The 84,321-nt window shown below is 69.2% G+C and carries 87 protein-coding genes and 2 pseudogenes; 50 read left to right on the top strand and 39 right to left on the bottom strand.

The genetic code is table 11. From position 1 onward, the window contains the following. A pseudogene (locus AWB92_RS08590) lies at nt 1–368 on the top strand (hypothetical protein); the annotation flags it as partial. Nucleotides 369–372: 4 nt separating this feature from the next. Here the strand turns inward: AWB92_RS08590 and AWB92_RS08585 are convergent. From AWB92_RS08585 to AWB92_RS08575, 3 genes are read right to left on the bottom strand one after another with little or no spacing between them, the layout of a single operon-like run. Next, on the bottom strand, nt 373–1,416 hold the full coding sequence (locus AWB92_RS08585) for an LLM class F420-dependent oxidoreductase (protein WP_085184945.1): 1,044 nt from the start codon (nt 1,414–1,416) through the stop codon (nt 373–375). A gap of 45 nt (nt 1,417–1,461) precedes the next feature. Next, nucleotides 1,462–1,812 carry a nuclear transport factor 2 family protein gene (locus AWB92_RS08580; RefSeq protein WP_085184944.1) on the bottom strand — a complete coding sequence of 117 codons (351 nt, stop codon included), beginning with the start codon at nt 1,810–1,812 and terminating at the stop codon, nt 1,462–1,464. A gap of 53 nt (nt 1,813–1,865) precedes the next feature. Beyond that, a complete protein-coding gene (locus AWB92_RS08575; protein WP_158090370.1) occupies nt 1,866–2,294 on the bottom strand; it encodes a MarR family winged helix-turn-helix transcriptional regulator in 429 nt (142 codons plus the stop codon). 95 nt (nt 2,295–2,389) lie between these two features. Between AWB92_RS08575 and AWB92_RS08570 the strand changes: the two genes are divergently transcribed. After that, nucleotides 2,390–3,055 (top strand): class I SAM-dependent methyltransferase, encoded by a 666-nt coding sequence (locus AWB92_RS08570; RefSeq protein WP_206601292.1) that lies wholly within the window; start codon nt 2,390–2,392, stop codon nt 3,053–3,055. A 12-nt stretch (nt 3,056–3,067) separates the two neighbouring features. Here the strand turns inward: AWB92_RS08570 and AWB92_RS08565 are convergent, their stop codons facing one another. Next, nucleotides 3,068–3,907, bottom strand: a complete 840-nt coding sequence (locus AWB92_RS08565) for a hypothetical protein (RefSeq protein ID WP_085184941.1) — start codon at nt 3,905–3,907, stop codon at nt 3,068–3,070. A gap of 24 nt (nt 3,908–3,931) precedes the next feature. Continuing rightward, nucleotides 3,932–4,138: an Rv1535 family protein gene (locus tag AWB92_RS08560; protein ID WP_085184940.1), complete on the bottom strand. Its 207-nt coding sequence runs from the start codon at nt 4,136–4,138 to the stop codon at nt 3,932–3,934. 496 nt (nt 4,139–4,634) lie between these two features. Between AWB92_RS08560 and glmS the strand changes: the two genes are divergently transcribed. The 14 genes from glmS to groL all read left to right on the top strand — a co-directional run bounded on the left by glmS (nt 4,635) and on the right by groL (nt 20,198). After that, nucleotides 4,635–6,512, top strand: coding sequence for a glutamine--fructose-6-phosphate transaminase (isomerizing) (glmS, locus tag AWB92_RS08555; protein WP_085184939.1), 1,878 nt, complete (start codon nt 4,635–4,637; stop codon nt 6,510–6,512). 42 nt (nt 6,513–6,554) lie between these two features. Continuing rightward, on the top strand, nt 6,555–7,433 hold the full coding sequence (locus AWB92_RS08550) for a DUF4436 domain-containing protein (protein WP_346962945.1): 879 nt from the start codon (nt 6,555–6,557) through the stop codon (nt 7,431–7,433). 71 nt (nt 7,434–7,504) lie between these two features. Next, nucleotides 7,505–8,185 carry a rhomboid-like protein gene (locus tag AWB92_RS08545; RefSeq protein ID WP_068180966.1) on the top strand — a complete coding sequence of 227 codons (681 nt, stop codon included), beginning with the start codon at nt 7,505–7,507 and terminating at the stop codon, nt 8,183–8,185. A 3-nt stretch (nt 8,186–8,188) separates the two neighbouring features. Then, nucleotides 8,189–10,039: an alpha/beta fold hydrolase gene (locus tag AWB92_RS08540; RefSeq protein ID WP_085184937.1), complete on the top strand. Its 1,851-nt coding sequence runs from the start codon at nt 8,189–8,191 to the stop codon at nt 10,037–10,039. A gap of 20 nt (nt 10,040–10,059) precedes the next feature. After that, nucleotides 10,060–11,475 (top strand): NAD(P)H-hydrate dehydratase, encoded by a 1,416-nt coding sequence (locus tag AWB92_RS08535; protein ID WP_085184955.1) that lies wholly within the window; start codon nt 10,060–10,062, stop codon nt 11,473–11,475. A gap of 22 nt (nt 11,476–11,497) precedes the next feature. Continuing rightward, nucleotides 11,498–12,883 carry a glutamate decarboxylase gene (locus tag AWB92_RS08530; RefSeq protein WP_085184936.1) on the top strand — a complete coding sequence of 462 codons (1,386 nt, stop codon included), beginning with the start codon at nt 11,498–11,500 and terminating at the stop codon, nt 12,881–12,883. 172 nt (nt 12,884–13,055) lie between these two features. Further along, entirely contained in the window at nt 13,056–14,234 is a 1,179-nt protein-coding gene (alr, locus tag AWB92_RS08525; RefSeq protein WP_085184935.1) for an alanine racemase, read from the top strand. Nucleotides 14,235–14,286: 52 nt separating this feature from the next. Beyond that, a complete protein-coding gene (locus tag AWB92_RS08520; protein WP_173817379.1) occupies nt 14,287–15,339 on the top strand; it encodes an alpha/beta hydrolase in 1,053 nt (350 codons plus the stop codon). Continuing rightward, nucleotides 15,332–15,847: a tRNA (adenosine(37)-N6)-threonylcarbamoyltransferase complex ATPase subunit type 1 TsaE gene (gene tsaE, locus AWB92_RS08515; RefSeq protein ID WP_085184933.1), complete on the top strand. Its 516-nt coding sequence runs from the start codon at nt 15,332–15,334 to the stop codon at nt 15,845–15,847. The genes AWB92_RS08520 and tsaE overlap by 8 nt, the downstream gene beginning before the upstream one ends. Beyond that, a complete protein-coding gene (tsaB, locus tag AWB92_RS08510; protein ID WP_085184954.1) occupies nt 15,844–16,464 on the top strand; it encodes a tRNA (adenosine(37)-N6)-threonylcarbamoyltransferase complex dimerization subunit type 1 TsaB in 621 nt (206 codons plus the stop codon). Before tsaE ends, tsaB begins: the two co-directional genes overlap by 4 nt. Beyond that, nucleotides 16,461–16,928, top strand: coding sequence for a ribosomal protein S18-alanine N-acetyltransferase (gene rimI, locus AWB92_RS08505; RefSeq protein ID WP_085184932.1), 468 nt, complete (start codon nt 16,461–16,463; stop codon nt 16,926–16,928). Before tsaB ends, rimI begins: the two co-directional genes overlap by 4 nt. Further along, a complete protein-coding gene (gene tsaD, locus AWB92_RS08500; RefSeq protein ID WP_085184931.1) occupies nt 16,925–17,947 on the top strand; it encodes a tRNA (adenosine(37)-N6)-threonylcarbamoyltransferase complex transferase subunit TsaD in 1,023 nt (340 codons plus the stop codon). The genes rimI and tsaD overlap by 4 nt, the downstream gene beginning before the upstream one ends. 251 nt (nt 17,948–18,198) lie before the next feature. Further along, nucleotides 18,199–18,501, top strand: coding sequence for a co-chaperone GroES (groES, locus tag AWB92_RS08495; protein ID WP_007167930.1), 303 nt, complete (start codon nt 18,199–18,201; stop codon nt 18,499–18,501). 77 nt (nt 18,502–18,578) lie between these two features. Next, nucleotides 18,579–20,198, top strand: coding sequence for a chaperonin GroEL (gene groL, locus AWB92_RS08490; RefSeq protein ID WP_085184930.1), 1,620 nt, complete (start codon nt 18,579–18,581; stop codon nt 20,196–20,198). Nucleotides 20,199–20,264: 66 nt separating this feature from the next. Here groL and AWB92_RS08485 read toward each other — a convergent pair whose 3' ends face one another. Beyond that, complete coding sequence (locus tag AWB92_RS08485) at nt 20,265–20,669, bottom strand: hypothetical protein (protein WP_085184929.1); 405 nt, start codon at nt 20,667–20,669, stop codon at nt 20,265–20,267. Nucleotides 20,670–20,793: 124 nt separating this feature from the next. Between AWB92_RS08485 and AWB92_RS08480 the strand changes: the two genes are divergently transcribed. From AWB92_RS08480 to AWB92_RS08470, 3 genes are all read left to right on the top strand, one after another. Further along, on the top strand, nt 20,794–21,345 hold the full coding sequence (locus AWB92_RS08480) for a TetR/AcrR family transcriptional regulator C-terminal ligand-binding domain-containing protein (protein ID WP_085184928.1): 552 nt from the start codon (nt 20,794–20,796) through the stop codon (nt 21,343–21,345). A 122-nt stretch (nt 21,346–21,467) separates the two neighbouring features. Beyond that, nucleotides 21,468–22,568, top strand: coding sequence for a ferritin-like domain-containing protein (locus AWB92_RS08475; RefSeq protein WP_085184927.1), 1,101 nt, complete (start codon nt 21,468–21,470; stop codon nt 22,566–22,568). Nucleotides 22,569–22,616: 48 nt separating this feature from the next. Further along, on the top strand, nt 22,617–23,282 hold the full coding sequence (locus AWB92_RS08470; RefSeq protein ID WP_085184926.1) for a nitroreductase: 666 nt from the start codon (nt 22,617–22,619) through the stop codon (nt 23,280–23,282). 7 nt (nt 23,283–23,289) lie between these two features. On the opposite strand, the gene AWB92_RS08465 is transcribed toward AWB92_RS08470, so the two are convergent. Then, the gene (locus AWB92_RS08465) at nt 23,290–24,018 is read right to left on the bottom strand and encodes a superoxide dismutase family protein (protein WP_085184925.1); all 729 of its coding nucleotides are present in this window, start codon (nt 24,016–24,018) and stop codon (nt 23,290–23,292) included. Nucleotides 24,019–24,151: 133 nt separating this feature from the next. Between AWB92_RS08465 and AWB92_RS08460 the strand changes: the two genes are divergently transcribed. Continuing rightward, the gene (locus tag AWB92_RS08460; RefSeq protein ID WP_142282002.1) at nt 24,152–24,403 is read left to right on the top strand and encodes a hypothetical protein; all 252 of its coding nucleotides are present in this window, start codon (nt 24,152–24,154) and stop codon (nt 24,401–24,403) included. A gap of 4 nt (nt 24,404–24,407) precedes the next feature. Here AWB92_RS08460 and AWB92_RS08455 read toward each other — a convergent pair whose 3' ends face one another. Together AWB92_RS08455 and AWB92_RS08450 are read right to left on the bottom strand one after the other, a co-directional pair. Next, entirely contained in the window at nt 24,408–24,893 is a 486-nt protein-coding gene (locus AWB92_RS08455; RefSeq protein WP_085184923.1) for a hemerythrin domain-containing protein, read from the bottom strand. Beyond that, nucleotides 24,890–25,675 carry a Rieske 2Fe-2S domain-containing protein gene (locus AWB92_RS08450; protein ID WP_085184953.1) on the bottom strand — a complete coding sequence of 262 codons (786 nt, stop codon included), beginning with the start codon at nt 25,673–25,675 and terminating at the stop codon, nt 24,890–24,892. Before AWB92_RS08450 ends, AWB92_RS08455 begins: the two co-directional genes overlap by 4 nt. A gap of 325 nt (nt 25,676–26,000) precedes the next feature. Between AWB92_RS08450 and AWB92_RS08445 the strand changes: the two genes are divergently transcribed. Beyond that, the gene (locus AWB92_RS08445) at nt 26,001–26,282 is read left to right on the top strand and encodes a hypothetical protein (protein ID WP_085184922.1); all 282 of its coding nucleotides are present in this window, start codon (nt 26,001–26,003) and stop codon (nt 26,280–26,282) included. Here the strand turns inward: AWB92_RS08445 and AWB92_RS08440 are convergent. Continuing rightward, the gene (locus AWB92_RS08440) at nt 26,279–26,587 is read right to left on the bottom strand and encodes a WhiB family transcriptional regulator (protein ID WP_067009583.1); all 309 of its coding nucleotides are present in this window, start codon (nt 26,585–26,587) and stop codon (nt 26,279–26,281) included. The two genes, AWB92_RS08445 and AWB92_RS08440, sit on opposite strands and share 4 nt — an antisense overlap. Before the next feature lie 365 nt (nt 26,588–26,952). Here AWB92_RS08440 and AWB92_RS08435 point away from each other — a divergent pair, with 365 nt between their 5' ends. The 3 genes from AWB92_RS08435 to AWB92_RS08425 all read left to right on the top strand — a co-directional run bounded on the left by AWB92_RS08435 (nt 26,953) and on the right by AWB92_RS08425 (nt 29,161). After that, the gene (locus AWB92_RS08435) at nt 26,953–27,753 is read left to right on the top strand and encodes a hypothetical protein (RefSeq protein ID WP_085184921.1); all 801 of its coding nucleotides are present in this window, start codon (nt 26,953–26,955) and stop codon (nt 27,751–27,753) included. An 81-nt stretch (nt 27,754–27,834) separates the two neighbouring features. Further along, entirely contained in the window at nt 27,835–28,410 is a 576-nt protein-coding gene (locus tag AWB92_RS08430) for a sigma-70 family RNA polymerase sigma factor (protein WP_085184920.1), read from the top strand. Continuing rightward, nucleotides 28,403–29,161, top strand: coding sequence for an anti-sigma-D factor RsdA (locus AWB92_RS08425; protein ID WP_085184919.1), 759 nt, complete (start codon nt 28,403–28,405; stop codon nt 29,159–29,161). The genes AWB92_RS08430 and AWB92_RS08425 overlap by 8 nt, the downstream gene beginning before the upstream one ends. Before the next feature lies 1 nt (nt 29,162). Here AWB92_RS08425 and AWB92_RS08420 read toward each other — a convergent pair whose 3' ends face one another. Continuing rightward, nucleotides 29,163–29,573, bottom strand: coding sequence for a DUF5319 domain-containing protein (locus AWB92_RS08420; protein ID WP_066933952.1), 411 nt, complete (start codon nt 29,571–29,573; stop codon nt 29,163–29,165). Nucleotides 29,574–29,713: 140 nt separating this feature from the next. Here AWB92_RS08420 and guaB point away from each other — a divergent pair, with 140 nt between their 5' ends. The 3 genes from guaB to AWB92_RS08405 all read left to right on the top strand — a co-directional run bounded on the left by guaB (nt 29,714) and on the right by AWB92_RS08405 (nt 34,269). Continuing rightward, nucleotides 29,714–31,327, top strand: coding sequence for an IMP dehydrogenase (gene guaB / locus AWB92_RS08415; protein WP_085184918.1), 1,614 nt, complete (start codon nt 29,714–29,716; stop codon nt 31,325–31,327). Between the two features lie 14 nt (nt 31,328–31,341). Beyond that, a complete protein-coding gene (locus AWB92_RS08410) occupies nt 31,342–32,469 on the top strand; it encodes a GuaB3 family IMP dehydrogenase-related protein (protein ID WP_085184952.1) in 1,128 nt (375 codons plus the stop codon). A gap of 63 nt (nt 32,470–32,532) precedes the next feature. Then, nucleotides 32,533–34,269 (top strand): GMC family oxidoreductase, encoded by a 1,737-nt coding sequence (locus tag AWB92_RS08405; protein WP_085184917.1) that lies wholly within the window; start codon nt 32,533–32,535, stop codon nt 34,267–34,269. Between the two features lie 9 nt (nt 34,270–34,278). Here AWB92_RS08405 and AWB92_RS08400 read toward each other — a convergent pair whose 3' ends face one another. Continuing rightward, nucleotides 34,279–35,196: a TauD/TfdA family dioxygenase gene (locus tag AWB92_RS08400; RefSeq protein WP_085184916.1), complete on the bottom strand. Its 918-nt coding sequence runs from the start codon at nt 35,194–35,196 to the stop codon at nt 34,279–34,281. 62 nt (nt 35,197–35,258) lie between these two features. Between AWB92_RS08400 and AWB92_RS08395 the strand changes: the two genes are divergently transcribed. Then, nucleotides 35,259–35,828 (top strand): TetR/AcrR family transcriptional regulator, encoded by a 570-nt coding sequence (locus AWB92_RS08395; RefSeq protein ID WP_085184915.1) that lies wholly within the window; start codon nt 35,259–35,261, stop codon nt 35,826–35,828. Here AWB92_RS08395 and AWB92_RS08390 read toward each other — a convergent pair. From AWB92_RS08390 to AWB92_RS08380, 3 genes are all read right to left on the bottom strand, one after another. Beyond that, nucleotides 35,822–38,188 carry a glycoside hydrolase family 65 protein gene (locus tag AWB92_RS08390; protein ID WP_085184914.1) on the bottom strand — a complete coding sequence of 789 codons (2,367 nt, stop codon included), beginning with the start codon at nt 38,186–38,188 and terminating at the stop codon, nt 35,822–35,824. The two genes, AWB92_RS08395 and AWB92_RS08390, sit on opposite strands and share 7 nt — an antisense overlap. A gap of 13 nt (nt 38,189–38,201) precedes the next feature. After that, the gene (locus AWB92_RS08385; RefSeq protein ID WP_173817383.1) at nt 38,202–38,975 is read right to left on the bottom strand and encodes a beta-phosphoglucomutase family hydrolase; all 774 of its coding nucleotides are present in this window, start codon (nt 38,973–38,975) and stop codon (nt 38,202–38,204) included. Between the two features lie 68 nt (nt 38,976–39,043). Then, a complete protein-coding gene (locus tag AWB92_RS08380) occupies nt 39,044–39,655 on the bottom strand; it encodes a TetR/AcrR family transcriptional regulator (protein ID WP_085184912.1) in 612 nt (203 codons plus the stop codon). Between the two features lie 109 nt (nt 39,656–39,764). Here AWB92_RS08380 and AWB92_RS08375 point away from each other — a divergent pair, with 109 nt between their 5' ends. Next, nucleotides 39,765–40,886 carry an NmrA family NAD(P)-binding protein gene (locus AWB92_RS08375; RefSeq protein ID WP_158090369.1) on the top strand — a complete coding sequence of 374 codons (1,122 nt, stop codon included), beginning with the start codon at nt 39,765–39,767 and terminating at the stop codon, nt 40,884–40,886. Here the strand turns inward: AWB92_RS08375 and AWB92_RS08370 are convergent. The 6 genes from AWB92_RS08370 to AWB92_RS08345 form a co-directional block, all read right to left on the bottom strand. Then, the gene (locus AWB92_RS08370; protein WP_085184951.1) at nt 40,857–41,360 is read right to left on the bottom strand and encodes a DinB family protein; all 504 of its coding nucleotides are present in this window, start codon (nt 41,358–41,360) and stop codon (nt 40,857–40,859) included. The genes AWB92_RS08375 and AWB92_RS08370 overlap by 30 nt on opposite strands. An 81-nt stretch (nt 41,361–41,441) precedes the next feature. Next, nucleotides 41,442–41,861 carry a hypothetical protein gene (locus AWB92_RS08365; protein WP_085184910.1) on the bottom strand — a complete coding sequence of 140 codons (420 nt, stop codon included), beginning with the start codon at nt 41,859–41,861 and terminating at the stop codon, nt 41,442–41,444. A 466-nt stretch (nt 41,862–42,327) separates the two neighbouring features. Then, nucleotides 42,328–43,209, bottom strand: coding sequence for an alpha/beta hydrolase (locus AWB92_RS08360; protein WP_085184950.1), 882 nt, complete (start codon nt 43,207–43,209; stop codon nt 42,328–42,330). A 5-nt stretch (nt 43,210–43,214) separates the two neighbouring features. Beyond that, nucleotides 43,215–44,018 (bottom strand): class I SAM-dependent methyltransferase, encoded by an 804-nt coding sequence (locus tag AWB92_RS08355; RefSeq protein WP_085184909.1) that lies wholly within the window; start codon nt 44,016–44,018, stop codon nt 43,215–43,217. Further along, nucleotides 44,015–44,839: a class I SAM-dependent methyltransferase gene (locus tag AWB92_RS08350; protein ID WP_085184908.1), complete on the bottom strand. Its 825-nt coding sequence runs from the start codon at nt 44,837–44,839 to the stop codon at nt 44,015–44,017. Before AWB92_RS08350 ends, AWB92_RS08355 begins: the two co-directional genes overlap by 4 nt. 31 nt (nt 44,840–44,870) lie before the next feature. After that, nucleotides 44,871–46,415, bottom strand: a complete 1,545-nt coding sequence (locus AWB92_RS08345) for an MFS transporter (RefSeq protein ID WP_085184907.1) — start codon at nt 46,413–46,415, stop codon at nt 44,871–44,873. 94 nt (nt 46,416–46,509) lie between these two features. Here AWB92_RS08345 and AWB92_RS08340 point away from each other — a divergent pair, with 94 nt between their 5' ends. Together AWB92_RS08340 and AWB92_RS30435 are read left to right on the top strand one after the other, a co-directional pair. Further along, on the top strand, nt 46,510–47,139 hold the full coding sequence (locus tag AWB92_RS08340) for a helix-turn-helix domain-containing protein (protein WP_085184906.1): 630 nt from the start codon (nt 46,510–46,512) through the stop codon (nt 47,137–47,139). Between the two features lie 107 nt (nt 47,140–47,246). After that, nucleotides 47,247–47,780: pseudogene (locus AWB92_RS30435) on the top strand (PPE family protein); the annotation flags it as partial. 351 nt (nt 47,781–48,131) lie between these two features. Here the strand turns inward: AWB92_RS30435 and AWB92_RS08330 are convergent. Beyond that, nucleotides 48,132–49,235 carry a cytochrome P450 gene (locus tag AWB92_RS08330; RefSeq protein WP_085184904.1) on the bottom strand — a complete coding sequence of 368 codons (1,104 nt, stop codon included), beginning with the start codon at nt 49,233–49,235 and terminating at the stop codon, nt 48,132–48,134. A gap of 71 nt (nt 49,236–49,306) precedes the next feature. Between AWB92_RS08330 and AWB92_RS08325 the strand changes: the two genes are divergently transcribed. Beyond that, nucleotides 49,307–49,915 (top strand): TetR/AcrR family transcriptional regulator, encoded by a 609-nt coding sequence (locus tag AWB92_RS08325; RefSeq protein ID WP_068180912.1) that lies wholly within the window; start codon nt 49,307–49,309, stop codon nt 49,913–49,915. On the opposite strand, the gene AWB92_RS08320 is transcribed toward AWB92_RS08325, so the two are convergent. Beyond that, complete coding sequence (locus tag AWB92_RS08320) at nt 49,878–50,522, bottom strand: TetR/AcrR family transcriptional regulator (protein WP_085184903.1); 645 nt, start codon at nt 50,520–50,522, stop codon at nt 49,878–49,880. The two genes, AWB92_RS08325 and AWB92_RS08320, sit on opposite strands and share 38 nt — an antisense overlap. 60 nt (nt 50,523–50,582) lie before the next feature. On the opposite strand from AWB92_RS08320, the gene AWB92_RS08315 reads away from it, so the two are divergent. After that, nucleotides 50,583–51,779 (top strand): acyl-CoA dehydrogenase family protein, encoded by a 1,197-nt coding sequence (locus tag AWB92_RS08315; protein ID WP_085184902.1) that lies wholly within the window; start codon nt 50,583–50,585, stop codon nt 51,777–51,779. Nucleotides 51,780–51,786: 7 nt separating this feature from the next. Here the strand turns inward: AWB92_RS08315 and AWB92_RS08310 are convergent, their stop codons facing one another. From AWB92_RS08310 to AWB92_RS08300, 3 genes are read right to left on the bottom strand one after another with little or no spacing between them, the layout of a single operon-like run. Then, nucleotides 51,787–52,380 (bottom strand): TetR/AcrR family transcriptional regulator, encoded by a 594-nt coding sequence (locus AWB92_RS08310; RefSeq protein WP_068180918.1) that lies wholly within the window; start codon nt 52,378–52,380, stop codon nt 51,787–51,789. Nucleotides 52,381–52,392: 12 nt separating this feature from the next. Further along, nucleotides 52,393–53,229 carry an SDR family oxidoreductase gene (locus tag AWB92_RS08305; protein WP_085184901.1) on the bottom strand — a complete coding sequence of 279 codons (837 nt, stop codon included), beginning with the start codon at nt 53,227–53,229 and terminating at the stop codon, nt 52,393–52,395. A 13-nt stretch (nt 53,230–53,242) separates the two neighbouring features. Next, complete coding sequence (locus tag AWB92_RS08300) at nt 53,243–54,040, bottom strand: SDR family NAD(P)-dependent oxidoreductase (RefSeq protein ID WP_085184900.1); 798 nt, start codon at nt 54,038–54,040, stop codon at nt 53,243–53,245. Between the two features lie 194 nt (nt 54,041–54,234). Here AWB92_RS08300 and AWB92_RS08295 point away from each other — a divergent pair, with 194 nt between their 5' ends. From AWB92_RS08295 to guaA, 4 genes are read left to right on the top strand one after another with little or no spacing between them, the layout of a single operon-like run. Then, on the top strand, nt 54,235–54,663 hold the full coding sequence (locus AWB92_RS08295; RefSeq protein ID WP_085184899.1) for an MmpS family transport accessory protein: 429 nt from the start codon (nt 54,235–54,237) through the stop codon (nt 54,661–54,663). After that, entirely contained in the window at nt 54,660–57,494 is a 2,835-nt protein-coding gene (locus tag AWB92_RS08290; RefSeq protein ID WP_277622284.1) for an MMPL family transporter, read from the top strand. The genes AWB92_RS08295 and AWB92_RS08290 overlap by 4 nt, the downstream gene beginning before the upstream one ends. Then, complete coding sequence (locus tag AWB92_RS08285; RefSeq protein ID WP_085184898.1) at nt 57,491–57,868, top strand: SRPBCC family protein; 378 nt, start codon at nt 57,491–57,493, stop codon at nt 57,866–57,868. The genes AWB92_RS08290 and AWB92_RS08285 overlap by 4 nt, the downstream gene beginning before the upstream one ends. Nucleotides 57,869–57,902: 34 nt before the next feature. Next, nucleotides 57,903–59,474, top strand: a complete 1,572-nt coding sequence (gene guaA, locus AWB92_RS08280) for a glutamine-hydrolyzing GMP synthase (protein ID WP_085184897.1) — start codon at nt 57,903–57,905, stop codon at nt 59,472–59,474. A gap of 9 nt (nt 59,475–59,483) precedes the next feature. Here guaA and AWB92_RS08275 read toward each other — a convergent pair whose 3' ends face one another. Then, nucleotides 59,484–60,101, bottom strand: a complete 618-nt coding sequence (locus AWB92_RS08275) for a TetR/AcrR family transcriptional regulator (protein WP_085184948.1) — start codon at nt 60,099–60,101, stop codon at nt 59,484–59,486. Between the two features lie 107 nt (nt 60,102–60,208). Between AWB92_RS08275 and AWB92_RS08270 the strand changes: the two genes are divergently transcribed. From AWB92_RS08270 to AWB92_RS08260, 3 genes are all read left to right on the top strand, one after another. Then, nucleotides 60,209–60,961, top strand: a complete 753-nt coding sequence (locus tag AWB92_RS08270) for an SDR family oxidoreductase (RefSeq protein ID WP_085184896.1) — start codon at nt 60,209–60,211, stop codon at nt 60,959–60,961. A gap of 64 nt (nt 60,962–61,025) precedes the next feature. Beyond that, nucleotides 61,026–61,907 carry an NAD(P)H-binding protein gene (locus tag AWB92_RS08265; RefSeq protein ID WP_085184895.1) on the top strand — a complete coding sequence of 294 codons (882 nt, stop codon included), beginning with the start codon at nt 61,026–61,028 and terminating at the stop codon, nt 61,905–61,907. Continuing rightward, the gene (locus AWB92_RS08260) at nt 61,904–62,350 is read left to right on the top strand and encodes a nitroreductase family deazaflavin-dependent oxidoreductase (protein ID WP_142281999.1); all 447 of its coding nucleotides are present in this window, start codon (nt 61,904–61,906) and stop codon (nt 62,348–62,350) included. The genes AWB92_RS08265 and AWB92_RS08260 overlap by 4 nt, the downstream gene beginning before the upstream one ends. Here AWB92_RS08260 and AWB92_RS08255 read toward each other — a convergent pair whose 3' ends face one another. Next, a complete protein-coding gene (locus AWB92_RS08255; protein WP_241523401.1) occupies nt 62,351–62,938 on the bottom strand; it encodes a hypothetical protein in 588 nt (195 codons plus the stop codon). It abuts the gene before it with no gap. An 89-nt stretch (nt 62,939–63,027) separates the two neighbouring features. Here AWB92_RS08255 and AWB92_RS08250 point away from each other — a divergent pair, with 89 nt between their 5' ends. Beyond that, a complete protein-coding gene (locus AWB92_RS08250) occupies nt 63,028–63,684 on the top strand; it encodes a hypothetical protein (RefSeq protein ID WP_085184893.1) in 657 nt (218 codons plus the stop codon). Nucleotides 63,685–63,719: 35 nt separating this feature from the next. After that, complete coding sequence (locus tag AWB92_RS08245) at nt 63,720–65,249, top strand: DNA polymerase Y family protein (RefSeq protein ID WP_085184947.1); 1,530 nt, start codon at nt 63,720–63,722, stop codon at nt 65,247–65,249. Between the two features lie 3 nt (nt 65,250–65,252). Here AWB92_RS08245 and AWB92_RS08240 read toward each other — a convergent pair whose 3' ends face one another. Together AWB92_RS08240 and AWB92_RS08235 are read right to left on the bottom strand one after the other, a co-directional pair. Continuing rightward, entirely contained in the window at nt 65,253–66,230 is a 978-nt protein-coding gene (locus AWB92_RS08240; RefSeq protein WP_085184892.1) for a cyclase family protein, read from the bottom strand. Next, nucleotides 66,230–67,048 (bottom strand): IclR family transcriptional regulator, encoded by an 819-nt coding sequence (locus AWB92_RS08235; protein WP_085184891.1) that lies wholly within the window; start codon nt 67,046–67,048, stop codon nt 66,230–66,232. Before AWB92_RS08235 ends, AWB92_RS08240 begins: the two co-directional genes overlap by 1 nt. Nucleotides 67,049–67,152: 104 nt before the next feature. Here AWB92_RS08235 and AWB92_RS08230 point away from each other — a divergent pair, with 104 nt between their 5' ends. The 4 genes from AWB92_RS08230 (at nt 67,153) to AWB92_RS29320 (ending at nt 70,187) form a co-directional block, all read left to right on the top strand. Further along, nucleotides 67,153–68,319, top strand: coding sequence for an alpha/beta fold hydrolase (locus AWB92_RS08230; RefSeq protein WP_085184890.1), 1,167 nt, complete (start codon nt 67,153–67,155; stop codon nt 68,317–68,319). A 47-nt stretch (nt 68,320–68,366) separates the two neighbouring features. Beyond that, on the top strand, nt 68,367–69,350 hold the full coding sequence (locus tag AWB92_RS08225; RefSeq protein ID WP_158090368.1) for a nuclear transport factor 2 family protein: 984 nt from the start codon (nt 68,367–68,369) through the stop codon (nt 69,348–69,350). Between the two features lie 3 nt (nt 69,351–69,353). Further along, nucleotides 69,354–69,776, top strand: coding sequence for a PPOX class F420-dependent oxidoreductase (locus AWB92_RS08220; protein WP_085184888.1), 423 nt, complete (start codon nt 69,354–69,356; stop codon nt 69,774–69,776). 87 nt (nt 69,777–69,863) lie between these two features. Next, nucleotides 69,864–70,187, top strand: coding sequence for a hypothetical protein (locus AWB92_RS29320; RefSeq protein ID WP_142281996.1), 324 nt, complete (start codon nt 69,864–69,866; stop codon nt 70,185–70,187). Here AWB92_RS29320 and AWB92_RS08215 read toward each other — a convergent pair. The 4 genes from AWB92_RS08215 to AWB92_RS08200 are packed head-to-tail and all read right to left on the bottom strand — an operon-like array spanning nt 70,147 to nt 74,561. Further along, nucleotides 70,147–71,097 carry a nucleoside hydrolase gene (locus AWB92_RS08215; protein ID WP_085184887.1) on the bottom strand — a complete coding sequence of 317 codons (951 nt, stop codon included), beginning with the start codon at nt 71,095–71,097 and terminating at the stop codon, nt 70,147–70,149. The two genes, AWB92_RS29320 and AWB92_RS08215, sit on opposite strands and share 41 nt — an antisense overlap. 10 nt (nt 71,098–71,107) lie before the next feature. Then, nucleotides 71,108–71,845 (bottom strand): 2OG-Fe dioxygenase family protein, encoded by a 738-nt coding sequence (locus tag AWB92_RS08210; RefSeq protein WP_085184886.1) that lies wholly within the window; start codon nt 71,843–71,845, stop codon nt 71,108–71,110. 42 nt (nt 71,846–71,887) lie between these two features. After that, a complete protein-coding gene (locus AWB92_RS08205) occupies nt 71,888–73,840 on the bottom strand; it encodes an SDR family oxidoreductase (protein WP_085184885.1) in 1,953 nt (650 codons plus the stop codon). A 16-nt stretch (nt 73,841–73,856) separates the two neighbouring features. Then, complete coding sequence (locus AWB92_RS08200; RefSeq protein WP_085184884.1) at nt 73,857–74,561, bottom strand: histidine phosphatase family protein; 705 nt, start codon at nt 74,559–74,561, stop codon at nt 73,857–73,859. Between the two features lie 82 nt (nt 74,562–74,643). Here AWB92_RS08200 and AWB92_RS08195 point away from each other — a divergent pair, with 82 nt between their 5' ends. Beyond that, nucleotides 74,644–75,513 carry a MaoC family dehydratase gene (locus AWB92_RS08195; RefSeq protein ID WP_085184883.1) on the top strand — a complete coding sequence of 290 codons (870 nt, stop codon included), beginning with the start codon at nt 74,644–74,646 and terminating at the stop codon, nt 75,511–75,513. A 30-nt stretch (nt 75,514–75,543) separates the two neighbouring features. On the opposite strand, the gene otsB is transcribed toward AWB92_RS08195, so the two are convergent. Together otsB and AWB92_RS08185 are read right to left on the bottom strand one after the other, a co-directional pair. Then, nucleotides 75,544–76,656 (bottom strand): trehalose-phosphatase, encoded by a 1,113-nt coding sequence (gene otsB, locus AWB92_RS08190; protein ID WP_085184882.1) that lies wholly within the window; start codon nt 76,654–76,656, stop codon nt 75,544–75,546. A gap of 41 nt (nt 76,657–76,697) precedes the next feature. Beyond that, nucleotides 76,698–78,014: a wax ester/triacylglycerol synthase domain-containing protein gene (locus AWB92_RS08185; RefSeq protein WP_085184881.1), complete on the bottom strand. Its 1,317-nt coding sequence runs from the start codon at nt 78,012–78,014 to the stop codon at nt 76,698–76,700. Nucleotides 78,015–78,182: 168 nt separating this feature from the next. Here AWB92_RS08185 and AWB92_RS08180 point away from each other — a divergent pair, with 168 nt between their 5' ends. Continuing rightward, the gene (locus AWB92_RS08180) at nt 78,183–81,476 is read left to right on the top strand and encodes an error-prone DNA polymerase (RefSeq protein WP_085184880.1); all 3,294 of its coding nucleotides are present in this window, start codon (nt 78,183–78,185) and stop codon (nt 81,474–81,476) included. Between the two features lie 196 nt (nt 81,477–81,672). Continuing rightward, complete coding sequence (locus tag AWB92_RS08175; protein WP_085184879.1) at nt 81,673–82,014, top strand: hypothetical protein; 342 nt, start codon at nt 81,673–81,675, stop codon at nt 82,012–82,014. A 99-nt stretch (nt 82,015–82,113) separates the two neighbouring features. On the opposite strand, the gene AWB92_RS08170 is transcribed toward AWB92_RS08175, so the two are convergent. Continuing rightward, nucleotides 82,114–82,524: a TIGR03667 family PPOX class F420-dependent oxidoreductase gene (locus tag AWB92_RS08170; RefSeq protein ID WP_085184946.1), complete on the bottom strand. Its 411-nt coding sequence runs from the start codon at nt 82,522–82,524 to the stop codon at nt 82,114–82,116. A gap of 23 nt (nt 82,525–82,547) precedes the next feature. Here AWB92_RS08170 and AWB92_RS08165 point away from each other — a divergent pair, with 23 nt between their 5' ends. Further along, complete coding sequence (locus tag AWB92_RS08165) at nt 82,548–83,192, top strand: nitroreductase family protein (RefSeq protein ID WP_085184878.1); 645 nt, start codon at nt 82,548–82,550, stop codon at nt 83,190–83,192. Nucleotide 83,193: 1 nt separating this feature from the next. On the opposite strand, the gene AWB92_RS08160 is transcribed toward AWB92_RS08165, so the two are convergent. Continuing rightward, a complete protein-coding gene (locus AWB92_RS08160; protein WP_085184877.1) occupies nt 83,194–83,520 on the bottom strand; it encodes a YciI family protein in 327 nt (108 codons plus the stop codon). A gap of 84 nt (nt 83,521–83,604) precedes the next feature. Continuing rightward, nucleotides 83,605–84,321, bottom strand: a 717-nt coding sequence (locus AWB92_RS29790) for a hypothetical protein (protein WP_193791393.1), incomplete at its 5' end; no start/stop codon positions are given.

The raw sequence follows: 84,321 nt of genomic DNA, 5'->3' as shown, positions 1-84,321 counted from the left end.
GAGCGCTGGCCAATCGGATCGTCGATGCGATGGGTTCGCTGCTAGGCCCGCCAGACGACCAGGCGGCGATCGACGACGCGTTCGACGACGAAGGGGATCCGTTCCACGACCCGAAAGACGTTGCCGAGGAACGCGATTCGGAGGAGACGCAGCCGGTCGACGAGGCTCAGCCGGTCGATGAGCCGGCGACGCCGGCCGTCGACGCGCCGGCACCGGTCGACGCGCCGGCACCCGTCGACGCGCCGGCACCCGTCGACGCGCCGGCGCCGGTCGACGCGCCGCTGGAGCCCGCACCGGCGCCGCCGGCGGTCGAGGCGTCGACGCCGTGCGAGATTGCCGCCGACCAGCTTCCGCAGGCCGGACAGTGACGGCTCAGGCGGGGCGCATCCGCAGCACGTCCTGGACGAAGCGCATCGCTTCGTCGGAGTCGGCCCCCAGCGGGTTGACGAGCAGCGTCGTCACGCCGGACTCGGCGAAGGCGGCCAGGCGTTCGGCGACGTATCCGCGGGGGCCGACGAGCGACATCTCGCGCACCAACTCGTCGGGCACCAACGCGGTGGCCTCGCGCTTGTGCCCCGACAGGTACAGCTCCTGGATCCGGTCCGCGACCTCGCCGAAGCCGTAGCGCGTGGCGAGGTTGTGGTAGAAGTTGCGGCCCTTGGCGCCCATCCCGCCGAGGTAAAGGGCGAGCTGCGGCTTGCTCCAGGCCAGCCGGTCTTCGACGTCGTCGCCGATGGCCAGCGATGCGTGCACCATCACGTCGAGCGGCCCCAGCGCCGGGTCGCGCTTGGCGGCGCCGGCGGCCAGCGCATCGCCCCACACCAGATGGGCCTTGTCCGGGAGGTAGAAGACGGGCTGCCAGCCCTCGGCGATCTCGGCGGTGAGCTCGACGTTCTTCGGGCCCAGCGCCGCGATCGAGATTGGAATTCGTTCGCGCACAGGATGATTGATGAGCTGAAGGGCCTTGCCCAGCCCGGTTCCGCGGTCCGCGGGCAACGGGATCTGGTAGTGCTTGCCGGCGTATTGCACCCGCTCGCGGCGCCACACCTGGCGGCAGATCTCCACGATCTCGCGGGTGCGGCCCAGCGGCGCGTCGAACTCGACGCCGTGGAACCCCTCCATCACCTGCGGCCCCGAGGTGCCGATGCCGAGGCGAAACCGCCCGTCGGACACGAAGTCCAGGCCCGCGGCGGTCATCGCCAGCAGCGACGGCGTGCGGATGTAGATGGGCAACACCCCCGACGCCAGCTCGACGGTGTTGGTCTTGGCGGCCAGATACCCGAGCTGGCTGACGGCGTCGAAGGCATACGCCTCGGCCACCACCGCCACCTCGATGCCGGCCTTTTCGAGTTCGACGACTCGGTCGACGGCCTCGTGAAAGCCGCCCGAGTAATCCAGAGCGATCCCGATTCGCATCAACGACTCTTACCACGGGCGTCGCGGCGCGCCGTCGCCGGCATCTCAGCTCGCCGAGGTCCCCGTCCAGTACTCCGCGAAACGTTGACCGTCGGCGCTGAGGCGGAGGATGTCGTTGCCCGTGAACGAGACCGGGCCCTCCGCAGCGCGGCCCTGGCCGATCCAGCGGGCCGCGACCAGGTCGCCGTCGCAGAGCGGGCCGAGTTGTACCGCAAAGTTCAAGTCCGCCACCATGCTTCGGGTCTGCGCAACCGTCCGCTGAAGTTCGTCGGGTCCATGGACGTCGCGGTCGGGCCAATGACCCACGAAGTCCTCGGTGACGATCTCGGCCGCGATCGGCCGGCCGGCCCAGAGTTCGGTGATCCAGCGGTCGTAAAGCTCAGCCACGGACTGCATGGTCAGCGACTACCCACTCGCCGGGCCGCAATCACGTCAGCGGCGCGACGACTTCAGGACCGGGGTTGTTGCGTCCGCCAAGCGTTCATTTTCGAGAACAGGTCGATGACCGAGCGGAGTTCGGATTCCGGCGTGTCATCGAGCAGGCCGGCCATGCGCTCGTTGATCTCCCCGTAGAAGGCGTTCACCTTCTTCAGTTTCGCGGGATTCAAGCGCACCAGCACGCTGCGGCGGTCGCGGGGGTTTGGCTCCCGCTTCACATAGCCGGCATTCTCCAGTCGGTCGAGCATCACCGTGACGCCGCCGGTGGTCAACCCGGTGCAGCGGGCCAATTCGCCCGGTGTCGACGGCCCCATCAGGTCGAGCACATTGATGCATTGCATGTCGGTGAGGCGCAGGCCCACCCGGTCGGCGACTTGCTGGTTGTAGAGAATGCTCCCCGCGATGAACTGCCTGATGGTACGGACCAGCGTCTCGCGCAACTGGGCGTTCTTAGGGTTTGACATCGACCTCAACTCGCTTTAAAAAATAAGTATCTCACTGACTAAGATACTTTCCTAGCGAGGAGACTCTGGACATGACGGCACCGACGACGAAAGCGTATCGGGGAATCGGCATGGAGGGCGTGATCGCCCGCTGGTATGCCAAGAGCACCCGCAAGGACATCGAGCGCTTCCGCGCGCTGGCAGCGCGCCTGCGCGAGGTGGTGCCGCAGGGCGGCGATGTGCTAGAGGTGGCGCCGGGACCGGGCTACCTCGCGATCGAATTGGCAAAGGATGGAACTCGTCGGGTGACCGGGCTCGACATCAGCCGGACGATGGTGGACCTGGCACGCAACAACGCCGCCGCGGCGGGTGTCGAGGCCGACTTCCGCCGGGGCGACGCCTCGGCGATGCCCTTCGCGGACAACAACTTCGATCTCGTGGCGTGCACTGCGGCGTTCAAGAATTTCACCCAACCGCACGAGGCGCTCACGGAAATGCATCGCGTGCTGCGGCCCGGCGGCACGGCGCTGGTGGTCGACTTGCACAAGGACGTGCCGATGTCGGAGATCAGAAACTACTTCCGCACCATGGGACTTGGGCTGGTCGACCGCTGGGTGACCATTGCGACGTTCCGGTTCATGCTGCTTAAGCGGGCCTACACGCGAGCGCAGGTCGACCAGCTGCTGGCGGATATTCCCTTCCGCGAAAAGGAAATTCGGGCGGAAGGGGTCGGCCTCGAACTGTGGCTCCGAAAGTGATCTGACCACTCGCTACTTCAGCAGCGCGACGACCTTCTCTTCGAGCGCGACCGGCTCGGCCTCGGGGTCCACCGGAACCGTCCGCGGCAGCTTCACGTCCGGATCGGCGAAGTCGCGATACTTCTTGTCGCGGCCCAGCGCGTAGAGCAGGTATCCGGTCAGCAGCGCCCGGACCGATCGCTGGGTGCCTCGGTGCGGGCCCGGCAGCCCGACCACCTTCGTCAGTCGCCGACCCTCGACGAGCCCTCCGGGCTGGGCCTTGGCGACGATGCGCAGCGTGGCCTCCTCCCACGCGGCATCCAGCGCCAGGGCGTTGGAGTTCAACGACTTCGGGTCGCCCGGCGCGGTCAGGATGAGGCCCGGGACCTTCAGCGCCGCGGCGGGCTGCTCGGCCGGGGGACTGGTGACCGCCGGGAAGAGCGCCGCGACGGCCGCGGGCTTGTCGGGCATCCCGGCCGCGGCGAACACGGCGGCCGAGCCGCCGAAGCCGTGGCCCACCACGCCGAGCTTGGCGGGATGCACGCTGATGTTGCCCGGTCCCAGGCGCACCCCCGCCACGATGTCGAGGGCGGTACCGAGGTCGAAGGCGAAGTTCAGCACGGAGGGCGCCAGCCCGCGCTGGGTGTCGGGGGCGCCGGCCACGATGCCCCAGGAGGCGAGGTGCTCCAGCAGGCCCGAATAGCGGGCCGCGCCGGCGAGCCAATCATGGCCGAACGCGATGCCGGGCAGGTTGAGGCCCGCTTCGGGCGTGTAGACCACCCCTGGCAAACCGGCGAAGGCCAGGTCGCCGCGCAAAACACGGTGCGGGCCACGGCGGCTGAGGGCTGCGACGAGCTTGCGGGTGCGGGCCACGCGTCGACGTTAGCGCATGGCGTCCTAGGCGATGACCTCGATCAGGCCCACCCGCCACAGCACCGCGTAGAGCTGGCGCAGCGGGATGCTCAGCAAATGCGCGGCGGCGTCCGCCAAGGGGTCGCCCCCGGCGCCGATCGGCGACCGGCGGGGCTGCTTCGGCGCCGGCTTGACGGCCGCTCGGGTCGCGGGCGGGCTGGTCGCCACCTCGTCGTACAGAACAGCGGTCATGATTCCCTCCTGGAAGCTGTTACGCGGGCGAAAGATTCAAGAGTTGTCTTTATCCGAATGCGGCACACGCCCGATATTGGATTTGTTTTTGTGTTCACGGATTGCGGAAAATGACGCGCCTACGGGTTAGCTGAACAGTCGTCATTCCTGATCTGGCGAGCGTCAGTGCCGTCCCTTTCCGCTGGCCCGGTGCCATAGATTTCGCGGTTTCGCCTTACTCCCCGGTGGTTGCCAGTACTAGCCGATGCTGCGAAGCTTAAATGCACAGTTCGCTGCGGCAATGACGCCTCCGAAAACGTCGGTAATACATCAGGTGAAATGAGCTTCGGATTTATGAATAAGGCATGAATTCAAATGAACCCGCGGTGACGTCGGGTGGTCGGGCCGGGCGTGGATTCCGGTCCGCGGCGCCGCCCTGACGGCGGACTGTCCGGGTTAGCCGCAGGTCAGCCGCGCAAAGGCGGGTTGCCGGGATGCCTGCCGTACCCTAGTCAGAATGTGCGGGATCGTCGGCTACGTCGGGCAGCGCCCGGCCTGCGAGGTCGTCATGGACGCGCTGCGCCGGATGGAGTACCGCGGCTACGACTCGTCGGGAGTCGCCCTGGTCGACGGCCACGGCAAACTCACCGTGCGGCGACGTGCCGGCCGGCTGGCCAACCTGGAGGCGGCCATCGAGGAAACGGCCGCGACGGCGCCGGAATCGCTGGCCGGCACCACCGGCCTGGGCCACACCCGCTGGGCCACCCACGGCCGGCCCACCGACCGCAACGCGCACCCGCATCGCGACGCGGCGGGCAAGATCGCCGTCGTCCACAACGGCATCATCGAGAACTTCCCGGCCCTGCGCCACGAGCTGGAGGCGGCCGGGGTCGAGTTCGCCAGCGACACCGACACCGAGGTCGCGGTGCACCTGGTGGCGCAGGCCTACCGAAACGGGGCGACTGCTGGTGATTTCACGGCCTCGGTGCTGGCGGTGCTGCGCCGCCTCGAGGGCCACTTCACCCTGGTGTTCGCCAACGCCGACGAGCCGGGCACCATCGTCGCCGCGCGCCGCTCCACCCCGCTGGTCCTCGGGATCGGCGACGGCGAGATGTTCGTCGGCTCCGACGTGGCGGCGTTCATCGAACACACCCGCAACGCCGTCGAACTCGGACAGGACCAGGCCGTCGTGATCACCGCGGACGGCTACCGCATCACCGACTTCCACGGCAACGACGACGCTGCGAGTGCCCGTGTCTTTCATATCGACTGGGACCTGGCGGCGGCCGAAAAGGGCGGCTACCCCTACTTCATGCTCAAGGAGATCGCCGAGCAGCCCACCGCGGTCGCCGACACGCTGCTCGGGCACTTCGTCGACGGCCGAATCGTCCTCGACGAGCAGCGGCTCTCCGATCAGGAGCTGCGCGAGATCGACAAGGTCTTCGTGGTCGCCTGCGGCACCGCGTACCACTCGGGGCTGCTGGCCAAGTACGCGATCGAGCACTGGACCCGGCTGCCGGTCGAGGTCGAGCTGGCCAGCGAATTCCGCTACCGCGACCCGGTGCTGGACCGCAGCACCCTGGTCGTCGCCATCTCGCAGTCCGGGGAAACCGCCGACACCCTGGAGGCGGTCCGGCACGCCAAGGACCAGAAGGCGAAGGTGCTGGCGATCTGCAACACCAACGGCTCGCAGATCCCCCGCGAGTGCGACGCCGTGCTCTACACCCGCGCCGGACCGGAGATCGGCGTGGCCTCGACGAAGACCTTCCTGGCGCAGATCGCCGCCAACTACCTGGTCGGCCTGGCGCTGGCGCAGGCCCGCGGCACCAAGTACCCCGACGAGGTCGAGCGCGAGTACCGCGAGCTGGAGGCGATGCCCGACCTGGTGGCCCGGGTGCTCGCGACCATCGAGCCGGTCGCCGCGCTGGCGCATCAGTTCGCGCAATCGTCGACCGTGCTGTTCTTGGGCCGGCACGTCGGCTACCCGGTCGCGCTGGAGGGCGCGCTAAAGCTCAAGGAACTGGCCTACATGCACGCCGAGGGGTTCGCCGCCGGCGAGCTCAAGCACGGCCCGATCGCGCTGATCGAGGACGGGCTGCCGGTGATCGTCGTGATGCCCTCGCCCAAGGGGCAGGCCACGCTGCATTCCAAGCTGCTGTCCAACATCCGCGAGATCCAGACCCGCGGGGCGGTGACCATCGTCATCTCCGAGGAGGGCGACGACACCGTGCGCCCCTACGCCGATCACCTGATCGAGATCCCCTCGGTGTCAACCCTTCTGCAGCCGCTGTTGTCGACCATCCCGCTGCAGGTGTTCGCCGCGTCGGTCGCGCAGGCCCGCGGCTACGACGTCGACAAGCCGCGAAACTTGGCCAAGTCCGTCACCGTCGAATAGTCTCTCCGCGCGGACAATTCATCCGAGTGAAGGGGAGGCACGTTGTCGGCTGATGGTCCGTCGCCGCGGGGGAGACGCTTCGGAAGGGTCTTGATCATCGGCCTGGTGGTCCTCTTCGTTGCGACCTATGCCATCACGGTGGGGCTCTACTCCAAGTCCGGGTGCGGCTGCCCCCGCCAGGTCACCGACGGCCAGCCCACGCCCGACGGCACCACCGTGACAATTGATCTGCAAGAGCTTCAGTCGGTGAAGGGCGGCCTGACCGGCAACGTCACCGTGTCGCCCGGGCCCGAGCTGCTGGATCCGCTGACGGGCGGCCTCAAGGAGGACCTCACCGTCGCCGTCCACTCGGCGGTGTCGCCAACCCGGCGCACCTGGTCGAAGGGCATGGTGCCGGGCGTGATTCCCGTCCCGCTGACCATCACCGGGGACCCGTCGGATTACCCGTTCGACCACTACCACTCCGGGCCGATCACGGTTGACCTGCTGCACGGCGCCTCCCAAGTGCCGCAACGGGCGTCGGTGACGTTCGTCGACCGCCTTCCGGGTTGGCGCGTCGACATACCCGTCAGCGGCAAAGCGGATATCCCCGCGCCCTACCGGGTGGAGCTGCACCGGTCGCCGAGCACGGTGGCCTTCGCCGCTGTCATCGTCGCCATGCTGATCGCCCTCGCCGGGATAGGCCTGTTCGTCGCCCTGCAGACGGCGCTCGACCGGCGCAAGTTTCAGCCGCCGATGACGACCTGGTATGCCGCGATGCTCTTTGCGGTGATGCCGCTGCGCAACGCCCTGCCCGACTCGCCGCCCATCGGGTCATGGATCGACGTGACCGTCACGCTGTGGGTGATCGTCGCGTTGGTGAACGCGATGCTGCTCTACATCTACTGCTGGTGGCGCCACCTGCGACCCGAGGCGTCTTAGCCGAAGTTTCACCGTGTCACGCCAGGCGTGCCAAAGTGGACCACGTGGCGAACGCATCGGTCGGGACACGGCTGCGGCGAATCTGGTTCGCGGTGTGGCGTTTCGTCGTCACCGCGCCGCTGACCTACACCTGGCTGCTGGTGCTGGCGATCACGACGATCATCCAGAACGAGTTGCCCGGCCGGCAACTGCACTCCGTGCTGTTGCACCGCTCCACCAACATTCACGCGCTCGGCACCGACCCGCTCGACGTGCTGTTCTCCAGCCTGCTGTGGATCGACGGCAAGAACCTTGAACCATACCTGCTGCTGTTCTCCCTGTTCCTCGCGCCGGCCGAGCACTGGCTGGGCCAGTTACGTTGGCTCACAATCGGATTGACCTCCCACATCCTGGCCACCTATATCAGCGAGGGCATCCTGTACTTCGCGATCGAGGAGCACGAGGCGCCGGAACGGCTGGTGCACGCCCGCGACATCGGGGTCAGCTATTTTCTGGTCGGCGTGATGGCGGTGCTGACCTATCACATCGCACGGCCCTGGCGCTGGGGCTATCTCGGGGTGCTGTTGGTCATCTTCGGCTTCCCGTTGCTGACGATGACCCGCCACGGGGTGAACTTCACCGCGATCGGTCATTTCGCCGCGATCCTGATCGGGCTCTGCTTCTATCCGATGGCGCGCGAGCGCAAGCGCCCGGCGCTGAATCCCGCGAAAATTCGGGCGGCTTTCCGGCGAATCGGAACGCGCGAGGGCTAGGCGATGGGGCGGCAGGTACGCGCGCTCTACGGCGCGTCGCTGTCCCCCGACGCCACTGCGTTCGCCCACCTCGTCGACGACGGCGGCTATCCCCATGCGGTGCAGCGCTTCCTGCGCGGCCGCCGGGCCAGCTCGTCGCGCAACGTCGAGCTCCCGGTCCAGGGCCCGGTCTCGCGGGTGATCCATTCCGCGGACGGGCACTGGCTGGCCTGCGAGGTGGCCCCGGAAGGCTTCACCCGCCGGCAGATCTGGGTCGTCACCACCGATCCCGACGACCGGATGGCCTGGCGCATCGACCGCGAGGAGGCCGGCACCGCCGAGCTGATCGGGTGGGACGGCACCCGGGTGGCCGCGATCCTGACCGGCGAGGACGGGGTCGGGCAGTCGTGCCTGATCGATCCGGCCGACGGCGATTGCGTTGTGCTAGACCGCCGTTCCGGCGCCCGGCTCGTCGACGCGTGGGCCGGGGCGGCGCTGATCCGGGTCGGGCCGCGCGGCTACCAGGAGATGGTCATGCTGCACGGGGACACCGAAATCGCGCTGCTGCCTTCGGATCCCGGCTCGGTGACGGCCAAGGGCGTCATCCTCGACGACCACCATCCGCGTCGCCTGCGCTACGGCCCGACCGGCGAGCTGACCAGGCTGTATCGTCCGGGCGCGGGCGGCGACGGGTACTTCCGGGCCTTGCTCATCAGCGACAACGGCTGCGAGCACGCCCGGCTGGTGGAGGTCATCGCCACGCTGGACGGGGTGAGCTACTTCGTGGTCGCCGAGCGGCCCGACTGCGATCTGGACGAGTTCGTCGTCAGCGACGACATGTCCACCGTCGCGTTGCTGTGGAACCTGCACGGCCGCAGCGAGTTACAGATCCTGCACTACACCGACTACTCGCTGGCCGAACCGATCCCGCTGCCCGGCGACGTCGCCGGCGAGCTGACCATCAGCGCCGGCGGCTCGATGGTGGCGATGACCGTGCAGGGCCCGGCGATGCCGCGAACCGTCGAGCTGTTCGACACCCGCACCCGGGCATGGCAACTCATCGACTCAGAACCCAGTCGCGGCCCGATCGCCTCGGGCTTGGCCGCCCGGCCGTCGCTCGAGACGATCACCGCCCGCGACGGCCTGCAGCTGCCGTCCTGGCTGTACCGGGCGAGCGAAAACTGTTCGAGCGCTTTGGTTTACCTGCACGGCGGCCCGGAGGGCCAGGCCCGGCCCGACTACAGCGAGATCTTCCCCGAGCTGCTGGACGCCGGGATCAGCGTGCTGACGCCGAACGTGCGCGGTTCCGGCGGGCTGGGCCGCAGCTTCGTGCACGCCGACAACAAGGGGAAGCGGTTCGCGGCCATCGACGACGTCGCCGACTGCGTGGGCTTCCTGGTGGACAACGGACTGGCCGACCCGGGGCGGATCGCGTGTGCGGGCTGGTCCTACGGCGGCTACCTGACGATGGCGGCCCTGACGTTTCACCCGGACCTGTTCGCGGCCGGCGTCACCATCTGTGGCATGAGCGATCTGACCACGTTCTACCGCAACACCGAGCCGTGGATCGCCGAGGCCGCCTACCCGGAGTACGGCCACCCGGTCAACGACCGCGAGCTGCTGGAGCGGCTCTCGCCGCTGCGCCGGGTCGCCGCCCTGACCGCGCCGCTGCTGGTGGTGCACGGCGCGCACGACACCAACGTCCCGGTCAGCGAATCGGAACAGATCGTCGACGCGTTGCGGCGCGCGGGCCGCGAGGTGCGCTACCTGTCGTTCGCCGACGACGGCCACGAGATCACCAAGCGCGAGAATCGCGTCGCGCTGGCCGAGGCGATGACCGCATGGCTGACCGAGGCGTTCGCCCGGCGCGCCTAGGGCATGGAATGCTTGCGTTGATGCGGCACTACTACTCCGTAGACGCCATCCGCGACGCCGAAGCGCCGCTGTTGGCCAGCCTCCCCGACGGCGCGCTGATGCGCCGCGCGGCCTTCGGGCTGGCCACCGCGATCATCGCCGAGCTGACCGCCCGCGCGGGCGGGGTCGCCGGCCGGCGGGTGTGCGCGGTCGTCGGCTCGGGCGACAACGGCGGCGACGCGCTGTGGGCGGCGACCTTCGTGCGCCGCCGCGGGGCGGCCGCCGACGCGGTGCTGCTCAACCCGGAGCGCACCCACCGCAAGGGGCTCACGGCGTTCCGCAAGGCCGGCGGTCGCGTCGTCGAAAGGGTGTCGCCCGCAACCGATCTCGTCATCGACGGCGTTGTGGGGATCTCCGGCTCCGGCCCGCTGCGACCGGCGGCGGCCGAAGTGTTCGCGGCCGCCGAGGGGATCCCGGTGGTCGCCGTCGACATCCCTAGCGGCATCGACGTGGCCACCGGCGCGATCACCGGCCCCGCGGTACACGCGGCGCTGACCGTCACCTTCGGCGGGCTCAAACCCGTGCACGCGCTGGCCGACTGCGGTCGCGTCGAGCTGATCGATATCGGCCTGGACCTGCCCGAGACCGACGTGCTGGGTTTCGAGGCCGCCGACGTCGCGGCGCGCTGGCCGGTGCCCGGACCGCACGACGACAAGTACACCCAGGGGGTGACGGGCGTGATGGCCGGCTCGTCGACCTACCCCGGCGCCGCCGTCCTGTGCACCGGCGCCGCCGTGGCCGCCACCTCCGGCATGGTCCGCTACGCGGGCAGCGCGCACACGCAGGTACTGGCGCAGTGGCCCGAGGTGATCGCGTCGCCCACGCCGGCCGCGGCCGGGCGGGTGCAGGCGTGGGTGGTCGGGCCGGGCTTGGGCACCGACGAAACCGGGGCCGCGGCGCTGTGGTTCGCGCTGGAGAGCGACCTTCCGGTGATCGTCGACGCCGACGCGCTTACCATCCTCGCCGCCCACCCCGAGCTCGTCATGAGCCGCGCCGCGCCCACGGTGCTGACCCCGCACGCGGGTGAATTCGCCCGGCTGGCGGGGAATCCGCCCGGCGACGACCGGGTGGCCGCGTGCCGGAAGCTGGCCGACACGTTCGGCGCCACCGTGCTGCTCAAGGGCAACGTCACGATCATCGCCGACCCCGGCGGACCGGTCTATCTCAATCCGGCCGGGCAGTCCTGGGCGGCCACGGCCGGTTCCGGAGACGTGCTCTCGGGGATGATCGGCGCGCTGCTGGCGTCCGGTTTGCCGGCGGCCGAGGCGGCGGCGGCCGCGGCGTTCGCGCACGCGCGCGCGGCCGCGCTCTCGGCCGCCGACCCGGGCCCGGGCGAGGCGCCGACGTCGGCGTCGCGAATCGTCCCGCACATCCGGGCCGCACTGGCCGACCTGTAGCACCAACCAGAAAGGACCCGCCGTGTCCCGCAGCCATCCGTCCGTGCCGGCGCACTCGATCGCCCCCGCCTACACCACCCGAATGTTCACCGCGCCGGTGCCCGCGCTGCGGCTGCCCGAGGAGTCGATGGATCCCGACGCCGCCTACCGATTCATCCACGACGAGCTGATGCTCGACGGCAGTTCCCGGCTGAACCTGGCGACGTTCGTGACCACCTGGATGGATCCGGAGGCCGGCAAGCTGATGGCCGAGACCTTCGACAAGAACATGATCGACAAGGACGAATACCCGGCCACCGCGGCCATCGAACAGCGCTGCGTGTGCATGGTGGCCGATCTGTTCCACGCCGAGGACCTCAAGGACGACGACCCGTCCAGCGCAATCGGGGTGTCGACGATCGGCTCCAGCGAGGCGGTGATGCTGGGCGGGCTGGCGCTAAAGTGGCGCTGGCGACAGAAGGTCGGAAAGGGCTGGGAGAAGCGCACGCCAAACCTGGTGATGGGCTCCAACGTCCAGGTGGTGTGGGAGAAGTTCTGCCGCTACTTCGACGTCGAGCCGCGCTACCTGCCGATGGAGGAGGGGCGCTACGTCATCACCCGCGAGCAGGTCGTCGACGCCGTCGACGAGGACACCATCGGCGTGGTGGCCATCCTGGGCACCACCTACACCGGCGAGCTCGAACCCATCGCCCAGATCTGCGCGGCGCTGGACAAGCTGGCGGCCGGCGGGGGCGTGGACGTCCCGGTGCACGTCGACGCTGCCAGCGGGGGCTTCGTGGTGCCGTTCCTGCACCCGGGCCTGGAATGGGATTTCCGACTGCCCCGGGTGGTGTCGATCAACGTCAGCGGCCACAAGTACGGGCTGACGTATCCCGGCATCGGGTTCGTCGTGTGGCGCAGCGCCGAGCACCTCCCCGACGAGCTGGTGTTCCGGGTCAACTACCTGGGCGGCGACATGCCGACCTTCACGCTGAACTTCTCGCGCCCCGGTAACCAGGTGGTCGGCCAGTACTACAACTTCCTGCGGCTGGGCCGCGAGGGATACACCAAGGTCATGCAGAGCCTGTCGTCGACCGCGCGCTGGCTGGGCGACCAACTGCGCGACACGGACCATTGCGAGCTGATCTCCGACGGCTCGGCGATCCCGGTGGTCAGCTTCCGGCTCGCCAGGGACCGCGGCTACACCGAGTTCGACGTCTCCCACGAGCTGCGCGGCTACGGCTGGCAGGTGCCCGCCTACACCATGCCGGACAACGCCACCCACATCTCGGTGCTGCGCATCGTGGTGCGTGAGGGGCTCTCCGCCGACCTGGCCCGCGCGCTGCACGACGACGCCCGCAACGCGCTGGCGTCGCTGGACAAGGTCAAGCCCGCCGGGCACTACGACGCCCAGCACTTCGCGCACTGAGCCTCGCTGCTTGTCACATCCGTCACATTGGCCCCGGCTCGGGAGAGATGTCTCTTGTGCCCGCCTCAGAGCGACAACCGGGCACATCGCGGGCCGCCCCGAGCGGATGACTGCCGTAACGGCTGGGGGCGAGGCGCGCTTCCCCGCGAAGGGTTCTGGGACAATGGGGGCCATGAAAGGGCCCGCCGCCGTTACGCCGATCTCCCTGACGCCCGGGGTCCTCGCCGAGGCCGTGGTGGACCTGGGCGCCATCGCGCACAACGTGCGGGTGCTGCGCGAGCACGCCGGTGGCGCAGGGGTGATGGCCGTGGTCAAGGCCGACGGCTACGGCCACGGCGCGACTCGGGTCGCCCGCGCGGCGCTCGCGGCCGGGGCGGCCGAGCTAGGGGTCGCCACCGTCGACGAGGCCCTGGCGCTGCGCGCCGACGGGATCACCGCGCCGGTGCTGGCGTGGCTGCACCCGCCCGGCATCGACTTCGGACCCGCGCTGCTGGCCGACGTGGAGATCGCCGTGTCCTCGGTGCGTCAGCTCGACGAGGTGACCGACGCGGTGCGCCGCACGGGACGCACGGCGACGGTGACCGTCAAGGTCGACACCGGGCTCAACCGCAACGGCGTCGCCCCGGCGAACTACCCGGCGATGCTGACCGCGCTGCGCCAGGCCGTCGCCGAGGACGCCATCCGGCTGCGCGGGCTGATGTCGCACATGGTGTTCGCCGACCAGCCCGAGAACCCCATCAACGACGTTCAGGCCCAACGGTTTTCCGACATGCTCGCGCAGGCGCGCGCCGAGGGCCTGCGGTTCGAGGTCGCGCACCTGGCCAATTCGTCGGCCACGATGTCGCGCCCCGACCTGGCCTTCGACCTGGTGCGTCCCGGCATCGCGGTGTACGGCCTGAGCCCGGTGCCCCAGCTCGGTGACATGGGGTTGGTCCCGGCGATGACGGTGAAATGTGCTGTCGCGCTGGTCAAATCGATTCGCGCCGGCGACAGCGTGTCCTACGGGCACACCTGGACCGCGCAATGCGACACCAACCTGGCGCTGATGCCGATCGGGTACGCCGACGGCGTGTTCCGCTCCCTGGGTGGGCGCCTGGAGGTGCTGATCAACGGCAGGCGACGCCCCGGTGCCGGACGCATCTGCATGGACCAGTTCGTCGTCGACCTCGGTCCCGGGCCGCTCGACGTCGCCGAGGGCGACGAGGCGATCCTGTTCGGGCCGGGCACCCGGGGCGAGCCCACCGCACAAGAGTGGGCAGACCTGCTCGGCACCATCCACTACGAAGTGGTCACCAGCCCGCGCGGGCGGATCACCAGGACCTATCGCGAGGCCGAAACCATTGAGCCCTGACAAAACCCGCAGGCGGCAGAAGGGCAGAGCCTGGCTTGCGGGAGGGGCCGGGGTGACCGCCGTCGCCACCATCGTCGGAGCCTCCGCCCGCCGCTCGATGACCCAGCGCGCGACCCTGCTCGAAGACCCTTACGCCGACGAGGATTTCGACACGATCGACAACGACCGCGCCTACGTGGTGACCACGCCCGACGGGGTCCCGCTGGCGGTCCGCGAGGCCGGACCGCCCGACGCGCCGGTGACCATGGTCTTCGTCCACGGATTCTGCCTGCGCATGGGCGCCTTCCATTTCCAGCGCACCCGGCTGCCGAATCGATTGGCCCCGCCCGTCCGGATGGTGTTCTACGACCAGCGCGGCCACGGGCGATCCGGCGCCGGCGCGCCCGAAACCTACAACCTCACCCGACTGGGCGAGGACCTCGACACCGTGCTGAGGGCCGTGGCCCCCAACGGGGTGGTGGTGCTGGTCGGCCACTCGATGGGTGGCATGACGGTGTTGTCGCACGCGCGCCAGTTCCCCGGCCAGTACGGCAAGCGGATCGTCGGCGCCGCGATCATCTCTTCCGCGGCCGAGGGAGTGACGCGGTCGCCTTTGGGCGAGATCCTGAAAAACCCTGCGCTGGACGCATTTCGGTTCACGGCCCGGTCCGCGCCCAAGCTGATGCACCGCGGCCGCAACGTGTCGCGGTCGCTGATCGGCCCGATCCTGCGGGCCGCGTCGTACAGCGACCTGCAGGTCAGCCGCAGCCTGGACGCGTTCTCCCAGCGGATGATGAACGGCACCCCGATCGACACCATGGTCGGCTTTCTGGATGCCCTGGAAAAACACGACGAGACCGCCGGGCTGTGGACGTTGCTCAAGGTGCCGACCCTGATCGCGTGCGGCGACCATGACCTGCTCACCCCGGACGAATACTCGCGGAAGATGGCGGCCTCGCTGCCGCGCTCCGAGCTGGTCATCGTCTCCGGGGCCAGCCATTTGGCGCTGCTGGACAAGCCCGAGGCCATCAACGACGGGCTGGTCCGGCTCGTCCACCGGGCCGTGCCGGGCGAGATGGCGCTGCGATACCGGCGACTGCGGGAAAGGTTGCGGCGCAATGGCTGATCGCGTCGACCCGCCGCGCCCGGCTTCGCCGCGCTTGCGATCGCCGCGGGTTGACGGGGGCACGGCCACGTGTGAGCGCGTCGAGGACACCGTCGCGCTGGGCTCGCGGCTGGGCAGGCAGCTGCGCGCGGGTGACGTGGTGGTGCTCTCCGGTCCGCTCGGCGCGGGAAAGACGGTGCTGGCCAAGGGGATTGCCGCGGCGATGGACGTCGACGGCCCGGTGACGTCGCCGTCGTATGTGCTGGCGCGGGTGCACCCGCCGCGGCGGCCGGGCGCGCCCGCGATGATTCACGTCGACATGTACCGGCTGCTGGATCACAGCGGCGCCGACCTGCTGGGCGAGCTGGACTCGCTGGACCTCGACACCGATCTCGATGACGCGGTCGTCGTAGTCGAGTGGGGCGAGGGCCTGGCCGAACGGCTGTCGGAGCGCCACCTCGACGTCCGGCTCGAGCGGGTCAGCCACTCCGACGTGCGGATCGCGACCTGGGAGTGGGGGCGTTCGTGAACGTGCTTGCGCTCGACACCGCCACCCCCGCCGTGACGGCGGGCGTCGTACGACTCGAGGACCTGACGGTCCTGGCCGAGCGGGTCACCCACGACGCCCGCGCGCACGCCGAACGGCTGACCCCCAACGCGCTGGCCGCCCTCGCCGACGCCGGGCTGACCATGGGCGACCTTGACGCCGTCGTCGTGGGCTGCGGACCCGGCCCGTTCACCGGCCTGCGGGCCGGGATGGCCACCGCCGCCGCGTACGGGCACGCGCTGGGCATCCCGGTGCGCGGGGTGTGCAGCCTGGACGCCATCGGGGTGCGCACCACCGGCGACGTGCTGGTGGTCACCGACGCCCGCCGCCGCGAGGTCTACTGGGCCCGGTATCGCGACGGGTTCCGCATGGCGGGTCCCGGCGTCAATGCCCCCGCCGACGTCGACCCCGGCAACGCCGCTGCGGTCGCCGGCTCGCCCGAGCACGCCGCCCTGTTCGGCCTGCCGGTCTGCGGGCCGGCGCACCCGACGCCGGCGGGCCTGGTTGCGGCGGTACCCGACTGGTCCGAGCGCCCACTGCCGCTCGTGGCGCTGTACCTGCGCCGCCCCGACGCCAAGCCCCTGGCGGCACCCCGATGACCGCGTGCAGCGAGCCCGTGACCATCGGCGCATTGACACCCGCCGACGCCGAGCGCTGCGCCGAGCTGGAGGCGGTGCTGTTCCCCGGCGACGACCCGTGGCCCGCGGTGGCGTTCAACCGCGAGCTCGCCGCCAAGCACAACCACTACACGGCCGCCCGGGTCGGCGACATCCTGGTCGGCTACGCCGGCATCTCGCGATTGGGGCGCGTCCCGCCCTTCGAGTACGAGGTGCACACCATCGGGGTGGATCCGGCCTATCAGGGCCGGGGCATCGGCCGGCGGCTGCTCGATGACCTGCTCGATTTCGCCGGCGGCGGCGTCGTCTACCTGGAGGTCCGCACCGACAACGAGGCGGCCATCGGGCTCTACCGCAGCGCGGGATTCGCGCAGATCGGCCTGCGCAAGCGCTACTACCGGGTCAGCGGCGCCGACGCGTACACCATGCGGCGGGAGGGCCGATGATCGTCCTGGCCATCGAAACCTCCTGCGACGAAACGGGAGTCGGGATCGCGCGCCTCGACGAGGACGGCACCGTGACCCTGCTCGCCGACGAGGTGGCGTCCAGCGTCGACGAACACGTCCGCTTCGGCGGCGTCGTCCCCGAGATCGCCTCGCGCGCACACTTGGAGGCGCTCGGCCCGGCCATGCGCCGCGCGCTGGCGACGGCGGGGCTCGACAAGCCCGACGTCGTTGCGGCCACCATCGGGCCCGGGCTGGCCGGCGCCCTGCTGGTGGGAGTGGCCGCGGCCAAGGCGTATTCGGCCGCCTGGGACGTGCCGTTCTACGCCGTGAACCACCTGGGCGGGCACCTGGCCGCCGACGTCTACGAACACGGACCGCTGCCCGAGTGCGTGGCTCTGCTGGTGTCGGGCGGGCACACCCACCTGCTGCACGTGCGCTCCCTCGGCGAGCCGATCGTCGAACTGGGCAGCACCGTCGACGACGCCGCCGGCGAGGCCTACGACAAGGTGGCGCGGCTGCTGGGGCTGGGCTACCCGGGCGGCAAGGTGCTCGACGACCTGGCCCGCACCGGCGATCCCGATGCCATCCCGTTCCCGCGCGGCATGACCGGTCCCCGCGACGACCCGTACGCGTTCAGCTTCTCCGGGCTCAAGACCGCCGTCGCGCGCTACGTCGAAAGCCGCCCCGACGCGGCCACCGCCGACGTCGCCGCCGGCTTCCAAGAAGCCGTCGCCGACGTGCTCACCGGAAAGGCGGTGCGCGCGGCGAGCCAGCTCGGCGTCTCGACGCTGTTGATCGCCGGGGGAGTGGCCGCGAATTCGCGATTGCGGGAGCTGGCCACCGAGCGCTGCGCGGCGGCCGGCCTCGAGCTGCGCATCCCCCGGCCCCGGCTGTGCACCGACAACGGGGCGATGATCGCCGCCTTCGCCGCGCACCTGGTGGCGGCGGGCGCGGCGCCGTCGCCGCTGGACGTCCCCAGCGACCCCGGCCTGCCGGTGGTAAAAGCCCAGGTGGGCTGACGTTCGCTCAGCGCGGACACGCCGGCGGGCGAGAAGCACCATGGCGCCCTTGAGTGCTAGCACTCGCATGTATAGAGTGCTAGGTGGCAATCGGCCAAGCCCCTGTGTCGGCACCCGCGACGACGGCGCGAGGGCACGGATGGATGCTGGGTCAACTGATAATCCGGCCGGGGCGAATGCCCCGGACCCGGATCTAACACATGTCCGGGGCGAAGGCTCCGGCCCGATCTAACTAGTGGAGGGCTCCAATCGTGGCGAAGGTGAACATCAAGCCACTCGAGGACAAGATTCTCGTGCAGGCCAACGAGGCCGAGACCACGACCGCGTCCGGTCTGGTCATTCCTGACACCGCCAAGGAGAAGCCGCAGGAAGGCACCGTCGTCGCAGTCGGCCCGGGCCGGTGGGACGAGGACGGCGAGAAGCGGATCCCGCTGGACGTCTCGGAGGGTGACACCGTCATCTACAGCAAGTACGGCGGCACCGAGATCAAGTACAACGGCGAGGAGTACCTGATCCTGTCCGCGCGCGACGTGCTGGCTGTCGTATCCAAGTAAGGACCGTGTTCCGCCCCGGCGATCCCCGCGCACCCCGCGGGTGATTTCCGGGGCGGCATGCGTTGTGAAGGAGCCTGATGAGCAAAGTTATTGAGTACGACGAAACCGCGCGCCGCGCCATGGAGGCCGGCGTGAACAAGCTCGCCGACGCCGTCCGGGTGACGCTGGGCCCGCGCGGCCGGCACGTGGTGCTGGCCAAGGCCTTCGGCGGGCCCGCAGTCACCAACGACGGCGTCACCGTCGCGCGCGAGATCGACCTCGAGGACCCGTTCGAGAACCTGGGCGCCCAGCTGGTGAAGTCGGTGGCCACCAAGACCAACGACGTCGCGGGCGACGGCACCACCACCGCGACCGTGCTGGCGCAGGCGCTGGTCAAGGACGGGCTGCGCATGGTCGCCGCCGGCGCCAACCCGATCGCGCTGGGCGTCGGGATCGGCAAGGCCGGCGACGCGGTGTCCGAGGCGCTGCTGGCCGAGGCCACCCCGGTCTCCGGCAAGGAGGGGATCGCGCAGGTGGCGACCGTGTCGTCGCGCGACCCGCACATCGGTGAGCTGGTCGGCGAGGCGATGACCAAAGTCGGCGCCGACGGCGTCGTCAGCGTCGAGGAATCCTCCACCCTGAACACCGAGCTGGAGTTCACCGAGGGCGTCGGCTTCGACAAGGGCTTCCTGTCGGCGTATTTCGTCACCGACTTCGACTCACAGGAGGCCGTGCTCGACGACCCGCTGATCCTGCTGCACCAGGAGAAGATCAGCTCGCTGCCCGACCTGCTGCCGATGCTGGAGAAGGTCGCCGAATCGGGCAAGCCGCTGCTGATCGTCGCCGAGGACGTCGAGGGCGAGGCCCTGGCGACGCTGGTGGTCAACTCGATCCGCAAGACGCTGAAGGCCGTTGCGGTCAAGGCGCCATTCTTCGGTGACCGCCGCAAGGCGTTCCTCGAGGACCTGGCGGTGGTCACGGGCGGGCAGGTGATCAACCCCGACGCCGGCCTGCTGCTGCGCGAGGTCGGCGCCGAGGTGCTGGGCTCGGCCCGCCGCGTGGTCGTCAGCAAGGACGACACGATCATCGTCGAGGGCGGCGGCTCCAAGGAGGCGGTCGCCAACCGCGTCAAGCAGCTGCGCGCTGAGATCGAGAAGAGCGACTCCGACTGGGATCGCGAGAAGCTGCAGGAGCGGCTGGCCAAGCTGGCCGGCGGCGTGGCCGTCATCAAGGTCGGTGCCGCCACCGAGACGGCGCTCAAGGAGCGCAAGGAAAGCGTCGAGGACGCCGTCGCGGCCGCCAAGGCCGCCGTCGAGGAGGGCATCGTCGCGGGCGGCGGAACGGCGCTTATCCACGCCCGAAAGGCGTTGCAGGAGCTGCGCGCAACGCTCAGCGGCGACGAGGCGCTCGGCGTCGACGTGTTCTCCACGGCGCTGGCGGCGCCCCTGTACTGGATCGCCACCAACGCCGGGCTGGACGGCTCGGTCGCCGTGAACAAGGTCAGCGAGTTGCCCGTCGGGCAGGGCCTGAACGCCGAGACGCTGGAATACGGCGACCTGCTCGGCGCCGGCGTGATCGACCCGGTCAAGGTGACCCGGTCGGCCGTCGTCAACGCGGCGTCGGTGGCCCGGATGGTGCTCACCACCGAGACCGCGGTGGTCGAGAAGCCCGCCGAGGAGGAAGACCACGGCCACGGCCACGGCCATCACCACCACTAGAAACACCCGGTAACGAACCACCCCCGGTCAATCGGCCGGGGGTGTTTTCGTCCGGTGCGATCCCGTTCATGCCGATAGCAGCGCCGGTTCGCGGCGCTCGGGGCTGGTCTGGCGGGCCGAGTCGGCTATGGCGATGACGGCCGTTCGGGGCGGGGCAAGGTGTTCGCGCTGGCCTCGGTAGTTCTCGAGGTACCGATCGATCTGATCCTGGCGCAGCGGGGTCGAAAAGATGCTGACAGGGCTTGTGGCCTCGGCCAACACGCCCGACCGGGCTAATTTGTGAGATGCCGCCCGGAAAGCGGTGACGGAACCGGCTAGGCAGACGATCAAACCACTGCCGAAGATCGCGGCAAGTCCGCTGCCGGTCGCCAGGGCCGCAACGAACAACCCGAGCGAGGCGAACGCCATGAGAAGCAGCAGATAACCCACGGCCGACGCGGTTCCTGAGGTAATGCGAGACGAGACGTTCATAGCTTCTCCTTTCAAAGGCATCCGACACATTTCGATACGATACGCGTAGCGTAGCGATCGCTACGTATAGCGTAGCGTACGAGTGGACACGTTTATTCCCGAGGGGCTGACCGGAGGACATGCAATGGGGCCGCAGCGCCGCGTCGATGAAGCCATCGCGGAGTCGACGCTGCATCTGTTGCGAACCGGCGGCCCGCGCGCCGTCACTGTCGAGGCGGTTGCCGGCCACTCCAGAATTGCGAAGACAACGATCTACCGGCGACACCCCAATCGGCGGGACATGTTGTCGAGCGCTCTGTCGAAGCTGGCGGCTCCGGCGCCGCTGGACCCTCGGAAAGACGCGGCCGATCAGCTACGGTGGCTGATCGATCACGCGGTCGAGGCCGTCGAGAGCGGCATTGGACTCGGCGGTCTTGCAGCACTGCTGACCGAGGATGACCCCGAATTCACGACGGCGTTCCGACAGCTTCTCGTCGAACAACGGGCCAAACTGACGGCCGTTGTCGACAACGCCAAAGCCAAGGGGGCCATGCGCGCCGACATTGAAACCGCGACGCTCATTGACGCGATCGTTGGCGCATACATTGCCGAGCAGGCGCGTACGGGGCAGGTTGCCGACGGGTGGCGGGAGCGGCTCTTCCGATTATTCTGGCCAGCCGTGCGCCCAATACGGTAGGTGTCTGAGCGGTGGGCCGCCGGCGACGCTCAGCGCGTCAGGGTTGACGAGCTGCCATCCGCGGTGCAGTGTGATACTCGTCATATGACCACTGGTCATACCTGGCGGAGAGGCGAGAAGTCATGACCACGAGGGACAAGTACACGGCCGTCCCCGAGCCCTACTCGTGGGCGGTCCCCAGTGCCGGCGATGCGCGCTTCACCTGGGAGTACGACGAGGGCCGCGCCCGGCTCCTCTCCCTGTATCAAAAGGGAAAGGACAAGCAGTGGGATGCCCAGTCGCGCATCGACTGGGCGCAAGACGTCGACCCGATGAACCCGGTCGGGTTGCCCGACGAGTTCCATCCGCTGTTCGGCAGTCCGGTGTGGGAGGCGGCGGACGAATCGCGTCGCGCCGAGATGCGCCGGCACTCCCAGGCCTGGCAGTTCTCCCAGTTCCTGCACGGCGAGCAGGGGGCAATGGTGTGCGCGGCCAAGATCGTCGAGGTGGTCCCGGACTTGGACGCGAAGTTCTACGCGGCCACCCAGACCATGGACGAGGCCCGGCACGTGGAGGCGTTCTCGCGGTTCCTGCAGGAGAAGGTCGGTCTGGTCTATCCGATCAACAAGAACCTGACCCAATTGCTGGACGACACCCTGCGCGACTCGCGTTGGGACATGCCGTATCTCGGCATGCAGGTCCTCATCGAAGGGCTCGCACTCGCCGCCTTCGGGACGCTGCGCGACTTGGCGCCGCCGGACTCGTTGGCCAAGCAGTTGCTGGCCTACGTCATGCAGGACGAGGCCCGACACGTGGCCTTCGGCCGAATCTCGTTGAAGGACTATTACTCCGCGCTCACCGAGGCCGAGCGCGACGAGCGTGAAGAGTTCGTCGTGGACGCCTGCTACCTGATGCGCGACCGGTTCCGCGGCGAGGAGGTTTTCGAAACCCTCGGCCTCGACGCCAAAGCTTGTGCCGAGTGGGTCGACACGTCGCCGCTGATGGTGCAGTTCCGCTCCCACCTGTTCAGCCGGATCGTGCCGATCGTCAAGGACATCGGGTTGTGGGGCGACAAGGTGCAGAAGGCCTTCACGGAGATGGGCGTCCTCGACCTAGCATGCTCCAACATCGAGGCGCTGATGAAGGCCGATGAGGATCAGGCCGAGGCGCTGGACAAGGCGCACGCCGAGATGGCCGACCGGGCGCTCGAAGTGGACGAGGTGATCGCGGCGGGCGCGAGCTGACCCAAGGGCCCCTATGGTTGGCAACGGAGCCGACCAGGGGGAGCGACCGTGGACGTATACGAGGCAGTCACCACCCGACGAGCCGTGCGCGGATTCACCGACGAGCCGGTGTCGAGGGAGGTGCTGGAGCGGGTGCTGTCCGCGGCGGCGTGGTCGCCGTCTGGATCGAACCTCCAGTCGTGGAACTCCTACGTGGTGACCGGTGCGCTGCTGGCCGAGCTCAAGAAACGCGCCGGTGAACGCGTGGCCGCTCGCGACCCCTGGGACGAGCGGGAGTACGAGATGTACCCCGACGACCTGAAGTCCCCCTACCGCGAACGCCGATCCGCCTTCGGCCACGAGCGCTACAGCGCGCTCGGCATTGAGCGCGAGGACTGGGAGGCCCGTCAGCGGGCCGCCTCGGCGAACTGGGAGTGCTTCGGCGCGCCCGCCGCCCTGTTCTGCTACATCGACCGCGACCTCGGCCGGCCCCAATGGGCCGACGTCGGCATGTACCTGCAGACCGTCATGCTGCTGCTGCGCGCCGAAGGACTGCACAGCTGCCCGCAGATGGCGTGGTCGGTGTATCGCAAGACCGTCGCGGAGATCGTTTCGCCCCCGGATGGGCTAATCCTGTTCTGCGGCATGTCAATCGGGTACGAGGACCCGGCGGTCGGCTACGTGCGCACCGGTCGCGCGCCGCTCGACGACACGGTGACGTTCGTCCACGGCTAGCCTCGCGTCAGCGCGGAGGAAGGCTGGGCGGGGTCGTCCAGGTGTAGCTCGGCGTGGTGGTCGGGGTGCTGGTGACCGTGACGGTGCTCGTGCTGGTGCTCGTGCTGGCGGACGGCGGGGGCACGGCAGTCGTGACCGTGGTGACGGTCGTGGTCTCCGTGGTCGACGACGTCGTCGTCGCGGCCGCCGCGGTGATCACGCCGCAGGCCAGGCGCTTACCGGAATCACCGCTGGACGTGCCGCTGAGGTTGTCGGCGGCCTGGTGGATGACCAGCGCGGTGCCCGAGCTGTTTCTCAGGTCCGCGGCGGTGAAGGAGTTGGTGGTGGTGACGAGTTTCGCCGAGCCGTCGGAGCGCACCTGCAGCGCGGTCAGGTCGCCGCTGGCCGGGTAGCCGCTGTGCCCCGGCGCCTGATAGACGCTGCCGGCGGAGCTGAAGTCCCCGCCCTCGCACTTGCCAACGGCGTGGATTTGCAGCCCGTGGAAGCCCTGGGTAAGGACCTGATTCGGGCCCGCCTCGACCGTCACCGTGGCGTAGCCGCTCGTGAAGTCGATGGTGGCGGTGGCGACCTGCGTGCCGTCGGCGCTCTTCAACTGCGTGGTCATCCGCTCGGCGCCCGCCGCCGCGCTCGAGGACGGTGACGTGGTGGACTGGTTACCGCCCTGGTTTGCGCATGCGCCCAATGGCGCGATGGTCGCGGTGAGTGCCGCGACCGCAAAGGCCATTTCCCGTTTCATGGGCTGGGCCTACCCCGATGAGCCAATATCAAACCGCCGAACAAAGATATGAGAGGTATATGAGCCGGGCCGTGGCCGGTGCTTCGCACCCGCGTCATGTGCGAGCGTGGGTCGGGTGGTCTCCGAACCGCAGTTGACAGAAGCGCTCCGGCAGGCGTCGAGCTACCTGTGGATAGCCGACGTGGCGGGCAAGAGGAATCTGCCCATGATCCAGTCGCTTTACAGCTTCGCGGCCCGGCAGATGGTCGCCTACACCGAAGACGGCGAAGAGTGGCACCTGCGGGCCGCCACCGCCGCCGCACACGACGCCACCCGGATGCACGACCTGCTTACCGGCCGCGTTCCGCGCACGCCGGGCGCGCTGGGCGCGCCGACGAACCTCTGAGCGGTTATCCTCCCAGCGCGCTGAGTAGGGCCTTGCGCCCGCGGACGCGGAGCCGGTGGATGCTCGATCGACGCAATTCGGCGATGCGCTCGATCATCCGGTTTCCCAGCGCCTCGAGCATATCCTCGCTCAAATCGATTGAGGCCGGGCACAAGTCGCGCTCTTCCTCGCTGGCGTGGGCGTCCAGCACGGTGACGAACGAGCGCCACTCGTCCTCATATTCCGGCGCGCTCGGCGCCGTGCGCAGCAGCACCGTGAGCTGATCCCAGACCTGGCGGTGTTCGGCATGGGCGATCGCGACGAGCTCGGTTGCCGCCGACACCGCCGGATAGAACAGGTCGTCCTCGATGCGCATGTGGATGTCGAGCTCGACCAGCAACTCGTCGAGGGCACGTTGCCGTTCTTCGGTGTCCGGCGTTATCGCGGTGATCTTCTCGCAAAGCCCGCGCAGGACCTTGTGGTGCTCGAAAAGCACGTCGTAGGCATTCATTTCGCCGTCCCCCGGACCTCGACGAGCCCGTCACGGATGCGCGCTGGGTAGCTCGGCAGCGCCGCCGTCGCGGGCCCGCGCAGCACCTCCCCGGATTCGCACGCGAACCTCGAACCGTGCCACGGGCAGACGATGCGGTCGCGGTCGATCCAGCCGTCGCCCATCGGGGCGCCCAGGTGCGGGCAGCGCTCGCCGACGGCCAGCACCCGGCCGTCGCTGCGGTAGAGCACCACGCCGACGCCGTTGACGTCGACGCGCTGCGGCTGGCCGTCCAGGGCGGCCGCCGGCAGCACCGGCGTCCAGTGGTCCCCGGCCAGGCGGTCACCGGAGCGATCGACGCCGGTCGCCTCCCCGTACACCAGCGTCCCACCCAGATAGCCGCTACCGAGGGTGAGGCCGTAACCCAAAGCGCTGCTTGCCATTCCGCGCAGTTGACGGCCCCGGCGCCGGTCCCACCACGACGCCGCGTACAGCCCCGTCGCGACCGCGTTGAGCACGCCGTGCACCAGGCCGATGCGGCGCGACTGCTCGTGGGTGTGCTGCCAGTCCGTCACGCCGGTGGCGGCCGCGCCGAGCCTGCCGACGATTCCGACGCCCAGCGCGAACCGCGACGCGTCGCGGTAGGTGCGACCGGGAAGCAGGCCGGCCGCATCCATCGCGACCGTCGTCGTCACCGCCCCGGTCGGCACCGACGTCAGCGCCGGATGCAGCGGATGGCCGAGCCAGGTGCCGTGCAGCGCGTTGCCGACCCGATCCCGATGCCGGCCCATGGCCGCGAACAGGAAGGTCAGCGCGTGCTCGAGGCGGTAGCTCGGCCGATCCAACCACCGCTGTCGTCCAAGTGTGGTTCGGATCTGATCAAAAGAATTGTGTGACCGTTCAGCCACGGCACTCCTCCTGTGGAGTGGGTGAACCGACGCGGCGCAGCGGGTCTCGACGACGTGCCGATCGGACCACGGCCGGCCTGCGGCGCGCGGCCCACCTCTAGGACACGTACGGCGGCCGCGAATTGTTCACCCGGCAAATTCGGCGGGCCAAGGAACTGTCCAGAATTCGCCAAGCCCCGCACGGCACGCTCGGGACCAAGAGCGAGGCAGGAGGAAAGAAATGACGACTACGGAGCTACCGTCCGCGCAGGCCAAGTCGGAGGCGCGCTACTCGGTGATGATGGGCATCGCCGGCCTTCTCCTGCACGCCCACTGCGGCCTCGGCATCGTTCTTTCGCTCGTCGGCGCGGCGATGGGCTTCGTCGCGCTGGACCGCGCCAACCGCGACAGCCAGCCTCGGGGATCGGCCATCGCCGGCGCCGTGCTGGGATGCGCGGGGATAGCCTCGTGGCTCGCGGTGATGATCGTGTCCGGCGGCCTGTTGGGCGCCGGGGTGCACTAGGCGGAGCGGCGGATCCCGCGGTTGCGGCCGATGTCGCCCTTCAGCAGCATGTCGCGCTCGGATTCCGACAGGCCGCCCCAAACTCCGTACGGCTCACCAACTTCCAGCGCGTGGGACCGGCACTCCTGGATCACCGGGCACCGCCGGCACATCTCCTTGGCGCGCTGCTCGCGCTGCATGCGGGCGCGGCCGCGCTCGCCGTCGGGGTGGAAGAACATCGACGAGTCAACGCCGCGGCACAGGCCTTGCAGTTGCCAGTTCCAGATGTCGGCGTTGGGGCCAGGTAGCTGCTCCGGCTGTGGCATTGGATCGTTCCCTCTCTGCACGGCACGCCCAGAAGTTCAGGTTCGCGAAGCGTCGGACAAGCGATTGTGCAACCGATTTTCGAGTGGGGTCACCGCTGACTACCCGTCGAAGTAGAACTTAGGGTGGGCGGCGAATTTCCGTCAATAGCCACTTAGGTCGCCAAAATATGTAAGCGTTGTAAGAGAATTAACTCGCCGTTCATGTGCCACGCTTTTGTTGACCAAAGACCGTGCTACCAGGCGCTTGACCGGACCGTGATTTCCCAGCTCAGCGCGCAAGACAGTGGGGGGAGCAATTAGTACGCAGCTCATGGCGATTAACAGCTCGGTAACAAGAACAGCACGAAGTGTTTACTACTATCACTGTGATTGAAACTGGTCACACTTCGGTGATTAAGAGCACACTGGCCGCCGCCGCCTTCGGGGACCAACCCGGAACCTGGCCGCTGCCGGCGGCGGGCACGCCGCAGCAACTGTGGTGGCGGGCCGTCGCGGCGGGCGGGCAGGGCCGCTATGGCAGCGCCTACCACGACCTGGCGGAGCTGCGACGCACCGGCGGCCGGTGGACGTCGCTGGCGCACAGCACGCACGGCTCGTTCCTGCGCCAGCTCGGCTGGCATGAACTGGCGCGGGGCTGGGACGGCCGCGCGCTCGCGTTGGCCGGGGCGGACGCGGAGGCGCGCGCCGATGCGCTGATCGGGCTGGCGGCCGACGCGCTGGGCATCGGCCGGTTCGCCGCCGCGGCAACGTTGTTGGGCCGCGTGTACCTGGGTGCGGTCCCGGACCGGCTCCCGGTGCGCCGGGGATGGGTGGCCGCTGAGTTGGCGATGGCCTCCGGGGAAGGTGCGTCGGCCGTGCGTCACGCCGAGGAGGCCGTGCGGCTGGCGGAGGCGATGGTCGTTTCGTCGGTGCGGCACCGGGTGAAGAGCGACGTGGTGCTCGCCGCCGCGCTGTGCAGCGCCGGCCGCGTCGAGCGCGCCCGCGCGGTCGCCGAGGCGGCGCTGGACGCCACCGGCCGGTCCAACCTGATCCCGCTTCGATGGGCGCTGGCTTGCTTGCTGATCGACATCGAAAGTGTCACGTTTTCAACACAAAAGCTGCGTGAAATTCGCGATATCTGCGCAGGCCAGGTGCGGCGCGCCGGGGGCGCGTGGCGTTCCGCTTGAAACGGCCTTCGGCCCGTTATTGTCATTGCGTTAGTTAGCCCGCGATGTGTCCCGTTCGTAACGTTGGAGCAACCGCCGTCGATGACAATTCAAGGGGAACGTCTCGACGCTGTGGTCGCGGAGGCCGTGGCGGGGGACCGAAACGCCCTACGGGAGGTGCTGGAGACCATCCGTCCGATCGTCGTCCGATATTGCCGCGCGCGAGTCGGCACGGTCGCGCGGGGTGGTCTGAGCGCCGACGACGTGGCTCAGGAGGTGTGCTTGGCCACCATCACGGCGCTGCCGCGCTATCGCGAGCGGGGACGCCCGTTCCTGGCCTTCCTGTACGGCATCGCGGCCCACAAGGTCGCCGACGCGCACCGGGCCGCCGGTCGTGACCTCGCCTACCCCGCCGAGACCATTCCCGAACGCTGGTCGACCGACGCGGGCCCGGAGCAGCGGGCCATCGAGGCCGACTCGGTCAGCCGAATGAACGAGCTGCTCGAGATCCTGCCGTCCAAGCAGCGCGAGATCCTGATCCTGCGGGTGGTCGTCGGCCTGTCCGCCGAGGAGACCGCCGCCGCCGTCGGCAGCACGACGGGAGCGGTCCGCGTGGCCCAGCACCGGGCGCTGTCCCGGCTCAAGTCCGAAATCGTCGCGGCGGGTGACTATGCCTGAATCCCTGGATGAATTCGCCAGCACCGACTTGCTTCTCGACGCGTTGGCCGAGCGCCGGCCGGTCGATCTCGACGATCCCAACGATGACGCGCTGGCCGTCCTGCTGGCCGACTGGCGAGACGACCTGCGCTGGCCGCCGGCCAGCGCGCTGGTTTCGCCGGAAGAGGCCGTCGGGGCGCTGCACGCCGGGCTGGCCGAGCGGCGGCGTGCCCGCCGCGGTCTCGCCGCGATCGGATCGGTGGCCGCCACGCTGCTGGTGCTGAGCGGGTTCGGGGCCATGGTGGTCGAGGCCCGCCCCGGCGACACGCTGTACGGCCTGCACGCGATGTTCTTCGACCAGCCGCGCGTCAAGGACAGCCAGATCGAGCTGTCGGCCAAGGCCGAACTGGCCAAGGTTCAGCAAATGATCGACCAGGGCCAGTGGACCCAAGCGCAGAATCAGCTGGCCGAGGTCAGCAGCACGGTGCAATCCATGAACGACGGGGCCAGCCGCAACGACCTGTTGGACGAGGTGAACCTGCTCAACACCCGGGTCGAATCGCGCAACCCGAACGCGACGCTGCCGCCGGCCGCGCCGAAGCCCAAGGCGCCGGCCGCTTCGTCCACTTCGCCGGCCGCGCCGACTACGACCCCACCGAGCCCATCAGCAAGTTCGACGACGAGCCCCACAACGAGCCCGTCGTCCGGGCGGCATCGGCATCACGGGCACTCGTCCACGCCGCCATCAGCGGCGCCGGACGACACGCCCTAGCTCAGCGGCGGTGAAACCCGTCCGCGTCTGACGTCGCTTCATTCAGCGAGGCGTCGGCGTATCCCCGGCAGTAATCCCACGTGACATAGGAGTCGGGTTCGGGGTCGTAGGCGGGCTCATGCGGGCGGACGGTGCCGTCGATGAGCAGCTGCAACAGGTTGGCCCGCAACATGTCCCAGTCGTGGTAGTGGTCCTGCTGACATTCGTCGCAGCACACCACGAGTCCGCGAATTCCCTTGTGCGCCAGCAGAGCCTCGTACACGGCCAGATCGGCCAGGTCCGCCTCGACCGCCATCCGCTCTTGCTGATCCAGGGGTTGCCCCGGCTCGACGGCTTCGAGCGCAGCCGACGGATCGCAGGGGTCGTCGGCGAACGGGTCGGGTGGCAAACCCGGTGGGAGGTGGTCACGCACGCCTCTAGACTACGCAGGCGGGCCGTCATCGCGCCAGCAGGGAGACGCGCGCCGCGTGGCGCCCGGGCAAGCGGGTCCGCTGTCCGTGCGAGCCGATAGGATGGGCTTCTCACTCCGCGCGCGTATGGAGGGCCCCACCGATGTCCCGTGGCATGTCCCATTTGGAAGACAGCTCCGACCTGGTTGCCAGCCCGTACCTGCGCGACCCCCACCTCCCCGGACTGGCCGACGACCCGCTGCCGACCGGGGGCGACAACCCGTACAAAATCGCGATGCTCGGATTGACGTTCGACGACGTGTTGCTGCTGCCCGCGGCCTCCGATGTTGTCCCGGCCACCGCCGACACCTCCAGCCAGCTCACCAGGAAGATCAGGCTGAAGGTGCCGCTGGTCAGCTCGGCGATGGACACCGTCACCGAGTCGCGGATGGCGATCGCTATGGCCCGGGCTGGCGGCATGGGCGTGCTGCACCGCAACCTGCCGGTCGCCGAGCAGGCCGGCCAGGTCGAGATGGTGAAGCGCTCCGAGGCCGGCATGGTCACCGATCCGGTCACCTGCCGCCCCGACAACACGCTGGCTCAGGTCGACGCGCTGTGCGCCCGGTTCCGGATCTCGGGTTTGCCCGTCGTCGACGACGACGGCGCGCTGGTCGGCATCATCACCAACCGCGACATGCGCTTCGAGGTGGACCAGACCAAGAAGGTCGCCGAGGTGATGACCAAGGCCCCGCTGATCACCGCGCAGGAGGGCGTCAGCGCCGACGCGGCGCTGGGGTTGTTGCGCCGCAACAAGATCGAGAAGCTTCCGGTCGTCGACGGGCACGGCCGGCTGACCGGGCTGATCACCGTCAAGGACTTCGTCAAGACCGAACAGCACCCGCTGGCCACCAAGGACAGCGACGGGCGGCTGCTGGTCGGCGCCGCCGTCGGCGTCGGCGGTGACGCCTGGGTCCGCGCGATGATGCTGGTCGACGCCGGCGTCGACGTGCTGATCGTGGACACCGCGCACGCACACAACCGGCTGGTGCTCGACATGGTCGGCAAACTCAAGGCCGAGGTCGGCGAGCGCGTCGAGATCATCGGCGGCAACGTGGCCACCCGGGCCGCGGCCGCCGCGCTCGTCGACGCCGGGGCCGACGCGGTCAAGGTCGGGGTGGGCCCCGGTTCGATCTGCACGACGCGGGTGGTGGCCGGCGTCGGCGCACCGCAGATCACCGCAATCTTGGAAGCCGTCGCGGCGTGCCGCCCGGCCGGTGTGCCGGTCATTGCCGACGGGGGACTGCAGTACTCCGGCGACATCGCCAAGGCGCTGGCCGCCGGCGCGTCGACGGCCATGCTCGGCTCGCTGCTGGCCGGCACGGCCGAGGCGCCCGGCGAACTGATCTTCGTCAACGGCAAGCAGTTCAAGAGCTACCGGGGCATGGGATCGCTCGGTGCCATGGCGGGCCGGGGCTCCGGCGGGTCGGGCGGCGGCAAGTCCTACTCCAAGGACCGCTACTTCGCCGACGACGCGCTCTCCGAGGACAAGCTGGTGCCCGAGGGCATCGAGGGCCGGGTACCGTTCCGCGGACCGCTGTCGTCGGTGATCCACCAGCTCACCGGCGGCCTGCGCGCCGCGATGGGCTACACCGGCTCGCCCACCATCGAGGTGCTGCAGCAGGCGCAGTTCGTCCGGATCACGGCGGCCGGGCTGCGCGAGAGCCACCCCCACGATGTCGCCATGACGGTCGAAGCGCCCAACTATTTCGCCCGGTGAACAGCGAACTGGCAATGGTCGAGATCGGCATGGGCCGCGTCGCCCGTCGCACGTATGAACTGAGCGAGATCAGCATCGTGCCGTCGCGGCGCACCCGCTCGTCGAAGGACGTGTCGACGGCGTGGCAGCTGGACGCCTACCGCTTCGAGATCCCGGTAATCGCCCATCCCACCGACGCTTTGGTGTCGCCGGAGTTCGCGATCGAGCTGGGCCGGCTCGGCGGGCTGGGCGTGCTCAACGGCGAGGGGCTGATCGGCCGGCACGCCGACGTCGAGGCCAAGATCGCGCAACTGCTTGAGGCCGCCGAAAAGGAGCCCGAACCCTCGGCGGCAATCCGGCTGCTGCAGGAACTGCACGCGGCGCCGCTGGACCCGGACCTGCTGGGTTCGGCCGTGGCGCGCATCCGCGAGGCGGGGGTGATCACCGCGGTGCGGGTCAGCCCGCAAAATGCCCAGGCGCTGACGCCGGTGCTGCTGCAGGCGGGGATCGACCTGCTGGTCATCCAGGGCACGATCGTGTCCGCCGAGCGGGTGGCTAGCGATGGCGAGCCGCTGAACCTGAAGACCTTCATCTCCGAGCTCGACGTGCCGGTGGTCGCCGGCGGGGTGCTCGACCATCGCACCGCGCTGCACCTGATGCGCACCGGCGCCGCCGGCGTCATCGTCGGCTACGGCTCTACCCGGGGCGTGACGACCAGCGACGAGGTGCTGGGCATCAGCGTGCCGATGGCCACCGCGATCGCCGACGCGGCCGCCGCGCGCCGCGAATACCTCGACGAGACCGGCGGCCGGTACGTGCACGTGCTGGCCGACGGCGACATCCACACCTCTGGCGAGCTGGCCAAGGCCATCGCGTGTGGCGCCGATGCGGTGGTGCTGGGCACGCCGCTGGCCGAGGCGGCCGAGGCGCTCGGGGGTGGTTGGTTCTGGCCGGCCGCCGCGGCGCACCCGTCGCTGCCGCGCGGGGCGTTGCTGCAGATCGCGGTGGGCGAGCGGCCGCCGCTGGAGCGGGTGCTGAGCGGGCCGTCGGACGACCCGTTCGGCAGCCTGAACCTGGTCGGCGGCCTGCGCCGGTCGATGGCCAAGGCCGGTTACTGCGACCTCAAGGAGTTCCAGAAGGTCGGCCTGACCGTCGGCGGCTGAGGCCAGCGCCGGGTGCTCGAAGCCCCCTGGTTTGTTACCGGCCGGTACGGCCATACTGGTGCAATGAAGCCGGATTACGACGTCCTGATCATCGGGTCGGGGTTTGGGGGCAGCGTCAGCGCGTTGCGGCTGACGGAAAAGGGCTACCGGGTGGGCGTGCTGGAGGCCGGCCGCCGGTTCTCGGACCAGGAGTTTGCCGAGACCTCCTGGGACCTGCGCAAGTTCTTGTGGGCGCCCAGGCTGGGTTGCTACGGCATCCAGCGGATCCACCCGCTGCGCAACGTGATGATCCTGGCCGGCGCCGGGGTGGGCGGCGGTTCGCTCAACTACGCCAACACCCTGTACGTGCCGCCGGAGCCCTTCTTCAAAGACCGGCAGTGGGCGCACATCACCGACTGGCGCGACGAGTTGATGCCGCACTACGAGCAGGCCCAACGGATGCTGGGCGTGGTGGAGAACCCGACGTTCACCGACGCCGACCGCCTGATGAAGGAGGTCGCCGACGAGATGGGGTGTGGTGACACGTTCGTGCCGACCCCGGTCGGGGTGTTCTTCGGCCCGAACGGCACCAAGGCGCCCGGTAAGACCGTGCCGGACCCGTACTTCGGGGGCGCCGGGCCGGACCGGACCGGCTGCCTGGAATGCGGCTGCTGCATGACCGGCTGCCGCTACGGCGCCAAGAACACGCTGGTGAAGAACTACCTCGGCCTCGCGGAAGCCAATGGCGCGCAAGTCATCCCGATGACCACGGTGAAGGGCTTCGAGCAGCGTCCCGACGGCCTGTGGGAGGTCCGAACGGTACGCACCGGAAGTTGGCTGCGCCGCGACCGGCGCACCTACACCGCCTCGCACCTGATCCTGGCAGCGGGCACCTGGGGGACGCAGCACCTGCTGTTCAAGATGCGCGATCGGGGGAAGCTGCCTCGTCTGTCGGGACGCCTCGGCGTGCTGACCCGCACCAACTCCGAGTCCATCGTCGGCGCCGCGACGCTGGAGGTGAAGCCCGATCTGGACCTCACGCACGGGGTGGCGATCACGTCGTCGATCCACCCGACGTCGGACACGCACGTCGAGCCCGTCCGCTACGGCAAGGGCTCCAACGCGATGGGGCTGCTGCAGACACTGATGACCGACGGGCACGGACCGGGCGGCACCGATACGCCGCGCTGGAAGCAGCTGCTGGACCAGGGCCGCGAGGACCCGCGCGGAATCCTGCGGATGATCAACGTGCGGCAGTGGAGCGAACGCACGGTGATCGCGCTGGTGATGCAGCACTTGGACAACTCGATCACCACGTTCACCAAGCGCGGCAAGCTCGGAATCCGTTGGTATTCCAGCAAACAGGGGCACGGCGAGCCCAACCCCTCGTGGATCCCGGTCGGCAACGAGGTCACCCGCCGCATCGCCGCCAAGATCGACGGCGTGGCCGGCGGCACGTGGGGCGAGCTGTTCAACATCCCGCTGACGGCGCACTTCCTCGGCGGCGCGGTGATCGGCGATGGTCCCGAAAGCGGCGTCATCGACCCGTATCACCGGGTCTACGGGTATCCCACCCTGTTCGTGGTGGACGGCGCGGCGATCTCGGCGAACCTGGGTGTCAACCCGTCGCTGTCGATCACCGCCCAAGCCGAGCGGGCCGCGTCGCTGTGGCCGAACAAGGGCGAGAACGACCTGCGGCCGCCGCAGGGCGACGCCTACCGCAGGCTGTCCCCGATTCCGCCCGTGCACCCGGTGGTGCCAGCGCACGCGCCGGGCGCGTTGCGCTGGCTACCGAGCAACCCCGTGAGCACCGCAGGCTGACCCCTCAAATCAGCTCGCAATCTCGGCGGGCGTGGTGGCATCGAGCAGGGCCCCGCTGACGACCCGGCTGCGTTCGCCGTGCACGTTGACGGGCACATCGCCCATCAGCGTGACCCGGTGCATCAGCCGATGCTGGTTGTCGTAGTCGTCGATGGCACGGTGTTGCGTGGCCCGGTTGTCCCAGATGGCGACGTCGCCGTAGCTCCAAGTCCAGCGAATGGTGTTCTCGGGCGCGGTGATTCGCCGTTGCAGCAGCTCGTGCAGCACCGTCGATTCGTAGCTGTCCAGCCCGACGAACCCGCGAACGAAGTCGCCCAGCACCAGCGTGCGCTCACCGGTCTCGGGGTGCACGCGCACAACCGGGTGCTCGGTCCGGAAATCGGGCTTGTCGAACGCCTGCCGAAACGCGCGCTGCGCCTCGGTCATCGCCTCGTTCGATTCCGGGGTCACGTAGTCGTAGCGGTTGGTGTGCAGCGCCCACAAGTTCTCGACCAGTGATTTGAGCGGCTCGGGCAGTTCGTCGTAGGCAGCCGCGGTGGAGGCCCACAGCGTCGAGCCGCCGTAGCTGGGCAGCGTGACCGCGCGCAGGATCGAGGCCGCGGGGTAGTTCGCGGCGAACGTCACGTCGGTGTGCCAGCGCGTCGCCTTGCCGTACTCGGAGTTGATGGGCGTGATGGTCGGCGCGTCCTTGCCCGCGAGGAAGGCGGCCGCGGGGTGGCCGATCGGGGTGCCCAGCAGCCGCGCGAACTCGAGCTGTTGCTCGTCGTCGAGGTGATCCTGCCCGCGGAAGAAGATCACCTTGTGGGTCAGGAGGGCCCCGCGAATCTGGTCGACGGTGGCCTGGTCGAGGTCGCCGCCCAGCTTCACCCCGTCGACTCGGGCGCCGATCCGGCTGCCCAGCTTGGTGACGGTCACTGGCTGTGTCATTTCAATCGTCCTTTTTGCCGTAACTCGGTAGTAGTCACTTGACTAACGTGTAGTGTAGTCACGTGACTAACAGTTCCGCAAGGGTTGAGCGCCGCGAGAGTCCTACCGGTAGGGAAGAAGTGGTGGCGGCGATCCTGGAGGCGGCCACCGACCTGTTCGCCGAGCGCGGTCCCGCGGCCACGTCGATCCGCGACATCGCCGCACGTTCGAAGGTCAACCACGGCCTGGTGTTTCGGTACTTCGGCGCCAAGGAACAGTTGGTGGGCGCCGTGCTCGATCACCTAGGCGCGACGACGACCGCGTTGCTGGAGGCCGACCCCTCCTCCCCTGAGGCCGAGCGGGCGCTGGACCGCCACATGCGGGTGATGGCCCGCACGTTGCTCGACGGCTACCCCGCGGGCAAGTTGCAGTCGCGGTTTCCGGGCGCCGCCCTGTTGTTCGACCGGTTCCGCCCGACCCACCAGGACGACCGCAGCGCCCGCCTGGCCGTCGCCAATGGCTTTGCGCTGCAATTGGGTTGGCGGCTGTTCGCGCCCTTCCTGCGCTCGGCCACCGGTCTGGACGAGCTGACCGACGACGAAATACGCGAGGCGGTGCAGGCCGAGGTGGCCCGCATCGTCGAGCCTCACTGAGTCCGGGCCAGCGCGCGCCGGTGCATCGGCTCGCGGCCCGGCGGCTGCTGGGGCGTCGGAAGGAGCGGCTTGCGGATGTGCACCGCCACGGTCGTCGGCGCATCGGTGTGCAGGGTGAGCTGCTCGCCGGCGTGTCGGATGTCCAGGTCGTGGTCGGGCCCGTCGTGCACGGTGTAGGTCACATCGGAGTGGTTGACGTCGACGGTCAGCCGGAAGTCGCGCCAGCGCAGCCGGAACCGTAGCCGCGAAATGCCGTCGGGCAGTAGGGGATCCAGCGATAGGACGCCCTCGTCGTCGCGCAGGCCGCCGAACCCGACGACCAGGGTCATCCAGGCCCCGGCCAACGACGCCATGTGCAACCCGTCGCGGGTGTTGTGGTGCAGATCGCGCAGGTCGATCAGGGCGGCCTCGTAGGCATAGTCGTGGGCCAGCTCCAGATGGCCCACCTCGGCACACATCACGGCCTGGGAGCAGGCCGACAGCGACGAGTCGCGCACCATGCGCCGCTCGTAGTAGTCGACGTTGCGCGCCTTCTGTTCGGGCGTGAACGCGTGGCTCTGCCACTGCATCGCCAGCACGAGGTCGGCCTGCTTGATCACCTGCGCGGGGTAGAGCCGCACGTACGCCTCGTGCAACAGCAGGGGATAGGTGGTGTTCTTTTCGAAGTCCCATTCGGCGAAGGTGGTGAAGCCCTCGCACTGCTGATGGACGCCGAGCTCCGCGTCATAGGGAATGTTGACGGCACCGGCGGCGTCGCGCCACGCGGCCGCTTCCTCGTTGGTGACCTCCAGCGCCTCCGCCTCCTCGGGGTGGCGGTTGCACGCGTCGGCGGCCGTGATCAGGTTGTGCGCCGCCATCAGGTTGGTGAAGACGTTGTCGCGCACGACCGCCGTGTACTCGTCCGGACCGGTGACGCCGTCGAGGTGCCACACGCCGTGCCGGTCGTGGTGCCCGAGCGACATCCACAGCCGGGCCGTCTCGACCAGCACCCGCAGCCCGCACTCCCGCTCCAGCTCCTGGTCGCCGGTGACGATGCGGTACCGCTCGAAGGCCATGGCGATGTCGGCGTTGATGTGCCAGGCCGCCGTCCCGGCCGGCCAGTAGGCCGAGCACTCCTGCCCGCGGATGGTTCGCCAGGGGAAGCTGGCGCCGTCGAGGCCGAGCTCGGCCGCGCGCTCCTTGGCGAGGTCGAGCGTCGACGCCCGCCACCGCAGCGCGTCGGCGACGGTGTGCGGCGCGGTGTAGCTCAGCACGGGCAGCACGTAACCCTCTGTGTCCCAAAAGGCGTGGCCGTCGTAGCCGGTTCCGGTGAGCCCCTTGGCGGCGATGGCGCGGCGCTCGGCGCGCGCGCTCGCCTGCAGCAGGTGAAACATCCCAAACCGGACGGCCTGTTGGGATTCGGGGTCGCCCTCCACCTCGACGTCGGCGTTCTGCCAGAAGTCGTCGAGGTAGGACCGCTGCGCGTCCAGCAGTCCCTGCCAGCCGCTGTAGCGGGCGCTGTGGATCGCGGCGGCGGCCTGGTCGCGCAGCGCCGGGCGGGAGCGCATGCTCGACCAGCCATACGCCAGGTATTTCACGATGCGCAGCTTCTGGCCCGGGCGCAGCCCGCAGATCACCGTGGTGCGCGCCAGGTCGGGACGGGCGTCGGTGCTGAATTCGACGCGGCCTGGAACATCGATCTCGTGGTCCATCGCGGCGGCCATCATCAGCGCACTGGCCCGGGTCCGGTGCATGAGAAGCGCTCCGGTTTCGGTGTTTTCATGGTCGACGGCTTCGAGCGGGTTCTCCAGGATCGCCGACACCCGCGGGTCGTCGGAGGTCTCGGGCTGGTCCTCGTTGGTGACCAGCTCGGACTGCACCGTGACCCGCACGAATTCCTCGACCGCTTCGACGACGTACTCGATGGCCGCGACCCCGCGCTGGGCCAGCGAGACCAGCCGGGTGGACACGACCCGGACCTGCTTGCCGTTGGGCGAGCGCCAGTGCGCGCGGCGGGTCAGCGTCCCGGCGCGCAGGTCGAGCACCCGCTCGTGGGAGAGCAGCTCGCCGTAGCGCACGTCGAACGGCTCGTCCTCGACCAACAGCCGGATGATCTTGCCGTTCGTGACGTCGACGAGCGTCTGGCCCGCCTCCGGGTAGCCGAAGCCGGCCTCGGCGTACGGCAGGGGCCGGATCTCGTAGAAGGAGTTGAGGTAGGTGCCTGGCAGGCCGTGTGGCTCGCCCTCGTCGAGGTTGCCGCGCAGCCCGATGTGCCCATTGGACAGGGCGAACAGCGATTCGGACTGCGCCAGCAGGTTCAGGTCGAGCCGGGTCTCGCGGATCTGCCACGGTTCGACGGGGTAGCACTCCTCAGTGATCATCGGGGATCATGCCTCACAGCAGGTCCGCGAGATCGGTGACCACCACGTCGGCGCCGTTGCGGCGCAGGTCCTCGGCCTGGCCCACCCGGTCGACACCCACCACGTAGCCGAAGTGACCGGCCCGGCCGGCCTGCACGCCGGACAGCGCGTCCTCGAAGACGGCCGCGGCGTCCGCGGGGACATCGAGCAGCTCCGCGCCGCGCAGGTAGGAGTCGGGGGCCGGCTTGCCGGCGATGTGCTCGTCGCGCAGCGTGACGCCGTCCACCCGCTTCTGGACGAACCGGTCGAGGCCGGTGATCTCGAGGACGTCGCGGGTGTTGGCACTCGAGGACACCACGGCGATGCCGAGGCCGGCGGCCGAGACCGCCTCCAGGTAGCGGCGCGATCCCTCGAACACCTCCACGCCGTCGTCGCGCAGGACCTTCTGGAACATGTCGTTCTTGCGGTTGCCCAGGCCGTATATCGTCTCGGCGTCGCCCGGGTCGTCCGGATCGCCGTCCGGCAGCTCGATTCCCCTGCTCTCGAGGAACGACCGGACGCCGTCCTCGCGCTTCTTGCCGTCCACGTACTTTCGGTAGTCGGCGGCCGCGTCGAAGGGGACGAAATCTTCCCCCGTTCGCTTGGCCCGCTCGGCCAGGTAGGCGTCGAACATGGCCTTCCAGGCCTTGGTGTGAACGCTCGCGGTATCGGTGAGCACCCCGTCGAGGTCGAACAGGCAGGCGCGCACCTTCTCCGGCAGACCCAGCACGGGTGACCTCACTCTCGGGTATCGAGTCGGGCGACTAATTGGTGCGATACCCACTCCACCATGCCGAGATGCCTGCCGCCAGGGATCGCGGCCTTTGCCCCGCCGGTTTACGCGTCGTTCAGCAGGCCGCGCTCGATGAGGTCGAACACCTGGGTCCGTGCGAAACGGACGGCCGCGGGGGTTTGAGGGAGCGGTCCGTCGAGCAGCAGGCAGGCCAGCCCGTGCACCGCCGACCAGGCGGCGATTTCGGCCCCCGGCCGGCGGCGCGCGTCTAGCAGGCCGGCGGCCTGGGCCTCGTCGAGCACCTGGCCGAGGACCCCGAATGGGTCGGCGGTCGTGTCGGTTGCCCCGGGGGACGTCGCGGGGTGCGAGGTGAACGCGGTGCGAAACAATCCCGGTTCGGACATGGCGAAGTCGACGTAGGCGGTGCCGACCGCGCGCAGCCTCTTGCGCGGGTCGTTGGTGCGACTGACGCGCCGGCGCATCTGCGCGGCCAGCTCGTCGCGCGCGTAGCTCGACACCTCGGCCAGCAGCGCCTCACGGTCGGCGAAGTGGCGGTAGGCGGCCGAGTGCGACACCCCGGCGGCGCGGGCCGCCTCGCGCAGGATCACCCGGTCGGGCCCGCCCTCGCGGGCCAGCGCGATGCTCGCCTCGACCAGGGCCGAGTGCAACGCACCGTGGTGGTAGCCCCTTTTGGCAGGGGGGCCGACGGAATTCATGCCATCACGATCTCACGCCGGCTGGAATGTTGACAACGGTCACATCACCGGCGCATACTGCGAATGTAACCACCGGTCACATTTCGGTTCGAAAGGGAAGGAAAGTTCAATGACGAACACACGTGTGCTGGTCACCGGCGCGACGGGAAGGATAGGCGGCGCCGTGGTCGCCCAATTGCTGGAAAGGGGCGTGCCGACGCGGGCACTGGTGCGCCGCGACGACGCGCGCAGTGCCCGGTTGCGGACGTTGGGCGCCGAGGTCGTTGTGGCGGATATGCTTGACATTCAACAGGTTCGGGCCGCGGTCGAGGGTGTGGACCGGTTGTTCTTCAACCCTCCGTACCACCCGCACGCGCTCGACAGCGCGGTCAGCTTCGCCGTGGCCGCGCGAGACGCCGGCGTCGAGGCGGTGGTCGCGCTGGGCCAGTGGCTGGCCAGCCCCGAGCATCCGTCGCTGATGACGCGCCAGCACTGGTTGTCCGACAAGCTGTTTCGGCTGCTGCCGGACACCGCCCACGTCGCGGTGGATCCCGGCTTCTTCGCGGACAACTATTTCATGGCGCTGCCGGTTACCGTCCAACTCGGGGTGCTGCCGGCACCGAGCACCGGGGGACGACTCAACGCGCCCCCGTCCAACGAGGACATCGCCCGGGTCGCGGTGGGTGCATTGCTCGACCCGCATCGCCACGACGGTCGGGCCTACCGTCCGACCGGGCCAAAGCTGTTGTCCGGCAAAGAGGTCGCGGAGATAGTAGGTGACGCCATGGGGCGGCGGATCCGCCTCATGGAAATGCCCCCATGGATGTTCATGCGAGCGGTGCACGTGAACGCCAAGCGTCTCGGAGTCGACACGTACTTCGAGTCCGGGTTGCGCCACTACCTGCCCGAGACCGCGCTGGGAGTCTGGGAGGTGGGCGGCCCGACCACCCACGTGCGCGACGTCGCCGGGGTCGAACCCGAAGACTTCCCCACGATCGCCCGCCGATACATCGAGGCGGCGGACACCCGGCGCACCCCGGGAAAAGTGGTGCGCGAGATCGGGAATCTGATGCTGACCGGCCTGGTGCCCGCGCACCGGCTCGACCGCTTCGACAGGCGCCAGCAACATCCCCAGCCCGCCCGGCCCCGGTATTCGGCCGAGTCGGCCGTGTGGCAACGCGAGCACGCCCCGTCGGTTGACCCGGCCCGCTACCGGTACGGCCTAGGCAAGTTGGCGGTCGATGTCCAGTAGGTGGTGGCGCACCTCGTGCATCGTGTTGACGGCCACCCAGCGGAGCGTCCGCTGGGTGGGCCGCGGCCAGTTGTAGACGATGCGGAGCTCCCAGTCGGCGTCGTCGAGCCGGCGCAGGGTGTTCGCCAGCAGCCGCGCCGCGATCGTCAGCTCCTCGGCGACTTCGGCGGGGTCGCTTTCGGCGTACCCCTCGTGGGCGACGCGTTCGTCGCGGCCCATCGGCACGGCGGCGGGCACGTCGACGCGTCGGGCCAGCAGCACGCGCTCACGCTGCGTGATCAGTACGTCGCGGAGGTGGCAGGCGTACTCCAGCGGTGACCACAGCTGCGGCGCGGTCCGCCGCGAGAGGGTGGCCGGCTCGACGGTGGCGAGCAGCCGGGCCAATTCGGCGATGCCACCCCGGATCTCGTCACCGGCGCGCCCCGCGGCGGTCAGGTCGTATGCGAATCCGCACTCCTGGCAGCGTTGCACCAGCACAGCTTATGGACGGCGCTCGCGCCGAATGATGCGGATCCGTGTCGTTTGACCGCGGGTCCCGCGGGTGTCGCGCGCCTCCTACCGATCATTGATGCGCTGCCTGACAACGGCCTCACCCTCGGCCAGGGCCGACAAGCCTGAACGGGTGGCGCTCCACTTCTGATTGCTAATGCTTTCCCCCTGGCCGCTCAAGTAGACCAATTCGGCATGCTCGAGCACCTGCACGGCCTCCCGTAGGGCACCCTCCAAGCGCGGCGCCAGCGGGCTCCGCGGGGGCAGGGGTGCACCGGAAAGCAGCCATTCGGTGAGCTCGACGCAGCGGAGGCTTACCGGGTTACCGGGTAATGGCTTGGCATTCGGCGCTGCTCCATGTGGGCCGAACGCCGGCATGAGCTCTGCGGCCAGCTCCGCCGGTGACAGCGCCATCAGCCGCTCCGCCTCGAGCCCCGCGGCGCGGTTGACCTCATCCTTGGCCGCCTGGTCCTTATTGCCGAACATTGGCATGACCTCTCCCGTCGTAGAACAAGTATTGCCAATACGACGGGCCGGCATGGGCAGGAGCCGCCAGGTTCACACCGCCAGCGATCACCGCAGCCATCGCCAACCCCACGGATAGTCGCCTCATAGACCGCACACTATTCTCGTGTGGACAGGGGCGACTGGTAGATCCCGACGTCCGTTCATGGTTGGGTCCTTTCGCCGGTTGCCGGCCATCGCCCCGGCCCAGACGCGCGGCCGGCCTCACGGGCTCATTTGCGCCTGCGGGCCATCCTGTGGAAGCTCGGTGGCCTGCCCGAATACGACACACCTAGATTGGTCCCGTGCTAGGGGGACCGCGAATCGCCATGTGCTGGTCCACAATCGGTAGTGTCCGCCGCGAGGCCAGGCGCGCCGACTGGTGGTACACCACCTTAAACAAGCTGAAACCGGCTGGCGCATAGACGGTTTCGTCTTCGCTGGCCACTCAACATCGCCGCGCCTGTCGCACGATGCGGACCATCTCCGTGGGGCGTTCGAGGGCCGAGAAGTGGCCCGCGCCGCCTACCGTGACGGCCCCGACACCCAGTAGGCGGGCGACCTGGTCCCGCTCCGCGGGGCGCGACCAGTCGTGCTCGCTGTAGACCAGCGTGACCGGCGTCTTCACCTGCGGGTAGCGGTCTTTCGCGTTGATGAGCCCGGGAAGGACGCGCATGATGGCCCGATTCACCCGGGGGTAGCCCGGACGGCGGCCGCTGCGGCGCAGCTCGACGAGGAAGTCCTTCGGCAGCGCGCCGGAGTCGGCGAAGCCGCCGGCCAGCACGCCGCGCAGGATGAGGCGATTCTCGAGCGCGGCGAAGACCGGTCCGGAACCGGGCAGGCGCACGCCCGTCCCGATCACGCGGGCGAACCAGTTGCCGCGTTCGAGGCCACTGGGGTAGTCGTAGGGGTTGAAGGCGATCACGTTGCTCACCCGGTCGGTCAGCTCGATCGAGGCCAGCAGCGCGAGCGCGCCGCCCATCGATTCGCCGGCCAGCGTGACGTCGCGCAGGTCTAGAGCCCTGACGAATTCGACGACCGCGCCGCGCAATTCGGGCTCGCCGTATCGGGCGCCCAGTACGACGTCGGACCAGCCCATGCCGGGCAGGTCCAGCGCGTACACGGTGAAGTCGTCCCACAGCGCCGGCACCACTCGCTGGAAGTAGTCCAGCTGCGTGCGGACGGTGTGCAGCAGGACGAGCGGTGGGCCGGTTCCCGCCGTGAAGTAGCGCAACCGGGAGCCGTCCGATCGCCGGAGGAACCTGACCTCGCCGCGGCCGCCGCTCCACTCCAGCGTGTAGCGTTGTTCCGCAATCTCGTTGGGGGCCATCGTGGTCACCGTTCGCACAGCGCCTGGATGGCGCGCAGGCGCCCGTCGGCCAGTGCCCCAGTCAGGTTTTCGGCCTTTCGGCGGAAGTCGGTGACGAACGCATGCAGGCCCAGCGGGCCGTCGGGCTGGGCCAGGATGGCTTGCATGAGCGCGGCCGCCTGGTCGGTGAGGTCGTTCCACGCCGTGACGGTGAAACCCGCGGACTCGACCGCGGCGCGCAGCTCGTCGGGGGTCGCCAGGTGGCTGCGCGCGGGTTCGTCGGCCCAGGGCAGGGGATAGGTGAGCTCGCCGCCGCCGCCAATCGTGATGTCCCACAGGGCGAGTCGCCCGCCGTCCTTGAGCACCCGATGCGCCTCGGAGTACAGGCGCGCCTTGTCGGCCACGTTCATCTGGACGTGCTGGCTGATGGCGACGTCGAACGTGCCGTCGGCGAAGGGGAGTTCGGTGACGTCGGCCTGACGAACCGAGATCAGGTCGCCGAGTCCGACCAGCCCGTTGAGCCAGCGGTTGGTTTCGCAGTATTCGTCGGTGAGGTCCACCGCGGCGACCCGAGCGCCGAAGCGGTCGGCGACATAGCGCGCGGTGCCGCCGACGCCGCTGCCGGCGTCGAGGACGTCGCTGTCATTGGTGATGCCCGCCAGGTCGACCAGTTGGGCGGTGGCGATGCGGCCCATGGTGTGGAAGTCCTCCAGCATCGCCAGGTCGGCGGGCGCCAGGTGGTCGAGGTCCATTCCGGCGGAGCGCAGCGCGCGTTCGATGTTGTTGCGGGACAAGCCTGTCGAGTACTGGGCCTGGATTATGGAGTTCATTTCCGCACCTCTGCCCATGCGGTGATGATGGAAGGCATGGTGATCAGGGCGTCGGCCGCCAGCGCCTCCTCGCGGAAACGTGGCACGAACTCGCCGATGTCACCGAGATCATCCAGGCCGAAGCCACCTTGTTCGGCGATGGGCGAGACGAGCCGCCAGACTTCCGCGCCGTAGGCGAGGATGTCGACGTCGGCGGCGGTGCCGATCGGCGCGCCGATGGCCAACTGCGGCGCCCCCAGGCCGGCGTCGGCGAAGACCGTGTGCAGCGTGGTGCCGAACCGCGGGCTGAGGCCCATGGCCTCGAAGGCGCGGACGATGCCCGCGATCACCCGGCTGAACAGCGGCAGCTCCGGGACGCTGCGCGCCCGGGTGATGTCGATTTCGGCGAACGCGACCACGCCGCCGGGGCGCACCAGGGAGGTCAGGTGCCGCAGTGTGGCGGCCGGGTCGGGTAGGTGCATCAGGATCAGCCGGCCGATCACCGCGTCGACCGGTTCGTCCAGGGCGATCGAGTCGATAGAGGCCTGCGTGAAACGCACATTGGACAGGCCCTTTTCGGCGGCGCGGGTGTGGGCCAGTTCGACCATCGCGGGCGCGGCGTCGACGCCGAGGACGCTTCCGGTCGGGCCGACCAGCCGGGCGGCGACGAACGACACGTCGCCGGGCCCGCTGCCGATATCGAGCACCCGCATGCCCGGTCGCAGCCCGGCCAGCCGCAGCGCGTGTTCGGTGTAGCCGTCGTAGAGCCGTCCTTGCAGGAGCAGCCGCTGCACCTCTTCGTCGGTGTGCCCGAGGACATAGCTGCTTTCGGTTGTACTCATTGGTTTCGCGCCTTTCTGTGGTTGGGAGTTATTAGGCCCTGGCCAGTTCGGGGGACGGCGTCGCTTGGCGCGCGCGGGCGGGCAGGAGCCAGGCCACGACGATCGCGGAGCCCAGTGCGATGCCCGCGCACACCAGAGAGCTCACCTGCATGCCGTCGAGAAAGGCGCGATCGACTACGGCGCGGACGTGGCCCGCCTGTTGGATGGGCAGCCGTCCGATCACCGTGTGCGCCAACGCCATCGAGCGCCGCATCGCGTCGGCGGGCAGTCCGGTCAACGCGGCTGTGCCGAGACGTCCGGAGTACACCGACGCGAAGACGCTGCCCGCGATGGCCACGCCGAGGGTGCCGCCGAGTTCACGCGTGGTGTCGTTGACGGCCGAGCCGACGCCGGCCTTGTCGACCGACAGCGATCCCATGATGGCCTCGGTGGCCGGCGAAACGGTCAGGCCCAGGCCGCCGCCGAGCAGCAGCATCTGCAGGGCGATCTGGATGTAGGGCGTGGCGGCATCGGCCGTGGAGGCCCACGCCAGGCCGGCGGCGAACACGGTCAGGCCGCCGGCGACGACGGCGGTGGTGCCGATTCGTTCCACCAGCCGGGGCCCCAGGATGCTGGCCAACGCGATGGATGCGGCGACCGGGAGCAGCCGCACGCCGGCCTGAAACGCGGTGTAGTCCTTGATGAACTGGAAGTACTGCGTAATGACGAAGATGAACCCGAACAGGGTGAGGAAGCCGGCGGTGACGGCCAGGCTGCCGCCGGAGAACCGCCGGTTGGCGAACACCGAGACGTCCAGCATCGGGTGGGTGCTGCGCCGCTCCCACACCGCGAACGCGGCGAGAACGGCTGTCGCGAGGGCGAATCCGGCTGCGGTGCGGACGTTGGTCCATCCCCAGGTGGGCGCCTCGATGACGGTGTAGACCAGCGTCGTGATTCCTACCGCGGACAGGATCAGGCCGGGGACGTCGACGCGTGGCGCCGCGGGGTCGCGCGAGGTGGGGACGAACAGGATTCCCCCGACGATGGCCAGCGCCGCGATGGGGATGTTGACCATGAAGATCGAGCCCCACCAGAAGTGTTCGAGCAGCCAGCCGCCGCTGATCGGCCCGACGGCCACCCCCACGCCGACCATGGCCGCCCACAGTCCGATCGCCTTTGCGCGTGGGACCGGGTCGGTGAAGATGTTGGTGATCAGGCCCAGCGTGGTCGGAAAGATCACCGCGGCGCCGATGCCCATCGCGGCGCGCGCCGCGATCAGCGCGTCGGCCGAATTCACCTGCGCGGCAACGGCGGAGGTGACCGCGAACAGCGCGAGTCCGGAGTTGAGCCAGCCCCGCCTGCCGTAGCGGTCGGACAGGCTGCCGGCCGACAGCAGCAGCCCGGCCATGACCAGCGTGTAGGCGTCGACGATCCATTGCAGCTGGGCGGTGTCGGCGCCGAGTTCGCGCGACAGGGTGGGCAGGGCGACGTTGACGATGGTGGCATCGACGCTGATGACGAAGACGCCGAGGCAGATGACGGCGAGCGCGGCGATCGGGCGGTTTTTGAAGATCGGGAAGACGGGTTCGATACTCATGCACAAGACGCTAAAGCCATGAGATAGATAAATCAAGTAGCAAGTTGAAAAAGATGTCTGCCCGGGTTAGAGTGGACTCGTGGCGTCACGCAGGATGTACAACCAGAACTGCCCGATCGCGCGCGGACTCGACGTTCTCGGCGAGCGGTGGACGCTGCTGATTCTGCGCGAATTGGTCGGTGGACCCCGCCGCTACGGCGACCTGCGTGACGCGTTGCCCGGGATTGCGACCAATCTGCTCGCCGAGCGTCTCAAGGAAATGCAGGCGGCCGGGCTCGTCGACCGGACCGACCTGCCCGCCCCGATCGGGCGCACCGTGTACACCCTCAGCGACATGGGCTGGCAGCGTGCGCTGCCCGTCCTGCGGAGCGTCGCGTGGTTCGGGCTGGACCGGCTGGACCCGATCGGGGACGGCCCGGCGACGCCGTTGAACGGGTTCCTGGCCGGAATCCTGCTTGGCTTCGATTCGGCTGGCGCGGCGGGCCTGGAGGCGACGATCCGCATCGAAATCGACGGCCGTCGTTTCGAATTCGCCGTGACGCAGGGGCGGCTCGCCGGCGCTCGTGGCGAGCCTTCGGTGAAGATCACCGCGAGCGCCGCGGACCTGGTCACCGCGCGCCTCGGCGCCAGCGAGGCCAAGCGGCGGGCGGCGCTGCGGCGCATCGAGTTCGATGGCGACCCCGAGGCCGTCGACGCCGTGCGCCGGGCGTTCGCGCTCCTCTAGACCCACTTTTCCGAAATCGTGGATTTTCGGCTCACCCTGCAATACAGTCGTATCGCCTTGGGGTTGTTTTGCCCTGGCACACATGTCCATACGAAGGGACGGCTGTGATGAGTTTTGCGGTGCTGCCGCCAGAGGTGACGTCCGCGCAGATGTATACCGGTGCCGGCTCGGGGCCGATGCTGGCCGCCGCGGCGAGCTGGGCCGGGTTGGGCGACGAGTTGGGGTCGGCGGCGGAGTCGTTCTCCTCGGTGACCTCGGGCCTGGCGGACGGGCCCTGGCAGGGTCCGGCGTCGGCGGCCATGGCGGGCGTGGCCGCCCAGTATGCGCAGTGGCTCAACGCATCGGCGGCTCAGGCCGCCGGAGCTGCCGCGCAGGCCAATGCGACCGCCGAGATCTTCGAGGCGGCCAAGGCGGCGATCACCCACCCGGCGGCCGTCACCGGCAACCGCCTGCAGCTGCTGTCGCTGGTGCGCTCCAACCCGTTCGGGTTCAACGCCCCGGCGATCGCGGCCACGGAGGGCGCGTACGAGGAGATGTGGGCCCAAAACGTCGCCGCGCTGTCGGGCTATCACGGCGCGGCCTCGGCGGTGGTCGCCCAACTGGCGCCCTGGCAGCAATTGCCGTCGGCCCAGGCGACTCCGGCGGAGAATCTGGGTACCCTTTTCGCCGGGTACCCCGTCGCGAAGGTCGTCACAAAAATCCAGGCCACGGTGGCTGACGAGCTGGCATACGCCGCGGGCCAAACCGCGCTCCGGGCCGACCTCCAGCAATTGAACAACAATCTTGTTCGTCCCCTCTTGTCGATGGCCGTACCACCACCCGTGCAAAGCGTCGAACGCAGCGTGGAAGAGGGCGCCGACGCACTGGCTAGGCTGGGCAGGGCGCTTGAAGCCGAAGCCGCAGCCGACGCCGTTTCGATCGTCACTACCGGAGCCTTACCGGCGCCGCCTGCTCCGCCTCCGCCGACCAGTCCGCTCCCGCCGTAGCAATCCTCACCAGGACACCGGAAGTTCGGCGAGACCGCCGGCCAGCACGTCACCGCGCGTCGGCAGTGTCTCGGGATCGACGGTCAGGCGCATCGACGGGAATCGCGGAATCAGTTGTCCGAAAATGGTTTTCAGCTCGATGCGGGCTAGCGGGGCTCCGATGCAGTAGCGGGCGCCGTGCCCGAACGTCAGGTGGGCGGTCTCCTTGCGGGCGACGTCGACACACTGCGGGTCGGGGAAGGCCGTGGGGTCGTGGTTGGCGGCGTTGATGTCCAGCAGCACCAGGTCCCCGGCGTGGATGGTGACGCCGTCGATGTCGAAATCGGTGCGCGCGTAGCGCGGAACTCCGCCCACACCGCCGCCACCCGACGTCGCCCGCAGCAGCTCCTCGACGGCGTGCGGGATCAGCGCGGGATCGTCGACGAGCGCCCGCCATTGATCGCGATTCGTCAGCAACAGCATTGCGCCCAGCCCGATTTGGACCACCGTGGTCTCGTGCCCGGCGAACAGCAGGAACATCGACATCGTGGCGGCCTCCTCGTCGGAGACCCCGTCGGTGGCGCACAGCCGCGACATCACGTCGTCGCCGGGATGGGCGCGCTTACGCTCGACCATCCGGCGGCCGTAATCGAACAGCTCGGCCAGCCCGCGCTCGGAGCGGGCGTGATCGCGCACGTTGCCGGCGTCCTCCGCCCAGGCCCGGAACTGCTCACGGTCGGCGTAAGGCACCCCGAGCAGCTCGCAGATCACCAGGATGGGCAGCGGCAGCGCGAGGCGCGCGTGCAGGTCGGCCGGGGGCCCCTGCGCCGCAAGTTCGTCCAGCAGGCCGGCGGTGAGCGCCGCGACCCTGGGTTCCAGCGACCGCAGGTGCCGCGGTGAGAAGTGGGGCTGCAGCAGTGCGCGCATCCGCGAGTGATCGGCCTCCTCGGTGTCGAAGTCGCCCAGCGGCCGACCGAACAGCGCGGATTCCCCCGTGCGAGAGGCGGTTTCGGGGTTCCGATGCGAGCGACCGAGGCGATCGTCGTCGAGCAGCCGCCGCACCTGCGCGTAGTCGGTGACCAGCCAGGCCTCGTGGCCGACCGGCGTGCGCACCGCATGAATCGCTGTCATGGCGCCACCTTGTATACGGCAAGTTATACAAGATTACTTGTACACTCTCCTCTAGACAAGAGGAGTCTGAGATGACGGTGGTCCGGTCCGAGTCGACCCGGCGGATGCCCCGCGCCCAGCGGCGGGAACAGATACTCGATGCCGCCACGCGCGCCTTCGCCCGCGGCGGCTTCGCGAACACGGGACTCGACGCCATCGCCGCGGAAGCCGGTGTCACCCCGGTGATCCTGTACCGGCACTTCGCCTCCAAGGCCGACCTGTACCGGGAGGTCATCGAAGGCGGTCACGCGCGCCTTCGCGAAGCCACCGGCCCCGACGACTTCGACGACGCCAGCATCCCCGCGCTAATCCGCGCCGCCGCAGCCGATCCCGACACCTTCCGGCTGCTCTATCGCCATGCCGCACGCGAAGCCGACTTCCGCGACATCATCGACACCCTCGTCGAGCGTTCGGCCGAGATCACCCGCCGCCACCTCGAGGGCATCGCCGACGAAGGTTGGCGCAACTGGGCGGCGCGGCTGCTGCCCACAATGACGATCGACGCCGTCATCGCCTGGCTCGACGCCGGTCAGCCCGACCCCGATCAAGCCGCCGCCCGAATCCGCAGCGTTGTCGACGCCGTGATCCAGGCCGCGTCGGGCGCTAGTCGAGCAGGGCGTCGATCCACGCCTGGGCGATGAACTTGCCGTAGCGGGTGGCCGACCAACCACGTTCGAGCACGAGAAGCTCGTAGAGCTCGGGCGCGTGGTAGGTCCACAGGATGTCGCGCGCCTGCGTGGCGCTGACCCGAAGCTGTCCGGTGCCGGCGAGGCCGGCGGCGAACATCGTCATGGCCGTGAGGGTTTCGTGCCGGATCTGCTTCCAGACCTCCGCGGCGTCGGCCGACGAAGCGGCGCCATCGCGGGCCAGCAGCTGGACCGGGGCGCTGCGCGGCATGGTGGCGGCCAGGTGCTTGGCGTAGAGCTCGAGCTTGCGGGCGGCGTCCGGGGCGTCGCGCACCTTCTGGATGACGTCGCGCTCGGCCATCGGGATCGGTTCGTCGTCGCCCGCGACGGACACGTCGAAGAGCGCCTTGAGCACGCCCGCCTTGGTCGCGAATGCTTTGTACACCGTCTCGACCGACACGCCGGCGTCCCGCGCGATCTCCGCGATGGTCGTCGCGGCATAGCCCTGCGCCAGGAAGCGTTGGCGGGCTGACGTGAGCACGGCGCGCCGATTCTGTTGGGCCTGTTGGCGTCGACGGCTCGAGTCGTAGCGGCGCGGGGGCTGGCTCTTGACAGATCCCATATTTCAGTACATGCTCCTGTATCTATTACAAATTACTGTATCAGAAAAAGGGGAGCCGACATGACAACCGCGACACGCGCCGCCACTTTGGCCGACGGCGACCATCCCACGGCGGTAGCACGCGCCCTGGCAACGGAGATCACGCGGGCCGCCGACGACGCCGAGGCGCTCGGCACGCTGCCGATCGAGCTGGTGGCGTTGCTGCGTGCGGCCGGCGTCTTCCGGGCGGTGCAACCGCGCGCGCTCGGCGGATTCGAAGTGGCCCCGGTCGACTACATCGAGATGATCGAGGAGTTGGCGCGCGCCGACGGGTCGACGGGCTGGATCGCGGCCATCGGTGCGGGCGCGCCGGCGTTCACCGCCTGGCTCGAGCCGGACGTCGCCGAAGACCTGTTCGGCGCGAACGCCGACTTCCTGGCGGCCACCGTGTTTTCCCCCACCGGGAGGGCCGTCCCCGACGGCGGGGGCCGGTTCGCCGTCGACGGCCGATGGCCGTTCGCGAGCGGATGCCGCCACGCCGAGTGGTTACTGACGGGGATGTTCGTATTCGACGACGGTCAGGCGCCGCGCATGATTCCGGGACAGGGCCCGGACTGGCGCCTCGGGTTCTTCCCCCGCGCCGAGACCGAAATCGTCGACAACTGGGACGTTTTGGGGTTGTGCGGCACCGGTAGCAACGACGTGGTGGCCCGGGGCCTGAGCATCGCCGAGGAACACACCATCGCCCCGTTCTTCGGGCCGGCCCGGCATGACGGGCCGCTGTGGCGGCTGCCGTTCTTCACGATGGTGGGGGTGGCCCTCGTCGGCGTCCCGCTCGGGATCGCGCGGCGCGCCCTCGACGAATTCGCCGACCTGGCGCCCACGAAGACCCGTGCCGGCACGTTCGAGCCGCTCGCCGCGGACCCCGTCGCGCAGGTCGAGTTTGCCGGTGCCGAGGCGGGTTTGCGGTCGGCGCGGGCGTTCGTTCTCGACGAGGCCGGCTCCCTCTGGGACACCGCCCTCGCCGGGGACGCGCCGTCGCTGAAGCAGCGCGCTCGTTTCCAGCTCGCCGCCCAGCAGGCGATGCGCGCGGCGCGCCAAGCGGTCGACACGACGTTCGGCCTGACCGGTGCGGGTGCGGTGCACGCCGCCCATCCGCTGCAACGATGCTTCCGGGATCTGCACACCGTCGGCCAGCACGTGTACTTCAGCCCGGCCGCGCTGAAGCGCTACGCCAACACCCACTTCGGCATCGCCCAGCCGACACACCTGATGTGACACCGACCTACAGGGCGTTGATCCACTTTTCCATCCGCCGGGCCTGGTGCGCCATCAGCTCGGGTTGAGCCAGCGCGTTGGTCAGCACCGCGCTGCCCTCGTAGGCGATGACGAGCTCGCGCGCCAGGTCGCGCGCGTCGCGGCGGCCCATGGCGTGGAATTGCTGCTCGGCCCAGTCCAGCAGGGTTTGCATCAACGGGGCGGTCAGTGCAGGTGATCGGCCAGGTTGGTTCGCCAGCTCGGTGCACAGGGTCCCCAAGGCGCAGCCGTGGTCGGCGATAGCCTCGCTCGATTCGGCCAGCATCCCGACCAGCGCCTTGAGCCGGGCCTTGGGGCTCCCGTACTTGCGCTGCAGGGCCGCGGTCGCGGCCCGGATTTCCTCGGTGCGCGCCTCGACGACGGCGGCCACGATGTCGTCTTTGGTCTTGAAGTAGTAGTACATGTTGCCCAGCGGGACCTCGGCGGCCTCGGCGATGTGCGCGAGCGTGGTGCCCGCGATGCCCTGCCGGTAGAACAGGTCGCAGGCGGCGGCGATCAGTCGCTCGCGCTTGCCGGGCGGCGGCGCCAAGGGGGCCTCGCCGGCGTCGGTTAAGTCAGCCATATCACTCACGGACTATAGACGGCACGCGGCCATGCTCAGGTTCCACAGCAGGTCCCTGTTTTCCGGGGTGTTGTAGGCGCTCTTGACGTTTTTCGGCGCGGCGTTGGCGAAGTACTGGCCGGAGGCCGCCGCCGCGTCCGGCGAGGTGGCGAGGAACAGCGAGGTGGCGGCGCCCTGCTGCGGCGACCGGGAAAACGGCAGCGCCGCAAAGGAGATCGCGCGGAAGACCCCTTGGGCTTCGCGCATCATCGGGGTTCGGACGATTCCGGGGTGCGCGGCGTTGGCGGTGACGCGGGTCGGACGGAGTCGATGCGCCAATTCGATGGTGAAGAGCAGCACGCACAGCTTGGACGCGGCATACGTGCGGATCGTCGAGAAACGGCGTTCGCTCTGCAGGTTGTCCGGTTCGAACTTGCCGGCGCGGTAGACGCTCGAGCTGAGGTTGACGACCCTGCCCTGCGGGCTTTTTTCCAATTCGTTGAGCAGCAATTGGGTGAGATAGAACTGCGCCAGGTAGTTGACCTGAAACGTCGTCTCGTACCCGTCGGCGGTCAGCACGCGTTGCGGCATGATGACGCCGGCGTTGTTGATCAGCACGTCCAGTCGCGGGTAGCGGGCCCTAAACGCCTCGGCCAACCGGTGCAGCTGCGCGAGCGACCTGAGGTCGGCGGTGAGGTAAGCGACGTCGCGGTTGCCGGTCACCGCGACGATTTCGCTTGCGACGCTTGCCGCCTTCGCCTCGTTGCGCGCGGCCAGCACCACGCAGTAGCCGGTGCGGGCGAGCTCGGTCGCGGTGACCTTGCCGATGCCGTCGGTGGCTCCGGTGATGAGGCAGATGGGTCTGTCCATGTATTTCGAGCGCCTATTTGGACTCGGCCAGAGTGGGCCGCAACAACATCCGCGACATCACCGAGCGGGTGATGGCCGCCGGCACCAGCGCGGCGGTCACCCGGTTGATTCGTCCCGGTATGCAGTTGGCGCGATTGCGCTCGAGGGCGCGCAGCGCCTCACGGGCGCAAACGTCCGGCGCCATGGGCGATATCGGCATCTTGTCGGGGTCGAGGCCCAGGTCGCCCAGCGCCGGCGTGCGGGTGGGCCCCGGGTGCAGCACCGTCACGTGCACGCCCCGCTTGGCCAGTTCGCCGTGCAGGCCGACGCCGAGGCTGGTGATGTAGGCCTTGGTCGCCGCGGTGTGCGCCATGTAGGGCACGCCGTGCACCGCTCCGAGCGCCGAGACCAGCAGGATGCCGCCGCGGCCGCGCCGCGTCAGCCGTTCACCGAAGTGGTGCGTCAAGCCCAGGTGTGCGGCGGTGTTCAGCCGCAGGATCGCGCGCTGGGCCTGCAGGTCGGAGCCCACGAGGGGGCCGGGCAGGGCCGTGCCGGCATTGGAGACCAGCAGCCCGACGTCGATGTCGTTGGTGGCCTCGGCGATTGGGGTCAGCGAGCCCGGGTCGGACAGGTCGACGCCGACGGCCCGGTAGTCGACGCCGTAGCCCCGGCTCAGTCCTTCCCCCAGCTCCTGCAGCACGGCCAGGCGCCGCGCGACCAGGACCACGTTGATGCCCGAATCGGCGATCTGGTGGGCGAATTCGCGCCCGATTCCCGACGACGCTCCCGTCACGACCGCCCACGGGCCGAATCGATCTGCACTGATGCTCATGCGTGCGAACCTCCGTATCAAGTTAGTTGCCCAACTTAACACCGGGGCCGACTGGTCGGCAAGCGCGTGAGAGCAGGTTGCGGATTATTGGGCAGTAAGCCTTTGAAAAATCCACACTATCTTGCGTCGTCGCTATCGCAGTGGTTAGCGTGTTTGTTAGTTGACTAACCAACTCTGGCTGGACAGGGGTGAGGATGAGTGTCGTCAAACGCGCGTGGATTCCGCTGGTCGTCGTGGTCCTGGTCGGCGTCGCCGGTTTCGCCGTCTACCGGCTACATGGCGTCTTCGGCGCGCGGGGCGGCACGTCGGCCGTCGGCGCGCGCTCCGATGACATCAAGCCCTTCAACCCGAAGCACGTGACCCTGGAGGTCTTTGGGCAGGAGGGGACCGTGGCGGACATCAACTATCTCGACGTCGACGCCGCACCGCAGCGGGTCGACGGCATGCCGCTGCCGTGGACGTACAGCGTGGCCACGACCGCTCCGGCGGTCAGCGTGAATGTTGTGGCCCAGGGCGACGGTGACGTCATCGGCTGCCGAATCACGGTGAACGGCGACATCAAGGCCCAGCGAACGGCATCGGGGATCCACCCGCAAACCTATTGCCTGGTGAAGTCCGCGTGATCGCGCGAACGGTCCGCCGGCTGTCGGTGCCCATCCTGCTTTTCTGGCTCGGGCTGGCCGCGGTCACCAATGTCTTTGTACCGCAACTGGAAGCGGTAGGGGAAGCGCACGCCGTTTCGATGAGCCCCGACGACGCCCCGGCGATACAGGCGATGAAGCGTATCGGCCAGGTGTTCGGAGAATTCGACTCCGACAGCGCGGTCATGGTCGTGCTGGAAGGCCAGGCACCGCTGGGCGACGCGGCGCACCGCTTTTACGACGAACTGATGCGCAGGCTCGCCCGCGACCACAAGCATGTCGAGCACATCCAAGACTTCTGGGGCGATCCGCTCACCGCGGCCGGGTCGCAGAGCGCCGACGGCAAGGCCGCCTACGTTCAGGTTTTCCTCGCGGGCCACCAGGGCGAGACACTGGCCAACGAGTCCGTTGACGCCGTCCGGGGAATCGTGTCAAGTGCGCTGGCGCCCAAAGGGGTCCGGGCATACGTCGCCGGCCCGGCGGCCGTGACCACCGATCAGCTCGAGTTCGGCAACAAGAGCGCCCGCAAGGTGATGGGCGTGACGGTCGGGGTCATCGTGCTGATGCTGCTGATCGTGTACCGCTCCGTGGTCACCGTCCTGCTGACCCTGCTGATGGTCTTCATCGAGCTGCCCGCCGTGCAAGGAGTGATCGCATTTCTCGGAAACCACGGGTTCATCGGGCTTTCCACCTTCGCGGTCCAGATCCTTCCGGTCCTCGCCATCGCCGCGGGCACCGATTACGCGATATTCATCGTGGGCCGATATCAGGAGGCTCGGCAGGCCGGCCAGGACCGAGAGACCGCCTACTACACCATGTTTGGCGGCAGCGCCCACGTGGTCCTCGGCTCGGGCCTGACCATCGCCGGCGCGATGTTCTGCCTCAGCTTCACCACGCTGCCCTACTTCCAGACCCTGGGCGCGCCGTGCGCGATCGGGATGTTCACCATGGTGGCGGGCGCGCTCACGCTCGGCCCGGCCATCGTCACGCTAGGCAGCCGGTTCGGCCTGTTCGATCCCAAACGGAAAATCAAGACGCGCGGGTGGCGGCGGGTGGGAACCGCCGTCGTCCGGTGGCCCGCACCGATACTCGCGGCGGCGTCGGCGACCGCGCTCGTCGGGCTGCTCGCCCTGCCGTCGTTCACGACGAGTTACAACGACCGCAATTACCTACCGCGGATCACCCCGTCCAACATCGGGTACGCCGCGGCCGAGCGGCACTTTTCGCCCGCCCGGTTGAACCCCGACCTGCTGCTGGTGGAGGCCGACCACGACATGCGCAATCCCGCCGACATGCTCGTGCTGGACCGGCTGGCCAAGGGCGTGTTCGGGGCCGACGGCGTCGCCCGCGTTCAATCCATCACCCGTCCGTTGGGCGCCCCAATCACGCACACCTCCATCCCATTTCAGATCAGCATGCAGGGCACCACGCTGACCGAGAACATGAAGTATTTGCATGACCGCATGGCCGACATGCGGGCGATCGCCGACCAGATGACCGGCGTCATCGACACCATGCAACGCATGCTCGCCATGATGCGCGAGCTCGCCGCCACCACACACGACGTCGCCGGCCGGACGAAGCGGATCGTCGACGACACGACCGAAGTGCGCGACCGCATCGCCGATTTCGACGACTTCTTCCGCCCGCTGCGTGGCTACTTCCACTGGGAGCAACACTGTTTCGACATCCCCGTCTGCTGGGCGCTGCGATCGGCATTCGATGCGCTCGACGGCGTCGACACGCTCACCGACGACCTGGGTGGTCTGGTCAAGGACACCGACCGGCTGGACAGCCTGATGCCGCAGCTGATTTCGCTGCTGCCGCCGATCATCGACGCGACGACGACCATGCGCACCATGACCATGACGATGTACAGCACGTTCGCGGGCCTGCTGGACCAGATGGACGCGGCGCAGCAGAACGCCTCCGCGATGGGGAAGGCCTTCGACACGGCCAAGAACGACGACTCGTTCTACCTGCCGCCGGAGGTCTTCGACAACCCCGACTTCAAACGGGGCCTGGCGATGTTCCTCTCGCCGGACGGCAAGGCCGCGCGACTGATCATCACCCACGACGGGGATCCCGCTACCCCCGAAGGCGTCTCGCGCGTCGACGCCATCAAGAAGGCCGCGCGTCACGCCCTCAAGGGGACGCCCTTGGAAGACGCCAGGATCTATCTGGGTGGCACCGCCGCGACGTACAAGGACATGAGCGACGCGGCCAAGTACGACCTGCTGATCGCGGGAATCGCCGCGGCCTGCCTGATCTTCATCATCATGCTGGTCATCACCGGCAGCGTCGTCGCGGCCCTGGTCATCATCGGGACCGTGGTGCTGTCGCTGGGATCGTCGTTCGGGCTGTCGGTGCTGGTGTGGCAAGACATCCTCGGTATTCCGTTGCACTGGTTGGTCATAGCGATGGCGCTGATCGTGTTGCTGGCCGTGGGATCGGACTACAACCTGTTGCTCGTCTCGCGGTTCAAAGAGGAAATCGGCGCCGGAATCAAGACCGGAATCATCCGCGCGATGGGCGGAACCGGGGCGGTGGTGACCTCCGCGGGCCTGGTGTTCGCCTTCACCATGGCGTCCTTCGTGTTCAGCGACCTGCAGATGATCGGTCAGTTCGGGACGATCGTCGGCATCGGCCTGCTTTTCGACACGCTGATAGTGCGGTCGCTGATGACACCGTCGATCGCCGCCCTACTCGGGCGGTGGTTCTGGTGGCCCCGGCGGGTGGGTCCCCGCCCTCGCGCGCGGGGGCCCCGTCGCACCCTGTCGACCCCAGCCGCCATCGAAAGCGTGCGCGCATGACCCTCCGCCGCACCAGACACCAGAAGCTGTCCGAGTCGATCCGCATCGCCGCGCCGCCCGACCAGGTGTGGGAACTGATCACCACCGTCGCCGGCATCGCGGACTGGTATGACGCCTGGGACGCGGTGGAGCACTCCGCCGACGAGAAACGACTCCAGGTCGGCACGTCGTTTCGACTGATCCGCCGCCGCAACGGCCGCGACGACACCGCCCTGTGCCGCGTGACCTCGATGCACCCGGGCCGCCGGTTGTGCTGGGTGCAGTACGCCCCCCACCTGCCCGCCATGTCGGTCGAGTTCCAGTTGGCTGCCGAAACCGACGCGGGCACGCTGCTGAGGCACACCAGGAGCTGGCTCGAGCCCGGTGATCGTTGATGCCACTTGGCTGGCTGCCACTAAGCTGGCAGCCGTGGAAACCCCCTCGCCCCGGCCCGTGCTGGTCGTCGACTTCGGCGCGCAGTACGCGCAGTTGATCGCGCGCCGGGTCCGCGAGGCGCGGGTGTTTTCCGAGGTCATCCCGCACACCGCCACGGTCGAGGAGATCAAGGACCGGGACCCGGCGGCGATCGTACTGTCCGGTGGACCGGCCAGCGTCTACGCCGAGGGGGCCCCGCAGCTCGACCCGGCGCTGTTCGACCTCGGGCTGCCGGTGTTCGGCATCTGCTACGGCTTTCAGGCCATGGCGCAGGCGCTGGGCGGGACCGTCGCGCACACCGGCACCAGCGAGTACGGCCGCACCGAGCTGAAAGTGGTTGGCGGCGAACTGCATTCGGGCCTGCCCGATGTCCAGCCGGTCTGGATGAGCCACGGCGACGCGGTCACCGCGGCGCCGGACGGGTTCGACGTGGTGGCCAGCAGCGCGGGCGCCGCGGTGGCCGCCTTCGAGAATCGGGGCCGGCGCCTGGCCGGCGTGCAGTACCACCCGGAAGTGATGCACACCCCGCACGGGCAGCAGGTGCTCAGCCGGTTCCTGCACGACTTCGCCGGACTCGGCGCGGATTGGACGCCGGCCAACATCGCCGATGCGCTCGTCGAGCAGGTGCGCGCTCAGATCGGAGACGGCCACGCCATCTGTGGGCTGTCCGGCGGGGTGGATTCGGCGGTGGCCGCGGCGCTGGTGCAGCGCGCCATCGGTGACCGATTGACCTGTGTGTTCGTCGACCACGGGTTGCTGCGCGCCGGCGAGCGCGATCAGGTGCAGCGCGATTTCGTGGCCGCCACCGGCGCCAACCTGGTCACCGTCGACGCCGCCGACACCTTCCTGCAGGCGCTGTCGGGCGTGACCAACCCCGAAGGCAAGCGCAAGATCATCGGCCGCCAGTTCATCCGGGCGTTCGAGGGCGCGGTGCGAGAGATTGTGCAAGAAGAGGGGGCGGAGAGCGGGTCTGAGGTCGAGTTCCTGGTCCAGGGCACGCTGTATCCCGACGTGGTGGAGTCCGGTGGGGGCAGCGGTACCGCGAACATCAAGAGCCACCACAACGTCGGCGGCCTGCCCGACGACCTGAAGTTCAAGCTCGTCGAGCCGTTGCGGCTGCTGTTCAAGGACGAGGTGCGCGCGGTCGGGCGCGAGCTCGGCCTGCCGGAGGAAATCGTTGCGCGCCAACCATTTCCGGGGCCGGGCCTGGGCATCCGGATCGTCGGCGAGGTCACCGCGGCGCGGCTGGACACGCTGCGGCGCGCCGACTCTATCGCGCGTGAGGAGCTCACCGCCGCCGGCCTGGACAAGCAGATCTGGCAGTGCCCGGTGGTGTTGCTGGGCGACGTCCGCTCGGTCGGCGTGCAGGGCGACAACCGGACCTACGGCCACCCGATCGTGCTGCGGCCGGTGTCCAGCGAGGACGCCATGACCGCCGACTGGACCCGGGTGCCCTACGAGGTGCTGGAGCGCATCTCGACCCGGATCACCAACGAGGTGGCCGAGGTCAACCGGGTGGTGCTGGACATCACCAGCAAGCCGCCCGGCACCATCGAGTGGGAATAGCTCGGCGGTTTATGCCCGCGGGTCCGTTGTGAGGCCCGGCCAGGCGGCCATCGCGGCCGCGACTGCACCCATGAGCGCTTTGCGGGAGGCGCCGTCGCCCGCGCGCACGGCCAGGCCGTGAATCACGGTGGCGTAGAACGACGCGATGGTGTCGATGTCGGTCGATGCCGCTAGTTCACCCTCGTCGACCGCGCGGGCGAGCCGCGCCCTGATGACTTTCGGGGTCTGCCGACGGATGGCCTGCAGGTAGTCCTGCGCCCCGCTATTGGCCGGCGTGCAATTCGTCGCACCCAGCACCAGCAAGCATCCGCGGGGTTGCCCTGAGCGGCTGAAGGATTCAGCGGTGAGTCGCAGCATCTCGTGCAGGGCTTCGCGAGCGGTCGGAGTTTCCTGCAATGCGGCCAGCGCAGGCGCGCCGACTGTCTGCTGGTAGGCATCGACGGCTTGACGAAACAGGGCTTCTTTGGACCCGAACGCGTGGTACAGGCTGGTCGCGCTGATATCGCCCATTGCAGCTTGCAGGTCCTCCAGGGTGGTGCCCTCGTAGCCGCGTTCCCAGAACAACATCATCGCGCTGTGCAGCGCCTCGTCGCGGTCGAATCCCGGCGGTCGTCCCCTTTTCGCCATGCCCTCCTCCATTTCTGTAGTTCATACTACATAAACTCTTGACAGGGTCGCTTTCGGCCCACCACTATTTCTGTAGGAAGGACTACAAAATAGCGAAGGGTAAGAGGATGGGCGGTTCTGCACAACCTGTCGTGCTCGTCACCGGCGGCACCACCGGCATCGGATACGCGAGCGCAGTGGCGCTACACAAACTGGGTTACGCGGTGCTGGTGACCGGCAACAATCCGGCCAGACTGGCAGCTGCTCGCGACGGTATGCCCGCCGATATCGTTGTGCTGCAGGCAGATTCGGCAGATGTCGCGTCGGCCGATCTGATCGCTGATGAACTGCGGCGGCGGTGGGGCGGTGTGGATGCTGTCGTGCTCAACGCGGGCATCGGGCGGATGTTGCCGATCGAGGCCGTCGACGAAGGGATCTTCGACGAGCACTTCGCGGTCAACGTGAAAGGCCCGTTTTTCACTCTGCAGAAGGTGCTGCCCCTGCTGCCGTCGGGCGGGTCGATCGTCATCACCAGTGCGGTCGGGACGTATCTGGGCGCTCCGAACTGGTCGGTGTACACCGCCACCAAGGGCGCCTTGGCGGCCATGGTGCGTGCGCTGGCCGCTGAACTCGCGCCGCGTGGAATACGGGTGAATTCGGTAAGCCCGGGCCCGATCGACAACGCCGCCTTCGACAAACTCGGAATGCCGCCCGACGAATTGGCGGCCTTCAAAGCCCTGTTGCCCCAGCGTATTCCGATGGGCCGCTTCGGTGTCGAGGACGAGACCGCGCGCCTCATCGCCTTCCTGGTGTCGCCCGAGGCGAGTTTCATCACTGGCGAAGACATCCGTGTCGACGGCGGCCTGGCCGCCACTCTCTGAACCGACGCCAGCTGATCCCACCCCTGCCTTACCGGCTCGCCTTACCCACCCACGGAGACAAACCATGACCCATAACCCCATCCTGGTCACCGGAGCCACCGGCCGCGTCGGCCGCCACCTCGTCACCCAACTCGCCGCCGCCGGGCATCCGGTCCGAGCGCTGATTCGTGATCCGTCCAAAGCCGCCACGTTCCCGCCCTCCGTCGAGGCGGTAGTGGCCGACCTGACCGAACCCCGGTCATTGACCGCCGCGTTCGACCGAGCCGAGCGGGTGTTCGTGTTGGCCCCAACCCCGCCGATACCGGACATGGAACAACTGGAGATCAACGCGTTCGTCGCCGCCGAACAAGCCGGCGCCCGCCACATCGTCTACCTGTCCAACTTCGGTGCCGGCCGCTTCCATCACCCGCTGTTCACCGCGCACGGCGCCAACGAATGGCGCCTCCGCTCCCTGGCCGTTGAGTGGACCATCCTGCGCCCCACCCGATTCATGACCGAAGTGCCGTTCACCTGGCACGGCATCCACACCGAGGCGACCCTGCGCGAACCTGTCGGCGGTCAGCCGCTGACCATCGTCGATCCCCACGACATCGCCGCGGCCGCAGCGCTGATCCTGACCACCGATGGTCACGCCTCCCGCATCTACGAACTCACCGGTCAGGCCATCACCGGCCCCCAGATCGCCGAGCACCTTTCCGCAACCTTGAACCGACCGATCGGATTCGAAGATTGCACCGAGGACGTCTTCGACCGCGACCTCGCCGAGGGCGGGGTGCCCGCGGCAGTGATCGAGATCCTGCACGAAGTCTTTCGCACCGTGCGCCAAGGCCACTGGTACGGCACCCCCACCCTGGCGAACCTGCTCGGGCGCCCGCCCCGCAGCTACGCCGACTGGCTGCGCGACAACCGCGAGCTGCTTCCGGCCGACCGTGAGGCGCTCAAGTGAGAGAACCTCGACCCGGGCTTCCCGCAGCGATGCTGCGCTTCTCCAAAGTCCCGGCCGCGCTGCTGCGCGCCGGCATTCCCCTCGGCCCGCTGTACCTTCTCGAGAGCCGCGGCCGGCGCAGCGGAATGATGCACTCCGTCCCCGTGGTCGTCTTCCACCACGACGACGGCCGCTGGCTGGTGTCGATGTACGGCGAAACCGGGTGGGTCGCCAATGTGCGAGACGCCGGCACGGCTGTCATCCGGCGCGGGCGCCGGGCGGAGACCATCCACTGCACCGAAGTCACCGACAGCCGCCGCGCCGAGGTCGCCATGCACCTGCGACGCAAATTCGGTTTCATCCCGTTCGTCCGGGCCGCGTTCAACGCCAACCCGAGCGATGGCCGGGGCGCTTTCGAGGCCGAACAGCGCCGCCACCCGGCATTCCTCATCGCGCGGGAGTAACTACTCCACGAATTCGCGCTTGCCGTAACTAATCGTGGCGGCTGCCCAGTTCCCGCCGGCCGCGCCGACGAGTCGGCGGGCGACGTCTCGATCGTCGTTGCCGGCGACCAGGATCAGGGTGTGGTCGGTCGTGGTGACGGATCCGCCCCTGATGCGGTCGCGGGCGACCGGGTCGGCCGCCAGCGCGTCGCCGAAGCGGGCGACGTCGACATCCGGCACGGCGATGATGATCGCGTCCTCTCCCGGCGCACGCTCGTAGTCGAAGGTCAGCACCGCTTCCTGGTCGAACTGGCGGCGCAGCGCCTCGGCGGCGGTGTGCAACGAGCCGTCGGCGGCGCACAGATGAAATTCCCGGGAGTGCTCCTGGGTGTTCCGTTGCAGCGCGCTCGACCAGTACACCCCGTCGAGCGGGGTCGATCCCGTCACCGTCGCGCCGCCGAGCGCGATCGTCGCGGTGGCCTGCGCCTCAAACAGGGGATCGGTGTTGTCGGTGGCGAACAGCTCCGCCGGTCGGCAGGGAGCGGCGCCGCTCGGAGCCGAAAAAGTGCAGCAAAAAAGCACCATCAGCCACACCAGCAACGACCGCATAAAGCAGCCTCTCACGTTTCTTGACGCTTGTCGGAGGGTGGGTGTTTACTCGCGAATGTATCGAACATACATTCGAACAGGAGGCAGTCATGACCGCGGCTTTGGCCTCCGATAACCGCGCTGAGCAGCTGGAATCGCTGCGCAGGCGGATGGCTGCAATGTCCGGGGGAGCCCCCGACCCGCTGCCGGATTCGGAATCCGTGGTGGCGCTCCCGCGGTGGCTGGCGGATTCGCTGCCGGTGCCGTTGCCGCGCGGGACGGTGGCAGTGTGCTCGGGGGCCCGGTCGCTGCTGCTGAGCATGGTGGCCTCGGTGACGGCGGCCGGGGGCAACGTCGCCATCGTCGGCCAGCCAGACATCGGGCTGCTGGCCGCGGCGGAGATGGGGGCGGACCTGAGCCGGCTCGCGGTGATACCGGATCCCGGAACCGATCCGGTCGAGGTGGCCGCGGTGCTCATCGACGGCATGGACCTGGTGGTGCTCGGCCTGGGCGGGCGGCAGGTGTCGCACACCCGGGCGCGGGCGGTGGTGGCGCGGGCCCGCAACAAGGGATGCACCCTGCTGGTCACCGACGGCGACTGGCAGGGGGCGCCGACGCGGCTCGCGGCCCGGGTCTGCGGCTATGAGATCACTTCGGCTTCTTCAGGGGTTCCCGCCCCGGGCTTCGGCCGGATCGGCAGGGTGCGGCTGCAGATCAGCGGAGTGTGCGCGGGCAGACGGGTGATCGGCCGGGCGCGGGCGGGGTGACTCCCGTGGCATCCCGGGCCCTGGCGATCTGGTGCATGGACTGGCCGGCGGTCGCGGCGGCTGCCGCGGCGGACCTGCCCGCGACGGCCCCGATCGCGGTCACGCTGGCCAACCGGGTGATCGCCTGCTCGTCGGGCGCCCGCGCGGCGGGAGTGCGGCGCGGGCTGCGGCGACGGGAGGCGGCGGCGCGTTGTCCGCAACTGCACGTCGCGCCCGCCGACGCCGACCGCGACGCCCGCTTCTTCGAACCGGTGATCGCCGCGGTGGACGACCTGGTGCCCCGCGCCGAGGTGCTGCGGCCCGGGCTGCTGGTGCTGCCGGTGCGCGGGGCGGCCCGCTACTTCGGGTCCGAGGAGCAGGCCGCCGAGCGGCTGATCGACGCGGTGGCCGCGGCCGGTGCCGAGTGCCAGGTGGGCATCGCCGACCAGCTGTCCACCGCGGTCTTCGCCGCGCGGGCGGGCCGGATCGTCGAGGCGGGGGGCGACGCGAGGTTCCTGTCGGTGCTGTCGATCCGGCAGCTCGCCACCGAGCCGAGCCTGTCCGGTCCGGGGCGAGAAGAGCTGACGGATCTGTTGTGGCGGATGGGAATTCGCACCATCGGGCAATTCGCCGCGCTGTCTCGGACCGACGTGGCCTCCCGGTTCGGCGCCGACGGGATGGCCGCGCACCGGTTCGCCCGCGGCGAACCGGAGCGTGGGCCGTCCGGGCGCGAGCCGCCGCCGGAGCTCGAGGCGGTGCTGGATTGTGACCCGCCGATCGACCGGGTCGATGCCGCGGCCTTCGCCGGCCGCTTCCTGGCCGGCGCGCTGCATCAGGCGCTGATGGCCGCGGGTGTGGGCTGCACCCGGCTGGCCATCCACGCCGTCACCGCCAACGGCGAAGAGCTGCAACGGGTATGGCGGTGCGCCGAGCCGTTGACCGAGGACGCCACCGCCGACCGGGTGCGCTGGCAGCTGGACGGATGGTTGAGCAGCCGATCCGACCGCGCCCCGCGCCCGACCGCGCCGGTGACGCTGTTGCGGCTGCAGGCGGTGGAGGTGGTGTCCGCCGAGGCGCTGCAGTTGCCGCTGTGGGGTGGGCTCGGCGAGGAGGACAGGCTGCGGGCCCGTCGGGCGCTGGTGCGGGTGCAGGGCCTGCTCGGCCCGGAGGCGGTGCGGGTGCCGGTGCTGTCCGGCGGCCGCGGGCCCGCCGAGCGCATCACCCTGACCCCGCTGGGCGACGAGCCGGTGCCGCACGCCGACCCCGGTCCGCCGTGGCCCGGGCAGCTGCCCGAGCCGTCGCCGGCGGTGCTGCTGGACGACCCGGTGGATCTGCTTGACGCCCAGGGCAATCCGGTACGCGTCACCGCCCGGGGGATGTTCTCGGCCGACCCCGCCCATCTGACCGTGCGCGGCCGGGACCAGGGGCTGCGCTGGTGGGCCGGGCCGTGGCCGGTCGACGAGCGGTGGTGGGATCCCGAAGCGAAGGGCCGCGCCGCCCGCGCCCAGGTCCTGCTGGAGGACGAACGGGCGTTTCTGCTGTGCTACCGCCAGCGGCGCTGGTATTTGGAGGGAAGTTATGAGTAAGCCTCAGAACACGGCGACCGGCGTGAGCGGAGAGCCGACGGCGCGGGTGATCCGCAGGGGCGGGCCCGAAAACAGGAATTCCCAGCGCTGCTCCTCGGCGCAGGCCAGCGCAATGGGTTCGAAGTCGAAGATCTCCCCGACCCAAAGCCCCATGTACACAAGGAAAATGATGTGCAGCGGCTGGTTGGTGTCGGGCGTCTCGTTCGGGCGCACCTCCATTCCCCACGTGTCGGTGGCCAGGGCCGCGATCTCGCGGTCGCCTATCCAGGGCACCGCCGCCAGACCGAGGCCGGGGGCCGGGCCTCCCGCATAGTCACCCCAGGTGCCCCGACCCCGTACCTGTGCCATCTGGCCGGTGCGGACGAACACGAAGTCGCCCCGCCCCACGACGACGCCCTGGCGCCGTTCACACTCCTCGAGGTCCTCGGAGGTGATCGCATACCCAGGCTCGAGCCAGGGCAGTCCGTGGGCGGCAGGAACATCGAGAAGCACTCCGCGACCGATCATTCGGTCACAACCACCGGTGATGTCGTTCTTCAGCGCGCCTTTGCTGCCGACTTGGTCGGGTTCGTAGCCGTTGTACATCTTGCCCTCGAAGAAGATGTGCGCGAGGGCATCCCACTGGGTGCCGCTCTGCAACGGCATGATCAACACGTCGTCGGTGCCGCGCAGGTGCCGGTCTTCACCGCCGTAGAAATCGCGGATCATCGTGCCGGCCGCCACGTCAGCGCCGTCGCGGATCATCAGATGGATCGGATTGAACCGTCCGAGCGCACCTGCGCCCGACTGCGGACCGGCCTCGTCGATCGGCAGCCCCATTCCCACAATCCTCCCGGTGCGAACGAGGCGCGCGGCCTCGACAACGTGCTGGGGCGTGAGATGGTTGAGGGTGCCCAGCTGGTCGTCCTCACCCCACCGGCCCCAATTGCTATATCTGAGGCCCAGTTCCTTTACGGTGGCGATCGTAGGCGGCGCAGTCATCACCCCACGCCCCACCGCTTCCCGCAGTATCCGAGTCGATGCGAAAGCTGTTGGGCCGCATCGCGAACAGCGGGACCGATGCTGCGGACCGCCGCCGGTGCCAGCCGGTCAATCGGGGCGCTCAGCGTGATCGCGCCACTGCAGGCTCCGGACGCGTCGAAGAATGGGGACGCCACGCCGGCGCCGCGCTGGATCCACCCGCTCTTGGAGTAGGCGTACCCGAGTCGCCGGTCTCGATTCAGCTGAGCCCGGTATTTGTCGGGATCGGTGATGCTCGTGGGGGTGTATGCGCGGAGGCCGAGAGCGAGCACCTCGTCGATTTCCCTGTGCGGCAGGGCGGAAAGGATCGCACGGCCGGCGGCGCCGGTCGTCAGGGGGAACGGCTCGTTGAGCTGTACGACATAGCGGATCGGCTGGGAGCAGTCGACCTTGTCCTGGAACACGACCTGATGGTCACGCCGCCTGGCCAGGTACGTGGTTTCATCGAAGCGATCGGTGAGTTTGCGCAGCAGCGGCGCGGCGGCGCGCCAGATGGAGTCGTGTTCTCGGACTGCGGCCGCAACCGCGAACATCTCCGGCCCCACCGTATAGGTTCCGCGGTCGTCGACCTGCTCTACCCACCCCAGGCTCTCCAGTTGGCGAAAGATCCGGCTCACCGCCGAGCGGTCAATGCCCGTGGCACGCTCCGCCTCGCGGGCACCAATCCCGCCCTCGTGACGGCCGACGAGGCCCAACAGGGTCACGACCCGATTGGTGACCGTCGGAGATAACGTCCGGCCGTCGTCGAGACCTGTTGAGATTTGGGTCGTTTCCGGCATGCTCCCTCCGATCTCGCCCCTTGTGGTTTGACAGGCGGCTCGCCCAACACGATACTCCAGCAGTGAGACAGTGTCTCATTATACGAATGGATGGTAAGTGAGCGATGGCCCGCACTGCACCGAGCGGCGAAATTCCCTTCGGTGCATTCGAATACTTCCCAGACAACCTCGAGTGGTCCACCCAGATGCTGCGGCTGTTCTCGTACTGCTACGTCAGGGGGGCCGATTTCAGCGAAGTACATGCCGTGGCCCGCACCCTGCCGGTGGGCGACAACGCGGCATGGCAGACGGGATTTTCCGAGCTGGCCGACCGGATCGAGGCGTCGGCACGCACCTCGGCGGCCGGCGGGCACGACGTGACAGCCCGCGACCTCTATCTGAGAGCCACTATTTACCACCGGATCTCGGGTCAGATGGCAGACATCGCCGGTGACGCGGACGTGCCGCCCGGACTGTCGGAGTCGGTCCGCTGCTTCCGCGAGGCCTCGGCGCGTATGAGGCCGACGTTCCGCCCCGTTGAGGTGCCGTACGAGGACGCCTCACTTCCGGGATACCTGTGTCTGCCCGAGACGTCGTCTCGCGGTGCCCCGACGGTCATCGATGTCGGTGGTATCGATGCCTGGGCCGAGGAGCAGTACTTCAAGATCGGCGCCGCCCTCGCCGAGCGTGGTTACGGCGTGCTGCTGCTGAACGGCCCGGGACAGGGCGCCGCGAAGCAGCGGGGCATTTTCGGCCGACACGATTTCGAGACCGCTGCCGCCGCGGCGGTGGACTACCTGCGGGCGCAGCCCGGTGTCGACGCAGACCGCATCGTATTGATCGGCTCGAGCCTTGGTGGGTATTACGCGGCTCGGGCCGCGGCGTTCGAACGCCGACTCAAGGCGACGGTGATCTGGGGCGCCGCAATCGGATTCGACCCGTCCCTGCTGAATGCGACCGGCAGCGGCCGGGCCGCAAGCAGGATCCGTCAGGCCGAACGCTTCCTGGGCGTCGACGGAGTCGAGGCGCTGCTGGAGCGCGGCAGCAAGTTTCAGCTCGGTCCGGCGGTGCTGGAAGAGGTGTCGGCGCCGGTCCTCATCCTGCATGGAGGCAGCGACGTGCTCGCCCCGGTGTCGCACGCGCAGGCCGTGTACGACGACATCGGCTGCCCGGACAAGACACTCGTGGTGTACCCGCCCGGGACGCCGGGCTGCGCGCATTGTCAGCTCGATGCTCTCGGGGTCGCCCAGCGGGACATCTGTGACTGGCTCGACGACAAAGTCCGTACGTGAACAGGAGCTCAACGATGGCACGCATAAACCTCGTCGACGAGAACACGATGGCACCCGAGGAACGGGCGGCATTCGATCTGTTGCCGTCCAATCTCGCTCGCGGCCTGGTCAATACCGATCCGCGGATCGTCGCGGCGAAGTTCCGGCTCGCCGGCACCTACGCCACGTGCGACCTGGATCCGCAGCTGCGAGAGCTGGTCATGATGCGGGTCGCCGCGCTCTGCGACAGCGAGTACGAACGACTTCAGCACCGCGACAAGGCGCGTGCGGCCGGGTTGACCGACCCTGAACTGCGCGCTGTCGAGGCGGGCGACCAGACGCGGTTGGACTCGCGCAAGGCCACTGTCCTGCGCTTCGTCGACGAATGTTACTACCGCACAAAAGTTTCCGAACCCGTGCTGACGGCGGCACGCGACTACGTCAGCGACAGTGACCTCATTGCCATCATTCTCATCATCGGCAGCCAAATGCAGACCGCACGGTTCGTGGAAACCTTTGAGATCGACCTCGATGATGCACCGGCGAACTGGGACGCTCTCGAGCGGCGCCCGGCATCGTCCGGAGACGACGACACGCGCGCCGCGATGCTACAACTCGTAGGCGCCTATCAAACCCTGCTGGTCGAGAAGCGCTGGGAGGAATGGATCGAACTGTGGGCCGAAGACGGCGAACTCTTCTTCCCGTTTGCTCCCTTGGGGCGCAAATCCGTCTATCGCGGCCGAGCCGAGATCCTCGGCTATATGAAGGACGTCAGCCGAGTGGCCGTCGACACGCTGGACACGATCCGGCTGTTTCCGATGCAGGACCCGAATGCGGCGGTGATCGAGTTCAGCGTCAAGGGCCACGCCCCGGGAACCGGCGCGCCATATAACCAGAGCTTCGTGCTGATCGTCGAAGCCAAAGGCGGAAAGATCTGGCGCTATCGCGAGTACTGGAACCCGCTCGTCACCATCGACGCACTCGGTGACCGCGAGACATGGACCGAGGGCTTCGGTGTGCCCGATCCGACGCGCGACGCGTGGGGGTCGTGACACGTGGAGCTCAACGAATCCGCTCGTGAACTTATTGGCCAGGGTGCCGATGCCACCCTGGTCACTCTCAATCCCGACGGCAGCCCCCAGGTGAGCCTTGTCTGGGTCGCATTGCAGTCGACGCCGGACGGAGACGAACTCGTCGTCGCACACCTCTCGGGAAACAAGAAGGTTCGCAATGTCCGCAACGATCCCCGCGTGGCCCTCAACATCGTGTCACCCGGCCGGCCCGGTCAACCGATTTCGCTGTGGCTCTCGATCAATGGGACCGGCCGGATCGTCGAGGGAGGCGCCCCCGAACTCCTGAAGGAGCTCGCCCAGACGCTATGTCCCGATGTGGAATTCGTACCCGAGGGCGCGCCGCCGGGGTTCCTGACACGCATCCGCATCGACAAGGTCGGTGGTGTCGGACCCTGGGCCTCCTAGCGCCGAGCCCGCGCGCGAACGGCCCGGTGGTCAAGCTTTCGGTACCGTGGCAGTCGAAGTCATTCGGTGTTCGGTGAAGGAGTATGGATGGCGGCTGAAATCGGCCGGCAGGTCGACGACGTCCTCGCACGAGCAACGGGCGCCGTCCTCGAAGCTGCGCATGCCACGGTGCTCCACCTGAGTCGGATGGTCGGCGCCGTGTCAGAGGCCGCGTCGAGGGCCGTATCAAAAGTCGGCAGCGAGGCCGATGACTTGGTCTGGTCTTACCGGCATGTCGCTGGCTACGGCCACCCGGCCCGCCGTGACGACGATGTGCCCGCAGCCCCGCCGAACTCGGACCATCCCAACAACCTGATCGACATCCGCACGGTCAGGCGAGCCCGCACGCGAACGGCGCGACCCGCTCGATGAAGTCCTCGAAGAACGCCGCGGCGTCCACGTCAACACCGATCAGGGCATTGGCTTTTCGCTCGCCCGACCAATCGGGGGTCGTCACGCCCCGGGTCGGGGTGTCCGCCAGCTCGATGTCCACCGTCGCCGCCCGGGTCGTGATCAGCTGCGGGTCCAGCGCCGCCGCGGCGGCCAGCGGGTCGTGCATGTACGCGACGTAGCCGTGCCCGCGGACCTCGTGGGACTCGAAGTAGAACCGCATCGCGTCCTCGATCACCGGAACTAGTGGCGACGGACCCGCGGCGGCCGCGAGCTCGGCCAGGATCTCGGGTGTCATCGCGACGCGCCGGGTGAGGTCCAAGCCGCAGACGATCGGAAGTCGTTGCTGCCCAGCCCAGCCGGCGAAGACCTCGTCGGCCGCCTCGGGATCGACCCGGATGTTCCACTCGGCCATCGGGTTTATGTCGCCGCCGAACGAGCCGCCCATGATCACCAGCCGTCGCAGCAGCGCCGGCAGCGCCGGTTCGGCGCGCAGCGCGAGCGCCAGATTGGTCAGCGGGCCGGTGACCAGCCCGACCAGCTCCCCGGGATAGGCGCGCGCCGCGGCCACCCACGCGGCGGTGGCGTCGTGGTCGGTGAGCCGCCGGTCGGTGCGGGGGAGCTCGGCATATCCCAGACCGTTGGGGCCGTGGAACTTCGAGTGATGCGGCCAGTGGCCGCACAGCGGGTCATCGGCGCCCTTGGATACGGGTATCGCTGGGGCCCGGCACAATTCGAGCAAGCGCAGGTTGTTTTCGCAGACCTGCTCGACGTGGATGTTGCCGCCGGTGGAGGCGATGCCCACCACGTCGGCGTCGGCGCTGGCCAGCAGGTAGATCAATGCCATTGCGTCGTCGATGCCGGTGTCGACGTCGACGAAGATGGCGTTCACCGCCGTGAGTTTACGGCCAGGCGGACGCGAACGTGATCACCAGTACGTCGCGCTGCGCCGGCCCGGAGCCGTCGATCGGCCGGATCGGCGACACCGCGTGCAGGGTGCGGCGGTCGTCACCCAGCATCAGCGTCCCCGGCTCGGCCAGCGTCGTCGCCAGCAGCCGGTGACCCTCGAGGTCGCACACCGTGCTCTCGCCGCCGATGGCGTTGCGCCGCCCGATCAGCAGCGAGCTGACCAGCGTGACGCCGTCGCGGTGCAGGCCCTCGGGCGTCGGGCTGCCGTTATCGTCCGTGCAGCATCGGATGCGAAACGGGTGCACCTTGACGTTCCAGTCGGCCACGTCGTCCAGGGCGGCGGCCACCCGGGCCAGCAGCCCGATCACCTTGTGCAGCAGGGGATCCGCGGCAAACGCGTCGGTCAGCGGCTCGAACTCACGGTCCCTGCCGACGTAGAGCGGGTTGGAGTCCTGCGGTTGGACGAACGCGAGCTTGGGCATCGGGCGCAGCACGCCGTCGCGGAACGAGTACTGGCCGTAGCGCCGCAGCCGCCGGACCCCCAGCTCGGCCGCGTAGGGGTCGGGCGCCAGCTGCCGCCAATGCCGGGCGAACCGCGTCCACTCTTCGCGGCCGACCTCGAGGCTGCGCGTCACGTCGAACGACGGCAGCACGGCGACGCCGGTCGTGGCGACCAGCCGGCCCGCGGCGGCCACCGCGTCGGCGTCCGTCCACTTTTCGCAAAGGACCATCGCGCCGGAATACCGCAAACCGGCCGGGCTAAAACCCCGGGTTTACCAGTGCACTCCGGGCACCAGTCGCACCAGCCGCTTGACCGGTCGCGGCGTGCGGACGCCGGTGACGGCGCGCACCGGGCGCCGTGGCCGGCGACGCGGCGTGGGGTCTTCGGTGGGCAGCCCGCGGGCCGCGGCGGAATCCGGGTAGCCGAGGTAGAGCTGGTGCAGGATGCGCCGCGACGTCCTGGGCGCGAAGTAGTTGCCGGCCTCCGCCAGGGTGCCAAGGGGCGTGTCGATGCGGGCCGGCTTGTCGACGAGGCCGCGCACCACCATCGCCGCCGCGCGCTCGGGGCTGATCGCGGGAACCGGGTTGAGCCGGTGCGACGGCGCGATCATGGGCGTGCGGACCAGCGGCATGTGGATGTTGGTGAACGTGATGTGGTCGGACAGCGTCTCCGACCCCACGACGTCGGCGAACGCGTCGAGCGCCGCCTTGGTCGGCAGGTACGAACTGTATTTGGGGTTGCGGGCCTGCACGCCCGCACTGGACACATTGACCACGTGACCGAACCGCCGCTCGCGCCAGTGCGGCAGTAGTGCCAGCACCATGCGCACCGCGCCGAAGTAGTTGACCGCCATCACCCGCTCGTAGTCGTGCAGCCGGTCGGTTGAGTTGACCACGGAGCGCCGGATCGACCGGCCGGCGTTGTTGACCAGGTAGTCGACGTGGTCGAAGCGGCCCAGGATGTCCTTGATGGTGTGCTCGACCGACGCGGAATCGGTGACGTCGCAGGCGAACGCATGCGCCTGCCCGCCGCCCGCGCGGATCTCGGCGACCAGCTCGTCGAGCGCGTCGGCGTTGCGGGCCAGCGCGAACACCGTCGCACCCTTTTCCGCGACCGCGATCGCCGACGCCCGCCCGATCCCGCTAGACGCGCCGGTGATGATGACGTGCCGGCCCTCCAAGGGGCCCCTCGGGTCGTCGCGCCGCGCCCGGTCGGGGTCCAGGTGCTCGGCCCAGTATCGCCACAGCGCGGGCGCGTAGCTGGCGAACTCCGGGACTTCGATTCCCGTGCCCCGCAAGGCTTTTCGGGTCTCGTCGCTGACGAACGTGGGCTTCAGGTCGACGACGTCGAAGATCTCGGCGGGGATCCCGAGCTGGGTGGCCGCCATGTTGCGCAGCACCCTGGCGCGGCCGCGCACCTTGAGCACCGGCGCGGCCACCGCGCCGGGCAGCGACCCGCGCATCGGCGGCAGGCCGGCCTCCTTGGCGACACCGCGGTAAATGCCGCGCAGCCCAACGGTTTTCGGCGCGGTCAGGTGGAACGTCCGGCCGTCGCGCCCCTCGGCGTGCATGAGCGCCACCAGGGCGTTGACCACGTAGTCGACCGGGACGATGTTGGCGCGCCCCGTGTCGGGCAGCACGATCGGGGTGAACCGGGGAAGCGCCGCCAGCTTGGCCAGGACGCCGAAGAAGTGGTGCGGCCCGTCGACCTTGTCCATCTCGCCGGTGACCGAATCGCCCACCACGACCGCCGGGCGGTAGACGCGGTAGCGCAGCCCTTGTGTCGACCGCACCAGCAACTCGGCCTCGAACGTCGTCCGCTGATAGGGAGTCGGCAGCTGCTGGCCGACGTCGAAGTCGTCCTCGGTGTACTCGCCGCGAAAGTCGCCCGCCACGGCGATCGACGACACGTGGTGCAGCGTGGCGTCCAGCCGCGTCGCCAGCTCGATGACCGCGCGGGTGCCCTCGGCGTCGACCGCCGCGCAGTGCACGAGGTGGTCGACGCGGCCCAGCTCGGCCAGCGTCTCGTCGGTCAGGCCCAGCTCCGGCAGCTCGCCGACCAGCGGCTTGACCCGTTCACCCCAGTCGACGATGAGGCGTTCGAACCGTCCCAGCGACTGGCGGCGAACCAGCACCCAGACCTCGGCGTCGGGCTCGGTGCCTAGCAGACGAGACACAACGCGGCGACCGATAAACCCGGTACCGCCGGTAACGACATACCGCATTCGGTCATGGTAGCGGTCAGCCGTTGAAGTTGCGGATGCCGTCCCAATCCTCGAGCGTCCAGCCGGTCGCCGGGTTGCCGCTGATGACCACGCGGCCGGTGTTGGGCAGCGGGTGGCTGGTGCGCAGGCTGTCCTTGGCGTTCTTCACGTTCATCAGCACCCAGTACTCGATGGAGTACAGGTGCGCGAACACCACCGGCTTGCTGTGACCGCTGTCGTAGATCTTCTGCACCGCACCGGTGAACCGGTCGTTGAACTCCTTGCCGGAGATCGAGCCCGGGATGCTGTTCTGGGTGTCGCCCGCCAGCCAGTCCGCCGGGGCCAGCAGGTACGTCGTCGGGTCCATCGAGATCGGCTTGCCCTCGAACCAGCCGGCGTTGATCTCCTGGATGCCCTGCAGCACCTCCACCTGCTTGCCCAGTTCGGCGGCCAACGGCGCCGCGGTCTGCTGGGCCCTCGTCATGGTGGAGGCGTAGACGGCGTCGTAGTGCTCGCGGCCGAGCTGATGCGCGACCTGCTCGGCCTGGGACTTGCCCTCCGGGCTCAGTCCGGGACCCGGGACGCTGGTGTCGATGATCCCGCTGGCGTTGGCCTCCGACTGCGCATGCCGGATGAACGTGATCGTGATGCTGCGCACCTGTGGTGATCCGCCGCAGGCGCCGACGATCATCACCGCGGCGAGCGCGGCCACGAATTTCCAGAACATGCTCCCCTTGCGCATGTCGATAGCCTGCCCTGCCGACGGTGCCGGGGGGAAGGGTTTGCGATGGTTAGGTGCAGAAAATCCTCGAAAGGAGCCCCCTATGGCGATTGACCCGAGTGCGGTCGGCGCGATGAGCGACCCAATGCTGTTCGAATGGACGGACCGGGAGACGCTGCTTTACGCGCTCGGCGTCGGTTGCGGCACCGACGACCTGTCGTTCACCACCGAGAACAGCCATGACATCACCCAGCAGGTGCTGCCCACCTACGCGGTGATCTGCTGCCCGGCGTTCGGGGCGGCGGGCAAGATCGGAACGTTCAACTGGGCCATGCTCTTACACGGATCGCAGGGCGTCCGGTTGCACGCGCCGCTGCCGCCCGCGGGGAAGCTGTCGGTGGTCTCCGAGGTCACCGACATTCAGGACAAGGGCGAGGGCAAGAACGCGGTCGTGATGCTGCGCGCCCGTGGCACCGACCCGGACTCGGGGACGCTGATCGCCGAAACGACGACCACCTTCGTCGTGCGCGGCGCGGGCGGTTTCGGGGGAGTGCCCGGCCAGCGGCCGGTCGCGCCGGAGATCCCCGACCGCGAGCCCGACGCGCGCCTCCCGCTGCCCACCCGCGAGGATCAGGCGCTGATCTACCGGCTGTCCGGTGACCGCAACCCGCTGCACAGCGACCCGTGGTTCGCCCGCGAGCTGGCCGGTTTCCCCAAGCCGATCCTGCACGGGCTGTGCAGCTACGGGGTGGCGGGCCGTGCACTGGTCGCCGAGCTGGGCAAGGGGGTGGCCGCCAACGTCACCTCGATCGACGCCCGGTTCAGCTCGCCGGTGTTTCCCGGCGAGACGCTGACCACGCTCATCTGGCGGACGGAGCCCGGCAAGGCCGTGTTCCGCACCGAGGCGTCCGGCGCCGAAGGCAACCCCGCGCGCGTGGTGCTCGACGACGGCGCCGTGGAGTACGCGGGCTAGCCCGGGCGGTCGGCAGACCGAAGGCGATGGCTATGTCCGCGTGCTCGCCAATCGCTCCGCCAGCCGGTCGGTGAACTCGGCGGCCTGCGCGGGGGTGTCCAGCGCGTAGAGCGCGGCGGTGGCGCGGTCACCGTCCTCGTTGTGCCGCACCAGGATCGGGACACCGTCCGCGCGGATGGCGTCGAACGCGTCCTCGTCGGTGATGTCGTCGCCGAGGTAGATCGGCACCAGGGGGCCGGCCTCGCGTAGGTGCTCGAGCACCCAGCGGAGGGTCTTTCCCTTGTCCCAGTCCATGTCCGGGCGCAGCTCGATGACCTCGCGGCCCGTGGTCACCCGAAGCGCGTCGCGCCGGCCCGCCGTCCGCACGGCCGCGGCGACCTCGGCGACGCGATCACGGGCGGCGTTGCGGTAGTGCACGGCGACGCCGAAGCGCTTGTGCTCCACGACGATTCCGGGAATGGAGCCCAGCCGCTCGCGGAGTTCGGCGGCTGCCTCCTCGAGCACCGGGACGGCCGCCGCCGCGTCCTCGTTTTGGTGGTGTGAGCCATCGGGCGCGGTCAACTCGAAACCGTGGCTGCCCGCATACCAGATGCCGGGCACGCCGAGGCGCTTGGTCACGTCGGCGAGGTCGCGCCCGGACAGCACCGCGACCGGGCATTGCGCGGCCAGGTTCCGCAGCGCCTCGACGGCGCCGGCGACCGGCCTCGCGGCGTCCGGGTCGTTCACGATCTCGGACAGCGTGCCGTCGAAGTCGTAGAACACGGCCGGGCTGCGGTCGGCCAGGGCGTCGAGCGCCCCCAGCGCGTCCGGCAGCTCCGACATCCGGCGGTCCCCGGTGCGCACCGCGATCTGGTCGAGGTCTTCGACGACCGCATCGGCGTCACCCGCCGGGGCGACACCGATGACCAACGCGAACCCGTGCTCGCGCGCCGCCCGGACGACGGCCGGGTCGCTGGTGACGACGACGCTCCGGCCCGGGCGCACGCCGTCACCCACGAGATCGTCGCTCGACGAGAAGCCGCCGGTGTCGACGCCGGCATCCCGCAATTGCCCGACCAGTGCCTCGGTGGACCCCAATGCGGCGTCGAACAGCACCGCGTCGTGACGGCGAGGGTCGATGGTGACCGGCTCCAAGGTGGGCACCGATCCACCCTCTCACGGTGACCACGGCCACCGGGCCCGGGTCAGCGCAGCGACGACGGGTGCGCGCGCTGCGACCGGTTCGGAAACGCCCGGGCCTTGCTCCTGCGCCGACGTTCCTTGCTGAACAGCAACACCGAGTCCTGGCTCAGCGCCACCAGCCGCGCCACGCCCAATTCGATGCCGGCGGCCAGCTGCTTGACGTCGGCGGCGGCGTCGCATTCGCCGGTGATGCCGAACACCACTTCGTCGCCGTAGCTGAGCACGCCGACCCCGGTGCTCAGCCGCACGGCGGTCGGGGGAATCGGCAGGAAGCGCTCCAACGTCCGGCCCATCAGGCGCAGCTGGTGGCGGGGACCCGGCGCGTTGGTCGCCAGCGTCACGATCGCGCGGTGCGGCAGCCGCGCCAGCAGTTGTATCACGTTGCTGCGCAACATCGTCGGCAACATGTTGAGCGCCGACTCGACGAGGCCTGGCTCGTCGGTGTGCTTGGCCTTCCACTGGTCCTGCACGGCCCGCAGCAGCTGGACCGGGTCCTCGTGCTCGACGGGCAGATACGGCAGCATCGCCGATCGCATCGGCATCGGCACCAGGGTGCGCAGCGAGTCGGCCCGCGGTTGTTCGCCGCGGCCCAGCAGGACCGTACGGAAGCCCTCGGTGATGGCCGCGAGCGCAACGTCGTTGACGGTCACCCCGAATTTGCGGCACACGCGGTCGACGTCGGCGCGCGGCACCCGCACCGTGCCGTACTTACGCATGGTGGTGACCGCGCCGACCGCAGGCCGCGCCGCCGGCCACACCGCCCCGACGAGGGAGTCCGCCAGCCCCGCAGCCCGCCCGAGCGCGTCGGTCCAGCCGCGCTTGTGGTCCTGTGTCGGCGAAACCCCTTTCGGACCGGCGTGATTGGCGAACGTGTCCCGGTCGGCGTCGTCGCAAAGCCGAGTGAGCAGGTGGGCGGCGGAGTGGCCGTCGGCCAGCCAGTGATGGACCTTCATCAGGATCGCCCACCGGTTGCCGCGCAGCCCCTCGATGACCCAGCACTCCCACAGCGGACGGTCCAGGTCGAGGGGGCGCTCCAGGGCATGGGCGATGGCCCGCGACAGTTCGGCGTCATCGCCCGGTCGCCGAACCGCCACCCGGCGCACGTGATGGGCGAAATCGAGCCCCGGGCAGTCGATCCACTCGAAGTCCTGGGTTCGCAGCACCTGCGTGCACCGCGGAATCGACGGAAGTCGTTGCGCCAGAAGATCTTTCAGTAGTTCGTCATCGGGGGCCGGACCGTCGACGATGGCGACCGCCCCGATCGCCAGGCTGGCATGCTGATCGGGGAACGCCGTGTCCAGTGTCTTCACCTGCGCCATGCTCAGTCCCCGCCGTCGAATTTTGATCTTGTACCAGTATCTGCGCGGCAGGTTATGCCCGGTAGGCCCCGCAGCGTTAAGACCTTGTTTAGGAGTTGAAGATCCGTTTAACAACCGTTGTCATGAGCCGGGGTTAAATCGAACATACATTCGAGTAGACTCGGCGACGTGGGTTGGTTTAATGGGCCGCTGAGCTGGTCGGAAATGGAGCGGGTGCTCGACGGCAAGCCGCGCCACGCCGGCGCTCCGGCGGATCCTCCCGAGGACGCCCCGTTGTCGCGCAGGCGCGGGACGTACCAGCCGCCCGACGACACCCGGCCGGCCCGCTCCTCCGTCCCGTACGCCGAGCTGCACGCGCACTCGGCGTTCAGCTTCCTCGACGGCGCCAGCACCCCCGAGGAGATGGTGGAGGAGGCCGCCCGGCTGGGCTTGCGCGCCCTGGCGCTGACCGACCACGACGGCCTGTACGGGGCGGTGCGGTTCGCCGAGGCGGCGGCCGAACTCGAGCTGCGCACCGTCTTCGGCGCCGAACTCTCGCTGGGGCCGGGCGCGCGCACCGAGCAGCCCAACCCGCCCGGCCCCCACCTGCTGGTGTTGGCCCGCGGCCCGGAGGGTTACCGACGGCTGTCGCGGCAGCTGGCCGCGGCGCACCTGGCCGGCGGGGAGAAGGGCAAGCCGCGCTACGACATCGACGCGCTGACCGAGGCCGCCGGCGGACACTGGCACATCCTCACCGGCTGCCGCAAAGGCCATGTGCGCCAGGCGCTTTACCAGGGCGGCCCCGACGCGGCGGAGCGGGCGCTCGCCGACCTGGTGGACCGGTTCGGCGCGCACCGGGTCAGCGTCGAGCTGACCCGGCACGGTCACCCGCTCGACGACGAACGCAACGCCGCGCTGGCCGGGATCGCGCCGCGCTTCGGCGTCGGCGTCGTCGCCACCACCGGGGCACACTTCGCCCGTCCGTCGCGGGGCCGGCTGGCCATGGCGATGGGCGCCATCCGGGCCCGGGAGTCCCTGGATTCGGCCGCCGGGTGGCTCGCCCCGCTGGGCGGCTCGCACCTGCGCTCCGGCGAGGAGATGGCCCGGCTGTTCGGGCATATGCCTTTTGGGGGCCCGGACGCGGTGACCGCCGCCGCCGAACTCGGCGAGCAGTGCGCGTTCGGGCTGGCACTCATCGCGCCGCAGCTGCCGCCGTTCGACGTGCCCGACGGGCACACCGAGGACAGCTGGCTGCGGCAGCTGACCATGGCGGGCGCGCGCGAGCGCTACGGGCTCCCGGAATCGGCGCCGCGCGCCTACGCCCAGATCGAGCACGAACTGAAAGTCATTGAACACCTGAGCTTTCCGGGCTACTTCCTGGTGGTGCACGACATCGCCCGGTTCTGCCGCCAGAACAACATCCTGTGCCAGGGCCGGGGATCGGCGGCCAACTCCGCCGTCTGCTACGCCCTCGGGGTCACCGCGGTGGACCCGGTGGCCAACGAGCTGCTGTTCGAGCGCTTCCTCTCGCCGGCCCGCGACGGGCCGCCCGACATCGACATGGACATCGAATCGGACCAGCGCGAGAAGGTCATCCAGTACGTCTACGACAAGTACGGCCGCGACTACGCCGCCCAGGTCGCCAACGTCATCACCTACCGCGGCCGGATCGCGGTGCGCGACATGGCCCGCGCCCTGGGCTTTTCGCAGGGGCAGCAGGACGCGTGGAGCAAGCAGATCAGCCACTGGAACGGGCTCGCCGACTCCCCCGACATCGAGGACATCCCCGAACAGGTGATCGACCTGGCCAACCAGATCCGGAACCTGCCGCGGCACATGGGCATCCACTCGGGCGGCATGGTGATCTGCGATCGCCCCATCGCCGACGTGTGCCCGGTGGAGTGGGCGCGGATGGAGAACCGCAGCGTCCTGCAGTGGGACAAGGACGACTGCGCGGCAATCGGTTTGGTGAAGTTCGACCTGCTCGGGCTGGGCATGCTCTCGGCGCTGCACTACGCCATCGACCTGGTCGCCGAGCACAAGGGGATCGAGGTCGACCTGGCCCGCCTCGACCTCTCCGAGGAAGCGGTGTACGAGATGCTCTGCCGCGCCGATTCCGTCGGCGTGTTCCAGGTGGAGTCGCGCGCGCAGATGGCCACCCTGCCCAGGCTGCGGCCGCGGGTCTTCTACGACCTGGTGGTGGAGGTCGCGCTGATCCGCCCCGGGCCCATCCAGGGCGGGTCGGTACACCCCTACATCCGGCGGCGCAACGGCATCGACCCGGTCGTCTACGACCACCCGTCCATGGAGTCCGCGCTGCGAAAGACGCTGGGGGTGCCGCTTTTTCAGGAACAACTGATGCAGCTGGCCGTCGACTGCGCCGGCTTTTCCGCCGCCGAGGCCGACCAGCTGCGCCGCGCGATGGGCTCCAAGCGCTCGACCGAGCGGATGCGCCGGCTGCGCGGCCGGTTCTACGACGGCATGCGCGAACTGCACGGCGCCCCCGACGACGTGATCGACCGGACCTACGAAAAGCTGGAGGCCTTCGCCAATTTCGGCTTCCCCGAAAGCCACGCGCTGTCCTTCGCGTCGCTGGTGTTCTACTCGTCGTGGTTCAAGCTGCATCACCCGGCGGCGTTCTGCGCGGCGCTGCTGCGCGCGCAGCCGATGGGCTTCTACTCGCCGCAGTCGCTGGTGGCCGACGCGCGCCGGCACGGCGTCACGGTGCACGGTCCCGACGTCAACGCCAGCCTGGCGCACGCCACCCTCGAGAACAACGGGACCCAGGTGCGGCTGGGCCTCGGCGCCGTCCGCCACATCGGCGACGACCTCGCCGAGCGGTTGGTCGACGAACGAAAGGCCAACGGCCCGTTCGCATCCCTGCTCGACCTGACCACCCGGCTGCAGCTGTCCGTGCCACAGACCGAGGCGCTGGCCACGGCCGGGGCGCTAGGCTGCTTCGGCATGTCCCGGCGCGAGGGGCTGTGGGCGGCCGGGGCCGCGGCCACCCAACGCCCGGACCGGTTGCCCGGCGTGGGCTCGTCGTCGCACATCCCGGCGCTGCCCGGGATGAGCGAGCTGGAGCTGGCCGCCGCCGACGTGTGGGCCACCGGCATCTCCCCGGACAGTTACCCGACGCAGTTCCTGCGCGAGGACCTCGACGCGATGGGCGTGGTGCCCGCCGCCGCGCTGGCATCCGTGCCCGACGGCGACCGCGTGCTGATCGCCGGCGCGGTGACCCATCGGCAGCGGCCCGGGACGGCCCAGGGGGTGACGTTTATCAACCTCGAGGACGAGACCGGGATGGTCAACGTGCTCTGCACGCCGGGGGTGTGGGCGCGACACCGCAAGCTGGCCAACGCCGCCCCCGCGCTGCTGATCCGCGGGCAGGTGCAGAACGCCAGCGGCGCCATTACCGTCGTGGCCGAGCGGCTGGGCCGGATCAGCCTGGCGGTGGGCTCGAAGTCGCGCGACTTCCGCTGAGCCGACGGCCGCCCGATCACCGCCGCCGCCGCGTCGAACGTGCACTGGCGGCGAGGTTTTGGCGAAATTTTCGCCGTGGCTGCACGTTCGGCGACGCTAAGCGGCTTTTGCGCGGAAAGGCACCTAGCAAATCCGCCGCGTCGTAAGCTATTCGAAAAATCGGCTGTATTGATTTCAATGTGTCAAGGGAGTCGAAATGAAACTCAAGCTCGTTCGGCGCGGCGCGGCGATATTGGGTTGTGCTGCGGCGCTTGTTCTTTCTCCCGCGGTGGCCAGCGCCGATCCCCCCGACCCGCACCAGCCGGACATGACGAAGGGCTTCTGCCCGGGGGGTCGATGGGGTTACGGCAATTTGGCGGTGTGCGACGGCGAGAAGTATCCCGACGGGTCGTTTTGGCACCAGTGGATGAAAACCTGGATTGTCGGCCCGCAATTTTATTACGACTGCGTCGGCGGCGACGAACCCCTGCCGGGGCCGCCGCCGCCCGGTGGCTGCGGCGGGGCGATTCCGCCCGGCGGGCCGCCGCCCCCAAGCTGACCCCGAGGGTCAGCCCGCCCTCCTGCGTCGAACGTGAACTGGTGGCGAGATTTTGGCGAGACTTCCACCGTGGGTGCGCGTTCGGCGAAGCCAATCGGCTCAGCCGGTCGGCGTCGTCCACACCTTCGTCGGCGTGATCTTGAGCCGGGTGCTGTAAGTCGCCATCGCCTCGGTAAGGCCGAATTTCGCGGCGAGTTCCTCGTACTTGGCCCAGTACGGTGCGTCGTCGCGGCAATCGACGTCGGTGGCGTCCACCTCCGCGATGCCACCGATGACGATGATCCCGCCGCCGTTGCCGTCGGAGTCCAGGTTCAGGCTCACCTCGGGGTGCGCCTTGACGTGGGCGACCTTGGCGGCCTGCGGCGTGGAGTACACGGTCAGCTTGGCACCGTCGAAGTAGAACCAGATCAGCCGCGGCACCGGCTGCCCCGATTTCGCAACGGTGGTCAGCCAGCCGTACTGGTCCGATGTCAGCCTGTCGGAAACCTCTTGTGTCAGTTCGACGCTCATGGACCCGAATGTAGTCTCCACACATGACCCTCAACCTGTCCGTCGACGAAGTCCTCACCACCACCCGCTCGGTCCGCAAGCGGCTCGACTTCGACAAGCCGGTCGGCCGCGAGGTGCTGATGGAATGCCTGGACCTGGCGCTGCAGGCGCCCACCGGGTCAAACTCGCAGGGCTGGCAGTGGGTGTTCGTCGAGGACGCCGAAAAGAAGAAGGCGATCGGCGACATCTACCTGGCCAACGCCCGCGGCTACCTCGCCGCGCCGGGAGCCCAGTACGCCGAAGGCGACACCCGCGGCGAGCGGATGGGCAAGGTCCGCGATTCCGCTACGTATCTCGCCGAGCACATGGGCGAGGCGCCGGTCCTGATGATCCCCTGCATCGAAGGCCGCGAGGACAAGTCGCCGCTGGGCGGCGTGTCGTTCTGGGCGTCGCTGTTTCCCGCGGTGTGGAGCTTCTGCCTGGCGCTGCGGTCGCGGGGCCTGGGCTCCTGCTGGACGACGCTGCACCTGCTGCGCGACGGCGAAAAGCAGGCCGCCGATGTGCTCGGCATCCCGTACGACAAATTCAGCCAGGGCGGGTTGTTCCCCATCGCCTACACCAAGGGCACCGACTTCCGGCCGGCCAAGCGGCTGCCCGCCGAGCAGCTCACGCACTGGAACGCCTGGTAGGTCAGGTCGCCAGCGGCCACACCTCGACGACGCCGTGCGCGACGGCGCACGGGGTTTGGCTCACCCGCTCGATCGCCGCGTCGAGATCGTCGGCCTCTATCACCGCGAACCCGGCGATCGGCAGCGGCGACCGCAGGTACGGCCCGGGGTCGGTCCGCACGCCCGAGCCCTCCGGGTTGCGCACCTGAACCGGGCGTCCGGCAATTCCGACGAGCGCCCCCGCCGCGCGCAGCGCGTCGTCGCGCGCGTGCGCTGCCGCTTTGCATTCGTCGCTGGCGCGGTCGTACCCGGCCGCGTCCCCGTAACCGATCGTGATGAAGGTGGCCATGTGAATGCTGACCCGCGGGGGGCCCGGAACTCACCGCGGCGGCGTCGCCGAGATGCTCGGCATTCCCCCAAGACGAGTTGGTGATCAGCCCTGTTTGCCGTTGGCGCCGGTGCCCCCGTTGAAGGCGATCCCGCCCTTACCGTCCATGCCCGGGGTGCCGTTCTGAGCGCTGCCGGTGCCGGCCCCGCCACCCAGGCCGATCTGACCGGCGGTGCCGCCCCCACCACCGGTGCCGCCGCCGGCGCCGGCGCCGGCCGCGCCCGCCTGGCCGGTCAGTAGCCCGTGGCCCCCGCCGGCGCCGCCGTGACCGCCGTCGCCGCCGGCGCCGCCGGTTCCGCCGTGACCGGCGTTGCCGCCGTTCCCGCCGTTGCCGCCCGTGGACGTGACGTTCAGGCTGACCGCGTTGGCGCCTGCGGCGCCGTCCGTGCCGGCGCCACCCGTACCGCCGAGGCCGCCCGCGCCTCCGATGGCGCCGGCGCCGCCGTTGCCGCCATTGCCGGCCAGCAACCCGCCGGCACCGCCGGCACCGCCCGAGCCCCCGGCGCCCCCGTGCCCGCCGGTGCCGCCTGTGCCGCCCGCGCCGCCGGCCCCGCCGTTACCCCCGACGGCGACGTTGTCGGTGGAGGCGGCGCCATTGCCGCCCACGACGCCGTTGAAGCCGCCACCGCCGCCCGTACCGCCGACCGCGCCATTGCCGCCCAGTGCGCCGGCACCGCCGGCGCCGCCGGCACCGCCGTCGCCCACGAGCAACCCGCCCCGCCCGCCCGCGCCCCCGGCGCCGCCCGCGCCCCCGGCCTGGCC

Origin of the sequence: Mycobacterium sp. IEC1808 (genome assembly GCF_002101935.1) — a bacterium.
GTDB lineage: Bacteria > Actinomycetota > Actinomycetes > Mycobacteriales > Mycobacteriaceae > Mycobacterium.
This window is presented reverse-complemented; position numbering and strand designations above follow the sequence as displayed.

Excerpts from the sequence above, each read along its gene's own strand:
- AWB92_RS08585 (WP_085184945.1), bottom strand. The coding sequence starts at position 1,416 with ATGCGAATCGGGATCGCTCTGGATTACTCGGGCGGCTTTCACGAGGCC.
- AWB92_RS08580 (WP_085184944.1), bottom strand. The coding sequence starts at position 1,812 with ATGCAGTCCGTGGCTGAGCTTTACGACCGCTGGATCACCGAACTCTGG.
- AWB92_RS08570 (WP_206601292.1), top strand. The coding sequence starts at position 2,390 with ATGACGGCACCGACGACGAAAGCGTATCGGGGAATCGGCATGGAGGGC.
- AWB92_RS08560 (WP_085184940.1), bottom strand. The coding sequence starts at position 4,138 with ATGACCGCTGTTCTGTACGACGAGGTGGCGACCAGCCCGCCCGCGACC.
- glmS (WP_085184939.1), top strand. The coding sequence starts at position 4,635 with ATGTGCGGGATCGTCGGCTACGTCGGGCAGCGCCCGGCCTGCGAGGTC.
- AWB92_RS08540 (WP_085184937.1), top strand. The coding sequence starts at position 8,189 with ATGGGGCGGCAGGTACGCGCGCTCTACGGCGCGTCGCTGTCCCCCGAC.
- AWB92_RS08535 (WP_085184955.1), top strand. The coding sequence starts at position 10,060 with ATGCGGCACTACTACTCCGTAGACGCCATCCGCGACGCCGAAGCGCCG.
- alr (WP_085184935.1), top strand. The coding sequence starts at position 13,056 with ATGAAAGGGCCCGCCGCCGTTACGCCGATCTCCCTGACGCCCGGGGTC.
- tsaE (WP_085184933.1), top strand. The coding sequence starts at position 15,332 with ATGGCTGATCGCGTCGACCCGCCGCGCCCGGCTTCGCCGCGCTTGCGA.
- rimI (WP_085184932.1), top strand. The coding sequence starts at position 16,461 with ATGACCGCGTGCAGCGAGCCCGTGACCATCGGCGCATTGACACCCGCC.
- tsaD (WP_085184931.1), top strand. The coding sequence starts at position 16,925 with ATGATCGTCCTGGCCATCGAAACCTCCTGCGACGAAACGGGAGTCGGG.
- groL (WP_085184930.1), top strand. The coding sequence starts at position 18,579 with ATGAGCAAAGTTATTGAGTACGACGAAACCGCGCGCCGCGCCATGGAG.
- AWB92_RS08485 (WP_085184929.1), bottom strand. The coding sequence starts at position 20,669 with ATGAACGTCTCGTCTCGCATTACCTCAGGAACCGCGTCGGCCGTGGGT.
- AWB92_RS08480 (WP_085184928.1), top strand. The coding sequence starts at position 20,794 with ATGGGGCCGCAGCGCCGCGTCGATGAAGCCATCGCGGAGTCGACGCTG.
- AWB92_RS08475 (WP_085184927.1), top strand. The coding sequence starts at position 21,468 with ATGACCACGAGGGACAAGTACACGGCCGTCCCCGAGCCCTACTCGTGG.
- AWB92_RS08465 (WP_085184925.1), bottom strand. The coding sequence starts at position 24,018 with ATGAAACGGGAAATGGCCTTTGCGGTCGCGGCACTCACCGCGACCATC.
- AWB92_RS08455 (WP_085184923.1), bottom strand. The coding sequence starts at position 24,893 with ATGAATGCCTACGACGTGCTTTTCGAGCACCACAAGGTCCTGCGCGGG.
- AWB92_RS08445 (WP_085184922.1), top strand. The coding sequence starts at position 26,001 with ATGACGACTACGGAGCTACCGTCCGCGCAGGCCAAGTCGGAGGCGCGC.
- AWB92_RS08440 (WP_067009583.1), bottom strand. The coding sequence starts at position 26,587 with ATGCCACAGCCGGAGCAGCTACCTGGCCCCAACGCCGACATCTGGAAC.
- AWB92_RS08430 (WP_085184920.1), top strand. The coding sequence starts at position 27,835 with ATGACAATTCAAGGGGAACGTCTCGACGCTGTGGTCGCGGAGGCCGTG.
- AWB92_RS08425 (WP_085184919.1), top strand. The coding sequence starts at position 28,403 with ATGCCTGAATCCCTGGATGAATTCGCCAGCACCGACTTGCTTCTCGAC.
- guaB (WP_085184918.1), top strand. The coding sequence starts at position 29,714 with ATGTCCCGTGGCATGTCCCATTTGGAAGACAGCTCCGACCTGGTTGCC.
- AWB92_RS08410 (WP_085184952.1), top strand. The coding sequence starts at position 31,342 with ATGGTCGAGATCGGCATGGGCCGCGTCGCCCGTCGCACGTATGAACTG.
- AWB92_RS08405 (WP_085184917.1), top strand. The coding sequence starts at position 32,533 with ATGAAGCCGGATTACGACGTCCTGATCATCGGGTCGGGGTTTGGGGGC.
- AWB92_RS08400 (WP_085184916.1), bottom strand. The coding sequence starts at position 35,196 with ATGACACAGCCAGTGACCGTCACCAAGCTGGGCAGCCGGATCGGCGCC.
- AWB92_RS08390 (WP_085184914.1), bottom strand. The coding sequence starts at position 38,188 with ATGATCACTGAGGAGTGCTACCCCGTCGAACCGTGGCAGATCCGCGAG.
- AWB92_RS08380 (WP_085184912.1), bottom strand. The coding sequence starts at position 39,655 with ATGAATTCCGTCGGCCCCCCTGCCAAAAGGGGCTACCACCACGGTGCG.
- AWB92_RS08375 (WP_158090369.1), top strand. The coding sequence starts at position 39,765 with ATGACGAACACACGTGTGCTGGTCACCGGCGCGACGGGAAGGATAGGC.
- AWB92_RS08365 (WP_085184910.1), bottom strand. The coding sequence starts at position 41,861 with ATGTTCGGCAATAAGGACCAGGCGGCCAAGGATGAGGTCAACCGCGCC.
- AWB92_RS08360 (WP_085184950.1), bottom strand. The coding sequence starts at position 43,209 with ATGGCCCCCAACGAGATTGCGGAACAACGCTACACGCTGGAGTGGAGC.
- AWB92_RS08355 (WP_085184909.1), bottom strand. The coding sequence starts at position 44,018 with ATGAACTCCATAATCCAGGCCCAGTACTCGACAGGCTTGTCCCGCAAC.
- AWB92_RS08350 (WP_085184908.1), bottom strand. The coding sequence starts at position 44,839 with ATGAGTACAACCGAAAGCAGCTATGTCCTCGGGCACACCGACGAAGAG.
- AWB92_RS08345 (WP_085184907.1), bottom strand. The coding sequence starts at position 46,415 with ATGAGTATCGAACCCGTCTTCCCGATCTTCAAAAACCGCCCGATCGCC.
- AWB92_RS08340 (WP_085184906.1), top strand. The coding sequence starts at position 46,510 with ATGTACAACCAGAACTGCCCGATCGCGCGCGGACTCGACGTTCTCGGC.
- AWB92_RS08330 (WP_085184904.1), bottom strand. The coding sequence starts at position 49,235 with ATGACAGCGATTCATGCGGTGCGCACGCCGGTCGGCCACGAGGCCTGG.
- AWB92_RS08325 (WP_068180912.1), top strand. The coding sequence starts at position 49,307 with ATGACGGTGGTCCGGTCCGAGTCGACCCGGCGGATGCCCCGCGCCCAG.
- AWB92_RS08320 (WP_085184903.1), bottom strand. The coding sequence starts at position 50,522 with ATGGGATCTGTCAAGAGCCAGCCCCCGCGCCGCTACGACTCGAGCCGT.
- AWB92_RS08315 (WP_085184902.1), top strand. The coding sequence starts at position 50,583 with ATGACAACCGCGACACGCGCCGCCACTTTGGCCGACGGCGACCATCCC.
- AWB92_RS08310 (WP_068180918.1), bottom strand. The coding sequence starts at position 52,380 with ATGGCTGACTTAACCGACGCCGGCGAGGCCCCCTTGGCGCCGCCGCCC.
- AWB92_RS08305 (WP_085184901.1), bottom strand. The coding sequence starts at position 53,229 with ATGGACAGACCCATCTGCCTCATCACCGGAGCCACCGACGGCATCGGC.
- AWB92_RS08300 (WP_085184900.1), bottom strand. The coding sequence starts at position 54,040 with ATGAGCATCAGTGCAGATCGATTCGGCCCGTGGGCGGTCGTGACGGGA.
- AWB92_RS08295 (WP_085184899.1), top strand. The coding sequence starts at position 54,235 with ATGAGTGTCGTCAAACGCGCGTGGATTCCGCTGGTCGTCGTGGTCCTG.
- AWB92_RS08285 (WP_085184898.1), top strand. The coding sequence starts at position 57,491 with ATGACCCTCCGCCGCACCAGACACCAGAAGCTGTCCGAGTCGATCCGC.
- AWB92_RS08275 (WP_085184948.1), bottom strand. The coding sequence starts at position 60,101 with ATGGCGAAAAGGGGACGACCGCCGGGATTCGACCGCGACGAGGCGCTG.
- AWB92_RS08270 (WP_085184896.1), top strand. The coding sequence starts at position 60,209 with ATGGGCGGTTCTGCACAACCTGTCGTGCTCGTCACCGGCGGCACCACC.
- AWB92_RS08265 (WP_085184895.1), top strand. The coding sequence starts at position 61,026 with ATGACCCATAACCCCATCCTGGTCACCGGAGCCACCGGCCGCGTCGGC.
- AWB92_RS08255 (WP_241523401.1), bottom strand. The coding sequence starts at position 62,938 with ATGCGGTCGTTGCTGGTGTGGCTGATGGTGCTTTTTTGCTGCACTTTT.
- AWB92_RS08250 (WP_085184893.1), top strand. The coding sequence starts at position 63,028 with ATGACCGCGGCTTTGGCCTCCGATAACCGCGCTGAGCAGCTGGAATCG.
- AWB92_RS08245 (WP_085184947.1), top strand. The coding sequence starts at position 63,720 with ATGGACTGGCCGGCGGTCGCGGCGGCTGCCGCGGCGGACCTGCCCGCG.
- AWB92_RS08240 (WP_085184892.1), bottom strand. The coding sequence starts at position 66,230 with ATGACTGCGCCGCCTACGATCGCCACCGTAAAGGAACTGGGCCTCAGA.
- AWB92_RS08235 (WP_085184891.1), bottom strand. The coding sequence starts at position 67,048 with ATGCCGGAAACGACCCAAATCTCAACAGGTCTCGACGACGGCCGGACG.
- AWB92_RS08230 (WP_085184890.1), top strand. The coding sequence starts at position 67,153 with ATGGCCCGCACTGCACCGAGCGGCGAAATTCCCTTCGGTGCATTCGAA.
- AWB92_RS08225 (WP_158090368.1), top strand. The coding sequence starts at position 68,367 with ATGGCACCCGAGGAACGGGCGGCATTCGATCTGTTGCCGTCCAATCTC.
- AWB92_RS29320 (WP_142281996.1), top strand. The coding sequence starts at position 69,864 with ATGGCGGCTGAAATCGGCCGGCAGGTCGACGACGTCCTCGCACGAGCA.
- AWB92_RS08210 (WP_085184886.1), bottom strand. The coding sequence starts at position 71,845 with ATGGTCCTTTGCGAAAAGTGGACGGACGCCGACGCGGTGGCCGCCGCG.
- AWB92_RS08205 (WP_085184885.1), bottom strand. The coding sequence starts at position 73,840 with ATGCGGTATGTCGTTACCGGCGGTACCGGGTTTATCGGTCGCCGCGTT.
- AWB92_RS08200 (WP_085184884.1), bottom strand. The coding sequence starts at position 74,561 with ATGCGCAAGGGGAGCATGTTCTGGAAATTCGTGGCCGCGCTCGCCGCG.
- AWB92_RS08195 (WP_085184883.1), top strand. The coding sequence starts at position 74,644 with ATGGCGATTGACCCGAGTGCGGTCGGCGCGATGAGCGACCCAATGCTG.
- AWB92_RS08185 (WP_085184881.1), bottom strand. The coding sequence starts at position 78,014 with ATGGCGCAGGTGAAGACACTGGACACGGCGTTCCCCGATCAGCATGCC.
- AWB92_RS08175 (WP_085184879.1), top strand. The coding sequence starts at position 81,673 with ATGAAACTCAAGCTCGTTCGGCGCGGCGCGGCGATATTGGGTTGTGCT.
- AWB92_RS08170 (WP_085184946.1), bottom strand. The coding sequence starts at position 82,524 with ATGAGCGTCGAACTGACACAAGAGGTTTCCGACAGGCTGACATCGGAC.
- AWB92_RS08165 (WP_085184878.1), top strand. The coding sequence starts at position 82,548 with ATGACCCTCAACCTGTCCGTCGACGAAGTCCTCACCACCACCCGCTCG.
- AWB92_RS08160 (WP_085184877.1), bottom strand. The coding sequence starts at position 83,520 with ATGGCCACCTTCATCACGATCGGTTACGGGGACGCGGCCGGGTACGAC.